Origin of the sequence: Streptomyces sp. NPDC086766 (genome assembly GCF_044746005.1) — a bacterium.
Lineage (GTDB): Bacteria > Actinomycetota > Actinomycetes > Streptomycetales > Streptomycetaceae > Streptomyces.
Map to the genome: position 1 here is coordinate 447,403 of NZ_JBIVBI010000003.1, position 110,108 is coordinate 557,510.

The window sequence follows — 110,108 nt, forward strand, 5'->3', positions numbered from 1 at the left end:
CCGCGGCGGGCGGGTTCCCGTACCGACGGGAGAGCGTCAACTTCCCACGTGCACAGGGAGGTTGAGGAAATCTTTACCCATGGCCGAAATCCCGGCGGGGCGCCCCGGTGCGCGGCCCCGCGCCGTCTGTCCCGGAGGCAAAACGCGGCCGAAACCACCGGGGTCGCCCGTCCCGGCCGGGCCGCCTCCGCGTTGACCGCGCCCGCGCCGGTGATCCACGCTCGTGGTTCAGATGCTCGATACAACCGGTTCGCCGGGCCCCGGCACCCGCCGTGTCCACGCAGGTGAGGGGCCCCACCGGCGAGCGGGACGGCGGGAGGTCGGACATGTGCGGCATCACCGGCTGGGTCTCCTACGACCGCGATCTGCGCACCGAGGCCGCGGCCCTGCACGCGATGACGGAGACGATGGCCTGCCGCGGCCCCGACGACCGCGGCGTCTGGACCGGTGGACCCGCCGCGCTCGGCCACCGCAGGCTCGCCGTGATCGACCTGCCCGGCGGCCGCCAGCCGATGACCGCGGGCACCCCCGACGGCACGGTCGCCCTCGTCTACTCGGGCGAGAGCTACAACTTCACCGAACTGCGCCGCGAACTCACCGCGCACGGCCACCGCTTCGGCACCGACTCCGACACCGAGGTCGTCCTGCGCGGCTACCTCGCATGGGGCGACGCCGTCGCCGAACGCCTCAACGGCATGTACGCCTTCGCCGTCTGGGACGGCCGCCACGACCGGCTCGTCATGGTCCGCGACCGCATGGGCATCAAGCCCTTCTACTACCACCCGACGCCCGACGGCGTCCTCTTCGGCTCCGAGCCCAAGGCGATCCTCGCCCACCCGCTGGCCCGCCCCCGGGTACGCCTCGACGGCCTGCGCGAGCTGTTCACCTTCGTCAAGACGCCGGGCCACGCCGTGTGGGACGGGATGCGCGAGGTCGAACCCGGCACCGTCGTCACCGTGGACCGCACGGGCGTGCACACACGTGCCTACTGGCGGCTGGAGACCCGGCCGCACCCCGACGACCGGGCCACGACGATCGCCACCGTCCGCTCCCTCCTGGACGACATCGTGCGCCGCCAGTTGGTCGCCGACGTGCCCCGCTGCACCCTTCTCTCCGGCGGCCTGGACTCCTCCGCCATGACGGCGCTCGCCGCCCGGCAACTCGCCGAGGACGGCGAGCGGGTGCGCAGTTTCGCCGTCGACTTCGCCGGCCAGACCGACCACTTCGTCGCCGACGACCTGCGCGGCACCCCCGACGCGCCGTTCGTGCACGACGTGGCGCGCGCCTCGGACACCGACCACCAGGACATCGTGCTCGACGCGCACACCCTCGCCGACCCGGCGGTCCGGGAGAAGGTGATCCGGGCCCGCGACGTGCCCATGGGCTTCGGCGACATGGACGCCTCGCTCTACCTGCTCTTCCGCAGCGTCCGCGACCACTCCACCGTCGCCCTGTCCGGCGAGTCCGCCGACGAGGTCTTCGGCGGCTATCTGCAGTTCTTCGACGAGAACGCCCGCCGCTCCGACACCTTCCCCTGGCTGGTGCGCCACGCCCGGGACTTCGGCGAGGACACCGAGGTCCTGCGCCCCGACCTCACCCGGGCCCTGGACCTCGGCGGCTACGTCGCCGACGGCTACCGCACCGCCGTGTCCGGCATCGACCGCCTGGACGGCGAGAGCGACTTCGAGTACCGGATGCGGCGGATCTGCCACCTCCACCTCACCCGCTTCGTACGCGTCCTGCTCGACCGCAAGGACCGGATGAGCATGGCCGTCGGCCTGGAGGTCAGGGTGCCCTTCTGCGACCACCGGCTCGTCGAGTACGTCTACAACGCCCCCTGGTCCCTGAAGTCGTTCGACGGCCGGGAGAAGAGCCTGCTCAGGGAGGCGACGGCGGACCTGCTGCCGAAGTCCGTGTACGACAGGGTCAAGAGCCCCTACCCGTCCACCCAGGACCCCAAGTACGCGGTCGCCCTCCAGGACCACGTCAAGGACCTGCTCGCCCGGCCCGGCCATCCGGTCTTCGACCTCGTCGACCGGGAGCGGGTGCGCCGGGCCGCGCACCACGACGCCCCGGTGAGCACACAGGCGGCGCGGCGCGGCCTGGAGAAGACCCTCGACCTGGCCCTCTGGCTGGACCTCTACCGGCCGGAGATCGTGGCCGGCTGAGCCCCGCCCCCTGCCTCAACCGCCCGCTTGCGTCGCCGGATCCGCCGGGCAGGAGCTGCCGCTGGAGGGCAGGGAGCCGTACAGCAGGAAGTCGTTCACCTTGCGGTGCACGCACTTGGAGGACCCGTATCCGGTGTGCCCGTCGCCCTTGTTGTCGAGCACCACGGCCGACGGGCCGAGCCGCTTCGCGGTCTCCTCGGTCCAGCGGTACGGCGTGGCCGGGTCGCCCCGCGTGCCGACCAGGAGCATCTTCGCGGTGCCGACGTCCTTCACCTTCTCGCGGATGTAGTCGGTGCCCTTGGGACGGCCGAAGCACATGAGCAGTTCCGTGAGCCGGTACGTGCCGAAGACCGGCGAGGCCTCCTGGTACTCGGCGCGCAGCCTGCCGAGGTCCGCGGTGATCTGACGGGCGCTCGGCCGGTCGGGGTCGTCGGCGCAGTTGACCGCCATCATCGCGGCCGACAGGTTGTCCGTCGGGACCTCGGCCGGATCGGCCAGTCGGCCGTCGTGCCGCTGGGTCCGCCGCCCGCTCGGCCGGGCGACGCCGCCGGAGGAGAACACCTCGATCGCGCGGGTGTCGCCGTCCTCGATCAGCGAGGTCACGGCACGCTCCAGAGACGGCCACATCTGCCTGCTGTAGAGCGCCTGTCCGATCGCGCCGACGAGGTCCTGGCCGGACAGCCGGCCGCCGGAACCCGTCAGCACGGGGTTTGCGTCGAGCGAGCGGACGAGCTGGAGCACCTGGCCGCCCGCCTGCCGCCGGTCCTGCCCGAAGGGACAGGCGACGTCCTGCACGCACCAGCGGAGGAAGTCGTCCAGCGCCGTCTGCTGCCCCTCGGCGGCCACCCTGCCCTGCTCGGCGAGCGGCTCGGTCAGCGTGTCCACCCCGTCCAGCGCCACCCGCCCCACCTTGCCGGGGAACTGGGCCGCGTACACCGCCCCGAGCCGGCTGCCGTACGAGAAACCCAGGTAGTTCAGCTTCCTGTCGCCGAGCGCCTGCCGTATGACGTCCATGTCCCGGGCGGCGTCGACGGTGCCTATGTGGGGCAGGACCGGGCCGGAGTGCCGGGTGCACGCGGTCGAGACCTTCCGCCACCGTTCCAGGGCCGCCTTGGGGTCGCGCAGGTCCAGGGCGCCCGCCGTGTCGGACGTGGCCGGATCGGCGCCCGCTCCGCAGCTGACCGGGGAGGACCGGCCGACGCCCCGCGGGTCGAAGGAGACCACGTCGTAGCCGTTGGTCAGGTCCATGAACTCCTTGCCGTCCGTCGCGAGGGCCGTGACGCCCGAGCCGCCGGGTCCCCCGAAGTTCAGCAGCACCGAGCCCCGCGAGGGCCCGGTCGCGCGGTAGCGGGCGAGGGCCAGCTCCAGGGTGCCGCCCCGCGGCCGGGCGTAGTCGAGGGGGACGGTGACCTTGCCGCACTGCAGGTCCTCCGGCAGACCCGCCTCGCACGCCCCCCATGTCACGTGCTGCCGGTAGAACCGGCTCGGATCGGGCCGCTCGTCGCCCGCGGCCGCCGCCGGAAGTCCCGCCCCGAGCAGGGCCAGTGCCACGAGCCCGACGCCCGCGCCGCGCCGTGTCATGGCTCGCCTCGACAGCTTGGCCTGCATCGATGCCTCCAAGGACGCTCCGCTGCGGACCGGGATCCACGCTCCCGCTCACCTTAAGCGGCCCCCCTGGGCCGCGCCTCCCGGCGATCGGCGTCGACGGCCGTCGGCGGGGGCCGGTTCCGGCTGCCGGTTCCGGCGACCGGTCGAGGCGGGCGGTCGGGCCGGGCGGTGCCGGTGGCCGGGGGACGGGGGCGGCTGTGCGGGGCGGCGTGTCCGTCCCGCCCCTCGCCGGCCGGGTGGGTCTTCACCGGCCGGGCGGATTTCGTACGTCGTTCGATCGCCATGCCCCCCAAAAGGGTGAAAGGCGGTCAAGCCATAACCGGAATCGTTCACCAGCGTTTTACCCGGTGCGGGTGAGCGCCCGCGACCATGTCTGGAAGGCAGAACACCTATGAAACGGCTTACCCGAAACGGTGTGATCGCCGTCGCCGCCGCCTCCGGCGCGATGGCCGTGGCGGGTCCGGTGTATGCCGACGCGGCGGCGGACGGCATCGCGGCCGGCTCGCCCGGTCTGATCTCCGGCAACACCATCCAGCTTCCTGTGCACGTCCCGGTGAACGCCTGCGGGAACACGGTGAACGTCGTGGGGCTGTTGAACCCCGCGGCCGGCAACACCTGCGCCAACGCGTCCGCCGGGGGCGCGCAGGCGCAGAGCACCGCGCAGGACTCGCCCGGAGTGGTCTCCGGCAACGGGGTGCAGCTGCCCGTGGACCTGCCGGTGAACGTCTCCGGCAACTCGGCGAACGCGGTGGCAGTCGCCAACCCGGTCTTCGGCGACAGCTCGACGAACGGCTCCGGCGACACCATCACGCCGACCACGCCGACCACGCCGACCACGCCGACGACACCGACGACGCCGAACCCGCCGACCACCACGACGCCGCCGACGCGTACCAAGCCGGAGCCGGCACCGCGCCCGGTGCACCAGGCGCCGCAGCCCGCTCCGCGGGCCGAGGGGTCGCTGGCCCACACCGGCGCCGACCAGGCGCTCCCCGCCGTCGCCGCCGGCGCGGCGCTCATGCTCGGCGGAGCGGCCCTGTACCGGCGCTTCCGGCCCGGCGCGAACCGCTGACCGGCGTGTGAGCACGGCGGTCGGCCCCACCGGGTCCGTGACCGGTGGGGCCGGCGCTGACCGGTGGGGCCGGCGCCGCCCCGGCAGCCGCGGTCCGACGGGCCGCGGCTCCGGCCGTCGGCGGGCCGGCCGACGGCAACCGGCGCGAAGTCGCCGTGACGCGGCCGCACATGATCCGCGAGGATGCATGCGTCGCAGCCGCCCGCACGGAATGGAGCACCGATGGCCTCTCCGGCTCCCGAGGACCTCGTCGTCACCCGGGCCACCCTGGAGGACTGGCCGGTGATCAGCGGGTGGGCCGCCGACGAGGGGTGGAACCCGGGGCTCCTGGACGGCCCCGCCTTCTTCGCGCAGGATCCGGACGGCTTCTTCCTCGGGCGGGTCGACGGCGACCCCGTCTCGGCGATCTCGGTCGTCCGACACGGCCCCGACTACGCCTTCCTCGGCTGCTACCTGGTCCGCCCCGACCTGCGCGGCCGCGGTCACGGACTGGCCACGTGGAAGACCGCCCTGGCCCACGCCGGGACCCGCACGATCGGCCTCGACGGCGTGGTGGCCCAGCAGGACAACTACCGCCGGTCCGGCTTCGAACCCGCCCACCGGACCGTCCGGTTCAGCGGCCCGGCATCCCGGACGGCGGCGCCCGCGGACGTGCGTCCGGCCGGTCCCGCCGACGTGGAGGCCGTCACCGCCTACGACGCCCTCTGCCACCCGGCCGCCCGCCCGCGCTTCCTCGCCCACTGGCTGACCACCCCCGGGCACCGCGCCCTCGTCCGCGGCACCGGCACGGGGATCACCGGCTACGGCGTCCTGCGCCCCGCCCGCGACGGCCTGCGCATCGGCCCCCTGTTCGCCGACACCGCCGAGGACGCGCGCGCCCTCTTCGCCGCGCTGATTGCCGGCGTCGAGGGCCGCCGGGTGTCCGTGGACGTGCCGGAGACCAACCGGGCCGGCATCGCGCTGGCCGAGGACGCGGGACTCACGCCCTCCTTCGAGACCGCCCGCATGTACACGGGCCCGGTCCGCCCGCACGCCCGGGAACGGATCTTCGGGGTCACCACCCTCGAACTCGGATAGGTCCCTTCTCTCGGGCAGGTCCCCTCTGTCGGATCGGGCCGGCCGCGGAATTCCGTTGCGGCGGCGGTGCGCCTCTGCTCAAGTGGGCGCATGGATCACGCCGCCGTCCTCGCCCTCTACGACCGGGACCTGCGCCGGGGCGCCCGGCCCGACGGACCCGGCGCGCGCGTCGAGCGGGCCGGGGGCGTGGTGCGCCACATCGGCACCGAACAGGACTGGAACGGAGTCCTCTGGTCGGCGCTGGACGCCGCGGGCGCGGACGCGGCGATCGCGGGGGAGATCGCCCGCTTCACCGGGCTCGGCCTCGGCTTCGAGTGGAAGCTCCACGGGCACGACCGGCCCGCGGACCTCGGACGGCGGCTCCTGGCCGCCGGGTTCACCGCCGGGCCCGAGGAGACGCTGATGGTCGGCGAGGTCTCCGAACTCGCCCTGGACGCCGAGCCACCCGAGGGCGTGCGGCTGCTTCCCGTCACCGACGCGGCGGGCGTCGGCCTCCTGGTCGAGGTGCACGAGCGGGTGTTCGGCGCGGACGGCTCCCGCCTGCGCCACCAGATCCTCGCCCGGCTCGCCGCCGCCCCGGACACCATGGCCGCGGTCGTCGCCCTCGCCGGGGACGTTCCGGTGAGCTCGGCCCGCATGGAACTGGTGCCCGGCACACGGTTCGCGGGCCTCTGGGGAGGCGGCACCGTCGAGGGATGGCGGGGCCGGGGTGTCTACCGCGCCCTCGTCGCCCACCGGGCCCGGATCGCCGCGGACCGCGGCTGCCGCTACCTCCAGGTCGACGCCTCCGGCCAGAGCCGCCCCGTCCTCGAACGCCTGGGCTTCGCACCGCTGACCACGACGACTCCGTACACGTACGAGTGCGCGGACCATGACGGGCACGGGAGCTGACGACTGCGCACGGGGGAGAGCCGGCCGCGAGTCGTGACCCGTGGCCGGCTGCGTCCCGTCGAGGCCCGCTGCCGCACCCGGCGCCGAAGGCCCCCCGACGGCGCCCGGTTCAGCGGCGTCCCGCCATCGCCCGGTCCAGGGCGGCGACGCCCACCGCGGCGAGGCCGATCTGGATGAGCCACTCGATCCAGTCGACGCCGTTGGTGTCGGCGACGCCGAGTCCGGCGGCGATCGCCGCGCCGACCAGCGCGGCCACGATGCCGACGACGATCGTCCACAGGACGCCGATGTGCTGACGGCCGGGAAGGACCAGCCGGCCCAGGACACCGATGACGATGCCGATGACGACGGCGCTGAGGATGCCCGTGATCTCCATCTTCACCCCTCGGTGAGGTAATCCGCGCTCTTCCTCTGCCCGCTGGTTCCCGAGGCACTCCGTCCGGGTTGTTGCCGGGGCCTTCTGTTCACCGGGTGGTCATGCCATGTACCTTTCAACCAAGTGACGCGTGTAGAACCCTCAACTTCGTTCTACGCGCGCAGACTTCGCGCCCGCACCGCTCCCTTCACCCCACTCGGAGGTACGCCGGATGCTCGGATCCAGAAGATTCCGCCACAGAGTCACCACCGCCCTGGCCGGGCTCGGACTCCTCGTCGGCTCGGCCGCCCTGCAGGTCGGCGCCGCCGCCGCACCCGCCCACGCGGCCACCACGCACCGCATCCTGTTCGACAACGCCCACGCGGAGACCGCCGGCAACGCCGACTGGATCATCTCCACCAGCCAGCCCGACCCGCTCGGCCAGAACCCCTCCCCGTCCGCCGAGACCGACTGGACCGGCGCGCTGTCCTCCTGGGGCGTGGCCCTGCAGAAGGCGGGCGGTTACAGCCTCAAGACCCTGCCGTCGGGCTCCAGCCTCTCCTACGGCGGCTCGTCGTCGACCGACCTGGCGAACTTCGACACCCTGGTCCTGCCCGAGCCGAACACGATGTTCACCAGCGCCGAGAAGACGGCGATCATGAACTTCGTGAAGAACGGCGGCGGACTGTTCATGATCTCCGACCACACGGGCGCCGACCGCAACAACGACGGCTACGACGCGGTCGAGATCCTGAACGACCTGATGACCAACAACAGCGTCGACTCCACCGACCCGTTCGGCTTCTCCATCGACTCGTTGAGCATCAGCTCCGACCACCCCGCCGCGATCAACGACAGCACCGACCCGGTGCTGCACGGCTCCTTCGGCGACGTCACCAAGAGCCTGATCGCCAGCGGCACCACCGCCACCCTCAAGCCGGCGGACAACTCGAGCGTCAAGGGCCTGCTGTACCGCACCGGGTACTCCGGCAACACCGGCGCCTTCTTCGCGACCAGCACCTTCGGCAGCGGCCGGGTGGCCTTCTGGGGCGACAGCTCGCCCGTCGACGACGGCACCGGCCAGTCCGGCAACACCCTCTACGACGGCTGGAACGACACGAGCGCCACCAACGCGCCCCTCGCCCTCAACGCCACCGCCTGGCTGGCCGGTGCGGGCACCAGTAGCGGGGGAGGCGGCACCGGCTCCTGCACCGCCGCCCAGCTGCTCGGCAACCCCGGCTTCGAGTCCGGCAACACCACCTGGAGCGCCACCACCGGGGTCATCACCAACGACACCGGCGAGGCCGCCCGCACCGGCTCCTACAAGGCCTGGCTCGACGGCTACGGCACGGCGAACACCGACACCCTCGCGCAGACGGTGACGATCCCCTCCGGCTGCACCACCGCCACGCTGAGCTTCTACCTCCACGTCGACACGGCCGAGACGACCACCACGACGGCGTACGACACCCTGAAGGCGCAGGTGCTCAACAGCAGCGGCACCGTGCTGTCGACCCTCGCGACCTACTCGAACCTCAACGCGGCGAGCGGCTACACGCAGCGCAGCTTCAACCTGGCCGCCTACGCGGGCCAGACGGTGACGGTCAAGTTCACCGGCACCGAGGGCTCCCAACTCCAGACGTCCTTCGTCCTCGACGACACGGCGCTGAACGTGGGCTGACGCCCCGTGCGGCAGGGCCCGGCACCCGGTGCCGGGCCCTTCGTGTGTCCGGGGCACGACCGGATGGCCTAACCCGGCACGCGCCCGCCGGGGACCGCGGTCAGAGTGGGCAGCATGACAGAAGCTGGCGAACGACGGCGCGGTACGGCCTCGGCCCCGGCGCGCGGGCGTGCGGTGCGCGGGGCCCAGGACGCCGCCCGGTGCGCCGCCGACGGGCTGGGCCAGCTCGTCCGCCACCGCCTGGAAGGCGTGTCCTCGGTGTGCCGCAGCGAGGACGACGGCTGGCTCGTCAACGTCGACGTGCTGGAGCTGGCCCGCATCCCCGACACGACCAGCCTGCTCGCCACCTACGAGGTCGAGCTGGACTCGGCGGGCGAGCTGCTGCAGTACCGCCGGGTCGCGCGCTACCGGCGCGGCGCCCAGGACTGACGCCCGGGCCCCCGGCCCGCCTCCGGAAGGACCGCTGCATGATCACCTATGACGACGAGCTCGTCTGCGCGCCCCGCGCCGGAACCCTGTACGACGTGCTCGAGCTCATCCTCGACCGCGGCATGGTGATCGACGTCTTCGTGCGCGTCTCCCTGGTGGGCATCGAGATCCTCAAGGTGGACGCCCGGATCGTGATCGCCAGTGTCGACACCTATCTGCGGTTCGCCGAGGCCTGCAACCGCCTCGACCTGGAGCACGACGTCCGCACCAAGACCGTGCCCGAGCTGTTCGGCGGAGGGTCGGCCAAGAAGGCCGTCGCCAAGGCGGGCGCCAAGCGCGGCGCCCGCTCCCTGACCTCGAAGGTGCGGGAGATGCTCACCCCGGAGGAGCGGGAGGAAGAGGAGGAGACGGAGGAGGAAGAGCAGGAGCCCAGGAGGCGCCGCGGCGAGCGGGAGCCGGAACGGAAACGGCCTACTCGCCGCCCGCCCGAGGAGGACCGCGGCAGCTCGGGCCGCCGCCGCGGTGACGACGAGCGGCCCCGTTCCCGATCCCGCCGCTCCGAGGGGGAGGACTGACCGTGACGGACACCGCCACCGCCCTCAGCACCCTTTACGTCTACGGCATCACGCACGCCGGGGTACGGGCCCCGGGTACGCCCGGCGTGGGCGGCGCCCCGGTACGGCTGGTGACCGAGTCCGGCCTGTGCGCCGCCGTCTCCGACCCGCCCGAACAGGTTCGCGCGCGCCGCCGCGACCTGACGGCCCACCAGGCGGTGCTCGACGAACTCGCCGCGCAGAGCCCGGTCCTGCCGATGCGGTTCGCGGTGGTCAGCCCCGGCGCGGACACCCTGCGGGCCCAACTGCGCGCCGACCGGGACCGTCTGTCGGCGCAGCTCGAAACGGTCCGGGGCTGTGTGGAGATGAACGTCAAGGGCTCGGTCGTGTCCGGCTACTTCGCCGAACTCGTGCGCCGGGACGAGAAACTGCGTGCCCTGGCCCACCAGACCCGGCGCAGGCCCGACTACGAGGCCAACGTGCGGCTGGGCGAGGCCCTCGCCCGCGGGGTCCGGCGCGAGGCGCGGCACGCCGCCCACGAGGTCCTGGCCCGGCTGACTCCGCTGGCCGTGCGCACGGCGCAGGGGCCGCTCGACGACGACCTGGTGCTGAGCGCGTCCTTCCTGCTGAACGCCGCCGACGAGGAGCGGTTCCGGCAGGTGGTGGCCGCCCAGGCACGCGCCTTCGGGGACCGGCTGGCGCTCAGCGTGACCGGGCCCCTGCCGTGCTACAGCTTCGTCGAGGCGCACCCCGCCCCGGCCGGGCGGTGACGCGGTGGGCATCGTGAGTGAACTCCTGCTGCTGCCGCTCGCGCCGGTGCGCGGCACGGTGTGGATCGCCGACCGTCTGCTGGAGGAGGCCGAGCGCCAGATGCGCGACCCGCGGGCGGTGCAGGCCCGGCTGGCCGCGCTCAACCGGGCCCTGGACGACGGCGCCATCGACGAGGAGACCTTCGAGAAGGAGGAGGAGCGCCTGCTCGGCCTCCTCGGCAGCCCCGCCCGTCCCCTGGGCGCCCCTCCGGCGGGCCACGTGCCGGGGACCGCGGGACGCGCACGGGGGGCCGCGGGCCGCGCACCGGGGAGGCGCGGGTGAGCGGCAACCGGATCGCCCTGGGGGCGGCCGTGGCGGCCGGATACGCCCTGGGCCGTACGAGAAGGGCCAGACTCGCCCTCGCCGTCGGGACCTACCTCGCCGGACGGAGCCTCGGCGTGGCACCGGGCCGGACGTCAGCGGGCCCCCAGCGGCAGCTCCAGGAACTCGCCGAGCAGGTGCGCGGCGAGCTGCTGACCGCCGGGCGCGAGGCCGTCACCGCCGTCGTCGACCGCAGGCTCACCCGTGCCGCCGACACGCTCCGGCACCGCACCGACGCGCTCGTCCGCGGGGACGGCCCCGGCCGCCCGTCAGAGGAGCGGTCCGCGGAGTGGTACGACGAGGAGAACGGCGAGGAGTACGGCCACGAGAACGGCGACTCGGCCTCCGGCGCGCGGCGGGGGCGGTGAGCGCCGATGACGGGCACCAGGGCGCGCCGCGACGAGCGAGCGAGCGGCCCCTCGCCCCTGGACGACCTGACGGACGCCCTGGGCGGCTACCTCTCCGCGCTGGGCGGCAGCCTCGTCGTCAGGGCGGGGGAACGGGTCGGTGACCTCACCGACCGGCTCGCGGACGTCGCGGCCGGGGGGCGGTCCGGCGGTCCGGGGGCCCAGCGGAAGCCCCGCGGGCTGAAGGACGCGGTGCTCGGCAGGGTGCGGTCACTCGGCCCGGGACGCGGTCGCGGCTCGCGCGGTGGCGCGGCGGGGGGCAGCGTCAAGGCGACGCACATCCTGGAGGCCGTCGACGTAGGGGTCCCGCTCCGCACGGCCTACGACCACTGGACGCAGTTCGAGGACTTCAGCCGTTTCACCAAGGGCGTCCGCAGCGTCGGCCGGTCCGACGAGGTCACCTCCGACTGGAACGTCAAGGTCGGCCCGTCGAGCCGCAGTTGGAAGGCCTTCGTCCGCGAGCAGGTGCCCGACGACCGGATCGTGTGGACCTCCGAGGGGGCAAAGGGCACCACCCGCGGGGCGGTCACCTTCCACGAACTGGCCCCCAGCCTCACCCGGATCGTCGTCGTGGTCGAGTACTACCCGGCCGGGTTCGTCGAGAAGACCGGCAACCTCTGGCGCGCCCAGGGCCGCCGGCTGCGTCTGGACCTGAAGCACTTCGTGCGCCACGTCACCCTGCACGGCGACGAGGAACTGGAGGGCTGGCGCGGGGAGATCCGCGACGGGGAGGTCGTCCGGTCGCACGAGGAGGCGTGGGAGGACGAGGAGGGCGCCTACGAGGAGGAGGGCGCCTACGGCGAGGGGGACGAGGAGGGCGGGGAGGCCGAGAAGGAAGAAGAGGACGAGGACGCCGAGGAAGAGGACGAGGACGAGTACGCGGAGGACGAGCCCGCTGACGAGTACGACGACGATGCCCACCGCGACCGCGTCCCCCGGCGCCGCTGACTTCCCTGGAGCACCCCGTGACCGACGTCGCCGCCTGGCACACGAATTCGGTGCCGCAGGACTACGCGCCCGCCACCACCAACCTCGCGGACCTCCTCGAACGGGTCCTCGACAAGGGCATCGTGATCGCGGGCGACATCAAGATCGACCTGCTCGACATCGAACTGCTCACCATCCGCCTGCGCCTGTTCATCGCCTCGGTCGACACCGCCAGGAGGGCCGGCATCGACTGGTGGGAGACCGACCCCGCGCTCTCCTCACGGGCCGCGCACGACGCGCTGGCCCAGGAGAACGCGCGGCTGCGCGAGCGCCTCGACGCCCTGGAGGGCGCCGAGGACGACGCGGAGGAAGAGGCGGAGGAGGAAGCGTGAAGGACACGAAGGGCACCCTCACCTACGCGTTCGCCGTGACCCGCACCCCGCCGCCCGGCGACGCGCTGACCGCCGCGGCGGGCCACGGCGGAGGCGGCCCCCTGCGTGTGCTGCGCGCCGGGACCCTGTGGCTCGTCGTCCAGGACGTGCCGGCGGAGACCTTCGGCGAGGCGTCGCTCGGCGAGCGGCTCAACCGGCCCGAGGAACTGGAACGCTGCGCCCGCACCCATCACCGGGGCGTCGAGACGGCCGCCCTGTCCGGCCCGGTCGTCCCCCTCCCCATGGCCACCCTGTACCTCGGGGACGACAGCGCGGTGGAGTCCGTGTCCGCCCGCGAGGCGGAGCTGGGCGACCTGCTCGACCGGCTGCGGGGCCGTACGGAGTGGGCGGTGAAGGTGCACGCCGTCGAGGCGGCCGGCCCCGCGCCCGGGACCGACGGCACGGGAGGGGACGACGCCCCCGCCGAGCCTGACGCCCCCGGCGGGCGGGCCTATCTCGGCCGGGTCAGCGCCCGCCGGCGTACCCAGCGGGACGCGCGGGAGCGGGCGCTCGCCGCGGCCCACGCGGTCGACCGGGAGCTGCGGCGGTACGCCGTGGCCGCGACACGGCACCGGCCGCAGAGCGAGCACCTGACCGGCCGGAGCGCCCCGCAGCTGCTGAACGCCGCCTATCTGGTCGACGACGCGGAACGGGCCGCGTTCACCCGGGCGGTGGCCGGGTTCGGCGCCGGACGCGTCGGCACCCTGGTGGAGACGACCGCGTCGGGGCCCTGGATCCCGTACTCCTTCGCCAGGCTGGACCAGGAGTGGAACACCGGGGAAGACGAGGTTCGCGCATGACCGTGCCGACAGCGCTCGAATCCGGCCGGACGAGCGTCCCCTGGGACGGCCCGGAACCGTACGCGCCGATCGGGGTGCCCCTGGTCGACCTGCTGGACCGGGTCCTGGCGACCGGGGTGGTGATCAGCGGCGACCTGGTCCTGGCCATCGCCGACGTACCGCTGGTGCGGATCTCGCTGCACGCCCTCCTGGCCTCGGTCAGCGACCGGGTCCCGGCGCCCTGGTCGGACAGCGGGCCGCTGTGACCGAGCCGCGCACCCATGCCCTGGACCTCGACCCGGAGACGGTCGCGAACGACCTGGCCGCACTGGTCCTGGCCGTGGTGGAACTGCTGCGGCAGCTGATGGAGCGCCAGGCGGTGCGCCGTTTCGACGAGGGGTCGCTGAGCCCCGACCAGGAGGACCGGCTCGGCACCGCGCTCATGCTGCTGGACCGGCGCATGGACGACCTGTGCGCGCGGCACGGGCTGAGCCGCAGCGATCTCAACCTGGACCTGGGCCCGCTGGGCCCGCTCCTGGCCGACCCGGACCCGTGATCCGCCTGCCCGGAACCGTGACGCGCCCCTCGACCCCGCGGCGCGCCGCCCCGGACCCGTGACGCGCCGGCCCGGGCTCGTCACGCGCCGGGCGGCCCGGTCGCCGTGCGCCCCGGCCGGTGCCCGCCGCCGGCACGGCGGGGCCGGCCCGCCTCCGCGGACCGGCCCTCGTGACTCCTTCCCGGCTCCGGGCGCCACGGCCCGGTGGTGTCGCGGCCCGGTGGTGTCGCGGCCCGGTGGTACCGCGCCCCCCGGCTCGACGGCCCTACTGCCTGGTGGTGCTCTTCGACGCCGTCACGGCGCACATCAGTCCCAGGACGAGGGCCAGGGCGCCGATGACGATGTTGTTCACCACCACGCCGGCGTCCGGGCTGGTGCCGACGACCCAGGGCGCCACGATCATCCAGATGCCCATGGCGCACATGGCCCAGCTCAGTCCGTACATCCGCTCGGGGGCGGTGGTGAATCCGAGGGCCAGCAGCCCGATGGCGATGCCCACGATCAGGTTGTGGGTCGCGAGTGCCGGCTGGCTCGTCGTGTAGTGGAGGATCCACGGGGACGCGGCGCAGTAGAGGCCCAGCAGGAACACCGGGCCGTCCACGAGCGCCACGTCGCGGCCACCCAGCATGCGGGCGTAACGGTCCCGCATCTCCGAGACGTCGGGGTGGGTGGTGATGTCACCTCTGCCGTGCGAGACGTTGGCCATGTCTCGTCTCCTTCTGACTTGCAGGCCTGACCGCGTCTTGTGCGGTGTGCGGTGGGCGCCGCGCACCCTCATTTTGCTCTTATTTCTCCTTTATGTGTAGACGTGGGAGCGCTCCGCGCCCGCTTTGCTTCCCTCGGCCGCCCCGGACCGGAGAGAGATCGCCCCGCCGCCAATCCGCCCCCGCCGCAGCCACGGATTACGCCGGACAGCGTGACCGCGGCGGGGGCGGAGGAGAGACGAATGGCGCGGTCGGAGAGCCCTGGGCCGATCCGGGGAGCGGCCGGGCGGGGGGACGGGCGCACGGCGGCGCACCTGGAACGGGAGGGCGCGCGGCCCTTCACCGCGACCGTGCGCGGCACCCGGCGTGAGGCGACCACCCGGGCCCTGCTGCGGCCGGGGCTGCGGCACCCGTGGTCCACCGCCGCCGTGTCCGCCGGCATCCGCCTGTACCTGCGGGGAGTCCCCGTACAGCCCCGTCCCCGCCCCCGCACCCCGGAGAACGTGACATGACGACCGTCGAGCCCCGCTGCACCCCCGTCGCGAGGGAGGCCCCGGCGCCCTCGGCCCAGTGGCCCGACGTGGCCGCGCCGCCCGCCGCCTCTCCCCTGCGCACCGCCGTGACCGCCGCCGTCGTGCGCCGGGCGCTGGAGCGGCTGCCCCTCCAGGTCCGGTTCGCCGGAGGGCACTCGGCGGGCAGGGGCGGCCCGCTGCTGGAGGTGCGCGACCCGAAGCGCTTCCACGGCCGCATCGGGGCCTCCGGCCTGATCGGCTTCGGCGAGTCGTACATGGCCGGCGAGTGGGACGCGCCCGACCTGGTCGCCGCGCTCACCGTGCTCGCCGCGCACGCGGCCGAGCTGATCCCGCCCCCGCTCCAGCGGCTGCGCGGCCTGTGGGCCCCGCGGCAGCCCGGCGCCCGGCGCAACACCCCCGAGGGAGCGCGCGCCAACATCAGCCACCACTACGACCTGTCCAGCGATCTCTTCGCCCTCTTCCTCGACGACACCCTCACCTACTCCTCGGCGGTCTTCCGCGGCTTCCCCGCCCGCTGGGAGCTGCTCGCCGCCGCCCAGCACCGCAAGATCGACCGGCTGCTGGACCTCGCCGGGGCCGGCGAGGGCACCCGGCTGCTGGAGATCGGCACCGGCTATGGCGAACTGGCCATCAGGGCCGCCGCGCGCGGCGCGCACGTCACCTCGCTGACCCTCTCCCGGGAACAGCGGGCACTCGCCCTGGAGCGGGCGCGGGAGGCCGGCGTGGCCGACCGGGTCCGCGTCGACCTGTGCGACTACCGCGAGGCCCGGGGGACGTACGACGCCGTCGTCAGCGTCGAGATGATCGAGGCCGTCGGCGAGGAGTTCTGGCCCGTCCACTTCCGCACCCTCGACGCACGCCTCGCCCCCGGCGGCCGCGCCGCCCTCCAGGCCATCACCATGCCGCACGACCGGATGCCGGCCTCCCGCACCACCCACACCTGGATCCAGAAGTACGTCTTCCCCGGCGGCCTGCTGCCCTCCGCCGAAGCCGTCGAGCGGCACGTCCGCGACCACACCCGGCTGACCGTCGCCCGGCGCGACGGCTTCGGCGCGCACTACGCCGAGACCCTGCGCCTGTGGCGGGAGCGGTTCACCGAGCGGGCCGACGAGGTAGCCGCGCTCGGCTTCGACGAGACCTTCCGGCGCCTGTGGACCTTCTACCTGGCCTACTCCGAGGCGGGGTTCCGCTCCGGCTACCTCGACGTACAGCAGTACCTGCTCACGAAGGAGACCACCGCCCGATGACCACCGCCCGCACCCCCCGGCCCGAAGCCGCCCCCGCTCTCCCCCCTCCCGAACCGGCGGTTCCGCCCGGTCCGGAGCCGCCCGGCGGACATGCACATGCGGCCGCTGGGCGGAACCATGGGCCTGCTGGAGGAGCGCCGGACCGACGTCGTAGGCCTCGTGGGCGAGGACACGGCACGGGTGTGGCGGCTCCATCTGGTCGGCGTGGCCCTCGCGTGCGAGGGGCGGCGCATGGCCGTCGACCAGATCCTCGCGGTCCGCCCCGACCCCGGCGGGCACGGCGGGACGCCCGCGACCCCCGAGGCCTGGTACGCGGCCTGTTCCTGATCGCCTGCGACGAGGGCGCCTCGGCGGCGGTGTCGCTCGTGTCCCCCTGGTGATGAGCTTCCTGCTGATCAGGGGGAGCGGTAAGGAACCGCTGGAGCGGCACATGGCCGGGCGCCCCGGATACGCCGAGTACGTGGCCCGCACCAGCGGCTTCTTCCCGTGGCCGCCGCGCGGCCGGGACTGAACGCTCGGGGGCCCGTCCTGTCGGACGGTCCCCCGAGCGCGCCGGGCCGGGGTGCGGATCAGGCCGGCAGGTTCATCAGCGCGAGCGGCGCCGACGTGGGCTTCTGCGATCCGCCCCGCGGCTCCACCGTGATGCCCATGGCCGAGGCGCCGTCGACGGCGCCTTCCATCATCACCGTCTGGCTGGCGCGGTGCGGGTCCATCAGACCGGCGGACCGCATGGTGCCGCCGTCGTCGAACCACAGCTGGTAGACCTTGCCCCGCGGCGGCGCGGCCATGCCCGAGGCCACGAACACGGCCCGGTCCCGGCTCTTGGAGACGACCACGCTTCCCCGGGCGCCGTCCGCGAGCGCGGCGCTGCGGGTACGGGCGTCGGGAGCCGCGAGCACGGCGGCCAGCTCGTCCGCCCGCTGCGCGGACGCCCTGGCCTCGGCCCGTGCGTCCTCGGCGCGGTCGTGCTGCCACACCGTGGTGCCGCCGAGCGCGGCCACCGCGGCCACGCACGCGGCCAGTGCCCATCGGGACAGCCGCCGGGACCCCAGCACGGCGCGGGCCGAGCGGGCGGTGGGAGAGGTGGGGGGCGCCTCCTGCCGGACGGCGGAGACGCGGTGCAGCACCCGCTCCCTGAGCGCAGGCCGGACCGGGCCGGACACGGCGAGCCCGAGCCGGGCCGCGGTCGCGGTGAACTCGGCGACCTCCTGCGCGCAGGCCTCGCAGTCCGCGAGGTGCCGCTCGAAGGCCTCGCGCTCGTCCCCGGGCAGGGCGTGCAGGGCGTAGGCGCCCGTCAGTGTGTGCAGGTCGGCGGTGGTCACGCGCTCACTCCCAGGCAGTCACGGAGTCGGATGAGGCCGTCGCGCAGCCGGGTCTTGGCCGTGCCGAGCGGCAGCGCGAGCGCCTCGGCGACCTCGCGGTAGGTCAGTCCCCGGTAGTAGGCGAGGTTGACGGCCTGCCGCTGGATCTCCGTCAGCGTGCGCAGACAGCGCCGCACCTGCTCCCGCTCCAGGTGCGCCTCCACCTGCTCGGTCACCTGGTCGTACTCGGGCGTCCGGTCCAGCAGGGCCGCCTTGTGCTCGCGGGCGGCCGCCGCCTCCGCCGAGCGGACCCGGTCCACCGCGCGCCGGTGCGCGAGCGTGAGGATCCAGTTGATCGCGGAGCCGCGGTCGGCGCGGTACCGGGCCGCCGTGCGCCACACCTCCACCAGCACCTCCTGGGCGACCTCCTCCGACTGCGCCTGGTCGCGCAGCACGCTGCGCACCACTCCGAGGACGGGGCTCGCCACGACGTCGTAGACGGCTGCGAAGGCCTCCTGATCACCCAGGGCCACGCTGCTCATCAGTTCCTGCAGATCCGGCTCGGCCGCCGGGTTCCTGCCGATGTACACGGCTTCTTTCACCAGGGGGGTCCTTAGGGAGTGCGACATGGCCGGGCGTAATCCGGTGCCGCGGGTGCGGCGGATTGGTCCGGGACGGAAGGAAGCGCGGGAAATTCACCCGGCGGGGGAGAACGCGGCCGTGCGGGGGAGACGCGCTGCACGGGAGAGGGCTCTCGCGCGCCCGGGGCCGCGGGGAGTGCAGGAGGGAGCCGGGGGCAAGGCGGGATGGCCGGGTGGCTCTGGTCCTGGGGGGCGGGCACGGACGGGGAGCGGGGATGCGGCTCCCCGTCCGGCGGCGGAGGGTCAGCCTGCGCCGCACCTCCCCCTTCCGGCGCGGGGGCCGGTACGGATGCGCGAGCGTGCCCCGCGTCCGCGCGCCCGGAGCCGGCGGCGTACGAACAGGACGGCGGTCACGGGCGCCGCGAGGAGCGCCAGGAGCCGGACGGCTCTCCGGAGCGCGGGCGTCAGGCGGAGCCGGAGGGCACCGCGGTCGCGGGAGCTGGGGGTGCCGGGGGAGTCGGGAGTGCCGCAAGAGCTGGGAGAGGTGGCGGGGCCGGGAGAGGTGGCAGAGCTGGGAGGGTCGGCGAAAGGGGGCGCGTCGCGGGACCGGCTCGGCACGGAGGTCTCGCCGGCCGGCACGGGCGGGTCGCAAGCGGGCCGGGGACGGGAGACGCCTGGCCGATGGTGGACCTCCGCGGCGATCGCGTGCCACACCCGGGCGGGCGGGCGGGCCACGTCGTCCGCGGGGGAGACGGTGCGGCCCGCGGCGACGACCCGCCTCAGTTCGTCCAGTGCCTCGCCGCACCGGCGGCACTCCGCGACATGGGCGAGGGCCGTGTCCCGTTCGGCCCCCCGGTCGGGCCGGTCCCGGCGCTCGTCGAGGGCGAGGGCGGCCAGGTCGTTGGGCGGGACATGACCGCCATGGTCTCGTTCGCCCATGCCCACCTCCGCAGTCGCGCCGTCCCCCTCATTTCCGGTCCGGCGACCGCGGCGGATGCGGTGCGGGCCCCTCCGAATTCGGGAAGCTCGCACCGCTTGTGCATCGAATACGGCGGCGAGTCCCGCTCAGGCGCTCGCGGGCACGCTCGCGCCCGGGTCCGCCTCCGGCGTCGGCTGCTCGAGCCGGCGGCGCAACTGGTGCAGGCCCCGGCGGGCGTGGCTCTTGACCGTGCCGAGCGGCCAGCCGGTGCGCTCGGCGATCTGGGTCTGGGTCAGGTCCTCGAAGAAGGCCAGGCACAGCACCCGCCGCTGGGCCGGCGGAAGCCGGTCCAGCTCGTGCCGCACGAGGACCCGGTCGAGGGCGGCCTCGGGCCTGCCCGCGGCGGGGTCGACCGGGCCGAGGGCCGAGCCGGCGGCCGCGACCAGTTCGCCGCGCCGGGTCCGCGCGGCCAGCGCGTCGGCGATCTTGCGCCGGGTGATGCCGACGATCCACCCGGCCAGCGGTCCGCGCTCGGGCCGGTAGCCGTGCCGGCCGCGCCACACGCCGAGGAAGACCTGCTGGGTGACGTCCTCGGCCTCCCTCGGGTCCCCCAGCGAACGCCGGGCCAGCGTGTGCACCAGAGCCGACCAGCGGTGGTAGGCGGCGGCGAGGCAGGCCTCGTCGCCGGCCACCAGACCGTGCGCCAGTTCCTCGTCGGCGAGCGACTCCTCGACGGGCGCCCACAGCGGCGCTTCGGCCGGATCGGCCGCCGCGGACGGTGAGGTCGTGGAGGCCGTGGAGGCCGTGAAAGTCGGGGAAGTCGGAGAAGGAGACATCGAGGGGTCGAACCGGACGGCGGTCGGATGCGGGGTCATGGCGACGCCTCCTGAGGTCGGACGGAACGCGTGCCGGCCGGCCGCGGTCGTGGCGGTCGCCCGTCACCGCGGTGGCCCTGGACCGTTCCCGGGGCTCGCTCCGTGCCGCCATCGTGGGAGCGGCGACCTCGGTGACTCAACTTGCATCGATTCTGCGTCGTATAGTCGTTCCATGGACGAGACGGACGAGCGGCGGGAGCCGGAGGAGCGGGTGGATCCGGCGTCCCCGGCCGGCGAGGCGGGGCTGACCACCGGCGCGCTGGCGCGCAGGCTGGGGGTCTCCCCGACCACGCTGCGCTCCTGGGACCGCCGCTACGGCATCGGGCCCGCCGTGCGCGCCGACGGCAGGCACCGGCGCTGGACGCCGCAGGACGTGGAGATGCTGGAGACGATGTGCCGGCTGACCTCGGCCGGGGTGCCGCCCGCCGAGGCGGCGCGCGCCGCGCAGAAGACGGCGGCGGCCGCGGTGCCCGGGGCCCCGGGCACGGCCGGTGCCGTCGCGCCGTCGCGGCAGCCCGTGGTGGCACCGCGCTCCCGGGCGGCCGGCACGCTGCCCCTCGGCGATGTGCGCCAGGAGTGCCGGGGGCTGGCCCGGGCCGCCGTACGGCTCGACGCCCCCGCAGTCGAGGAGCAGCTGACCGCGGCGGTCGAGGAGCACGGGGTGGCCGTCGCCTGGCAGGAGGTGATGGTGCCCACCCTGCACGCCGTGGGACGCAAGTGGGCTTCGTCGGGCGACCGTTACGTCGAGGTCGAGCACCTGCTGTCCTGGCACGTGTCCACCGTCCTTCGCCGGTGCACCCGGCCCGCCGCGCCCGCGGGCGACGCCCCGGTCACCGGCCCCGTGATCCTGGCCTGCGTGCCCGGCGAGCAGCACACGCTGCCCCTGGAGGCGCTCAACGCCGCGCTCTGCGAACGCGGGCTGCCGACCCGCATGTTCGGCGCGGCCGTGCCCGCCGAGGCGCTGGCGGCGGCCGTGCAACGCCTGGGTCCGACGGCCGTGGTCCTGTGGGCCCAGTCCCGCTCCACGGCGAGCCTGCCGCTGGCCCGGTACGTCGCCGCGGCGCAGTGGGGGGTGAAGGGCGCGCGCCGGCAGCCCCTGGTCCTCCTCGGCGGACCCGGCTGGGCCGGGCGCCGCGCAGCGGGACTGCCCCGGCCGAACAGCCTGCGCGAGGCACTCGACGCCCTGTCCGCCGCCCACACCGCGGCGGTCCCCGGCGAGTCACACTGAGACGACCCGCCGAACCGGCCGCGGCCCCGCAGCCACGCCGATCACCGGGAAGGACACCGTCATCCGGAAGCGCCCCACCCCGGTATCCACTCCGTCGGCGCATCCGGTGGGCGGACGGGGCGGGAACCCATCCGAAGGGCGCCCCGCAGCACGCGCCCGCGCCGGCCCGCGCCCACGCCGGGCCGCCCCCGACACGAAGGGTGGACCCCGTGCCCGCGACCGCATCCCCCGTGGACGTCCTGGTGATCGGAGCGGGGGTCGCCGGACTCGCCTGCGCCCGCGACCTGCTCGCCGGGGGACTCGACGTACGGGTCCTGGAGGCGTCCGACGGGGTCGGCGGCCGGATGCGCTCGGACCGCGTCGACGGCTTCGTGGTCGACCGGGGATTCCAGGTGTTCAACACCTCCTACCCGCAGGTCCGAAGGCGTCTGACGCTGCGTGACCTGCGGCTGCGGCCGTTCACCCCGGGCGTGCTGATCCACACCGACCGGGGCAGGCTGCGCTTCACCGACCCGACCCGCCGTCCCGGGACGCTTCCCGACCTCCTGCCCGGCCGTCTCGCCGGCCCGCGCGACCTGCTGGCCCTCGGCGCGCTCTCCGGCCGCGACCTGCTGGGCCCGGTGGAGTGGGTGAAACGCTCCGAGGACCGCACCACCAGGACCGCGCTGGCGGCGGCCGGCTTCTCCGACGCGTTCGTCGAGCGGTTCTTCCGCCCGTTCCTGTCGGGCGTGTTCCTGGAGGACGAACTGGAGACCTCCAGCCGGTTCTTCCACCTCGTCTGGCGCAGCATGCTGCGCGGCACCCTGTGCCTGCCCGCCGAGGGGATCGGGGCGGTGCCGCGGGCGCTCGCCGGGGCGCTGCCCGCCGGTCTGGTGCGGCTGGAGACGGCGGTCGAACGCCTCACCGACGACGGTGCCGAGACGGCCGCCGGAGCGCTGGTGCCCGCCCGCGCCGTGGTGGTGGCCACCGGCCCCGGCCCCGCCGCCGCGCTGCTGCCCGGGCTCGACCTGCCGCCCTACCGGGTCGTGACGACGTACTACCACGTGGCGCCGCGGTCGCCGCTGGGCGAGCCGACCCTGCTCGTCGACGAGCGGCGGCGCGTACTCAACACGTGCGTGCTCAGCGACGTCGTGCCCGGATACGCTCCGGCCGGCTCCGCGCTCGTCGCGACCTCCGTGCTCGGCCCGGACGCCGAGGGCCGCGAGCGGACGGTGCGCGCGGCCCTGTCCGACCTGTACGGCACCGGCGCCGGGGACTGGGAGTTGCTCACGGTCCGCACGATCACCGACGCGCTGCCCGCCATGCCGCCGCCGCAGCCGCTGCTCCGCACCTCCCGCACGGGCCCGGGGCGCTACGTCTGCGGCGACCACCGGGCCACCGGATCGGTGCAGGGAGCGCTGGCCTCCGGGGCCCGGGCCGCGCGCGAGGTGCTGCGCGACCTCGGCCGCTGAGCCGTTGCGCAGCGGGTACGGCCGCGCGGCATCGGCTCACACCGCGCCGGGCGCCGACCGGCGGATCGGGGGCCGAGGCCGCAGTCGGAGGTCGAGGCCCCCAGAAGGCCCCCGAGGCAGGAGCCCGAGGTCGGGGCCCGAGGCAGGAGTTTGAAGTCGGGGCCCGAGGCCGAAGTCCGGGGCACGGGTGCGAGTTCGGGGCCGGATCACGGAGGGCCGTCCCCGCGCTCCTTCTCCGCTCGCAGCAGCTCGTCGAGGTCGGCCAGCCGGTCCAGGCCTCCCACCGCCCGTGCCATCCGGGGATTGCCCGCCAGCCGCTCCCGGTGCCGGTGCAGGAAGGCCCAGTACCCGGCGGTGAACGGGCAGGCGCGCTCGCCGACGCGTTCGGCCGGCCGGTACGCGCACCCGCCGCACAGGTCGCTCATCCGGTGCACGTACGCGCCGCCCGAGGTGTACGGCTTGGTGGTCATCCGTCCGCCGTCGGCGTACTGGGACATGCCGACGACGTTCGGGACCATCACCCAGTCGTAGCCGTCGACGAAGCAGCGGTGGAACCAGTCGGTCACCGCCCGCGGATCCCAGCCCCGTTGCAGGGCGTGGCTGCCCAGCAGCATCAGCCGGGGGATGTGGTGCGTCCAGCCGGTGTCGCGCACCTGCGCCAGGACGGTGGCCAGGCACCGCGCGGTCACCGCGTCGGCGTCCAGCTCCAGGAACCACTCCGGCAGCGGCGCCCGGTGCCCGAGGGCGTTGCGCCGGCGGTAGTCCTCGCCGAAGTACCAGTACAGCTGCCACACGTACTCGCGCCATCCGGCGATCTGCCGTACGAACCCCTCGACGCTGTGCACCGGGGCCCGCCCGGCCCGCCAGGCGTCCTCCGCCCGCTCCACGCACTCGGCGGGGTCGAGCAGGCCCAGGTTCAGCGAGGAGGACAGCAGGCTGTGGCTCATCACCGGGTCGGCGGCCAGCATCGCGTCCTCGTGCGGCCCGAACCCGGCCAGCCGGTGCTCGACGAACCGGCGCAGCGCGCTCAGCGCCTCGCGGCGGGAGGCGGGGAAGCGGCGCGGGCCGTCGCGGCCGACGAACCGGATGCCGTCCTCGCGCTCCCACCGGTCCAGGTCGTGCCGCACCTCCTCGTCGATGCCGTCCTCCCGGGGACGGTAGGGCGCCGGAGCGCCGAGCGTGCGGGCCCCCTTCGGCGGCGGCTCGCGGTTGTCGTGGTCGTGGTTCCAGCGACCGCCGGCCGGGGCGCCGCCGTCCCTCAGCAGGTCGTGCCCGCGCCGCACCCAGCGGTAGAAGTCCTCCTGGAGCAGCCGCCGGCCGCTCTGGCCGTCGGCCCAGCCGCGGAAGTCGTCGTGCGGGACGAGGAAGCCCCGGGCGGGCAGCACCGTGACGCCGTCGAGCGACCGCACGAACCGCAGGGCGGCGTGCGAGGTGGGGTGACGCACCGTCAGCGGGCCATCGCCGACGGCCTCGTGGAGGCCCTCGCGGTACGTCTCGGCCCGCACGTAGGTGACCCGGTCGCCGAGGTCGGCGGCGCGGTGGCGCATCGCGGACAGCACCAGGTGCGCCTTGGCCCGGTGGAACCGCCGGCGGCGGAAGACCGAGCGGGCCTCGACCATCACCACCGGCGCGTCGCGGTCGGGGCCGTCCCCGCCCGGGGCGAGGAAGTGCGGGCCGAGCTGGTCGCCGAACAGCCAGTGGGGGACGGTCACGTGCGGGCCTCCTTCAGTCGCGGGCGCGGGCGCGCTTGAAGCGGGCCAGGCCCTCGGACAGGTCCACCACGGGGTCCGGGTAGTCGAGCGCGCCCCGGTCCGGGCCGCGCAGCTTCCACGGCTCGTGCACCAACGGGCCGTCCAGCCCGGCGAGTTCGGGCACCCAGCGCCGTACGTACGTGCCGTCGGGGTCGTACCGCTTGGCCTGGGTGACGGGGTTGAGCACCCGGTTGGGCCGGGTGTCGGTGCCGGTGCCCGCCATCCACTGCCAGTTGAGCTGGTTGTTGGCGACGTCGCCGTCGACCAGGAGGCGCAGGAAGTGCCGGGCGCCGACCCGCCAGTCGACGTACAGGGTCTTGGCGAGGAAGCTCGCGGTCAGCAGGCGGCCCCGGTTGTGCATCCAGCCCTCGTGGCGCAGTTGGCGCATGGCCGCGTCGACGATCGGATAGCCGGTGCGGCCCTCCTTCCACGCCTCGACGTCCTCCCGCGCGGCCCGCTCGGACCGCCAGCGGTCGTGCTTGGTGCGGTAGTCGGCGGCGGCCGCGGCCGGTCGCGCCGCCAGGACCTGCCGGTGGAAGTCGCGCCAGGCGAGCTGCCGTACGAACGCCTCCGCGCCCGGGCCGCCCGCCTGCCGTGCCCGGTGGACGAGTTCGACGGGGGAGAGCGTGCCGAAGTGCAGATGGGGCGAGAGCCGGGAGGTCGCGTCGCCGGCCAGGTCGTCGTGCCGGTCCTCGTAGGCGGCGATGCCCGAGCGCAGCCAGCCGGCGAACCGCTTCCTGCCCTCCGTCTCGCCGCCCGGCGCCAGCCCCTCCGACACCCCCGTGAGATCCGTGCGGGAGGGCAGTTCCTCGGAGCCGATGCCGTCCGGCACGCGCACGGTGCGCGGCGCGCCGAGGGCGGCGCGCAGGCTCTGCTGCGACCACTGCCGGAAGTACGGCGTGAACACGGCGAAGTGGTCCGAGGAGGACGGGGTGAGCGCGCCGGGCGTGACGGCGGTGGTCACCGTGTCGTGCACGTGCAGCCGGCGGCCGTCCGCCTCCAGCGCCCGCCGCAGCCGCTCCTCCCTGCGGTGGGCGTGGCCGCTGACGTCGGCGGCCATGTGCACCTCGTCGGCGTCCGCCTCGGCGGCCACCTTGCACACCTCCTCGACCAGGTCGCCGGAGCGCAGCACCAGCCGCCCGCCGCGGCGCTCCAGTTCCGCGGCGAGGCCGCGCAGGCAGTCGGCGAGGAACGCCAGCCGGTTCGGTACGGCGAAACCGGCCGCGTCGACGGCGCGGTCCCGCACGAACAGGGGGACGACCTGCCGGGAGCCGTCGAGGGCGGCGCGCAGGGGTGGATGGTCGTGCACGCGCAGGTCGGCGGTGAAGAGGACGACCGAGACGTTCATGGTGCGGGCTCCGGGGCGGTACGGACGGTGCGTCGGGCCGCACCGAAGGGTCGGTGATCTGCTTCGGGCGCGGGACCCGCGGCGGATGCGCGGGTCAGCGGGCGACCGCGTCGTCCCCCGTACGGATGAGCGGCGCGGTCCGGGCCGCCGCCTGCGCGATGTTGCGGGCCATGCCGCCGAACACGACGGCGTGGAAGGGGGAGATGCTCCACCAGTAGGCGTGGCCGAGCAGCCCGTGCGGGTGGAACAGGGCGCGCTGGCAGTAGCGGGTGCGCCCGTCGGCGTCCGTGGTGGCGCGCATCTCCAGCCAGGCCAGGCCGGGCAGCCGCATCTCGGCCCGCAGCCGCAGCAGCCGGCCCGGCTCGATCTCCTCCACCCGCCAGAAGTCCAGCGAGTCGCCCACCCGCAGATGCTGGGCGTCCCGGCGGCCCCGGCGCAGCCCGACCCCGCCGACCAGCCGGTCCAGCCAGCCGCGCAGCGCCCAGGCGAGGGGGAAGGAGTACCAGCCGTTGTCCCCGCCGATGCCCTCGACGACCCGCCACAGGGCCTCCGGCGGGGCGTCCACGGTCAGTTCGCGCCGGTCCGTGTAGAGGCTGCCGCCCGCCCAGTCGGGGTCGGTGGGCAGGGGGTCGCTGGGCGCGCCGGGCACCGAGGCGGACGACCACCGGGTGGTCACCTGGGCGTCCCGGACGCGCTGCAGGGCGAGCCGCACCGCGTCGTCGAAGCCGATCGGGCGCCCCGGCGGATCGGGCACGTAGCGGGTGATGTCGTGCTCGTGGCAGACGACCTCGTGGCGCAGCGACTCGGTCAGCGGCCGCGCGATGGACGCGGGCACGGGCGTGACCAGGCCGATCCAGTGACTGGACAGGCGGGGCGTGAGGACCGGGACGGGCAGGATGACCCGGCGCGGCAGGCCCGCGACGGCCGCGTACCGGAGCATCATGTCCCGGTAGGTCAGGACGTCCGGGCCCCCGATGTCGAAGGCCCGGTTGACGTCGGCCGGCATCCGCGCGCTGCCCACCAGGATCCGCAGGACGTCCCGTACGGCGATGGGCTGGATCCGGGTCCGCACCCAGCTCGGAGTGATCATCACGGGCAGGCGTTCGGTGAGGTAGCGCAGCATCTCGAAGGAGGCGGAGCCGGAGCCGATGATGACGGCGGCCCGCAGCACCGTGGTGGGCACGCCCGAGTCGAGCAGGATGCGGCCGACCTCCGCGCGCGAGCGCAGATGCGGGGAGAGTTCCTCCTCCGGCACGCCGGTGGGGGTGAGGCCGCCCAGGTAGACGATCCGCCGCACGCCCGCGGCCTTGGCCTGCTCGCCGAAGACACGCGCGGCCCGGCGGTCGGTGTCCTCGAAGTCCCGGCCCGAGCCCAGGGCGTGCACCAGGTAGTAGGCGACGTCGACGTCCCGCATCGCCTCGGCGACCGAGTCGGCGTCCGTGACGTCGCCGCGGACCACCTCGGCGTCCGCCGCCCAGGGATGGTCGCGGAGCTTGCCGGGGGAGCGGGCCAGGCAGCGCACCCGGTGACCGGCCTCCAGCAGCTCGGGGACGAGCCGGCCGCCGATGTAGCCGGTGGCGCCCGTCACCAGGCAGCGCAGCCGTTCTCCGGTGCCCGCACCGTCGCGCGGCCCCTCTCCCGTGTCCTCACCGTTCATCGGTTCCGGTCCTCCGCGTGTCGGCGCCTTTCCCGAACACTTCCACCGAAACGGTCCGCGCGGATGCCCGGACCGGCGTTTCTATAGGCTGATCGCGTGGCCACGGCAGACGAGACCGAGCGGAGCGCGGGCGGACCGGACCCCGGGGCGGGGGCGCCGGAGGACACCGGCCTGCTCTCCTTCGCGGTCCGGCTGCGGCGGATGAACGGCGAGATCAACCGCCTCGTGCAGGGTTTCGCGGGCGAACACGGGCTGCACCCCACCGATGTGCAGGCACTCGCGGCGATCCTGGACGCCGACGAGCCGATGACGCCGGGCCGGCTGCGCGGCCGCCTGGGGCTGACCTCGGGCGCCGTGACGGCGTGCGTGGACCGGCTCGAACGCGCCGGGCACATCCGCCGGGTCCGCGAGAGCCCCGACCGCAGGGTGGTCCACCTGCACTACGCGGCCGACGCCCGCGCGACCGCCCGGGACTACTTCCGGCCGCTGGCCGAGGCGACCGAGGCGGCCCGGACCCGTTTCACCGAGGAGGAGCTGGCCACCGTGGTCCGCTTCCTCACCGCGATCAACGACGAGCTCGCGCTCCTGCCGTCACCGGAGCGCTGAACCGCCGCCGGGTGCATCCGGCGGCCGGGCGAGGCGGGAAGAGAAGGCGTCACCGCGTCCTCTACGATCAGCACCCAGATATATCTCAATCATTGAGATTCTTTTCAGTTGAGCTAACTGGGTGCGTGTACGAACCCCCCGCCACCGGAGTCTGGAGAACAATGTCCACCACCGCCCGCCGGGCCCGCCTGCTCGTGCCCTTCGTCCTGCTAGCGCTCTGGTTGGGCATCGGGGGAGCCTTCGGGCCCTTCGCGGGCCGGCTCGGCGAGGTCGCCACCAACGACCGGGCCGCCTTCCTGCCGCGCAGCGCCGAGTCCACCGAGGTCAGCGACGAGCAGCGGGCCTTCCGGCAGAGCGAGACCCTCCCGGCCGTGGTCCTGTGGACCGCCGACGGGGACGGCCCGCTGCGCGACCGTCAGGCCGCCGCCACCCGGGCACTCGCCTCCCTCTCCGGCGCGCCGGGCGTCGCCGGACGGGTCTCGCCCGCCCTCCCCTCGAAGGACGGCAGGGCCCTGGAAGGCGTCGTACCGCTCAGTCCCGGCCTCGGGGACCGGCTGCCGGACACCCTCGACCGGGTCCGCGCCGCCGCCGAGCGCGTCCCCGGCACCACGGTCCGGCTCGCCGGGCCCGCCGCGACGCAGGCGGACCTCGCCGACGCCTTCGCGGGCATCGACGGCCTGCTGGTCGGCGTCGCGCTGGCGGCCGTCCTGGTCATCCTGCTGCTGGTGTACCGCAGCGTGCTGCTGCCGCTGGTGGTCATCGTCGGGGCCGTCTTCGCGCTCGGACTGGCGTGCGCGATCGTCTACGTGCTCGCCGACCACGACGTGGTCCGCGTCGACGGCCAGGTGCAGGGCATCCTGTCCATCCTGGTGATCGGCGCGGCCACCGACTACGCGCTGCTGCTGACGGCCCGCTACCGGGAGGAGCTCGCCCACCGCGCCGACCGGTTCGCCGCCGTCCGGGCCGCGCTCGGGCAGTCCTGGGGCCCGATCGTCGCCAGCGCGGCCACCGTCGCCCTGGGCCTGCTCGCGCTGCTGCTGAGCGATCTGACGAACAACCGCGCCCTCGGGCCGGTCGGGGCCGTCGGCATCGGCTGCGCCGTCCTCAGCGCGCTCACCTTCCTGCCCGCCGTGCTCGTCCTGCTCGGCCGGGCCGCCTACTGGCCCGCCAAGCCCCGCCCCGCCGACGGCCGGTCCGACGCCGACGGCCGGTCCGACGCCGACGGCGGCCCCGGCGCGGACGGCATCTGGCAGCGCGTCGCCCGGCTCGTCGACCGGTCCCCGCGCAAGGTCTGGGCGGTGGCCCTCGCCGGACTGCTGGCCTGCGCCGCGTTCGCCCCCACCCTCACCTCCAAGGGCGTGCCGCTCGAGGAGATCTTCGTCAACGACGCGCCGTCCGTCGCCGCGCAGCGGACCCTCGGCGAGCACTTCCCCGGCGGCTCGGGCAACCCGGCCGTGGTCGTCGCCGACGCCGGCCGGCTGGAGCAGGTCCTCGCCGCTTCCCGCACGACCGAGGGCGTGGCCTCCGCGTCCGCCGTGACCCGGACCGGGCGCCCCGGAGGCACCCCCCTGGTCGTCGGCGGCCGGGCGCAGATCGACGTCACGCTGCGCGCCGCCGCGGACAGCGACGCCGCCAAGGAGACCGTCGCCCGGCTGCGGACGGCGGTGCACGCCGTCCCGGACGCGAAGGCGCGGGTGGGCGGCTACACGGCCCAGCAGTACGACACGCTGCGCACGGCGGAGCGGGACCGCACCCTCATCGTGCCGGTCGTGCTCGCCATCATCTTCGCCATCCTGACGCTGCTGCTGCGGTCCCTGCTGATGCCCGCCCTGCTGGTGGCCACCGTCGCCCTGAACTTCGTCGCCACCCTGGGCGTCTCGGCCCTCGTCTTCCGGCACGCCTTCGGCTTCACCGGCACCGATCCGTCCGTGCCGCTCTACGGCTTCGTGTTCCTCGTCGCCCTCGGCGTCGACTACAACATCTTCCTCATGTCCCGGGTGCGGGAGGAGTCGCTGCGGCACGGCGTGCGCCAGGGGGTGCTGCGCGGGCTGGTCACCACCGGCGGCGTGATCACCGCCGCCGGAGTGGTGCTCGCCGCCACCTTCGCCGCCCTGGGGGTGATCCCGCTCGCCTTCCTGGCGCAGATCGCCTTCATCGTCGCGTTCGGCGTGCTGCTCGACACCCTGGTCGTGCGGTCGCTGCTGGTGCCCGCCCTGGTGCGGGACCTGGGCGCCGTCGCCTGGTGGCCGGGGCGGCTCAGCCGCAAGCGGGAGGGCGCCTCGGCGGGGCGTGCGGAGAACGAACCGAGGGTGTCCGCATCCGCGGCGGCCGACCGTACTGAATGAACAGCGGATTCACCTACCGGTAGCACGCTTGCCGAGGAGACAGCCGTGGTCACACAGTCCCCCGCGACGACGCCGGCCGACCCCCGGGCCGAGACCCGGCTGCTGCTGGTGCGGCTCGCCTCGCTGGAGGAGGGCACCGCCGAACACTCCCGGGTCCGCAACGCGGTCGTCGAACTCAACATGGGCCTCGTCCGGCACGCGGCCCGCCGCTTCCGGACCCGGGAGGAGCTGTACGACGACGTCGTGCAGGTCGGCACCATCGGCCTGATCAAGGCGGTGAACCGGTTCGAACCGGCGCGGGGCACCGAGTTCGAGGCCTTCGCCGTGCCCACCGTGTCCGGCGAGATCAAGCGTTTCTTCCGCGACGCCACCTGGGCCGTGCACGTGCCGCGCCGGCTCCAGGAGCGCCGCTTCGCGCTCCAGGACGCCGCCGCCGACCTGGAGCAGGAGTACGGCCGCCCGCCGACCGTCGGCGAGCTCGCCCGCAGCACCGGGTGGCCGGAGGACGTCGTGGCGGAGGGACTGCGCGCGGCCGACGGGTACGGCGCGCTGTCCCTCGACGCCCCGCGGGACGCCGCCGACGAGGGCGGCTGCCTCGCCGACCTGCTCGGCGGCGAGGATCCCTCGCTGGCCATGGCCGAGGACCTGATCGCGCTGAAGCCGCTGATGGCCGCCCTGACCGCGCGGGAGCGCCGGATACTGGCGCTGCGGTTCACGCACGACATGACCCAGAGCCAGATCGGCGCGGAGCTGGGTCTGTCCCAGATGCACGTGTCGCGGCTGCTGTCCCGGACCCTCGCACGGCTGCGCAGCCGGCTCGCCGTCGGCGGCGTCTGAGCGGCGCCCCGGCAGCCTCCCGGCGGACCCTGCCCGGGCCGGGTGCGGCGCGGCTTCCACGGACGCGCACATGTTCGTCCCGACCGGGGGCAGGCGGACTGTACACGTTGGACCGTGTTCTTTCCCGTAGATGGTCGATTCTGGAGGTGTCTGCCGGTATGGGCGCGAAGGTGTTGGAGAGGTTTCCCGCCGGATCTCCGCGCGGATCCTGGCCCGCCGAGGAGTACGCGGCGCGGCGCCGGGCCGAGGGGCAGCCCGCGACCGTCGTGATGGACCTCGAACAGGACGCCTTCCTGGTCGTCGTGCCCGTCCACGACGAGCGCTGAGCGGCCGGCCGCCGCCTCGCCCCGCCCGCCCGGCCGGGCCGCGGGTCCAGCCGGCCGGATGACCCACGGCCACGGTGGCTCCGCCGGCCGGATGACCCACGGCCACAGGTCTCAGTCGGCCGGACGATCCACGGCCACGGGTCTCAGTCGGCCAGATGGTCCAGGTGGGCCCGGCGCACCTCCGCCGTCTGACCCTGCACCAGCAGGAACATGCCCTCGCGCGCGAGCCGCTGGGCCCGGCTGCCGAGGTCCAGTGAGCGGCCGCCGCCGGCCACGATCGCGGCGGTCGTCGCGGTGCGCATCAGGTCGAAGGACCGGGTCTTGAGGGCGAGCCGCTCCTCGAGGTGCGCGTGCGGCACCGGGTGGTCCCACAGGGCGTACGCCCGCTCCCGCACGTCGTCGAGACGGCCGCGCAGCGCACGCGCCGTGTCCGCGGCCTCCGGGACTCCGTCCAGCAGGGCGAGCGCCGCGTACGCCACGCCGAAGACGGCCGGCGAGGCGTTGGTGTTGCGGGGCCGGTCGAGGACCTCGAACCGCTCGTGCGGGGTGCACTGCACCACCGCTTCCCCCGGCAGCCACAGGTCGTCCAGACGCAGCGACACCGTGCGGGCGGCGGTGAGGGCCGCGAGCCGCATCGGCGGCGACGGACGCAGCCCCGGCTGCTCGCGCGCCTCGGCGAACGCGAACACCACCTCGGCCTCGTCGGTCACGCCGGCCAGCAGCATCACGTCGTTCAGCCCCCAGCCCGTGTACCAGGGCACGGTGCCGTCGAAGCGCCAGCCGCCGCGCTCGGGCACCGCCCGTACGGGCACCCGGGGGAAGGCGCGCACATGCGCGAAGGCGATCCCTGCCAGCAGCTCGCCGGAGGCCAGGGAAGGCAGCAGCCGTTCCCGCACCGGGCGGTCGGACGCCGCGAGGAGCTTCACCGGGGTGTGGTGCTGGGTCTGCACGAACCAGGTCGAGCAGCACGCCCCGGCCAGGATCTCCGCCGTCTCCCGGGCCACCGCGGCGGGCGCCGCCGCGCCTCCGTACTCCTTCGGCGCGCCCAGCCCGAGCAGGCCCGACCGCCTGACCGCCGCGATGTGGGTCGCGGGCACGCCCTCCTGGTCGACGCGCTCGGCGTTCGGGGCGAGCAGGTCGTCCGCGAGCCGGTGGGCACGGGCGACGAGGGGGTGGTCCGCAGTGGTCATGGACAGGATTCTCCCGATGTGGTCGGGCGAGGTGCCGATCCGGGGCCGTGCCGTTCGTGTAGGAGGTGGGTCGATGGCACGACGCCAAGGAGGACGTCATGAAGTACTACCTGCTCAGTGTGATCCAGCCGAGCGAGGGGGAACCGCCCTCGGCCGAGGCGCTGGCCCGGATCATGGGCGAGGTCGAGGCCTTCCACCAGCGACTGCGCGAGGCGGGGGCCTGGGTGTTCGCCGGGGGACTGGACGGCCCGGAGACGGCGGTCGTGCTGCGCCCGGAGGGCGCCGGCGTGCGGGTCACCGAGGGCCCGTACGCCGACGGCAGGGAGTATCTGGGCGGCCTGTGCCTGATCAAGGCGCCCGACCTGGAAGCGGCCCTGGACTGGGGCCGCAGGGCGAGCCGGGCCACCACGCTCCCCATCGAGGTGCGCCCGTTCCAGCACACCGCCGAGGACTGACACCCGGCGCCCGCGACGCCGAGGCTCCCGGCCGGCGCTCAGCCCAGCCGCTCGTGCAGGAAGGCGAGGGTGCTCCGCCAGGCGGCAGCGGCCGAGCCGGGGTCGTGGCTCGGCCGCCGGTCGTTGAAGAAGGCGTGGCCGGCCGGGTAGAGGCGGAAGTCCGGGGTGACGCCCGACTGCCGGTGGATCGCCTCCCGCAGCTCGTCGACGCGCTCCCGCGGGATGGTCCGGTCGCGCTCGCCGAAGTGGCCGAGGAGCTGGGCCCGCAACCCCGAGAAGTCGGGCAGCTCGCCCTGGACGACGCCGTAGAAGGGCACCGCCGCGCTCACCCGGGGCTCCACCGCCGCCAGGTACAGCACGAAGCCCCCGCCCATGCAGAAGCCCACCGCGCCGGCCGTCTCCGAGGTGACCTCGGGCCGCGACAGCAGGTGGTCCACCGCGCCGGAGAGCAGTTCCACCCCGCGGGACACCGGCAGGGCCTTCATCATCCGCTGGGCCTCGTCGCCGTCGTGCGCGACGCTCCCGCCGTACAGGTCGGGGGCCAGGGCGACGAACCCCTCGGCGGCCAGCCGGTCGGCCACGTCGGCGATGTGGTCGGTCAGGCCCCACCACTCCTGGATGACGAGGACACCCGGCCCGCGGCCGGCCGGCGGCAGCGCCAGATAGCCGTGGGCGGTGGCTCCCGCGCTGGGGAACGTGACGTTCTGCCGGGCGGGCGTCTCGGCGGGCTTCGGCGTCTCGGGCATGGTGCTCCGTTCCGGTGGTGCTGATGGTCCCGAGGCCCAGTGGCGCCGATGGTGCCGAAGGGCCTCCCGCCCCGGGTACCCGGTCCCCGCCGACCATCCCCGCCCGTCCTCGCGGGTCGCCCGCGACGGCCCTCCCATAACGGGCGTGCGGGCCCGCCACGGGCGGACGCCCGGACGACTGCTCCGGACGACTACTATCGTGTAGACGGTCCGCCGGGCCGTGGACGACGACGGGTGAGGGACCTTCGGATGACCGACGCCAAGGACGAACGACGGCCGGCGGGCGAGCTCGAAGCCAGCGTCATGGCCGTTCTCTGGGCCGCCGACGCACCCCGGACCGCCGGTCAGGTCCAGCTCGCCCTCGGCGCCGGACTGGCCCGCACCACGGTGACCACCATCCTCACCCGGCTGCACGACAAGGGCGTCGTCGAGCGCCGGCGCCAGGGCCGCGGCTACGCCTACTACCCCGTCCAGGACGCGCACGGGCTGACCGCCCGCCGGATGCACACCGAACTCGCCCGCGACCCCGACCGCGAGCGGGTCCTCGCCCGCTTCGTCGCACAGCTCAGCCCCGACGACGAGCGCATCCTGCGCGACCTGCTCGAACCCGGTGAGCGATGACGGCGCTGCTCCTGCTGCCGCTCCTGCTGCCGTTCGCCGTACCGGCGGCGGCCCGGCGCGCCCTCGACCGCCTCGCCCCCGGCGCCGCGCTGTGGGTGATCACGGTCTGCGCGGTCGTGCTGGCGGGCTGCTCCCTCGCGGCGCTCGGCGCCTTCGTCCTCATCGGCCTGCTCAAGCTGCCCGCCCTCGCCGCGCTGGGGGAGCTGGTCCACCCGCTGGCCACCGCCCCGTACCTGGTGGTCGTACCGGCCGCCGCCGTCTCCGTCGGCGCGCTCGCCGTGTGCGCGATCACCCTGGGACGGGCGGCGCTGCGGGAGGTCCGGGCCTTCCGCAGCGCCCGGACGGAGGCCGGCCGCCGGCCCGCCGCGGGCGACCTCTGCGTGGTCGACTCCCCGCACCCGGACGCGTACGCCCTGCCCGGCCGCCCGCACCGCATCGTCGTCACCACCGCGATGCTGCGCAGCCTCGACGCGGCCGAGCGGGAGGTGCTGTTCGCCCACGAGCGCGCCCACAACCAGGGCGGCCACCACTACTTCCTGGCCGCCGCCGAACTCGCCGCCCACTGCCACCCCGCCCTGCGCCCGGTCCGCGACACCATCCGCCTCGCGGCCGAACGCGTCGCGGACGAGGCCGCAGCCGCCGCGGTCGGCGACCGGCGGCTGACCGCCCGCGCCGTCGCCCGCGCCGCGCTCGCCGGCGGGGAGGCCCCCTCCGCGCGCCCCGAGGTGGCCCCGGCGGCCACCTCCGGCCCGATCCCGCACCGCGTCAAGGCGCTGCTCACGGCCCCGCACGTGCCGCGCCGGGCCGCGCTGCGGATCGCCGCCCTGCTGATGGCGTGCACCACGCTCTCCTTCGCCGCCTCCGCCACCGGCCTGATCGACTTCCACCACCGCGTCGAGATCGCGCAGGGCGACGCGTCCCACTGAGCCGCCGCCGGCGCGCCGCGATCCCACCCCGCTGGGAGCGGGACTGGCGTACGCGTGGGTTTTACGTATAACCTCACCCGTCAATCGCCCTCCCCGAAAGGCCCCGATGAGACGCGTCGCCCTGGTCACCCTCGTCGTCGACGACTACGACGAGGCGATCCGCTTCTACACCGAGGCCCTCGGCTTCCGGCTCGTCGAGGACGCCCCGCGCCCGGACGGCTCCCGCTGGGTCGTCGTCGAGGCGGGGGCGCCGGGCCCGGACGGCGCGGGCTTTGCCACCGGCCTGCTGCTCGCCCGCGCCAGGGGCGGGACCCAGCGCGCCCGGGTCGGCGACCAGACCGGCGGACGCGTCGGGTTCTTCCTGCACACCGACGACTTCGCGGGCGACCACGCCCGGATGCGCGCCGCGGGCGTGACCTTCCTGGAGGAGCCCCGGCGCGAGCCGTACGGCACGGTCGCCGTCTTCCAGGACCTGTACGGCAACCGCTGGGACCTGCTCCAGCCCGCCGGCTGAGCTTCCTCCCGCCCGCTCCCACCGCCCACCGCCCTTTCGAACCGCCCGCCCGAGGAAAGACCCACGATGACTGCTACGCGCGTAGACACCGAAGTGATCCGCCGCCTCCCCAAGGCCGTGCTGCACGACCACCTCGACGGCGGCCTGCGCCCCGCCACCGTCGTCGAGCTCGCGGCCGCGGTCGGCCACACCCTGCCCACCACCGACCCCGACGAGCTCGCCGCCTGGTACTACGAGGCCGCCAACTCCGGCGACCTGGTCCGCTACATAGCCACCTTCGAGCACACCCTCGCCGTGATGCAGAACCGTGAGGGACTGCTGCGCACCGCCGAGGAGTACGTGCTGGACCTGGCCGCGGACGGCGTCGTCTACGCCGAGGTGCGCTACGCCCCCGAGCTGATGCTCCGCGGCGGACTGACCCTCGCGGAGGTCGTCGAGACCGTGCAGGAGGGACTCGCGGCCGGTATGGCCAAGGCCGCGGCCGCCGGCACGCCGGTCCGGGTCGGCACGCTGCTGTGCGGGATGCGGATGTTCGACCGCGTCCGGGAGGCCGCCGACCTCGCGGTCGCCTACCGGGACGCGGGCGTGGTCGGCTTCGACATCGCCGGCGCCGAGGACGGCTTCCCGCCCGCCGACCACCTGGCCGCCTTCGAGCACCTGCGCCGCGAGAGCGTGCCGTTCACCATCCACGCCGGCGAGGCGCACGGCCTGCCCAGCATCCACCAGGCGCTTCAGGTCTGCGGCGCCCAGCGCATCGGCCACGGCGTGCGGATCACCGAGGACATCGTCGACGGCAAGCTGGGCCGGCTGGCGGGCTGGGTGCGCGACCGGCGCGTCGCCCTGGAGATGTGCCCGACCTCCAACCTGCAGACCGGCGCCGCGACCTCGATCGCCGGGCATCCCATCACCGCCCTGAAGGACCTGGGCTTCCGGGTCACCCTCAACACCGACAACCGCCTGGTGTCCGGCACGACGATGACCCGTGAGATGTCCCTGCTGGTCGAGCAGGCCGGCTGGACGGTGGAGGACCTGCGCACGGTCACGGTGAACGCGGTCAAGAGCGCGTTCATCCCGTTCGACGAGCGTGTGGCCCTCCTGCGGGACGTGGTCCTGCCGGGCTACGCCTCCGCGCTCTGAAGTAGCCCCCTGACGTAGGCGGCCTGTCCGGCGTGCTGCAGATCGTCGGACAGGACGCTCACCAGCCGGACACCCAGCGTCACGGGCGGATCCCAGCGCTCGTCGACGACGCGTCCGAGGTCCTGCGCGGTCAGCTCGCGCAGGACCCGCAGGGTCTGCTCGTGCACGGCGTCGTAGTAGCCGGTCAGCAGGTCCGCGGAGTCGACCATCACTTTGGCGACCTTCGCGGGACTGTGGCCGTAGCCCGTGTCGCGCCGGTTCAGATCGAGTCCGAAGCGCTTCTCCCAGTCCTGCGCCAGCCACACCTGGTCCAGGCCGAAGGCGTCGGCGACATGGTCGTCCTGCACCCGCGTGAGGTGCCAGACGAGCCAGGAGACGGAGTTGGCGTCGGGGGCGGGCCGGGCGTTGAGCAACTCTGCCGGCAGGCCGTCGACGGCGGCATGGACTTCTTCCCGGATGCGGCCGTAGCCGTCGATGAGGACGTCCTTCGCATGCATACGTCCACCATCGCGCATCGCGGTCCGTCATGCGTCCGGAACCCGGCTTCCGGGGCGAGCGGGCGGCGGCACCCACCGGGCTCCCGCGAGCCGCGCCCGCCCGGGCGCGCCTGCGCCGGCCCGGGGCGGCCCTGCCCGGGGCGCGCCCGGCCGTCCCGCTCGTGCGGCCGGCCCCGTCACCCGGTCGTCGGGTCAGCCCTCGCCAGAGGCGTCCGGCGAGGGGATCGGGCCGCCGGTCTCGAGCAGGGCCATCAGCGCCCGGGCCGCCGGACTGGTGGCCTGCGGCGGGGGCAGCAGCGCGACCGTCTCGTACTCGGTCTCGCCGGTGCCCTTGAGCGGCAGCGCGGTGAGCGTGGGGCGCTTGTGCCGGAAGTGCCGGGGGACGACGGCGACGCCGAGGTTCTCGTCGACCAGGTCGAGGAGGCTGTGCACGTCGTTCACCTCCAGGGCCACCGTGCGCCGGACGCCCGCCGCGGAGAAGGCGGCGTCGGTGGTGCGGCGCGGCCCCCAGTCGGGGTGGAAGTCGACGAAGACCTCGCCGCCGAGGTCCTGGGGGGCGAGGACCGCGCCGGGCGCGGTGAGCCGGTGGTCGGGGTGGCACAGCACCGTCATCGGCTCACTGGTGAGCGCCACCGAGCGCAGCTGGTCGGTGTCGTCCTGTGTCCGGTAGGCGAACGCGAGATCCAGCCGTCCGGCTGCGACCTCCTCCGCGAGCGCGCCGGACCCCGCCTGCCGCAGCCGGATCTCCACGTCCGGGTGCCGCCTGCGGAACGCGGCGAGCAGCGAGGCCACGTGCACGCCCGCGATGCACTGCTCGGTGCCGAGCGCGAGCGTGCCCCGCAGCACGCCCTGCACCGCGGCCACCGCCTCGTGCGCCGAGCGGACCTGGGCCAGGATCCGCTCCGCCTCGCCGAGCAGGGCGCGCCCGGCCTCCGTGAGGGTGACCCGGCGGGTGGTGCGCACGAACAGCGGGGCGCGCAGCTCCCGCTCCAGCGCCCGGATCGACGCCGACAGGCCCGACTGGGACACCATCAGCCGCTCCGCGGCCCGGGTGAAGTGCTGGTCCTCGGCGACGGCGACGAAGTGCTGGAGGTGACGCAGTTCCATGACTGAGAAGCGTATCCGCTGAATTCCATCGGATTCTTCTGTTGGACCACTGCCCGCAGGTCGCGCGAGAGTGGGACGCCGGTTCCCCGGAACCGGTCACCCGCAGTGCCAACCCCTCTGGAGTCGCGTTGTACACCGCCCACCCCGACCGTTACGCGGACATGCCCTACCGGCGCACCGGACGCAGTGGCCTGAAGCTCCCCGCGCTGTCGCTCGGCCTGTGGCACAACTTCGGCCCCGACCGCCCGGTGGAGACCCAGCGGGCGATCCTGCGGCGGGCCTTCGACCTCGGGGTCACCCACTTCGACCTGGCCAACAACTACGGCCCGCCCCCCGGCGCCGCCGAGTCCGCGCTGGGCGAGGCGCTCCGGGCCGACCTCGCGCCGTACCGCGACGAGCTGGTGATCTCCACGAAGGCCGGCTACCTGATGTGGCCGGGCCCGTACGGCGAGTGGGGCTCCCGCAAGTACCTGCTGTCCTCGCTCGACCAGAGCCTGGGGCGGATGGGACTGGAGTACGTCGACGTCTTCTACTCCCACCGCTTCGACCCGGACACTCCGCTGGAGGAGACGATGGGCGCCCTGCACTCCGCGGTCCAGCAGGGCAAGGCGCTCTACGTCGGCGTCTCCAACTACTCCCCGGAGCAGACCCGTGAGGCCGCCCGCATCCTCGGGGAGCTGGGCACCCCGCTGCTGATCCACCAGCCGCGCTACTCCATGCTCGACCGCCGCCCCGAGGACGAGGGCCTCCTCGACACCCTCGACGAGCTCCAGGTCGGCTCCATCGCCTACTCCCCGCTGGAGCAGGGCCTGCTCACCGGCCGCTACCTCGACGGCATACCCGAGGACTCGCGGGCGGCGAGCGACAGCCCCTTCCTCCACTCCGACGCGGTCACCGAGGAGCTGGTGGGCAGGCTGCGCGCGCTGGACGAGATGGCCGGGGCCCGCGGCCAGTCGCTGGCCCAGATGGCGCTGGCGTGGGTGCTGCGCGGCGGCCGGGTGACCTCCGCGCTGGTCGGCGCGAGCAGCCCGCGGCAGCTGGAGGACAGCGTCGCGGCGATCGGCAACCTGGACTTCGACGCGGAGGAGCTGACGCGGATCGACGCGCTCGTCAAGCCGTGACCTGCTCGGCGATGGGGGCGGGTGCCGACGCGGCGCCCGCCCCCACCGCCGATCCGGGTGCGGTTCCCGGTGCCGCCGGGCGGCGGACCCCGCCCGCACCGCCCTTCAGGCCCCGGCGGGCACCCGGTCCAGGAACCCGAGCACCGCCCGGATCCGCCCCTCGCCGTCCAGGGTGACCACGTCGGACCCGGCGACCGGTGCCGTGCCGTCCGCGTCGCTCACCAGCTCCCAGGAGAAGCGCGCCGTGTCGTGATGGCCGTCGACGGTGCCCGCGAGGCGGAACGAGAAGCCGGGGAACTGCTCCTGGGCCGCCGCGATCACGGCGGCGATCCCCTCGTGCCCACCGACGTCGGCGAGGGGGTCGGTGTACGTGCCGTCCGGGGTCCAGGCGGCGGCCACCGCCTTGGCCAGCGCCTGCGGCCCGGTGGCGTTCCAGGCCTCGAAGTAGCGGGCGACGGCGATGTCGTGGCGGTCGGTGTGAGCGGACATGGCGAATCAGCCTCCGTCGAGGTCGTCTCTGCTGGAACCGGGTCCGCCGTGACCGGCGGCCCGATGCGACCACCCTGCCGGTCCGTGCCGCGGCGGTCGATTACCACCGGGGTAATGCCCCGGGGTGCGTGGAGGCGCGTCGTTCCGGCCAGGCGTCGCGCGGAATATGCCAGGGAACTGGCCGGAAAGTCGTGGTGACAGTGTTTCAGTAGTCAACATACTCAAAGGTCAGGGACCTTCACCGCACAGGAGCCGCGGAGAGAGCGAGGCAGAGCCGGCAGGCGCACGACACGACGGGGGAGGAGCAGTGCACGACGAATTCCTGTGCCATGTCACCGGGTACGGCGTATGCGGGGGCCGGCGCATCGGCGTACCGCTCGGCACCTACCGGGCGCCGACCCTGGCGCTGGCGCTGTGGTGGCTGCGCGACCGCGCCTCCTGGATCGCCGAACGGCTCGACCCCGGCCCCCACACCACCCACGTCCCCGCGAGCGCGCTCGTGCCGGTCCCGCAGTCGGTCCCCGACGTCCCCGGCATTCTGCGCGGCTGGTGCGCCGACCTGGTCCAGCAGGAACTGGTGGCCGACGAGTTGGCCGCCGGACGGCTGGTGCGGGTCGCCGCCAGCGACGACACCACCGAGTACGAGCTGCTCGCCGAGTCGGTGGACGCCCTGCGGATGCAACGCACCGTCCCCGGGCTCTACCTCCCGGTGGCCTGACCTCCCTCCCGGTGACCTGACGTCCCTTCCGGCGGCCGGACGCTCGCGTCGAACGGCGCAGATATGGGCACATCGTTAGAATTCTGGCATGGCTGAGCGGCCGGTCGCGCCGACTGCGCCCGAGCTCGTCCTCGAGACGGAGACGGGCTCGACAGTGATGACCCCGGGTCGCGCCTACCACGTCGGACGCGACCCGCTCAGCGACGTCGTCCTCGACGACGCCCGGGTCTCCTGGCACCACGCGGTGCTGCGCCCGAAGGACGGCCACTGGACGCTCCACGACGACCACAGCACCAACGGCACCTACGCCGACGGGCGCAGAATCGACGACTGGGACGTCGGACCCGGCAGCGTGATCCGCTTCGGCAACCCCGCCGACGGACCGCGCGCCGTCCTCGTCAGCCGTTCCCCGGCACCGACCGGGCCCCCGGCCGCGGCCGCACCCACCGCGCTCTTCCGGCAGCCCACCACGGTGCGGCCGCTGCCCGCGCGCACCATCCGCATCGGCCGCGCCGAGGACAACGACCTCGTCCTGGACGACCTGGTCGTCTCCCGCCGGCACGCCGAACTGCGGGCCCACGCGGACGGCACGTACGAGATCGTCGACGTCGGCAGCCACAACGGCACGTTCCTCAACGGGCAGCTCGTCGAGCGGGCGCCGATCGGCCCCGGCGACGTCGTCGGCATCGGCCACTCGGCGTTCCGCCTCGTGGGCGACCAGTTGCAGGAGTACGTCGACACCGGCGAGGTCTCGCTCGACGTGCAGGACCTCACGGTCACCGTCGACCAGGGGCGCAAGATCCTGCTCGACCACGTGTCCTTCCCGGTGGGGGAGAAGTGCCTGCTCGCGGTCGTGGGACCCAGCGGCTCGGGCAAGACCACCCTGCTGAACGCCCTGACCGGACAGCGGCCCGCCGGCCACGGCACGGTCCTCTACGACGGCCGCGACCTCTACCGCGACTACGCCGAGCTGCGCCAGCGCATCGGCCTGGTGCCCCAGGACGACATCCTGCACGTCCAGCTGACCGTCCGCGACGCCCTCGCCTACGCCGCCGAGCTGCGCTTCCCGCAGGACACGGCCCCGGAGGAGCGGCGCGCCCGGGTCGAGGAGGTCCTCCGCGAGCTGGGCCTGGAACAGCGGGCCGGCCAGCCCGTGCACAGCCTCTCCGGCGGCCAGCGCAAACGGGTCAGCGTCGCCCTGGAACTGCTCACCAAGCCGTCCCTGCTCTTCCTCGACGAGCCGACGTCCGGGCTCGACCCCGGGATGGACCGCTCCGTGATGCAGACACTGCGCGGGCTGGCCGACGACGGCCGCACCGTCATCGTGGTCACCCACAGCGTCCTCAGCCTCGACGTCTGCGACCGGCTGCTGGTGCTCGCCCCCGGCGGCCGGATCGGCTACTACGGGCCGCCCGAGGAGACCCTGGACTTCTTCGGCTTCGCCCACTGGCCGGAAGCGTTCGAAGCCTTCGAACGGGACCGGGACCGGGACTGGGCCGAGCAGTACCGCGCCTCGCGGTTCCACCGGCAGTACGTCGTCGACGCGACCGCCCAGCCGCCGCAGCCGGACTCCGTGCCCGTCGTCGCGGCACCGCCGCCCCGGCCCCGCAGCCGGGGCGCGCAGCTCGGCACGCTGATCCGCCGCTACACCTCCGTGCTCGCCGCGGACCGGACCTTCCTCATCGTCATGATCGCGCTGCCGTTCGTGATGGGGGCCATGGCCCGCGTCCTGGCGGGCGGCGAGCTGGTGGCGGACAAGGCCACCTCCGCCCTGCTCGTCCTGTGCGTCGGCGCGGTGCTGACGGGTGCCGCCAACGCCGTGCGCGAACTCGTCAAGGAGCGGGTGATCTACCAGCGGGAGCGGGCCGTGGGCCTGTCCAGATCGGCGTACCTCATGTCGAAGGTGGTGGTCCTGGGCACGGTGACCGTGCTCCAGGCGGTCGTCCTGACGCTGGTGGCCCTGCTCGGCGTGGACCTCAACGCCCCCGGCGGGCGGGGGGTCTTCCTGCCGCCGCTGGCCGAGATCACCCTCGCCGTCGCCCTGCTCGCGTTCACGGCGATGATGTTCGGCCTCGTCGTGTCCGCCCTGGTCCGCAGGGAGGAGGTGACGATGCCGCTGCTGGTGCTGCTGGCCATCGTCCAGGTCGTCCTGTGCGGCGCCCTGGTCACCCTGCACGGCGTCCCCGTGCTGGAGCAGCTGTCCTGGCTGGTGCCCTCCCGCTGGGCGTTCGCCGCGATGGCCGACACGATCGGCCTGGCCCGCATCCTGCCGGGCCCCCAGACCGCCGACCCGCTGTTCCGGCACACGCCCGGGGTGTGGCTGATCAACATGGGGATGCTGGTGGTGCTGTCCGTGCTCTGCGGATACCTGGTGTCCCGGCTGCTGCGCCTGCGCGAGCCCGCGGTGATGCGGAAGTGAGGGCGGCGCGATGACGACCCCGGGCTTCCGCCCCACCCACGTCGTCCCCCAGGACGGAATGCCGGCCTGGGAGGCCCCCGACCCCGACCGCCCGACGGTGCCCCTCGACCCGCTGCTGCCCGTGGAACTCGCGGAGCGCCGCGGCGACTGGGGACGCGTGGTGTGCGCCAACGGCTGGTCCGCCTGGGTCGACGGCCGCCGCCTGGTCGCCGTGCCGCAGGACCCGCCCGGCCCCGGCGGACCGTTCGGCGCGGGCGACCCGCGCCCGCTGCTCGCCCGCGCCGAACACGCCCTGGCGAGCTACCGGGTCGCCGTGGAGGACCTGACGGGCGGAGGGATCGACCGTGAGACCTTCGGTCACCGCACCCGGGGGCTGCGGATCGGGATCGTCGTCGACGGCGAGTCGATGTGGCTCTACGACGCGGAGCAGGGGCGGTGGGTGTACGCGGACGGCGCCCGCACGGCCACCTACGCGGCCGACCGGGAGCCGCGGGCCCCCGCCGGCGCCGGCCCCGGCGCCACCCGCGAGGTCCCCGCGGACGGTGAGTCCTGATGCCGCACGACACCGGCCTGTTCTCGGGGCGCCCCTCGGAACTGGTCGGGAAGGAGCTCGCCGGGTACCGCATCGAGCAGGAGATCGGGCGCGGCGGCATGGCCGTCGTCCTCCGGGCCCGCGACCTGAACCTGGACCGCACGGTCGCGCTCAAGCTGCTCGCCCCCGAACTCGCCCGCAACGACACCTTCCGGCAGCGCTTCATCCACGAGTCCCGGGCGGCCGCCGCCATCGACCACCCGAACATCGTGCCCGTCTACGAGGCGGGCGAGACGGACGGCGTCCTCTACATCGCCATGCGCTACGTCCCCGGCAGCGACCTGCGCCACCTGCTCGACGCGCGCGGCCCGCTGCCGCTCGCGGCGGCCACGCGGATCGCCGCGCAGATCGCGTCCGCGCTGGACGCCGCACACGAGCACGGTCTGGTCCACCGGGACGTGAAGCCCGGGAACATCCTGATGGCCCGCGGCACCGACAGCGACCATCCCGAGCACGCCTATCTCGCCGACTTCGGACTGACCAAGAAGTCCCTGTCCCTGAGCGGCTTCACCTCCGTCGGCCAGTTCGTCGGCACGCTCGACTACGTGGCCCCCGAGCAGATCGCCGGGCGCCCGGTGGACGCGCGCTGCGACGTCTACAGCTTCGCCTGCGTGGTCTACGAGATGCTGGCCGGCCATCCGCCCTTCCGGCGGGACGACGACATGGCCCTGCTGTGGGCCCATCAGTACGACGAGCCGCCGGCGCTGACCGGGGAGCGCCCCGACCTCGCCGCGTCCGTCGACGACGTCTTCGCCCGGGCGCTCGCGAAGACTCCGGACGACCGCTACGAGTCCTGCCGCGCCTTCGTCGACGCCCTGCGCACCGCCGCCGCGGGCGGCACGACGGCGGGGCACCCGGCGACCGAGGTGGATCTGCCGGTGGTCGAGGGGCCGGGCAGACCCCCCGATCCGCCACGCTGGGCCCGCCCGGTGTTCGGCCCGGCCCGCTAGCGGCCCTCGGCACCGCCCCCCTCGGCACGGCCGTCCTCACCGTCGTCGATCTCGCCCGGCCGGCGTACCCGCCGGGCCGGCAGCGCGCCGAGGAAGCCGGTGGCCAGGCCCCACAGCACCGCGAGGCCCAGGGCGCCCCACAGGCGCGGTCTCAGGAGCAGCTCCCCGGACAGCCCGCCGCCCAGGTCGCCGATGCCGAACAGGGAGAGCCCGTAGTGCGCGGAGATCCGGCCGACGAGGCAGATCATCAGCACCGTCAGGGCCAGGGCGAGGGCCATGCGCAGGGCGTGCCGCCACAGGCGCACCCGGGCCGGTGAGCGGCAGGCCATCAGGAACGCGGCGGCCGGCAGCAGCACCGCGTCGGCCACCAGCAGCCACCACACCCTGCCGTCGTGCTCGGCCAGCGTGCGCAGGTTGAGCGCGGAGACGTCCGGGGTGCGCAGCACCTCGTCCAGCAGATGCGGCATGGGCAGTCCGAACGGGCCGTCCACCCGGCCGTTCCAGGTGGCGCCCAGCCCGATGGTCAGGGCCGGCCAGGCCAGGTTCGGCAGGCCGAGCAGGATCACCGCGAGCGACTGCGCCGGATGCCCCCGGGTCACCGCCGTGACGAGGGCGACGACGACGCCCAGGACGACGTAGGTGAGCAGCAGCACGACCATGGCGTACGCCGCGGGGCGCACCGACGTCTGGAACCGCAGCAGCCTCGGCGGCAGCGGCGCCCCGCGCGACACCAGCAGGGCCAGCACCAGCACGCCCGCCAGCCACACCAGCCCGAGGACGGCGGTCGACGGCACCTGCGCGGCGAACCCGACCCGCGGCGAGGCGTTCAGGAAGTCGCCGATGTCGCCGAGCAGCCCCTCGCCCAGATCCACGGCGAAGGTCTGGCGGGCGGCCAGCGCCAGGACGACGAGCAGCACCAGCCAGACCGCGGCGATCCGGGCGGCCCACCCGGCCAGCTCCCGCACCCCGGCCACCGCCCGGTGCCGCAGCGGCCGCAGAAAGCCCGCGGCGACGACAAGCGCGCCCACCAGGGTGACCGACAGCGGCATCACGGTGATCCCGGCATGGGTCCGGGCGAGGTCGCCCGCCGTGCCGGTGAGCGCCACGCTGCCGCCGACCGCCGTCACCACGGTCGCGGCGACCACCCGCGGAAAGGCCAGGTCGGGGAGGTCCGCGGCACCGGCCGCCCACAGGCCCAGGGCGGCGACCACGATCATCGAGACCAGCCCCGCCAGCGCCGTGGCGGCGGCCTGCGCCCAGCCGTGGCGGGCGGCCGGCTGCGCGGAGGGGCTCGGCGGACTCACGCTGCCACGCTAAGCAGCCCGGCGGCGGCGCGCCCGCCGGGAGGTCCGTCCGCGTCCGCTTGCGGACGGCACCGCACCGGGGCACACAATGGTGACGTTGCGGGAAGAGCGGCCGAGATCTGGTCATACGCCGCGAAGTGTCGACCTCGGGAGACCTCGTGACCGCGGAACCGCCTGCCTCCGGCCGTCCCTCCGGCCCGCCCTCCGGCCCGCTGTCGGGTCGGCCCTCCGAGCCGCCCTCCGGTCCGCCGTCCCACCCCACGGGCGGCGGCGGGGGAGCCGGTGCGCCGGAGCCCCACCGGCCGTGGTGGTCGTCGGTGCCCCGGATGGCGCTGCTCGTCACCGCCGTGGTGGCGGTCGTGGTGCTCGCCGTCGTCCTCACCACCTCCGGCGACGGCTCCAGCGCCCGGGGCGAGGTGTTCCTGCAGTCCGCGGGCGAGAAGGGGCCCGACCCCTTCACCGGGTCCACGGCCAAGGAGGACTCCGCGCCGCCGCCCTCGCCCGTACCGACCGGGCCCTCGCAGCCCGCCAACGCGGTGCGGAGCGTCCAGGGCGGCGCGCCCGGCCTCTACGGCGGCACCCGCAACGTCTCCAGCTGCGACGTGGAACAGCAGATCAGGGCCCTGACGGCGGACCCGGCCAAGAACAGGGCGTTCGCCTCCGTCGCCCGCGTCCGGCCGGGCGACGTCCCCGGCTGGCTGCGCTCCCTCACCCCACTCCAGCTGCGCATGGACACCCGCGTCACCAACCACGGCTACCGCGACGGGGCCGCCACCGCGTACCAGGCCGTCCTGCAGGCGGGTACGGCCGTCCTCGTGGACGATCACGGCGTGCCCCGGGTCCGCTGCGCCTGCGGCAACCCGCTGACGCCGCCCGTCGCCCAGAAGACCGCACCCCGCTACGTCGGCGGGAAGTGGCCGTCGTACCGGCCGCAGAACGTCGTCGTCGTGACGCCCTCGCCGAAGACCGTCAAGAATTTCGTCGTCTTCGACCTGCGCCACCACGACTGGTTCGCCCGGAAGCCCGGCGACACCGGCCGCCACGACCGCCCGGCGCCGCCGCCGGCGAGCCCCTGGCCGCTGGCCACCGCGACCGTGCTCCCGCCGCCATCCGGCTCGCGGCCGCCGTGCCCGCCCGGCGCCTCGGGACAGTCCCCGGGCTGCCCGGCCACCTCCACCGCCCCGTCCTCGCTCTCGTCGCCGCCCACGAAGCCCTCCTCGCCGTCGCCGGAGACCTCCTCGCCGTCGCCGGAGTCCTCCTCGACGCCGCCCCAGTCGCCCGGTAAACCGTCCCCGCCCACCTCGCCGGGGTCCTCGCCGGAGCAGTCCTCCCCGTCGTCCCCGCCACCGGCCTCCGGCCCCTCGTCCCCGCCGCCGACCTCCGGCCCGCCGTCCGGCGCGCAGCCGTAGTCCGAAACGGGCCACTCGTCCGGCCGGCCGCCCGGCGCGCGACCCTGGTCCCGCGGGGCCCGCCGACGTCCGCCCCGGCCGGGCGGCCGGCCCCTGCTGACCCGCATCACCCCTGGTCGGAGCCGGTACGCTGACCCGGCCGGAGGTCGTGCCGATCGGCCGGGACTCAAACGCGCGGCTCGGGGTACGAGGACAGGTGCGACAGTGTCCGGCCAGACCGGCTTTTCCGAGAGAGACTTGCATGATCGAGTACCTGGACGGGGCAGTGATACCGACTGGTTTCGACGTTCCCGTGGAACCGCTCCGGCGGGCGGCGCACTACACCGGGGAGCCGGGGTGCATAGCGGAGGCGCGGTCCTTCGCCATGCTCTTCCTCGAGCAGCTCACGAGCGAGTGGTGCGCCGAGATCGAGCCGCGCTCCGCCGAAGCCCTGCTCCTGGTCGTGAGCGAACTGATCACCAACGCGGACCGGCACAGCAACGGGCCGTACATCCTGGAGCTCGAAGGCACCGCCACCGCGGTCTTCGTCTCCGTGTACGACAGCAGCGCCGCCCTGCCCCGCCGTTTCCCCCGCGACCCGAACCGCGTGGGCCGGCACGGTCTGGAGATCGTGCACGCCCTGGCGGACGTCACGGTGGAGCGGGTGCCGGTGGGCAAGCGGGTGTGCGCCCGGGTGGGTCTCGGCCGGCGCTGACCGGTCGGCCCCGCACAGCCCCGACGACACGGCCCAGACACAGCAGTGCCGCCCACTTCCCTGAAGTGGGCGGCACCGTCGCGTCGGGGCGCTCGTCGGTCAGGCGCAGCCGAGCTCGCCCAGCATGCCCTGGCGCAGCTGGGTGATGATGCGCTTGATCAGCCGGGACACGTGCATCTGGGAGCAGCCGAGCCGTTCGCCGATCTCCGCCTGGGTGGCCTCCTCCACGAACCGCAGGTGGATGATCTCCCGGTCCCGCTCGCCGAGCTTCGCCAGCAGCGGCGCGAGGGAGTGGAAGTCCTCGACCAGCCGGAGCCCGTCCTCCTCGACGCCGATGAAGTCGGCGAGCACCGATTCGCCGTCCTCGGGGCCGTCCCCGGTGAGGGCGGCGTCCAGCGACGCGGAGTTGTAGCCGTTGGAGGCGATCTGGGCCTCGACCACCTCGTTCTCGGAGAGGTTCATCAGGGTGGCGAGCTCAGCGACGGTGGGGTCCCGGTCCAGGCGGCTGGAGAGCTCCTCGCGGGCCCTGGCCAGCTCCACGCGTAGCTCCTGCAGGCGCCGCGGCACGTGCACGGCCCAGGTGGTGTCCCGGAAGAAGCGCTTGATCTCGCCCACGATGTAGGGCAGCGCGAACGAGGTGAACTCCACCTCGCGCGACAGCTCGAACCGGTCGATCGCCTTGATCAGGCCGATCATCCCGGTCTGGACGACGTCCTCCATGTCGTCGCCGCGGTTGCGGAACCGGCCGGCCGCGAACCGCACCAGCGACATGTTCATCTCAATGAGGGTGTTGCGCGCGTACTGATACTCGTGCGTGCCCTCTTCGAGCTCCGTCAGCCGCCTGAAGAAGTGGCGGGACAGCTCGCGGGCGTCCCGCGGAGCGATCGTGCGGGGGTCGGCGACACCCGGCAGCGGTCCGTCGCCCGTCCTGGTCGTCCCGGCCTCTTCGGCCGCTGCCTCGGACCGGATCACGGCGGTGTCCATTACCTCTCCCACGAAAGTCTCGCTGCGAGCTTGCTTTCCTCGGTCTGTACACGCTGTACACGTCGAACGGCGCCCCCGGCCCGGCCGGGTACGCGACCCCCCGGTACCCCGCTATCCGAAAAGTATGCGCCCCCGGAGCGCGATCGGCGAATCCCGCTCCGCGGACGGGCAGCGGCGCGCCGCGGCACCAGTGCTTCACCCAGAGCGGAACGCCGATCCCGGCGGACGCCTTCCCCCGGCGTCTGCGGCTCCTAGTCTGGGACGGTGACCACCCAAGCGCCGAACCCCGCCCGCGTCGTCCCCCTGCGTCCGCCCGCCGGAGCCGACCGGCCGCCCGCCCCCGCGCGGGAGCCCCTGTGGCGCGACCTCGTCGGCGACGTGCTCCGCCGGGAACGCCTGGCCCAGCAGCGCACCCTCAAGGACGTCGCCGAGACGGCCCGGATCTCCATGCCCTACCTGTCGGAGATCGAGCGCGGCCGCAAGGAGGCATCCTCGGAGGTCCTCGCGGCCGCGGCGCGGGCCCTCGGGCTCGGCCTCGGCGACCTGCTGGCCCTCACGCAGGGCGAGCTGGTCCGGCTCACCAGCCGCACCGCGGCCCCCGCCCGCGGCCGGCCGGTCTCCCGCTCCGGCGGACTGTGCCTGGCCGCCTGACCGGGAGCCACGTCGTACGAGCCGGCGCCTCAGACCGCGACCAGGCGCCGACTCAGCACCTCGTCGGCCAGCCCGTACGCCACCGCCTCGCGGGCGGTGAACACCTTGTCGCGGTCCATGTCGGCGCGCAGGGTCGTGAGGTCGTGGCGCGTGTGCCGGGACAGCACCTCCTCGACCTGGGAGCGGATCCGGACCATCTCCTTGGCCTGGAGCGCCAGGTCGGACACCGTGCCCTGCCGGCCGCCGCTCGCGGGCTGCCCGAGCAGCACCCGCGCGTGCTCCAGCACGAAGCGCCGCCCGGGATCGCCGCCGGCCAGCAGCACCGCCGCCGTGGACGCGGCCTGCCCCACGCAGAACGTGGAGATCGGCGACTGGATGAAGGTCATCGTGTCGTAGATCGCCATCAGCGAGGTGAACGATCCCCCGGGGGAGTTCAGGTAGAGGGAGATCTCGGCCTGCGGAGCCGCCGACTCCAGATGGAGCAGCTGCGCGATCACGACGTTGGCGACCCCGTCGTCGATCTCGGTGCCGAGGAAGACGATCCGCTCGTTGAGCAGCCGGCTGAACACGTCGTAGGACCGCTCGCCCTGCGCGGTCCGCTCGATGACGTAGGGAACCGTGTACGACCCCATGTCACAGCCCCGCCCTTCGGTGCGGGGCGGCCGGGCGGATGTCGGCGAGCGACTCCACGACCCGGTCCACCAGTCCGTACTCCCTGGCCTGCTCAGCCGTGAACCAGCGGTCCCGGTCGCCGTCCCGCGCGATCGTCTCCGCACTCTGCCCGGTGTGCTCGGCGGTGATCCGCTCGATGGTCCGCTTGGTGTGCTCCAGGTTCTGCGCCTGGATCTCGATGTCGGCGGTGGTGCCGCCGATCCCGGCCGACGGCTGGTGCATCATGACCCGCGCGTGGGGGAGGGCGAACCGCTTGCCCGGCGTCCCCACCGTGAGCAGGAACTGCCCCATGCTGGCGGCGAAGCCCATCGCGAGGGTGCAGACGTCGTTCGGGACCAGCCTCATGGTGTCGTAGACGGCGAGCCCCGCGGTGACGGAGCCGCCCGGGCTGTTGATGTACAGGGCGATGTCGGCGTGCGGGTCCTCCGCGGACAGCAGGAGCAGCTGCGCGCACACGCGGTTCGCCGACACCTCGTCGACCTGGGTGCCCAGGAGGACGATGCGCTGGGCGAGCAGGTGCGCGGCGAGATGGTCGTCGAAGCGGCTGAGGGGTGTGTCGCCCTCCTCGGCGCGGGGCGGGAGCGTGCTGAGTCGAGTCATCGGGTCTCCTCGTGGTGTTGCGGATGCCGTCGACTCCACTGTCGGCCCGAGGAGTTGCCCGCGTGCGACGGCTCTGCCCCTGGCAGATCCGCCACGGGCGGAGCGCGGGAGCGGCGGCCCTCCCCGGGGCGGCCCCTCCCGGTCGCTGTTCAGCCCTTCGCGCGCAGCTCACGGAAGAAGGCCCGGACGTCGTCGACGAGCAGGCCGGGCTCCTCCATCGCGGCGAAGTGGCCGCCGCGGTCGAACTCCGTCCAGCGCACGATGTTCTCGGTCCGCTCAGCCCGGTGCCGCAGCGGCAGCTGCGGCTCGGCGGGGAAGACGGCGAGCGCGGTCGGCGCGGTCGACGGCTCGGCCGGAGCGGCGACCCGGCCCGAGGGGTGCGCCCGCTCGTAGTGGATCCGCGAGGACGAACCGGCGGTGCCGGTCAGCCAGTACAGCATCACGTCGGTGAGCATCCGGTCCCGGTCGACGGCCTCCTCGGGCAGTTCGGCGGGTCCGTCCACTCCCTGAACTTCTCCACGATCCAGGCGAGTTGACCGACCGGCGAGTCGGTGAGCGCATAGGCGAGGGTCTGCGGCCGGGTGGCGTGCAGCATCGCGTACGCCGCGCCCTCGCGCTGCCACGCGGACCAGCGGCTCGAGGAGGTGAGCGTGCGCTCCCGCTCCCCGGGGGACAGCGCGGCCAGCTCCTCGTCGGCCGGCGCCTCTTTCTGCTGCGCCCCCGGCAGCAGATTGAGATGGACGCCGACCACGCGGTCCGGGTGGGTCCGGCCCAGCTCGCGTCGTGGTGAACTGCGGCCACTCGTTCAGCCGCGCCTCGGCCGCCCGCCAGTCGTACTCGTGCCGCCAGTACCGGACGAGCTCGCGCAGATACTCCCTGGGAACTCCGCGGTCCCACCCGGTGCCGGGCACCTCGTCCGGCCATCGGGTGCGGTCGAGACGGTCGTACAGGTCGTCCAGATCGCTCTGCGGGACCGCGATGCGGAAGGGCCGGATGCCCTCGGCGGGTGATGACGTGATCATGGCCGCGATGCTGGTTCGTAACCGGGGGTGGGCCATTCGAATTGTTCCGGCGCCCGGCCGATGAGTTCCGGGGCGAGGATCGGTCGGTACAGGTGACCGCTTTCCACGCTCCGGGAGGATTCGATGGCGACCGAAGGGTTCACCACCTGTCTCTGGTTCGACGGCGAGGCCGAGGAGGCCGCGCACTACTACGTCTCGATCTTCAAGGACTCCGGTATCGGCCGGATCGGCCGCTACACCGAGGCGGGCCCCGGCCCCGCCGGCACGGTCATCGCCGTCGACTTCACGGCCAACGGCCAGAAGTTCGTCGCCCTGAACGGCGGCCCGCAGTTCACGTTCAACGAGGCGATCTCCTTCCAGATCCACTGCGAGAACCAGGAGGAGGTCGACCACTACTGGGACAAGCTGACCGAGAACGGCGGGGAGCCCGGGCCGTGCGGCTGGCTCAAGGACCGGTTCGGGGTGTCCTGGCAGGTCGTTCCGGACGGGCTCGTCGACATGATCGGCGACCCCGACCAGGAGAAGGCGGCCCGCACCACCCGGGCGATGCTCGCGATGGGCAAGCTCGACATCGCCGCGCTGAGGAAGGCGTACGCGGGCGATTAGCGGCGGCGGCCGGCCCACCCCGGGGGATGGGCCGGCCGACCTCATCGGCCGTACGCCGCCGCGCCCGGGGCCCGTGCCGCCCCCGGGTCGTACGGGGCGGAGGGCGCGGGGGGAGGAAGGGGCCGAGCCGGTGGCACGGTGCCGGTCGTACTGCGCCTGCCTCGGCTCGCCGCGCCGCGTACCCGCACCTACGCTGGAGGGGCACGATCCAGGCGACGGACGTGATCGGGACCGGTGAGCGGCGGGCGATCGGCCCCGACCTCCCGGTCCGGCCGAGGACCTCGGCCCGTCCGGCCGCCCGCACCTCGCCGGCGCCCCGGGCGGGCCGCCGCAGGCCCGCTCCGCAGGAGGGGACGCCGATGGCCGTCGTCGTCACGCAGATCGCGTTCATCGTCCTGGCCGCGGCGACGGTGGCCTCGGTGGTCCTGGCCGTGTGGACCTACCGCCGCAGCGCGCGGGCGCAACTGACCGCCGCGCGGGCCCAGCTCCAGCTCTCGGCACTGGGCATCCTCCAGCACCACCTCGACCTGGCCGTGGCCCATCCCGACCTGGCCTCGCCCGGCGACGAGCGGACGGTCGACGCCCGGTACGCCTGGTTCGCGGTGCACGCCCTGAACACGGCGCAGACGCTCAGGGCGCTGGTGGGGGAGGAGCCGGACTGGCAGCGGGCGATCGACGCCCTCGTCCGCGGGCACCGCCCCTATCTGCGGTCCGGCGCCTTCGTGTGCGACGACTTCAGCCCCGGCTTCGTCGACTATCTGCGCCACCGTGTCCCGGACCTCAGGTGCGCCGGACCCGGTGACGGGGCCGGGTGAGGGTTCCGGCGACGGAATCCTCGGCGTGGGGTGAGGTCTGCGGTCTGCGGTGTGCCGTGTGCCGTGTGCCGACCCGCCGGCCGCCGCCCCGCCGGCCGCCGCCCCGGTTCAGGAGAAGTCGTTCACCAGGACAGCGGCCCCGTCGAAGCGTCCCGCCTTGAGGTCCTTCAGCGCCTGCGGAGCCCGGGAGAGCGGATAGGGGTGCGTGGTGGCGCGTACGCCGTGCCGGGCGGCCAGCGCCAGGAAGTCGCGTCCGTCGCCGCGCGTGTTCGAGGTGACGCTGCGCAGCTCCTTCTCGTAGAACAGCTCGCTCTCGTAGTGCAGCGGCGGAGTGTCGCTCAGGTGGATCCCGGCCACCGCCAGCACCCCGCCGCGGTCCAGGGCCCGGAGCGCGACGGGGACCAGGTCGCCCACGGGGGCGAACAGGATGGCGCTGTCCAGGGGCTCCGGCGGCCGCGCGTACGCGTCCCCCGCCGATGCGGCGCCGAGTTCGAGGGCGAGGCGCTGCGCGGCGGCGCCCCGGGTCAGCACGTGCACGGTGGCCCCCTCGGCGAGCGCCACCTGGGCGCACAGATGGGCGCTGCCCCCGAAGCCGTACAGGCCGAGCCGGCCGCCCGGCGGCAGGGACGCCCGGCGCAGCGCGCGGTAGCCGATGATGCCCGCGCACAGCAGCGGCGCGAGCGCCACGTCGTCCACCTCGCCGGGGAGCCGGTAGGCGAACGCGGCCGGGACGGTCGTGTACTCGGCGTAGCCGCCGTCGGCGTCCCAGCCGGTGTACCGCGAGGACGGGCACAGGTTCTCCGCGCCGCGCACGCAGTAGGCGCAGGTGCCGTCGGTGCGGCGGAGCCAGGCCACGCCCACCCGGTCGCCGGGCCGGAAGCCGGTCACCGCCGCGCCCGTTTCCGCGACCACGCCGACCACCTCGTGCCCCGGGGTGACGCCGGGCCGGCGCACCGGGAGGTCGCCCTCGGTGACGTGCAGGTCGGTGCGGCACACCCCGCAGGCGCGCACGTGGACGAGCAGTTCGTCGTCTCCGGGCACCGGCAGCGGCCGCTCGACCAGCCGGAGCGGGTCCTCCTCCACGGGCCGCGGCCCGGTCACCGTCCACGCCCGCATCGTGCCGTCCGTCATACCGCGCCCCGTCCCGCCGCCCTGGCCGTCGCCGTGCTCGCCCCTGGTGGTCCGTGGTGGTCCGCGTCCGCCGCGGCCCGCCCGGGTTCCGGCCCGCGCCGCCTGTGACCGACCGTCTCCGACCGGGCCGGACCGTCCACGACCGGTCCGTGTCCGAGTGCCTCCGCCTCGCCCTCCAGTGTGGAACAGGGGCGGGCGTTCGGCGCGCGGGCCGACCGGGCGGTGGCTAGCGTGAAGCTGCGGACAAGCCACCGAAGCGGGAGAGGGGGCAGCGGCCATGGCGGTACGACCTGAGGGGACCCCCTGCTGGGCCGACGCGATGTTCGGCGACGTGGAGGGGGCCGAGCGCTTCTACGGCGAGGTCCTCGGCTGGACCTTCGGCGAGGCGTCGTCCCGGTACGGCAACTACACCCAGGCCTACGCGGACGGCAAGGCGGTGGCCGCCGTCGTACCGCCGATGCCCGGCCAGGAGGGCCACTCCCAGTGGTGCCTGTACTTCGCGTCGCCGGACGCGGCCGCCACCGCCGCCCGCATCCGCGGCAACGGCGGCGAGGTGCTGCTGGAACCGATGCAGGTCGGCGACTTCGGGACCATGTGCCTGGCCCGGGAGCCCAGCGGCGCGGTGTTCGGGGTGTGGCAGGCGGGCCGCCACGAGGGCTTCGAGGCGACCGCGGTGCCCGGCGCCTACTGCTGGGCCGAGGTCTTCACCCGCGAGCCGGAGAAGGCGGACGCCTTCCTGACCGCCGTCTTCGGTTACACCGCCAAGCGGATCGAGGACGAGGCGGTCGACTTCCGCATGTTCGACGTCGGCGGCGAGACGGTGCTCGGCCGGATGCGGATGACGGAGGACTTCCCGCCCGAGGTGCCGCCGTACGTCAACGTCTACTTCACCGTCGCCGACTGCGACGAGGCCGTGGCCAGGGCCACCAAGCTCGGCGGGGTGCTGCGGTTCGGCCCGATGGACAGTCCGTTCGGCCGGTTCGCGGCGCTCGGCGACCCGCAGGGCGCGAACTTCTCGGTGATCGACATCACCACGAGACGGGGGGAGATGCCGCAGGTCACGGACGTCCCCTGAAGCGCCGCGGGCGGACCCGGCCGGCCGTGGCATGATCGGGGCCATGGGTGAACGTGTGGTGGCCGCGTGCGACGGGGCCTCGAAGGGAAATCCGGGTCCGGCCGGCTGGGCGTGGGTGGTCTCGGACGACGCCGAGAGCCCGGCCCGCTGGGAGGCCGGTCCGCTCGGCACCGCCACCAACAACGTCGCCGAACTCACCGCGCTGGAACGGCTGCTGGCGGCGACGGACCCGGACGTGCCACTCGAGGTCCGGATGGACTCGCAGTACGCGATGAAGGCCGTCACCACCTGGCTGCCGAACTGGAAGCGCAACGGGTGGAAGACGGCCGCCGGCAAGCCGGTCGCCAACCAGGAGCTGGTCGTGCGGATCGACGAACTGCTCGAGGGCCGCTCGGTCGACTTCCGCTACGTCCCCGCCCACCAGGTCGACGGCGACCCGCTGAACGACTTCGCCGACCGCGCCGCAAGCCAGGCGGCGACCGTGCAGCAGCCCGCGGGCAGCGACCTCGGCTCGCCGGAGCCGCCGGCCGCCCCCGCCGTCCCGGCCTCCGCCGGGCCGCGCCGCCGCTCCGAGGGGGCCAGGACGGCGCGGCGGGGCGGCGGCTCGTCCGCCCGCACGATCAAGGCGAAGTTCCCCGGCCGCTGCGTCTGCGGCCGTTCCTACGCCGCCGGCGAGCCCATCGCCAAGAACGACCAGGGCTGGGGCCACCCGGAGTGCCGCACGGCGGCCGCCGGATAGCGGCCGCCGTGCGGCACTCCGGGCGGGGCGGCGGGTCAGATCACCGCGCCGCGCCACCCGCCGCTCTCCGTGCCCCGCTTCTCGATGAACGTCTTGAAGCGCTCCAGGTCGCCCTTGGCCTGCCGCTTGACCATCCCCATCTTGTCGCCGAGGGTCTCGGCGACGCCTTCGGGCTGGAACTCCATCTGCAGCATGACCTTGGTGTGGCCGTCGTCGAGCCGGTGGAAGGTGACCACACCCGCCTGCCGCGTCTCACCACCGACGGTCGTCCAGGCGACCCGCTCGTCCGGGATCTGCTCGGTGATCTCCGCGTCGAACTCCCGGTGCACCCCGTTCACGCTGGTCACCCAGTGCGTCAGTGTGTCGGTGCGCTGTTCGATCCGCTCCACCCCGCTCATGAACTCGGGGAAGGTCTCGAACTGCGTCCACTGGTTGTACGCGGTGTGCACGGGGACGCCGACCTCGATGGATTCCTCGACCTGCGACACGGCTCCGTTCCTCCTTCGTGTGCTGCGGTTGGGCCGGGACCGAGTACCGCCCGGACGGCGGGACAAACCGGCCGGATCAGTCGGTGTCGAACGTGTAGTGCGCGGTGTGGTCGAGGAGGTCCGCCGGGGTCACGTCGTTCCACGGCCGCATCGGCTCGTGCAGGTCCACCACGTCCGGGGTGCCGGCGGCCGGCAGGTAGCCGGAGTCCGGGTGCCGGCGCCGCCACTCGGCCCACAGCTTGTCGACGTAGGCGTGGTGCAGCCAGAACACCGGGTCGTTGGGGGAGACCCCGGTGGCCATCTGTCCGCCGACCCAGACGTGCACCCGGTTGTGCAGGTTGACCCCGCGCCAGCCCTCCAGATGGTTGCGGAAGCCGTCCGAGGCGCTGTTCCAGGGCGCCGCGTCGTACGTCGCCATCGCGAGCACCGACTCGACCTCCGCCCGGGTGGGCAGCTCACGGACACCGGTGCCGAGCGAACGGCGCAGATACGTACGGCTGTCGACGCGCACGCCGATGGACCAGTTCCCGGCGGACGCGGCGAACGGCCCGTCCATCACCCGCCCGTCCAGGCTCCGCCCGGTGCCGCCGAGGAAGTCGGGCGCCCACAGCGAGGCGCGGGCCGTCCGGTCGGTGCTCCAGTCCCAGTACGGCAGCGCGACCGAGGCGTCCACCGACTGCAGGGCCTGCTCGAACTCCAGCAGGAATCTGCGGTGCCAGGGGAGGAAGGACGGCGAACGGTGGCCCGTCCGCTCGCCGTTGTCGGTGTCCCCCATGATGAAGGCGTTGTGCGTGGTGACGAAGGTGTCGTAGCGGCCGCTGCGCTTGAGTTCCAGGACGGCGGCGACGAAGCGCCGCTTCTCGTCGGCGGTCAGGGTGGCCTGGTTCTTCCGTACGGTCATGTGCGCGGTACTCCGGATGCGGTGCGGGGACGGTCAGTTGGCGGGGAACGGGACGAGCCGTGCGCCCCGCAGTTCGTCGACCGCGGCGCGGGCGGCGGCCCGCGGGGTCGGGACCGGGTCGTAGTGGGAGACCACGCTGATCCAGCTGCCGTCCGCGTTCCGCATCACGTGCAGCTCCGCCCCGTCGACGAACACGGCGTAGCCCGTGCCGTGGTGGTGGCCCTCCCCGTGGCCGCCCCCGTTCGCGGGCCGGCCCTGTATGCGGCGGCCCAGGTAGACCTCGTCGAACGGCTCGAAGGAGTCGTCGTGGTGACCGTCGTGCGCCTCGTGACCGTCGTGCGCGCCGAACGCGTCGCGCGCGCCGTGGGCGGAGTGCCCGGCGAGGCGCGGCCGGGCGGGGCGGCCGGCCGCGGACGCGGGGAGCGCGGTGACCGCCCCGGCGCCGGCGGCCGCGGCGAGACCGGCCGTGACGGTGAGCGCGCGGCGACGACTGAGTTCGGGCATACGGGACCTCCTGGGTGTGTTCGGGTGGGGTCCCCGCATGACTACCGGTCCGCCCGAGAGCGGCGGAAATCGCCGGGAAGGGGTTGGCTCCGATCCGGACAATCGCCAACAAGAAGTGGGGAATTGAACAAAGACGATCTTGTTGTCGGAGGCGCCCCCAGGGCCCCGCGGGAGGAATTTCTCCTCCTCTCGCGGGAGTTCCGCGCGTTATTTCGCCGGGCGCCGCGCCCGCAGTGGCGCCGCTCACGCGCGGAAACTGACGTGATCGGCGAGGTGTGAGCGCGCCCGGAGGCGCCTGCCACCCCGCGAGGCCAGTCGATCACTTTCGGTAACCCTCGCGGCATGGACAAGTCCGCCGGGCGGGTGGAGGCGCTGCGCAGGCTGAGGCGGTGGCCGGGACCGAGGACCGCCCGGACGGCGCACGCGCGGTCCACGGGCCGCGCGCGGGCAGGCCCCGGGCCGGGTAGGTGAATGGGAATTCACCCGGTAAGGTGAATTGCCATTCACCGCCTTTTCCCGCCGTCCGCTGGAGTGCCGATGGAGCAGCCCGCCCCGATACCCGCCCCGGCCGGAGGGCCCGTCGGCGGCACGCGCCCGCGGGAGCGGCTGACCATCCCGGTGCTGGCGTTCGGCGGCATCCTCATGGCGGTCATGCAGACGGTGGTCGTACCGCTGCTCCCGGACCTGCCGCGGCTGACCGGCGCCTCGCCGGGCGCGGTCTCCTGGACGGTCACCGCCACCCTGCTGTCCGGCGCCGTCCTCACCCCGGTGCTCGGCCGCGCCGGCGACATGTACGGCAAGCGCCGGGTGCTGACCGCCGCCCTCGCCCTGATGACCGCGGGCTCGGTGCTCTGCGCGCTGTCCTCCGACATCCGGGTGCTGATCACGGCCCGCGCCCTGCAGGGCGCCGCGGCCGCCGTCGTCCCGCTGTCCATCAGCATCCTGCGCGACGAACTGCCGCCCGAGCGGAGGGGCTCCGCGGTCGCCCTGATGAGCTCCACCGTCGGCATCGGCGCCGCCCTCGGCCTGCCGCTCGCGGCGCTGGTCGTGCAGTACGCCGACTGGCACACCATGTTCTGGCTCACCAGCGCCCTCGGCGCCCTGGGCGTCACGGCGGTGTGGTGGGCGGTGCGGGAGTCGCCGGTGCGGGAGCCGGGCCGGTTCGACGTGCTCGGCGCGCTGGGGCTGGCCGCCGGCCTGGTGTGCCTGCTGCTCGGGGTGTCCCAGGGCGGCCAGTGGGGCTGGGGCACCCCCCGGGTCGTGGGCCTGTTCCTCGGCGCCGCCGCCGTCCTGGGCCTGTGGTGCCGGCAGCAGCTGCGCGCCGCACGGCCGCTGGTCGACCTGCGCCTGGTGTCGCGGCCGCGCGTCGGACTCTCCCACGTGGCAGCCCTGCTGACCGGATTCGCCTTCTACGCCAACTCGCTGGTGACCGCGCAACTGGTGCAGGCGCCGAAGGCCACCGGGTACGGGCTCGGGCTGTCGATCGTCGCCACCGGCCTGTGCCTGCTGCCCGGCGGCATCACTATGCTGCTGTTCTCGCCCCTCTCGGCCCGGATCTCGGCCACCCGCGGGCCGCGGATCACCCTCGCTCTGGGGGCCGCGGTCATCGCCTGCGGCTACGCGGTGCGCATCGCCGACAGCCGCGACCTGTGGATGATCATCCTGGGCGCCACCGTGGTGGCGACCGGGACCACGCTCGCCTACTCGGCGCTGCCCACACTGATCCTGCGCGCCGTCCCGGCCGGGCAGACCGCCTCCGCCAACGGCGTCAACGTCCTGATGCGCACCATCGGCCAGGCCACCTCCAGCGCCGCCGTCGCCGCCGTGCTCGTGCACCACGGCAGCCCGGTGGACGGCGTCCAGGTCGCCACGCTGCACGGCTATCTGCTGGCGTTCGCGATGGCGGGCGCGGTCGCCCTGGCCGCCTGCGCCGCCGCCCTGTCCATCCCCGGCGACCGCGCCCCCGGTGGAATCCGCCGGGCCCGCGGGCGCACCCCGGGCGCCCGCGACGAGGCCCTGGAGGGAGCGTGAGCGCCATGACCGTCCCGCCCGGCGCCCCGGCACCCCCGCCCGCCCCCGGCCGCCGTGACGCCGAGGCGACCAAGGCGGCCATCCTCAAGGCGGCCCGCCACTTCCTGGCCCGGCAGGCGCACGGCCACATCACACTCAAGTCGGTCGCCGAACGCGCCGGGGTCAGCCCGCCCCTGGTCCTGAAGTACTTCGGCTCCAAGGACGCCCTCTTCGCCCGGGTCATGTCCTTCGAGGAGGACGCCGCCGCGCTGCTGGACGCACCGCTCGACACCCTCGGCCCGCACATGGTCCGCCATGTCCTGGAGAGCCAGCGCGACCGGGGCGCCGACCCCGTCCTGCGGATCGTCTTCGCGCCCCTGCACGGCGCGCACGGCGACGTCCTGCGCGCCAACTTCCGCACCCAGGTGACCGAACGCCTCGCCGAGCGCCTCACCGGCCCCGACGCGGGCCTGCGCGCCGAACTCGCCGTGGCCGCCCTGCTCGGCCTCGGCGTGATGTACGGCATCGCGCGCGGCCAGGGGGTGCGCCACAGCGCGCTCGACGACCTGGTCGCGAGGTACGCGCCCGCGGTGCAGATCCACCTCACCCCCGGACGCCCCGGCGGGTGACAGACTGACCGCCATGGACGAACGTGAATTCGGCAGGTCGGGCCAGCACGCGTCGGTGATCGGCCTGGGCACCTGGCAACTGGGCGCCGACTGGGGCGACGTGGCGGACAAGGAGGCCGTACTGGAGGCGGCGGCCGAGGCGGGCGTGACCTTCTTCGACACCGCCGACGTCTACGGGGACGGGCGCAGCGAGTCGGCCATCGCCTCGTTCCTCAGCTCCCGGCCGGATCTGCACGTCCTGGTCGCGACCAAGATGGGCCGCCGTGTCGACCAGGTCCCGGAGAACTACGTCCTGGACAACTTCCGCGCCTGGAACGACCGCTCCCGGCGCAACCTCGGCGTCGACCGCATCGACCTGGTGCAGCTGCACTGCCCGCCCACCCCCGTGTACTCCATGGACGCCGTGTTCGACGCCCTGGACACCCTGGTGGACGAGGAGCGCGTCGCCGCGTACGGCGTGAGCGTGGAGACCTGCGCCGAAGCCCTCACGGCGATCGCCCGGCCGAACGTGGCGAGCGTGCAGATCATCCTGAACCCGTTCCGCATGAAGCCGCTGCGCGAGGTGCTCCCGGCCGCGCGCGAGGCGGGCGTCGGCGTCATCGCCCGGGTCCCGCTCGCGTCGGGCCTGCTGTCGGGCAGGTACACCAAGGACACCGTCTTCGCCGCCGACGACCACCGCACCTTCAACCGGCAGGGAGAGGCCTTCGACCAGGGCGAGACCTTCTCCGGCGTCGACTTCGCCACCGGCGTGGAGGCGGCGGCCGAGTTCGCCTCACTCGCCCCCGAGGGGTACTCCCCGGCCCAGCTCGCGCTGCGCTGGATCGTCCAGCAGCCGGGCGTCACGACCGTGATCCCGGGCGCCCGCTCGCCGGAGCAGGCGCGCGCCAACGCGGCCGCCGCCAAGCTGCCCCCGCTGTCCGAGGCGACCCTCGCGGCGATCGAGGACCTCTACGACCGGCGCGTCAAGGACCGGGTCGAGGCCCGCTGGTAGACCGGCGGGCCCTCCTGGGAGACGGCGCTCCCGTCACGGCTCCAGGCGCAGCTGCCGTTCCTGCTCCTGGTCGCCGGCGGCGGCGCCCTCGTCATGGGCCGTGAAGGCGTGGGCGAGCAGGTCGCTCGCCTTCCGCACGGCCCCCGGGGTGCCCTGGAGGGTCACGGTGACGGGCGCGGACAGGTGGCCGCCGGCCCCCGTGCCGCCGGACGCCCGCCCAGCCGTGCCTCCGGCGTCCTGCCCGGCGGTGACACCGGAGAAGGTCGCCGTGCGCACGGTCGCGTTCTCGTCGCCGGGACGCTCGTCCGGCGCCCCGAAGTCCCTCTCCAGCGCCTCGACGACCGCCCGGTCGTCGGCGACCTGGCCGCCGCTGAACGTCACCGTGAGCTGTGTGCCGGACATCTGCCGGAACCTCCTCGCCTCGACTTCCGGTCCGTCCCGCCCGGGTAACCGTCGGCGGATCACCCAAACCGGCGGTCGACCAGGCAGGATTCCTTCTCATTGGGGAATCTGGGGTGAGGACGACACACGGTCACGGGAAAGGGGAGACGACGTGACGGACAGCGGGGACGGCGCGGAGAAGCGGCGCGGGCGCGACGAGACGGAAGAGGAGAGAGCGGACCGGAAGTGGGGGGAACTCATCCAGGAGGTCCGGGTCGCCCAGACCGGGGTGCAGATCCTGTTCGGTTTTCTGCTCACCGTGGTGTTCCAGCCGAAGTACGAGACGCTGAGCCACGCCAACCAGGTGGTCTACATCGTCACCGTGGTGCTCGGCGCGTGCGCCACCGGCGCGCTCATCGGCCCGGTCTCCCTGCACCGTCTGGTCGCCGGGCGCCGGGTCAAGCCGGAGGCCGTGCGGTGGGCCTCCCGGCTCACCTTCGTCGGGCTCGTGCTGCTGCTCGCGACCATGACCAGCTCCCTGTTCCTGATCCTGCGGGTCGCGACCCACGACGGCTGGGTGCCCTGGCTGGTCGCGGGCGTGGTGGCCTGGTACGTGCTGTGCTGGTACGCCCTGCCGCTGTGGACCCGCCACCAGCACACCTCACGGTGAGCCGCGGGGGCTGAGCCGGGGGCGGGGAGCCGCCGGCCGTCCCCTCGGCCGGGGACGGGCCCCGGGGCGGAACCGCCGCCCCGGGGCGCTCAGCCCCCGGCGATGACCTCGGCGAGGAAGTCGTCCACGTGAACCCGCTCCTCGCCCGGCGCCACGATCTCGCGCGTCTGACGCAGGAAGGCGGCGACGCCCGGCGCCCACACGAACACCACGGCATGGTGCCGTCCCCCGTCGGGGTGGGGGCTGCCGTAGAACTCCATGCACAGCTCCTGCCACGGGCCGTTCGCCACCGGGCGGAAGCGCACGTCCCCGACGCCCACCGAGCGCGACAGCCCCTCGCCGAGCATCTCCCGGTCCAGCTTCCACCGGGCGAGCACCCGGCCGTCGTGGCTGAAGACGACCGTCACCGCGAACGGGTCGTCGGCCTCGTAGCTGAAGTGGGCCAGCACGGGGAAGCGGTCCGCGGCGCCGGCCTGCAACTGCACGACGATGGTCTTGCTTACGAGGTTGTTCACGTGGAGGGCCTTCCGGGGACTACGGGACGTAGAGCCGTCTAGTACCCCTTTCCCGCGCGAGATGCTCCGGCGTCCGGGTGATTTACTTCTTCCCGGCTCAGCCGAGCGCGTCGCGCAGCGCGGGCAGCAGCGTCTTGGCCGACCAGTCCAGGTACGCCTCCTGGGACTCGCCGCCGATCTGGACGAGCGCGATCTCGGTGAACCCGGCCTCGGCGTAGGGGCGTACGGCCTCGACGAAGGCGTCCGGATCGTCGCCGCACGGAATCGACCCGGCGACGTCGTCCGGGGTGACGAACTGGGTGGCCGCCTCGAACGCGTCCGGATGGGGGAGTTCGGAGTTGACCTTCCAGCCGCTGCCGAACCAGCGGAACTGGTCGTGGGCGCGGCGCACGGCCTCGTCGCGGTCGGGGTCGTAGCAGACCGGCAGCCGGCCCACGCGCGGCTTGCCCGCCCCGCCGTGCCGGTCGAAGGACTCCAGCAGACCGGCCTTGGGCTCGGTGGCGATGACCAGGTCCGCCAGCCGGCCGGCCAGGCGGCAGGACTGCTCGCCGGAGACGGCGATGCCGAGCGGCGGCGGCTCGTCCGGCAGGTCCCACAGCCGTGCCGAGTCCACGTCGAAGTGGGTGCCGTGCCGGGTGACATGACCGCCCTCGAACAGGTCGCGGATGATGCCCACGGCCTCCTCCAGCATCTCGTGGCGTACGTCGACGCACGGCCAGCCGCCGCCCACCACGTGCTCGTTGAGGTTCTCGCCCGAGCCGAGGCCGAGCCGGAACCGGCCCTGCGACAGCAGCTGCATCGTCGCCGCCTTCTGCGCCACGACCGCCGGGTGGTAGCGGAAGGTCGGGCAGGTCACGTACGTCATCAGCGGGATGCGCGAGGTCGCCTGGGCGGCGGCGCCGAGGACGCTCCACGCGTAGGGCGAGTGCCCCTGCGAGCGCAGCCACGGGAAGTAGTGGTCCGAGGTCACCGAGAAGTCGAACCCGGCCTCCTCCGCCCGCACCACATGGCCGACCAGCTCACGGGGTCCGGCCTGCTCGGTCATCATCGTGTATCCGATCTGCACCATGTCCGGCGAGTCCCCTGCTCCCCGGGCGGACAACGGCGGGTCAGTCCGCAGAGGGCCGGAAGGTCCGCAGGAAGACGGCGAGCGCCTGGCGCGCGGAGGTCGTCGCGAAGTCCTCGGCGGGTGTCGTCCAGCGCAGCGAGAAGCCCCGGTGGCCGCCGAGGAGGAAGCCGCGCCCGAAGGTGCGCACCCGGTCCGCGCCCGTCCCGGACAGCCACTCCATGTCGGCGGCCCGGAACCCCTGGTACGTGGTGGCGCGGATCGAGCCGATCCGGCGGTACCCGGAGGTCCGCTCCAGACCGGGCTCGACGTCGTCGCGCCACACGGCGACCGGGTCCGGTCCGAGCCGCTCGCTGTACGTCACCGCCAACGTGCGCCCCTCGCCTGTTCCCTCGTCGTCCCCGGCCGCGCCGAAGACGACGCGGTAGGCGAGGTCGGAGGCGCGGGTGGTGCGCAGCCGCTTCCAGCCGGTGGGCAGGGCGACGGAGAAGCCCTCGGGGGCGTCGTAGACGCGGAAGCCCGACGGCGGACCCGGCGCCGTCGCCGAGGGCGGCGCCGTCGTCGGAGCGGAGGCCGCCGGCGGGGCGGCCGGCAGAGCGGTGCCGGGCAGGGCGGGGCGCGGGACGGAGTGGTCGGCGGCGCCGGAGCGGGAGCCGGCACCGGCCCCGGTGGTGCCGGTGCCGGGGAGCTGGTGGGTGGCGGCAAGGACCGCGACGGCGACGGTCACCACCGCGAGCGTGGTGCCCACGGCCATGGTCCGCCGGCTCCAGACGCGGCCCGCGTCCCGGGCCGCGGCGCAGGCGCCGCGCAGCCGGGGCCGGACCCCGCCCGGGGCGAGCGTCGCGGGATCCTCGTGGAGCACGCGGGTGAGCGCCGCGCGGACCACGGGACGGGTCAGCCGCTCCCGCGAGTCCTTCCGCAGCAGCCCCTGCACGACCTGGGTGAGCGGGCCGGCCCGCACCGGGGCGCGCAGCGGCAGCCGGTCCACGCCCTTCAGCGTCACCTCGGGCCGGCCCCGGTCCCGGTACGGCGGGCGCCCTTCGACCATCGTGTAGAGCAGCGCGCCGAGCGCCCACAGGTCCGCGGCCGGCCCGATCCGCTCGTCGCGGGCCTGCTCCGGCGAGGCGTACGAGGGCGCGGTGACCCGGGGCGCGAGCGTGGCGCCCGCGAGGCCGAACCCGGTCACCACGACCCCGCCCCGCTCCCGCACGAACACCTGGCCGGGGCCGAGTTCGCCGTGCGTGATCCCCTCGGCGTGCGCGGCCTCCAGCACGTCGAGCAGTTCCAGCCCGATCCGGGACGTCCGTACGTAGTTGAACGCGCCGTCCGCCGCGAGCAGTTCGCCCAGGGGTGTGCCGTCGATCCACTCGGTGACCGTCCACAGCGTGCCGGCCTCCGTGACGGCGTCGACGACCTTGGCTACCCGGCCCGGCCGCAGCAGCCCCATGGTCTCGGCGGTGCGTGTGACACGGGCGGTGACCCGGCGGACGCTCTCCTCCCCGGTGCCGGCGGGGAGGCCGGTCTGGGTCAGCAGGCGGGGGCGCTCCGCCTCGACGTCCTCGCCGTACCAGCAGACCTGGTTCGTCTCGCGGTGGACGACCTCCAGGAGCCGGTACCGTCCGGCCACCAGATCGTGTCCGGAGACGTGCGCCTCGACCATGGTCATCCCTCGCTGAAACCCCGTGGCTCTCACCTTTCCCAGTGGTACGACGGCCACGGCGGGGTGTGTTCAAGGGATCGGCGAAGAGTCGGCGGTTCCCGCCTTTTACTCAAAGGTTCCGGCCGTGTGTGCGACGAAATCCGTACGCCGCCGGGCGGGGGAGGCCGGACCCGGCCGCCGCGGGCCAAGTGCGCTGCTCGGACGGCCGGCGGACCCGACCGGAAGAGGCCGGAGAAGTTCCGTTTCCGTCCGAGCGGGACGCCCGCGTGATTTCCGCACCGGAATCCGGCGGTCGAATACGGCCCGGCCCACCTGTGGTAACCATCGGTAAACTCGATCGGCGGCCGAATTCGACCCCAGCGGCACCGGTACGGCGCATTTGCGACCAAGGCTCAGCGCAGTCCGAAGCGCTCGGCCCAGGACAGGATGTCCGCGGTGGTCGCGTTGCCCCCGCACACCACCAGCCCGAGCCGGGCGTCCGGCCCGACCCGCTCCCGCACCAGCCAGGCGGCGGGCAGCAGACAGCCCGCGGCCGGCTCGGTCCACACCTTGGCGTGCTCGGCGAGGGCGAGGCAGCCCCGCACGGCCTCCCGGTCCGGAACCACGAGCACCTCGGTGACGAGGGCGCGGACATGGTCGTACGTCAGGTGCGACACCGCCGGGGCGCTGAGCGTCGTCACGACCGAGGAGAGCGCCACCGGCCGCGGGCCCCCGGCCCGCAGCGCCGCGGACATCGCCTCGGCGCCCTCGGTCTCCACCCCCCAGATCCGTACCCCGGGGCGGAGCGCGCGCAGCGCCGCCGCGACACCCGAGATCAGCCCGCCGCCGCCGATGCTGACGAGGACGTCGGTGAGGTCGCCGGCGTCCCGCGCCAACTCCAGGCCCACGGTGCCCTGTCCGGCGACCACGACCGGATCGTCGAACGGATGGACCAGGGTGAGGCCCTCGTCCCGCAGCCGCGGCACCAGCGCGAACGCGCCGTCCATGTCGTCGGTCAGCCGCACCTCGGCGCCGGCCGCCTCCGCCGTCTCGATGGACCGGGCCGGCGCCGACCGCGGCATGACGACCGTGGCCTTCACCTGGAGTGCGGCCGCCATGACCGCCAGCGCGATGCCGTGGTTGCCGCCGCTGACCGCCGCCACCCCCGCGTCCCGCTCCGCGGCGCCGAGCGACAGCAGCTTCGCCGTCGCGCCGCGCGCCTTGAACGAGCCGGTGCGCTGGAGCAGTTCCAGCTTCACCGTCACCGGGACACCGAGCAGCGTGGACAGGCCGGGACTCGGCACGGTCGGGGTGCGGACCACGTGTGCGGCGATCCGCTCGGCCGCGCTTTCGATCTCCGAGATGCCGATCAAGGCAGTTCACCTTTCCGGCGCGGGGGGTGATGATCCGCGCCGCCCCGACCCTGACCCGGGGACGCGGCGCGGGTCAACACCTTCAGAGGGCGCGGCCGAGCAGGAAGGCGGGCAGCGCGTCCAGCTCGGCGGCGGCCGCGGCCCGCAGGGGCACGGCGGCCAGCGCCGTCCGGGCCGCGGCGACCTGACGGCGGGCCCCCTCCAGGGCCGCGGCCCGGCCGCCGGCCGCCTCGGCCAGCGCGGCCGCGCCGGCGGGATCCCCGTCCGACTCCAGCAGTTCGGCCAGTCGCCGGGCGGCCGGATGCGGGGCGTCGAGCGCGGCCAGCACCGGGTACGTCTTCTTGCGCTCGCGCAGATCGGCGTGGACGGGTTTGCCCGTGACGGCCGGATCGCCCCACAGGCCCAGCATGTCGTCGACCACCTGGAAGGCGGTCCCGAGGTGCCGGCCGGCCCGGTCCAGCGCGTCCACCGTCGCCCGCGGCGCCCCGCCGAGCAGGGCGCCCAGCGCGGCCGCGCAGCCCAGCAGCGCGCCCGTCTTGTGCTCCGCCATCGTCCGGTACGCCTCCGGGCGCACCCGGCCCCGGCCCGTCCAGGGACGGGTGGCGAACCGGAGGTCGTCGGCCTGCCCGCGCAGCAGATCGGCCAGAGCCGCCGACAGCCGGCGCAGGGCCGCCGCACCGTCCGGGGCCGCGGCGAGCGTCTCGACGGCCAGCGCGAACAGGGCGTCGCCCGCGAGGACGGCCGGGCCGGTGCCGTAGGCCTTCCACACGGCCGGTCGGCGGCGCCGGGTGGCGTCGCCGTCCATGATGTCGTCGTGCAGCAGCGAGAAAGTGTGCACCAGTTCGACCGCGACCGCCGCGGGCACCCCGGTCCGGCCCGGAGCCCCGGCCGCCTCGGCCCCCAGCACCGCCAGCGCCGGCCGCACCCCCTTGCCGCCGGGCGCGGCCGCCGCCGGAGCCCCGCCGACCTCGCACCAGCCGAGCGCGTAGCCGGCCATCTCGCCCACCCACGGATGCAGCCCGCCGACGGCCACCTCCATCGCGGGCCGCATCAACGCCCGGCACCGGTCCAGGACTTCGGGCAAGTCCACTGCCACGGGCGCGATGGGCGAGCCGGCGGTCATCGCACGACCTCGGGGGAGGTCGTGCCCTCGGTGGTGTGGCCGTGGGGTACGGCGGCGCCCCGGGTGTCGTCCGCGACCCGCGCCGGGGAGCCCTCCCCGACAGCGGACCGGGCCGGGGAGCCCTCCCCGGCGTCGGCGTCCCGGGCCGGGGAGTCCTGGCCGGCGTCGGCGTCCCGGGCCGGGGAGTCCTGGCCGGCGCCCTGCGGCGCGCCGCCTTCGGCCGGTGGGCGGGAACCCGCTTCCGCCGGCAGGCCGCAACGGGTTTTCGCCGGCGGGCCGGAACAAGGCTCCGCCGGGCGGTCGAAGGCGGCCGCCGCGTCCGGGCCCAGGAACTCCTCCTGGGCCCGGGCCACCATCTCCCGCGCGTGCCGGAGCCCGATGCGGTCCATCGTGCGGGCCAGGTCGGCGAGTTCGGCCGCAGTCTCGGCGCGGTCGCGGCCCAGCCGGGCGTGGGACTTGGCGAGGCCGAGGCGGGACAGCGCCTCGCCGCGCGGCTCGCCGATGGCGCGGAACTCCGCGAGCGCCTGCCGGTAGACGTCCTTCGACTCCGCGTACCGACCGGCGCGGTAGAGCACGTTGCCCCGCATCTTGTGGTTGTAGGCCAGCGCGCCCGCCAGGTTCATCGCCCGGCACGACTCCTCGGCCTCCGACAGCAGCGCGAGCGCCCCCGCCACGTCCCCGTCGCGCACGGAGCGCAGGTCGGCGAGGCCGCGCAGCGCCCAGGCGTGCCCCCGGCGGTCCTCGGCGCGCGCGGCTATGCCGGCGGCCTCCTCGAAGAGGGCGTACGCGGTGTCGTACGAGCCGGTGTTGCGGTGCATCTGCGCGATGCCCTCCAGCGCCCACACCGTGTGCCGGGCCTCGCCGCGCCTGCGGGCCTCGGCGAGCAACCGCTCGTGCAGCCGGCCCACGGCCTCGTAGTCGCCCTGGATGCGGCCGGTCTCGGCGAGCCCGGCCAGCGAGTAGCCGCGCACCACCACGTCCCCGCCGCGTTCGCCGAGTTCGGCCGCGTACCCGAGCAGCCGCCACGCCAGGGCGAACGCGCCGCGCTGCCGGGCCAGGGTGCCGCCGCTCCACAGCGCCCAGGCCATCGCGCCCGGGTCACCGGCCTCCCGGGCGGTCCGGTAACTCGCCTTCCAGGCGCGGTCCGCCTCGCCCACCTGGCCGAGCCGCCGGTGCGCCTCGGCGACCGCGAGGCCGGAACGGGCCGCCTCGATCCGCTGCCCGGCCCGCTCGGCGGCCGCGAGCCGCTCTCTCCCCGCGGCCAGGACGTCGGTGAGGGAGGAGTTCACGGACAGGGAGGTGAGGGCGCCCTGGTACTCCGGGGCGAATGCCTTGCCGTACATGCGTACCTTTCTATACACGGTGTGTATACATGATGTGTATAGTGCGTCGGAAACCAGCCCCGGCCCCGCGACCGGGCGCGGGGCCGGGGCTGTCTGTCGCAGGTCAAGACGCCGGTGCGCGCGACGGGGTTGCCTGCGGGGCGCAGATCACCCCTCGGGGTCCGGCTCGCTCAGTGCTGCTGCGCCTTCTGCGGCGTCGCCTCACTGGGCCGTACGACGACATGGCCCTCGCCCTGCAGCATCAGCTGCGCCGCCTCGCCGGACCCGCCGCGCAGCATCGAGCCGAGGGACTGCGAGCGGTGCAGTGACGTACGGAGGTGGGCGGTCCAGCCCACCACCGCGTCCGTGTCCACGTACACCGGCTGCTCCGGCGTCACCGGGATGACCAGCGGATCGCCCTCGCACACCAGCCCCAGCGCGCCCTGCCCGGTGAAGACGCTGTTGAACAGCCCGCCGCCGGCGATCCCCGAGCCCTTCACCGTCCTGATCTGGTACGACAACGAGGCGTCGAAACACAGGACGTTGCGCCCGTTGACGGTGAACTCGTCGCCCCCGCCCAGCTCGACGACGAAGCAGTTCTGCGCCTCGTGCGCGAACCAGGCCTCGCCCCGCCCGCGCACGGCCATCAACGGCAGCCCCTCCCCGGTGACGGCCCGCTTGATCATGCCGCCCACGCCCTGGCCCTTGCGCTCGAACCGCAGGTCGCCGCGGTGGGCCACCATCGAGCCCTGCCGGGCCAGCATCTCGCCGTCCACCGTGTACTTGACGCACTTGGCGTTCTCGACGGTCATCCCGGGCGCGGACGCGGGCCGCACCATGTGCTCACTGGAAAAGAGGTCACCCTTCATCCGGGCATCGTGGCCCGGAGCGATGCGTTCCGCCCAGGGCCCGCGTCCCCTGCGGGATCCGGGAGGGGGGCCCTGGATCACCGGGCGAGGTCGTCGGTCACGGCGGGGTCGGGCGGGGTGGCCCGTCTCCGTCCGCGCGTCGCCCGTGCGAGATCGATCACATTCGGGCGAGGCAACCCTCTCGCGCCCCGTCACATCTCCCCGGACGACACACAGTTGGTCGCTCGCTGATCACTGAGTGGGACGGATTGGCAAAGGATTGCCATGAAGCGCACGGAATACTTCATTCGCGCTTTACATGGACATGACTGATCCTTCAGGGTTTCGCCCCGGGGCCCGACCAGCCCCCGTGGCGCCGAGGCGCCATGTCCAAGGGCGCGCCCGGTGATCCCGGCCGCTCTCCCGAACGAAGGACCCTCAAGAGTGCGCAGACCCCACATACGCAGCGTGGCGGTCGCCGTCGCGGTGACGACGGCCGTCACGGGCCTGGCCGGCACGGCGCTCGCCACTCCCCCCACGGGGACGGACCACACCGTGTCGTCCGCCGGCATCTCGGCCGCTTCCGTGGTGGAGGCCGCCCGCGCCGCCGCCTTCGCCCACGCCTCGGCGACCGGCGTCACCCGGGGGGACGGGCTGCGGGCCGAGGACGTCATGCTCGACCCCGAAGGGGCGCGCCACGTCCGGTTCGTGCGGACCCATCAGGACATGCCCGTGCTCGGCGGCGACCTCGTCGTCCACCTCGACGCGAAGCTGGCGTACACCGGAGTCACCCGGGCGGCCGGCCACACCGTCGAACCCGCCACCACCGAGGCCCGGCTGACGCCGCGGCAGGCGGAGGCCAAGGCCGCCTCCGTCGCCCGGGGCGACGCGGGCGGCGCCGAACTCGTGGTGGACGCCCGCGACGGCGCGTCCGCCCTGGCCTACCAGGTGCGGGTGACCGGCAGCGCCACCACCGAGGGCAACGGCTCCCGGACGGTCGTCGTCGACGCCGTCACCGGCACGGTGCGCAGCAACACGCCCGACAGCGACGAGTTCCTGTCGCCGAAGCTGCTCGACACCCTGCGCGAGCGGGGCGAGACGCTGAACCCGGCCACCGGCGACGCCCCGCTGTCCGCCGTCGGCGCCGTCCCCACCGCCGCGGCCTCCCGCTACCCGTCTCCCGCCACGGGCACCGGCTCCTCCCTCTTCGTGGGCAAGGTCTCGCTGACCACCACCCGGACCGCCCGCACCAGCTTCCTGCTGCGGGACCCGAGCCGCTACGGCACGGAGACGCGGGACGCCAAGAACCGGGAGCTGGAGACCTTCTCGCGGGGCACCAAGTTCACCAGCACCACCGACAAGTGGGGCAACGGCTCCACCTCCAGCCGCACCAGCGCGGCCGTCGACGCGCAGTACGGCGTCACCAAGACGCTGGACTTCTACAAGAAGACCTTCGGCCGCAAGGGCATCGAGAACAACGGCAAGGGCGCCAAGGCCATGGTGCACTTCGGCAACCGGATCGCGAACGCGTTCTGGGACCCGACCTGCGACTGCATGCTGTACGGCGACGGCGACGGCCGGATGTTCAAGAAGCCGCTCGTCGTCCTCGACGTCACCGGCCACGAGCTCACCCACGGCGTGGTGGACGCAACCGCCCGGCTGGAGCCCACCCGCGTCGACGCCGACGGCAACCAGTACGGCGAGCCCGGTTCGCTGAACGAGTCCCTGGCCGACATCTTCGGATCCGACGTCGAGTTCTTCACCAACAACCCGAAGAACCCGCCGAACTACCTCCTCGGCGAGAAGCTCGGCCTGGCGCAGAAGTTCCTGCGCCGCCTGGACCACCCCTCCCTCGACAAGCTCGAGGGCACGATCGACTACTGGTCGCCGGCGGTGTACGACACCGAGGTGCACGCCGGATCCGGCGTCTCCTCGCACGCGTTCTACCTGCTCGCCGAGGGCAGCGGCCGCAAGACGATCGGCGGCTTCACCTACGACTCGCCCGCCTACCACGGGCTGACGGTGAAGGGCATCGGCCGGACCAAGGCCACGGCGATCTTCTACCGCGCGCTGACCCGCTACATGGTCTCGACGACCGACTTCCACGACGCGCGCGTCGCGACGCTGAAGGCGGCCAAGGACCTCTACGGCGCGAGCAGCACGGCGTACAAGACGGTGGACCGGGCCTGGGCCGCGGTCAACGTCACCGCCGCCAACACCCCGGCGGACCGCCACTGACGGCTCCCCCCGGACGGTGGCCCGGGTGCCCCGCCCCGAGCGGGGCACCCGCGCTTCCGCCTCCCGCACGGCCGGACGCGTCCGCCGTCGCGGGGGCCGGGCCCGGCCGTCGGCCCGGCCCGAGCCGGGCCGACGGCCGTGGTTCAGCGCAGGATGTCCGCCCAGTTCGCCGGGACCCGTCCGGCCGGACCCGGGGCGGGCTGGTCCGCCGGGTGGCCGGAGGGCGGGGCGAGTTCGGGGCCGGACTCGTACAGCTCGTTCGTGTCGTAGTTCCAGAACCAGCTCTCGCCCGGCTCGAAGCTGCGGATCACCGGGTGCCCGGTGGCCCGGTAGTGGGCGGTGGCGTGCCGGGACGGCGAGTCGTCGCAGCAGCCGATGTGCCCGCACGCGGCGCAGCGCCGCAGGTGGAACCACCAGCCGCCGGCCGCGTCGCACTCGACGCAGCCGGTGCCGCTCGGCGGGACGCCGGGGTCGATCGCGAAGTCGCCGGTCATGCGGCCTCCTCGGGGGTGAGCGGGGTGTCGTCGGGGGCGGCGGCGAGCGGCAGCAGGACCTGGAAGCGGGTGTCGCCCGGCACCGACTCCACACGGAGGCTGCCGTGGTGCTTGGTGACGACGATCCGCCAGGAGATGTCCAGGCCGAGGCCGGTGCCCTGGCCCACCGGCTTGGTGGTGAAGAAGGGGTCGAAGATGCGGTCGCGGATCTCCGGCGGCACCCCGGGCCCGCTGTCCTGGAACTCGACCAGCAGCCGGTCGTCGTGCCGCGCCGTCCGCACGGTCAGCGTGCCCTCCCCGCCCGCGCCGGCGACCGCCGAGACCGCGTTGTCGACGAGGTTCGTCCACACCTGGTTGAGCTCGGCCGGGTAGCAGGGGATCTTCGGCAGCGTACGGTCGTACTCCCTGACCACCTCGATGCGCGGACCGATCTTGCCCGACAGCATCAGCAGCGTGGAGTCGAGGAGTTCGTGCACGTCGGCGACCTGGTAGGGGGCGCGGTCCAGCTGGGAGTACTGCTTGGCGGCGTCGACGAGCCGGGAGACGCGGGTGGTGGAGTCCTGGATCTCGTCCATCAGGAGCTCGGTCTCCACCGTGTAGTTGAGCCAGCCCACCGCGCCCGGCAGGATCTCCTCGCCGACGGCCGCCGCGACCTGCTCCAGCCAGTCGACGTCCAATCCGGCCTGCACGAAGGTGGGCGCCAACTGCCAGCCGTTGTCGATGCCGTGGTCCTCGAGCCACTCGGTGAGGGCGTCCTCCCGGTCGGCGGCCTCCAGCGGACTGAGGGCCGGCGCCTTGGCGACCCGCTCGGCCGTGCGCTCCTGGATGTCGATGAGACGCGCCAACGCGTCGCGGGAGAAGGGGCCTTCGGCGATCACGGCGAGCTTGTGCCGCATCTTCGCCACCCGCTCCCGCAGCGACGCGGTGGCCCGGACGGCCGCCGCCGCGGGATTGTTGAGCTCATGGGTGAGCCCGGCCGACAGCGAACCGAGGGCCAGCAGCCGCTCCCGCTGCCCGATCGCCGCCTGGGTGCTCTTGGTGCCGAGGAACAGCCCCTCCAGCAGGTGCACCGCCATGGGGAACCACTCCCGCACGACGCTCGCGAACGTGTCCGCGGGCAGCACGAAGAACCGGGTCGGCTCGGTGACCCGCAGCGAGTTGTTGTACACCTGCCGGACCCGGTCGCCCAGGTACGCCTGCATGGCGCCCGCGTACACACCCCGCTGGGAGGTGCGGCCGACCTCCACGTCGTCGCCCCCGACCCGGCGGGAGAGCACCACCGTGCCCTCGATCATCACGTAGAAGCAGGTCGCCGGGTCCCCCTCGGCGTACACCGGCCCGGGTTCGAAGCTCTCCACCCGCCCCTCGCCGCACAGCCGGCCCAACTGCTCGGCGGACAGCCTCTCGAACAGGAACAGCGAGCCGATCTCCCGTGGGCTGCACGGCATCGGCCGCCCGTTCACGACTGCTCCAGATAGCGGTGGACGAGCATCACGGCCATGGCTCCCTCTCCGACGGCGGACGCGACGCGCTTGGCGGACTCGGCGCGCGCGTCGCCCGCCACGAACACGCCGGGGACGCTGGTCTCCAGGTGGTACGGCGGCCGGTCCGGCTCCCACCCGGCGGGCGGGCGGCCCTCGGCGGTGAGGTCGGGTCCGGCCAGGATGAACCCGCGCTCGTCGCGCAGCACCGTGCCGTCCAGCCAGTCGGTCAGCGGGGCGGCGCCGATGAACACGAACATCCACTGCGCGTCGACCCGTTCGCTCTCCCCGCTCGCCACGTCGCGCAGCGTGAGCTGCTCCAGCCGGTTCGTCCCGTGCGCGGCCTCGACGACGGTGCCGCAGCGCACCGTGATGTTGGGCGCCTCCTCGATCTGCTGGATCAGGTAGTACGACATCGACGCCGACAGGGAGGCGCCGCGCACCAGCAGCGTGACCGACTTGGCCCCCCGGGACAGGTACATCGCGGCCTGTCCGGCGGAGTTGGCGCCGCCGACGACGTAGACGTCGTGGCCCTCGCAGGCGGGCGCCTCGGTCAGCGCCGAGCCGTAGAACACCCCGCAGCCGGTGAGGGCGTCCGCGCCGGGCGCCGGGAGCTGCCGGTAGGAGACGCCGGTCGCCAGGATGACGCTGTGCGCGGCGACCGCGGAGCCGTCGGAGAAGCGCACGGTCCGTGCCGCGCCGTCGACCTCCAGGCCCGTCACCTCGCGCGCGGTGAGGATCTCGGCGCCGAACTTCGCCGCCTGCCGCCGGGCCCGGTCGGTCAGTTGCGCGCCGGAGACGCCGTCCGGGAAACCGAGGTAGTTCTCGATCCGGGAGCTCTGCCCGGCCTGGCCGCCGGTCGCCGACCGCTCCACCAGCACCGTCCGCAGCCCCTCGGAGGCCCCGTACACCGCGGCGCCCAGCCCGGCCGGGCCGCCGCCGATCACGACGAGGTCGTAGAAGTCGGCCGCGGGAGTGGTCTCCAGTCCCACGCGCGCCGCGAGCTCGGGCGCCTCGGGCTCGACCAGCGGCGTGCCGTCCGGTGTGATCACCAGCGGCAGCCGCCGGCCGTCCTGCCGGGCCGCGGCGAGCAGCCGCCTGCCCTCGGGCTCGTCGGAGGAGTACCAGCGGTAGGGCACCTGGTTGCGCGCGAGGAACTCCCTGGTCTCCGAGGACCGCGCCGACCAGCGGTGCCCGACCACCTTGGTGCGCGGCACCGGGCGGTGGTCGCTGGCGCGCCAGGCGTCCAGCAGGTCGTCCAGGACCGGGTAGAGCTTCTCCTCGGGCGGGTCCCAGGGCTTGAGGAGGTAGTGGTCGAGGTCGACGACGTTGATCGCGTCGATGGCCGCGTCGGTGTCGGCGTAGGCGGTCAGCAGCACCCGCCGGGCACCCGGGTACACGTCCAGCGCCTGTTCGAGGAACTCGATGCCGTTCATCTGCGGCATCCGGTAGTCGGCGAGGATCACGGCGACGAGGTCGCCGCGCAGCTTCAGCTCGCGCAGCGCGTCGAGCGCGGACCCGCCGGACTCCGCGCGCACGATCCGGTACGACTCGCCGTAGCGTCGCCGGAGGTCGCGGGCGACGGCGCGGGAGACCCCCGGATCGTCGTCCACGGTCATGATGACGGTCCGCGCTGCCTCCGCGGCCTGGGCCATGCGTCTTCCACCCCGAGCGGTCGGTCCGGGGGCCCGGCGCACCCCGTCGCGGACGGGGCCACCGCGCCGACTTCCGCCCATCGTATGTTCGATCGCCCCGGTTCGCCCCGGCGAGCGGCACATCGGGGGAGTGGGAGAGACCGGGGGCGGCCGGGGTCGGCAGAGTCCGGTCGGCAGAGGGGGGCCAGACCGGCCGGGCGGAGTGGGGAAGGCCGGCCGGGCGGAGTGGGGAAAGATCGTGGCGGGCGGAGTGGGGAAGACTGGACCCCGCAGGACTCGACCCCGACTCAGGGAGGCACACCGGATGACGCGTCCGATCACGGCAGGGGTGGACGGATCGGAGGAGAGCCTCGCCGCGCTGGCGTGGGCCGGCCGGGAGGCCGAGCGCCGCGGGCTGCCGCTGCGCGTGGTGGGCGCGTGGCGCTTCGAGCCGCACGACGCGTTCGAGGCGGGCGACCGGGACACGCAGCTGGCGCGGGTGCGGGAGGCGGTCGACGAGGCCGCCCGGACCGTCACCGACCGCCGGCCGGGACTGTCCGTGACCACCGCCGTCCTCCAGGACGGCGCCGTCGACGCGCTGGTCGGCGCCGCCGCCGAGGCCGAGATGCTGGTGCTCGGCTCCCGCGGGCACGGCGCCTTCGTCGGCTTCCTGGTCGGCTCCGTGGGACAGCGGGTGATCGCCGCGTCGGAGCGGCCCGTGGTCCTGGTGCGGGCAGGCGACGACCCCGCCGCGGAGGCCGCCGGCCGGGAGATCGTCGTGGGCCAGCACGGCGAGCCGGAGGACAGCGCCCCCGCGCTGCGGTTCGCCTTCGAGACGGCGGCCGCCCGGGGCGCGACCGTCCGGGTCGTCCGGGCCTGGACCCTGCCCCCGGTGTTCGCCTACAGCCCCGGCTCCCTCCAGCTCCTCGACGAGGCCGGGGGACTGGAGCCGTACGAGAAGAAGGGGCTGGCCGCGGCGGTGCGGCAGTGGCGGGAACGCTTCCCCGACGTCCCCGTCGTCGAGTACGTCGAGATGGGCAGCGCGGGCCAGGTGCTGCTCTCGGCGGCGGAGCGGGCGCAGCTGATGGTCGTGGGCCGGCGCTCCCACCGCACCGCGATGGGCGCGCCGATCGGCTCCGTGGCGCACGCGATGCTGCACCACGCCGCGTGCCCGGTGGCCGTCGTCCCGCACCCGTGACTCAGCGCGGCGTCGTCGGCTCCAGCGTCGCGCGCGCCTTCGGCAGGACGGCGGTGACGTAGTCCTCGACCGCGGTGTCGAGGCCGATGTCGTGCTGCGCGCGCTCGGACAGGTACCAGCGGTGCTCCAGCAGCTGGTGGTACAGCTCGGCAGGGTCCATGCCGCCGCGCAGCTCCGGCGGCACGGCCCGCACGGTGGGGCGGAACACCTCGCGCACCCAGCGGTGCGCGAGGACCTCCGGGCGGGCCGCCGTCCCGTCGCCCGGCGCGTGGTCGTCCTGCGTGGCCATCCAGCTCTCCAGGTCGCTCAGCAGCCGCCGGGCCTGGTTCTCCTCGGTGTCCAGGCCGGTCAGCCGCAGCAGTTGCCGCTGGTGGTGCCCGGCGTCGACGACCTTGGGCACGAAGGTGACCGTGTCGCCGTTGGAGGACGACTGGATCTGCATCTCGGCGACGTCGAAGCCGAGGTCGTTGAGCCGCCGTATCCGGCGCTCGATGTAGTGGTACTTGCCCGCCGGGTAGACGGAGGTGCGGGTGAGCTCCTCCCACAGGCGCCCGTAGCGGGCGCAGATCTCGGTGCCGAACTCCACCGGGTCCACGGAGGGGTGCAGCGCCCCGGACGCCTCCAGGTCGAGCAGCTCGCCGCTGATGTTGACGCGGGCCAGGTCGAGGTCGTACTCGCGCTGCCCGTTGCTGAGCCGGGGGTGGAGCTCGCCGGTCTCCGCGTCCACCAGGTAGGCGGCGTACGCGCCGGCGTCGCGGCGGAAGAGCGTGTTGGACAGCGAGCAGTCGCCCCAGGCGAACCCGACCAGGTGCAGCCGCACCAGCAGCACCGCCAGCGCGTCCATCAGGCGGTGCATGGTCGCCGGGCGCAGCGTGGTCTCGAACATCGAGCGGTACGGCATCGAGCCGCCCAGGTGCCGGGTGATCAGCACCGGCTCCAGCGGGCCGCCCGCGCCGTCGGTGCGGCCGGTGACCACGGCCAGCGCGTCCACGGCGGGGATGCCGAGCCGGTCCAGGTCGCGCAGCAGCCCGTACTCGCGCAGCGCGGGACGTTCGGCGAGCTCCTTGACGGCGATCACCTCGTCGCCGGCGCGGGCGTAGCGCACCACGTGCCGGGAGATGCCGCGGGGGAGCGGGACGAGGTACTCCTGGGGCCACTCCTCCAGCGGCACGTCCCACGGCAGTTCGAGCAGGAGGGCCGGGTGCTCCGGGTTGGTGGCGTTGATCTGCAAGGCCATGGCACGACCCTAACCGCCCGGCAGGGCCCGCTCCCGGGCCCGCCGGACCGCCTGCCGGACCGGGCCGCGGTGCACGGGGCCGTGGCCGGGCAGCAGCACGTCGCCGTCGAGGCCTTCGAGCATGTCCAGCGAGGCCAGCGCGCGGGCGCGTTCGTGGTGGAACATGTCGGGCAGCAGCTGCGGTCCCGCGATCCGCGAGGTGGGATGGCCGCTCACCAGGGCGTCGCCGGAGACCACCACCCCGGCGTCCGGAAGGTGGAACGCCACGTGGCCCCGCGTGTGCCCGGGCGTGTGCACGGGGACGGGCCGCCCCGGCAGGTCGAGCGGGCCCGCCGCGGGGAACGCCTCGGGTGCGGCCACCGGGACGTGGGCCGTGCCGCCGACGCGCAGGGAGTGCACCGCCCACGGCAGCACCCCGGGGCGCCAGCCGTTGCGCAGCACCCGGCCGACGGAGACCTGGTGCAGGAACTCCCGCCGCGCGTGAGGCACTTCGGCCTCGTGCAGGTGCACCGGCGTGCCGTGGGTGCCCCGCAGGTACTCGGCCGAGCCCAGATGGTCGTTGTGGGCGTGGGTGATCAGCACGGCCTGCACAGCCTCGGGCGAACTGCCCACCGCCGTCAGCGAGTCGAGCAGCTGCCGCCGGTCCCCCGGGTAGCCGGTGTCGATCAGTGTGGCCGCGTCCCCGTCGGTGAGGATCACCCAGTTGGTGTTGCTGCCGTGCACCAGGTAGGTGCCGTCCGCGACATGCCGCACATCCGCCCGCATCGATCTCCCCGCATCCCGTGGTGGCCGCCCGACGGGGACATCCCACCAGATCGTCCCGGCGCCGGGGAGACGGGGGCGGCGCGACGGCGCGTCCTCAGCGCACACCGGCCGGACGGAACTGGACACTGATCCGTCCTCCCGCGGCCCGGGTGGTCTTGGGCACGCAGTGCTCCCAGGTGCGCTGGCAGGAGCCGCCCATCACGATCAGGTCGCCGTGCCCCAGCGGGCGCCGGACCGTCCCGCCGCCGCCCCTCGCCGGGCGCAGCAGCAGGTCACGGGGCGCGCCCACGGAGAGGATCGCCACCATCGTGTCCTCCCGCGCGCCCCGCCCGATCCGGTCGCCGTGCCAGGCGACGCTGTCCCGGCCGTCGCGGTAGTAGCACAGCCCGGCCGTGGTGAAGGGCTCGCCCAGCTCGCCGGCGTAGTGCGCCGACAGCGCCGCGCGGGCCTCGGCGAGCACCGGGTGCGGCAGCGGGTCGCCGGTGCCGTAGAAGGCGAGCAGCCGCGGTACGTCGACGACCTGGTCGTACATGGTCCGGCGCTCCGCGCGCCACGGCACCTCGGCGGCGAGCTGCTCGAAGAGGTCGTCGGCCCCGGCGAGCCACCCGGGCAGCACGTCGATCCAGGCGCCCGCGCCGAGCGGGGTGCGGCGCAGCCCGGTCAGCGGGCCGAGGCGGAGCTCGTCGGCCTGGGCGAAGAGCGAGGCCTGGAGGTGGTGCGCGGTCATGGCTCCAGCGTACTCCTTAATCGAAAACGTGTTCCCTTCATGCGGCCCCCGCCGCGGTCGGCGCCACTGGGCTGCGTCGGGCTCTTTCGATACAAAGCTGTATCGGATACATTCGCGTATCGAACGCGGACGGGACACGCAAGCGGCGCGGAAGGGGGCGGGCTACGTGCTGGAGGGAACGGCCGGGCGCGTCACCAGGCGCCGTGCGCGCACCCGGGCCAAGCTGCTCGACGCCGCCTTCGCGGTCTTCGCCTCCAAGGGCTTCGGCCGGGTGTCGATCGAGGAGGTCTGCGAGGCGGCCGGCTACAGCAGGGGGGCCTTCTACTCCAACTTCGCCACCCTGGACGAGCTGTTCTTCGCCCTGTACCGGGAGCGCGCCGACCTGATCGCCGACCAGGTGGCCGGGGCGCTCGCGCTCGACGGTCCGGACCTCGACGTGCCCGCCGCCGTCGACCGGGTCACCGAGGTGCTGCTGCTCGACCTCGACTGGCTCCTGGTCAAGACCGACTTCCTGGTGCACGCGGCCCGCCACCCGGCCGTGGCCCGGACCCTGCTGGAACACCGGGCGCGGCTGCGGCGGGCCGTCGCGGAGCGCCTGGGCCGGGCCCGGGGCCACACCCCGCTGCCCCCCGTGCTCGGCGACGCCGACGGGGCGGCCCGCGCGGTGGTCGCCGCGTACGACGGAGTCACCACCCAGCTGCTGCTGGACCAGGACGTCGAGCGCGCCCGCGCCTGGCTCAAGCAGCTGCTCACCGCCCTGCTCACCGACGGCAGCGGCACCCCCGGATGAGGAACTGAGGAAGGAACGGTCGCCATGGACGCGGACGTCATCGTCGTCGGAGCAGGCCTCGCGGGCCTGGTCGCGGCGCACGAGCTGACCAGCCGGGGCCGCAGGGTCGCCCTCGTCGACCAGGAGAACGCCGCCAACCTCGGCGGGCAGGCGTACTGGTCCTTCGGCGGGCTGTTCCTCGTCGACTCCCCGGAGCAGCGCCGCCTCGGCGTCAAGGACTCCTTCGACCTGGCCTGGAACGACTGGCGCGGGAGCGCGCAGTTCGACCGGCTGGACGACGAGGACTCCTGGGCGGTGCGCTGGGCCCGCGCCTACGTCGAGTTCGCGGCGGGGGAGAAGCGGTCCTGGCTGGAAGGGCACGGCATCACGCTGCTGCCCACCGTCGGCTGGGCCGAGCGCGGCGACCTGCGGGCCGACGGCCACGGCAACTCCGTACCGCGCTTCCACATCGCCTGGGGCACCGGCACCGGCGTCGTGGAGCCGTTCGCCGACCACGCCCGGCAGGCCGCCCGGGACGGGCTGCTGACCTTCCACCACCGGCACCGCGTCGACGAGCTGGTCGTCGAGGAGGGCGCCGCGCGCGGCGTGCGCGGGACCGTCCTCGCCGCGGACGACTCGCCCCGCGGGGTGGCCTCCAGCCGGGACGCCGTGGGCGAGTTCGAGCTCACCGCCCAGGCCGTGATCGTCACCACCGGCGGGATAGGCGCCGACCACGACATCGTCCGCCGCCACTGGCCCGAGCGGCTCGGCACCCCGCCGTCGGAGATGGTCACCGGCGTCCCCGCCTACGTCGACGGCCGGATGCTCGACATCAGCGCCGCCGCCGGCGTCCGCCTGGTCAACCGCGACCGCATGTGGCACTACACCGAGGGCCTGCAGAACTGGAACCCGATCTGGCCCGGCCACGGCATCCGCATCCTGCCCGGCCCCTCCTCGGTCTGGCTCGACGCCCTCGGCCGCCGGCTGCCCGACCCGTGCCTGCCCGGATACGACACGCTGAGCACCCTGCGGCACCTGCGCACCACCGAGGACATCGCGGCCCACGACCACTCCTGGTTCGTCCTCACCCGGAAGATCGTCGAGAAGGAGTTCGCGCTCTCGGGCTCGGAGCAGAACCCCGACATCACCGCCAAGGACCGCAGGGCGGTGCTGCGCGACCGGCTGCTCGGCAAGGGCGCGCCCGGCCCCGTGCGGGACTTCCTGCGGCACGGCGCGGACTTCGTGGTCGCCGACACCCTGGAGCGGCTCGTGGAGAAGATGAACGGGCTCACCGGCAAGCCGCTGCTCGACGCGGCCGAGGTGCGGCGCCAGGTGGAGGCCCGCGACCTGCAGTTGGCGAACCCCTACAGCAAGGACGCCCAGATCCAGGGCATCCGCAACGCCCGCCGCTACATCGGCGACCGGCTCGGCCGGGTGGCCGCCCCGCACCGCGTCCTCGACCCGGAGGCCGGGCCCCTGATCGCCGTCCGGATGCACGTCCTGACCCGCAAGACCCTCGGCGGCATCCAGACCGACCTCGACTCCCGCGCACTCGGCACCGACGGCCACCCGGTCGACGGCCTGTACGCGGCCGGTGAGGTGGCCGGCTTCGGCGGCGGCGGCGTCCACGGCTACAACGCCCTGGAGGGCACCTTCCTCGGCGGCTGCCTCTTCTCGGGCCGCGCGGCGGGGCGGGCCGCGGCACGGCAGACCGCCTGAGCGCACGGGACGGCTCCTCCCGGGAGGTCCCCGCCGGGTGACGGCCCCGTACCGGGAGGTGTTCCGCACGGGGCGGGGTCCCGCACGGGGAGGTGTTCCGCACGGGGCGGGGTCCCGCACGGGGAGGTGTTCCGCACGGAGAGACACCGGCTCGTGCGGGGCTCCCGGCAGGAGTCCGGCACGCGCTCCCGGGCGGGTTCAGCCCTCGAGCAGCGAGGCCAGGACCGACGCGTGGCTCTCCTCGGGTGTTCGGGACGCGGTCAGCAGCGTCACCGTCCCCTTCCGCGTCAAGGCCCGTACGGGGTCGAGGAGTTCGGCGGCCTCGGGCCGGTCGAGCTCGGCCTCGTACCGGCGCCGGAACTCCTCGTGCGAGGCCTCGCCCTCGCGGTACCAGCGACGCAGCTCGGTGGACGGCGTCAGATCCTTCGGCCACTCGTCGACGTGCGCGTCCGCCTTGGAGACGCCGCGCGGCCAGAGCCGGTCGACCAGGACGCGCACGCCGTCGTCGGGCTCGGGCGGTTCGTAGATGCGGCGCACACGGACACTCACGGCCGGGTTCTCCTCGTCACGCTGACGGGTCGTGGGGCGGAGCATACGTCGGCGGTCCGGCCGGGCGGCTCCATCCGGCGGACCGCGCCCGTGACTTGACCTGAACGAGGGCGCGTCCGCGGCGGACGGCCCCTACGCTGAGGTCGTTTGATCACCGGCCACCCCCCAAGGAGACCCTGTGACGCCACCCCGGAAGCGGACCGCCGGACGGATCGCCGTCCTCCGGCGCGAAGCCGTGGTCACGACCGTTCCCGTCGCCGTCGCGGCGCTGCTGGCCGCCGCCGGCCCCGCCGCGGCCGGCACCGCCGGCTCCGCGGGCGCCGGCGACCCCTACTTCCCGCTCGAGGGAAACGGCGGCTACCACGTCGCCCACTACGACCTGTCCCTGCGGTACGACCCGCACGCCCGGCACCTCGACGGCCGGGCCGTGCTCACCGCCCGCGCCACCCAGCGGCTGACCCGGTTCGACCTCGACCTCGAGGGCCTGAAGGTCACCGGCGTCACCGTCGACCACGTCAAGGCGGCCTACCGCCGCGACGGCCAGGAACTCGTCATCACCCCGCGCTCCGCCCTGCGCAAGGGCCGCACCTTCCGCGTCGCCGTCGACTACGGCGGCACGCCACAGCCGGTGACCGACCCCGACGGCTCCCCCGACGGCTGGATCCCCACCGACGACGGTGCCTTCGTCGCCGGTGAACCGCAGGGCGCGATGACCTGGTTCCCGGCCAACGGCCACCCCAAGGACAAGTCGTCGTACGACTTCTCCCTCACCGTGCCCGAAGGACGCACCGCGGTCGCCAACGGCGTCTACCGCGGCCGGCACACCTCCCACGGCCGCACCACCTTCCGCTGGCGGCAGAGCGAGCCGATGGCCGCGTACCTGGCCACCGCCACCATCGGCACGTTCGACGTCGAGCGGTACACCACCCGCGACGGCATCGAGGTCTACAACGCCGTCGACCCGCGCGAGGCGGCCGCCGCCGCGCCCGTCCTGAAGAAGCTGCCGTCCGTCCTCGCCTGGGAGAGCCGGCTGTTCGGGCCGTACCCCTTCCGCGCGGCCGGCTCCATCGTGGACCACGCGCCGAATGTCGGATACGCCCTGGAGACCCAGACCCGGCCGGTCTACGACCGCGCGCCCGCCCTGAGCACCCTGGTCCACGAGAACGCCCACCAGTGGTTCGGCGACTCGGTCTCCCTGACCCGCTGGAAGGACATCTGGCTCAACGAGGGCTTCGCGACCTACGCCGAGTGGCTCTACAGCGAGCAGCACGGCGGCGACAGCGCCCAGAAGACCTTCGACGCGCTGTACGCCCGCCCGGCGAGCGACGGGCTGTGGGCCTATCCGCCCGGCGACCCCGGCGGCCCCGCGCACCTCTTCGGCACCCCGGTCTACGCCCGCGGCGCCATGGCCCTGCACGAACTGCGCCGGGCCGTCGGCGACCGGGCGTTCCTCCGCATCCTGCGCGCCTGGGCCGCGGGGCATCGTCACGGGCACGGCACCACCGCCCAGTTCACCGCGCTGGCCGAGCGGGTGTCGGGCAAGAACGTGGCCGGACTGCTCCACACCTGGCTGTACGAGCCGGGCAAGCCCCGCCGCGCCTGAGCGGCCGATCCGCCGGTACCGGGGCGCCCGCGCCGCCGATCCGCCGGGTCCGCGCGTCCGCCGCACGCGCGGCGGCCCGTCTTCCGCCCCCGGTGTCGCGGGGGCGGAAGACGGGCCGGAGGGCCGGAGGGCCGCTACGCGGTACGGCGCCGGGCGGCGGTGCGCCGCTTGAGGGCGCGGCGCTCGTTCTCGGTCGTCCCGCCCCACACGCCCATGGTCTGCCCGGTGTCCATCGCCCAGCGCAGACACTGCTCCTGCACGGGGCATCGCCGGCAGACCGACTTGGCCTGCTCCGCCTGCAGCAGCGCCGGTCCGGTGGTGCCGATCGGGAAGAAGAGGTCGGGGTCCTCCTGGCGGCACGCGGCGTGGTCTCGCCAGTTGTCCATAGAAAAGTCACCTGCGATCGAAAGTCGTCCGTGCCAAGGGTGTACTCGTCTTCGGGTGTCCGGACGACGCGGGGTGAAACAGTGCAGGTCGGCCACGACGAGACCTTCGCACAATCCCCACAAGGTCACTGCTCGCGCAGGCCCCACGGAGAGCCGTACTCCGTCAGCAGGTTGAGGAAGGGGAGCGCGGGGAACGCCTCGGGGCCCAGCACGCCGGTCCCCGACCAGGCGCCGCCCGCCAGGAGTTCGAGGGCCACGACGGGGTTCACGGCCGTCTGCCACACCACCGCCTGGCAGCCGTACTCCGCCATCGACCACTGGTTGTCGACCACGTGGTACAGGTACACCTCGCGCGGCGCGCCGTCCCGGGTGCCGCGCACCCAGGTGCCCGCGCAGGTCTTGCCGTGCATCCGGTCGCCCAGCGTCGCCGGGTCGGGCAGGCAGGCGGCGACCACGTCCCGGGGCGACACGGCGACCGGCCCGTCGGGGCCCGGCACGGTGACCGGCCCGGTGCGGTCCAGGCCCAGCCGGTGCAGGGTCTTCAGGGTGTCCACGAAGTCCCGGCCGAGGCCGTACTTGAAGGTGACCCGGCGCGCGTCGACCCAGCGCGGCACGAGCAGCACCTCCTCGTGCTCCACGTTCACGCACTCCACCTCCCCGATGCCCTCGGGGAAGTCGAACACCTCCGGCTCGCTGAACGGCTCGGTGGTGAACCAGCCGCGCCCGGCCTCGTAGACCACCGGCGGGTTCAGGCACTCCTCGATGGTGGTCCAGATGCTGAAGGACGGGGCGAAGTCGTATCCGTCGACGGTGAGGTTCGCGCCGTCCCGGACGCCGATCTCCTCGATCTCGTCGAAGAGTTCGTCGGCCGCGTACCGCGCGAACACGTCCGACAGGCCCGGTTCCACCCCCATGCCCACCAGCGCCAGCGCGCCCGCCTCCTCCCAGTCGGCCGCCGCGGCGAACTGCTCGTCGCCGAGTCTGACCCCGCACTCCTCGTACGGCCGCTCCGGGTGCGGCCGGGACAGGGACATCGCCATGTCGAGATAGCCGGCGCCGGCCGCGCGGGCGGCCCGGAACAGCGGCATGACGAAGCGCGGGTCGGTCGCGTTGAGCAGCACGTCGCACCGGTGCCGGGCCAGCAGGCCGGCCACCGCCGCCTCGTCGCCCGCGTCGACGCGCTCCGCGGCGAACCGGCCGTCGTCCCCGAGGGCCGCCACGGCGGCCTCGGCCCGCGCCCGGTCGTAGTCGGCGACGACCATCGTCTCGAAGAAGGCGCGCCGGGCCGCGATCCGGGTGATCGCGGTGCCCACGCCACCGGCTCCGACGAGCAGTACACGCATGACGGGAACTTCCTTTCGGTCTCGGGCCGGGGACCACCGTGCGGTCCCCGGCCGGGAAGGTCGAGGCGCGCCCTCGGCCGCCGATACAACGCGCCCCGGTCGCGTAAGGTCAATGGCGTTGGCATAAGCGGGGAGCCGAGAGCCCCGGAACCGAGGAGGCGGGATGCCGAAGACCGTGGTGCCCGAGGAGAAGCGGCGGCGGCGCCGGCCCACCCGCGGCGGCACCGTGCTGTCCGAGGGGCTGATCGTCGAGACCGCGCTGCGGCTGCTGCGCGAGCACGGCAGCGCCGGACTCACCGCCCGCCGGCTCGGCCTGGCGCTCGACTGCGACCCGAGCACCCTCTACCGGTACTTCCGCGGCATGGACGACCTGACCCTCGCCATCGGCGACGCGCTCGTCGGACAGGCCCTGCGGGACTGGGCGCCGACGGGGGAGTGGCGGGCGGACCTGCGCGCCGTCGGGCTGCGCATCCACGCGGTGTACGTCGCCCACCCGCAGGCCGCCCTGGTCACCACCAACCGGGTCACCGGCCGGGCCAACGAACTCGCCGCCGACGAGGCCGTCCTGGAGGTGCTGCGCGGCGCCGGCTTCCCGCTGCCGGACACCGTGCGCATCTACCACGCCTTCATCGACCAGACCCTGGCCTTCGCCGCCCTGGACGCCGCCTCCCTGGCGCTGCCGAGCGCCGCGCTGCGCGCCGACGACGCGATGTGGCGCTCCACCTACGCCCGGCTGCCCGCCGCCACCCACCCGCGCATCGCCGAGGCGGCCCCCCTCCTCGCCACCCGCATGGTCACCAGCGCCTACCCGACGGCCCTGGAGATGCTCCTGGACAGCGCGGCCGTCCGCCTGGAGGCGCTGCGCGACGCCCCGGCCTGAGCGCGGCCCCCAGGGCCCCGTGCCCGGGGCCCGGCCGGTGCTGCGACAGTGAGGGCGGACGACAAGATGTAACGAGCAATCAGGAAGCCTGGTGGACACGAGCGAGAGCCCCGACAGCAGCACCGCCGCCCCGGCCGCGACCGCCCCGGGCCCGGACGGACCCGTCCGGCGCGACCGGCGCCGCTGGGCCATGGACACGCGCCCGCTGCGCCGCCCCGCCTACCGCAGACTGTGGTCCTCCACCGTCGTCACCGCCGTGGGCAGCCAGCTCACCGCGGTGGCCGTGCCCCAGCAGATCTACGACATCACCGGCTCCTCGGCGTGGGTGGGGTGCGCGAGCCTCGCCGGGCTGCTGCCGATGGTCGTGTTCGCGCTGTGGGGCGGCGCGGTCGCCGACACCGTGGACCGCCGCAGGCTCCTGCTGGTCACCAACAGCGGCATCGCCGTCACCTCCCTGCTGTTCTGGCTGCAGGCCGTGACCCGCCTCGACTCGGTGGGCGCGCTGATGGCGCTGCTCGCCGTGCAGCAGGCCTTCTTCGGCCTCAACTCCCCGGCCCGCAACGCCTCGATCGCCCGGCTGGTCCCGGCGCACGAACTCCCCGCCGCGGGCGCCCTCGGCTCCACCGTCGCGCAGTCCGGGCTGGTGGCCGGGCCGCTGCTCGCCGGCGCGCTCATACCCGTCGTCGGGCTGCCCGAGCTCTATCTCGCCGACGCCGTCGCCCTGGGCGTCGCGGTCTGGGCGGTGCTGCGCCTGCCGCCGCTGCCACCGGCGGCGGGCGGCGGGGCACGCCGCGCCGGGCCGCGGGAGATCGCCGCCGGGTTCCGCTACATCGCGCGGCACAAGGTCCTGCTGCTGTCCTTCCTCGCGGACGTCGTCGCCATGGTCTTCGGCATGCCCCGCGCCCTGTTCCCGCAGCTCGCCGCCGAGACCTACGCCCCCTACGGCGAGGGTCTGGCGGTCGGTCTGCTGTTCGCGGCCGTCCCCGTCGGCGCCGTGGCCGGCGGGCTGTTCTCGGGCGCCTTCTCCCGGGCGCGCCGGCACGGCTGGATGGTCATCGGGTCGGTCACCGCGTGGGGAGCGGCCGTGGCCGGGTCCGGTCTGAGCTGCGATCTGTGGATCGCCGTGGCCTTCCTCGCCGCCGCCGGATTCGCCGACATGGTCTCCATGGTCTTTCGCGGCGCGATCCTGCTGTCCGCCGCCACCGACGAGATGCGCGGCCGGATGCAGGGCGTCTTCACCGTCGTCGTCGCGGGCGGCCCGCGCCTGGCGGACGTGCTGCACGGCACCGCCGGCTCGGCCTTCGGCCCCCGCGTGGCCGTGACGGGCGGCGGGCTGCTGGTCGTCGCCCTCTTGCTGGGCCTGGCCGCCGCCGTGCCCGCCCTGCGCCGCTACCGCGTCTGACGCGCCCGGCCCGAGCGCCGGGGCCGGGGCTACAGCGCGCCGCGCCGGGGAATCGAGTACTGCTCCAGCAGCTTGCCCCGGGTCATCTCCAGCCGGTGGGCGAGGATTTCGCAGACGGTCCGCACCAGCGACAGCCCGAGCAGCGGATCCTCCACGCACAGCGCGAGAACGGGCGGCGCCTCGAACTCGTAGGCGCGCACCTTGCTGAAGGCCTCGGCGCCGAAGTCCCACTGGTACGGCGGGAACAGCCAGGACCAGCCCAGCAGATCGCCCGCGCCGAGGCTCGCGACCGTCACCCGGCGCAGCGGCGTCACCCGCTGGTCGAGGTGGACCGCGCCGGAGCGGATGACCCAGAACCGGTCGGCCGTGCCGCCCGCCTCGAAGATCCGAGTGTCCTCGGGGAAGGAGACCTCCTTCGCCAGCTCCATCAGGCGCTCGCGCTGCGCGTGGGGGAGGGCGGTCAGCAGCTTTATCGCTTTGGTCATGACGCTGGGCTCCTCGCCGGCGATGGGTTCCGCGCATTTCCCTACGCCCATTTCAGCCGCTGCCGCCGCCCCGGGCACCTCGGCGGAGGCGAGGTCGATCCGGCGCGGCGCGGGCCGCCCGGCCGGGGGCGGACGAGGGCCGGCCGCCCCGGGGGCGGGGGACAGCGCCAGGGCATGAAAAAGCCCTGGCTGGACGGGGGAGACCAGCCAGGGCCGTTCGCGGCGGCGTACGGAGGACGGTGGGTCGACCCCGTCGCCGCGTATGTATGAACCGTAAACCATCTCGCTCGGGTTCGCGTAACCGGGAGCGGGTCAGGTGACCGGTTTCACTTTCAACCTCTCGTCGGGGGTGGCGCCCTCAGCCCTCCGCGTCGTGCCGACCGGGGGTGAGGATCTCGTCCAGCACCCGCAGGACGGTCTCGTAGGCCAGGACGCGGACCCCCGCCTCCTGCGCCGCCTCCGGATCCGTCGCCCCGAGATCGACCCGGCGGGCGCGCCATCTCCGCTCCTCGTCCCGCGCACAGCCCCTGGCGCGCTGGATCCGCCGCAACAGCTCATCTGAATCCACGACTTCGGTCATGTCCTGGCACCTACCCAGCGCGGGCGTCCCGACCACTCCCGGATGCGCCTCCGCCGGGACACGCCACCGCCGCGGCACGTCCCGTGAACCGGCAGGAGGTCCGCGGACCGGCCGGAGCCAGGTTTGGCCGGGCCCGGAGAGGTGAGCCGGAAAGGGTGAACCGCGGTGTCGGCGCCGCACGTGGGGTTCTTCGAGGCCGCACGCGTCGGGCGCACACGCACACCGCTTTCTTCCGGCCAGGTCCGGCTTCTACCTCTCATCAGCCAGGGAGCGAGGACATGTGCGAGGAGCACAGGACCCCACCCACCGACGATTTCCCGGGCGCGGGGCCGCCCGTGCCACCCGGCCCCGGGCCGCGCAAACCGGCCGAAGCGCGACGGGAGGTGGAACGCGCCGTCGCCGCCTGCTGCCGGGCCGGCCACGCCCCGTGCGACGCGCACGCCCTCGCGGACGCCCAGCTCGTCGCCTCGGAGCTCACCACCAACGCGATCCTGCACGGCGGCGGCGTGACCGACTTCCGCGTCGACGTCGACGGGTGCGGGGTGCGCGTCTGCGTGAGCGACCGCAGCGACCGCCTCCCGGTGGCCCGGCCACTCGTGGACCCGCTGGGGCGGCACCGGCCGAACGGCCGCGGCTGGCCGATCGTGTGTCGGCTGGCGCGCGAGGTCCAGGTCTCCGACCTGCCCTCCGGCGGCAAGTGCATCACCGCCGTCGTTCCCCTCTACTGACGTGGCCGTGGGTGTACCGGCCCGCCACGGTGATTGGCCGATGCAATTGTTTGCGGGAAGCGGAGTTTGCTCCCCCACCCCCAGGGCAGTCGGAATCTCGTGCTTCGGACCGGAGGCGCGCCGACGGAAGCGGGGGAGCTGCTCCGGAAGATCTTCCGGAGCACCGGACAGCTCACTTCTTCCGCGGTAATTCCCTGGAACCACCGTTCAGGAGCGATTCCGCATGCTCATCGAAATGTCGACAGGCCGTTCCGGTACGCCCGAGGACCAGGCCGCTCCCGCCCGGCGGCCGCACGACGACACCCCCGACACCATGGCCCTCTTCCACCGCCTGGCCGCGCTGGAGGACGGCCCCGAGCGGGACGCCGTGCGCGACGAACTCGTCACCGTCTGGCTCCCCATGGCCCATCGCATCGCGAGCCGCTTCCGCGACCGCGGGGAGTCGATCGAGGATCTGCGGCAGGTGGCGGCGCTGGGTCTGGTCAAGGCCATCGACCGCTTCGACCCGGACCGCGGGGCCTTCGAAAGCTACGCCGTCCCGACCGTCACCGGCGAGGTCAAGCGGCACTTCCGCGACCGGATGTGGGCGCTCAGGGTGCCCCGCCGGGTGCAGGAACTGCGCAACAAGGTGCGCGTCGCGCGCCGCGAACTGACCCAGAACCCGGGCAGCCCCGAGCCCTCCGTCGCCGACATAGCCGGCCACAGCGGGCTGACGGAGGAGGAGGTCGCCGCGGGAATGGAGGCCCTGGAGAGCTTCAGCACCCTCTCCCTGGACGCCGAACTGTCGTCCGCCGCCGAGGGCGACGGCTACAGCCTCGCCGACACCCTCGGCGCCGCCGACTCCTCCTACGACGTCGTCGTCGACCGCGAGTCGGCGAAGGAGGGCCTGCGCCGGCTGCCCGAACGTGAACGCGCCATTCTCTACATGCGTTTCTTCGAGGACATGACCCAGAGCCGCATCGCCGACCGGCTCGGCATCTCCCAGATGCACGTCTCCCGGCTCATCAGCCGCAGCTGCGCCCGGGTCCGGGCGGAGGTGCTGGCGGAGCGGGTGGCCCGCCGGGGCGACGGAAGCCGCCCGGCGTCCGCCTGACCTCCCACCGCGATCGCGGCCCCCCGCCCCCCGGCCCCACGGCGGAACCACTGCCTCCGCGACACGTGCCCGCGACACGGCCTCCGCGCGTCGGAGGCCGTGCCCGCCGGGCCGCGTATGTTCGCTTTCCGCCGGGGCATCCGGAGGGCGGGAGGTGCGGATGAAAACGAGTGTCACGGCCCGCAGCGGGCGCCTGAAGGCGCGGCGGGCGGCGAATGGCTCGGTGACGGAGGGGGCCGCCAGGGCGGGACTGACCGCCCGCGGAGTGATCTACCTGCTGGTCGGCGTGCTGGCCCTGCGCGTCGCCTTCGGCGACGGGAAGCACCAGGCGGACCGCAGCGGCGCCCTCGCCACGATCGCGGACGAGCCGTTCGGCTCGGTCCTGCTGTGGGCGCTGGGCATCGGCCTGGTCGGCATGGCCGTGTGGCGGCTGTCGGAGGCGGTGTTCGGCTCCGCGGGCGCCGACGGCCGCAAGGCGGGCAAGCGGCTGATGGCCGTCGTCCGGTGCGTCTTCTACGTGACCGTCGCCTGGTCGGTGCTGGCCTTCGCGGCGGGCTCCGGCGGAGGCGGGCGGTCCAGCGACGAGCAGTCCCGGGACCTGACCGCCCGGGCCCTGGACGTACCGGCCGGCCAGTGGCTCGTCGGCGCGGCCGGGGCCGGTGTCGTGATCGCCGGCGTGGTCATCGCGGTGCAGGCCGTGCGGCGCTCCTACCGCGACAAGATGAAGCTGGGGCAGATGTCGCCGAGGGTCCGGCGGCTGGTGGACGTCACCGGGGTGGGCGGCGGCGCCGCGCGCGGTCTGGTGTTCGTGGTCGCGGGCGGCTTCGCGGTCCGCGCCGCCGTCGACGCCCGGCCCGAGCGGGCCAAGGGGCTCGACGACACGCTGCGCTCCTTCGCCGGCACACCGGCCGGCCCGTGGCTGCTGGCACTGGTCGCCGCCGGGCTCGTGCTGTTCGGCCTGTTCTCCTTCGCGCTGGCGCGCTGGCGCCGGGTCTGACCCGCTCCGGCGGCCCGCGCGTCGCTTCGCCCGGGCCGCCGGAGCCACCCGCTTCACACCGTCTTCCCCGCGCGGGGTCTGAATCCGTCCCCGGCGGGGAACACGGAGCGGATGAACGAAGACGAGCTTCCGCCCGACGGCCGGGCCGTGGAGGTGTACCTCGACCTTCTCCGTGTCCGGATGCCCGAGGAGGACTACGAGCTGCTGCTCGACGTGGTCGACCCGGTGCTGCGCGCCCTCGACGAACGGGGGCCCGCGACGGTCGACTTCCCGCTGGAGGGAGCGCAGGCACAGGGTCTGCCCCAGGAGATACGGGACGAGGCCGCCCTGGTCATCGCCACCGCGGTGACCGGGAGGCTCGACAACGAGCTGGTCGTCCTCGACATCGACGAGACCGGTCCGGTCCGCGTGGTCACCGACGCGGTGACCGCCTCCGACCCGGACCGCCTCACCGAGATCGCCGACTACATCCGCGACCGGCACCGGGAGACCGAGGAACTGCGCGGCATCGCCGAAGTGAGCGACATGCCCACCGACTTCTGACCCGCTCCCGGGTCCTCGGCCCGCGGCCCACGCACCAGCGCCGCGGGCCTCGGCACCCGTGCTCCGGCCCGTGGTACGGCCCGGTCCCGTGACCGGCCGTACCACGGGCCGTCACTGCTTGCGCGCCGCGACCGGCACGCCCAGCGGGCGGGCCAGGCCCACCACCGCCTCGTCGAGACGCTGCAGATGCCGCAGCACGCGGCCCGTGATCCGGTCGTAGCGCCGGGCGCCGGACCCGTCGGTCTCCAGCAGGGAGGCGATGCTCGGCCCGGCCTCCACCTCGACGGTGGCGTGCTCGTCGGACACGTGCGCGCCGATCGCCGCGATGTTGCGCGTGATACGGCCGCAGGCCGGCCGCAGCCGGGGATCCGCCGCGATGGACGGGTGCGAGGGCAGCAGCTCGGCCGTCGCGGCCAGGGACCGCGCGTGGTACGCGCAGGTCTCCAGGAGCGCGACCACGTACTGCGCCGTGCTGCGCCGCGCCCGCAGCGGCGTGATCGGATGGGTCAGCGGCTGCGTAGCCGCCCGCAGATCGCCCAGCGCCCGGTCCAGGTCGCGGGCCTGGTCCAGAAGATCGGCCGGCGGGCCGCCGCTGAGCTGGTCCACCGCGGCGTCCGCCACGTCGGTGAGCCGCTCCAGCACCGTGCCGAGCAGGTCGTTCGTACGCAGGTCCGTGCGCACCGGCAGCACCAGCGCCGCCGCGACGACCCCGCAGGCCGCGCCGAGCGCGGTCTCCTCCACCCGCAGCACCAGCACCGACAGGCTGTAGGTGTGCAGCAGGGTGTACAGCAGGCCCAGCGCCGCGGTGACGAAGAACGACATCAGCGTGTACGACAGCGGCGCCGTGTAGAACATCGCGAAGACGAACACCAGCACCAGCGCCAGCGCCGTCCAGGTGTGGGGCCCGACCAGGCCCGCCAGCACGATACCGGCGACGACCCCGAGCACGGTGCCCAGCAGCCGGCGGTAGCCCTTCACCAGGATCTCGCCCGTGGACGAGGTGTTGATGAAGACGATCCAGCAGGTCAGCACCGCCCAGTACCAGCGCTGGCTGGAGAGGAACTCGCCGCCGACGATGGCCAGGGCCGAGCCCACGGAGACCTGCACGGCCGCGCGGGTGGTGGGCCGCCGCAGCCCGGTGGCCCGCTCCTCCTCGCCCTCGCTCTCCTCCGCGCCCTCGATGGCCGCGTTCTCCGCGTCCAGCTCCTCCCGAGAGCGGGCCGTCGCGGGGGTGTCGTCGGACTCGTCCTGCGGTCCGTCCAGCGCGATCCTGAGTCCCAGCACCGCCCGCGCCGCCTCGCCGACGGCCCGGAAGACGTCCTGCACGGCGGGCGTCGCCGGCGGCAGGTTCTCCTCCTCCCGGTAGCCGAGGAGCCGGTTGCGCACATGCGCCATCGCGGTGCCGCCACCCTCCCCGACAGGCCGCAGCACGAGCATCCGCAGCGCGGACAGATCACGGCGCAGCGTGTCGGCCTGCTCGTCCCGCACCGGCGACGGGCCGCCCGCGGGGGCGGGCGCGCCGGGCAGGTGCAGTGTGAGGGTGTTCGCGCGCTCGGCGCTGCGGGCGCCGAGCAGCATCAGGCCCAGCCGCTCGGCGGCGATCTCGGCGTCCGCGATCCGGCGTTGCACGGTGCGGGCGAATGCCTCGTCGGAGGTCCCCTCCTCCAGCCGGCCCTGGATCATCATGGCCGTCTCGTGCAGGCGGGCGGTGCGGTCCCGGACCTCCGCGAGGACCTTGTCCACCTCGTCGGGCCCGGCGTCGAGCAACGCGGTCTGCGCGGCCACCAGCTGGGCCAGACGGACGCGGAAGGCCTCGCGCAGCCGCTGCAGGATGCCCGCCGGCGTCTCGTACACCACCGCGAAGCGGACGAACGCGCTGCACGCGAACGCGAGGGCGATGACCCCGTACAGCCCGGGCAGCGTCGCCGGTGTCGCGCCGACGAACAGGGACAGGAAGTAGATCTGGAAACCGATCAGGCCGAGCGCGGTGCCCCGGTCGCCGAACCGGCGGCTGTAGACGGCACAGAAGATCAGCGCGACGAAGAAGAGGTCCCCGGCCACGACCCGGGTGTTGAGCAGGGCGCCCAGCGACACGGACACCAGCGCCACCAGCAGGCCGAGGGCGAGGGTGACGGCCTGCTCGGGGCGCTGCTTCTCCCGGATGGCGAAGGTGGCCACCATCGACGCGATCGCCCCGGCCACCAGGTGCGCCACCGGCGCGCGCAGCACGCCGAGCACGGCCAGGGTCAGGGCGATGGCGCCCGCCGTCCGTGATCCGGCCGCCAGCCTCAGCAGCCCGGGATCGGACGCCGTGATCCGATCCCTCAGACGCGCCCAGACCGGCCCCTCTGCTGCCCTCACGCCGCCGTACTCTCTCCCGCTCCACGTGATCATCCGCTCGTCCAGCATGACATGCCGCGGCCGGACCGCCCGCGGCGGTCCGGCCGCGCCGCGCGGGAGAGCGGGCCCGCTCCGTCAGACGTCCAGCGGCTGCGCCCGCCGCACGTGCTCGCCCACCTGCTCCGGCGTCAGGTAGGCGTCCGTGTACTCGAAGTCCTTCAGCTGGGCGGGCTTGCGGGCCTGGAAGCCGGTCCGCACGAAGTCGTCCCCGGCGACCGCGTTGAGCATCCAGTTCGTCAGGACGCGGGTCTTGGCGACGTTGGTGCGCAGCGCCCCCAGGTGGTAGCCGCGGGCCACCGCCTGCGCCGGCACCCCGCGCAGCTCCACGCCCAGCGGTTTGGACACGGCGTCCTTCCCGCCGAGATCGACGACGAGTCCCAGGTCCTTGTGCTCGTACGGCTGCAACGGCAGGCCGCGCAGGGCCGCGATGACGTTGTCGGCGACCTTCTTGCCCTGCCGCAGGGCGTGCTGCGCGGTCGGCGGGCAGACCGCGCCGTCGCCCTTGGCCAGATCGGGCACGGCGGCGGAGTCGCCGAGCGCGAAGACCCCGTCGTTGCCGGGCAGGCACATCTCGGCGGTGACCGCGAGTCGCCCCTTGACCGTCTCCGCGCCGAGCGTGGCCATCAGCGGGCTCGCCACCACGCCCGCCGTCCAGATCAGGGTGCGCGTGGGCACCACCCGGCCGTCGGTGAAGGTGACCTCCTCCGGCCCGGCCTTGGCGATGGAGACCCCGAGCGAGATCTCGATGCCGCGCCGCTTGAGCACCTCCTGGGCGCTGCGGCCCAGCTTGTCGCCCAGTTCCGGCATCAGCTTCGGCGCGATGTCGATGAGGTGCCACTTGATCAGGCCCGGGTCCAGCCGCGGATAGCGCTTCACGGCGGCGTGCGTCAGACGCTGCAGGCACGCGGCGGTCTCGGTGCCGGCGTACCCGCCGCCGACGACCACGAACTGCAGCCGCGAGGCGCGCTCGGCGGGGTCCTCACTGGCGTCGGCCAGGTCGAGCTGGGAGATGACGTGGTCGCGGATGTAGGCGGCCTCGGCGAGCGTCTTCATGCCGAAGGCGTGCTCCGTCAGGCCCGGGATGTCGAACGTCCGGGTCACACTCCCGGGCGCCAGCACGATGTAGTCGTACGGCTCGTCGACGATCTGGTCGGTGATGGTGCGGATGACGCACACCTTGGCCTTCAGGTCCACACCGATGGCTCCGCCCGGGATGATGCGGGTGCGGTACCTCTTGCTGCGGCGCAGGGACACGGCGATCGACTGGGGCGTCAGCACGCCGGAGGCGACCTGGGGCAGCAGCGGCAGGTAGAGCTGGTAGGCGAACGGCGTCACCAGGGTGACGTCGGCCTCGTCGGGGCCGAGTTTGCGTTCCAGGCGGCGGACGCACTCCACTCCGGCGAAGCCGGCGCCCACCACCAGGATCCTGGGTCGTGTCACGGTGTTCTTCCCTTCTGCGGCTCCGGGCGGTCCGGCTCTCTTCCGGGCGCCTGCCCCTGGGCCGCCGCTTCGCACCTCTTCGGTCCCGCCGCGCCGCCGGCCGTCCGCCCGCCGCCGGACACGGTCCTTCCAGGCGGGTTCCCAAGATCGGGCCTCGTATCGCGGCACATGCCGGTCGTGTAGTCCGTGGCCTTTCGGGTAGCCCGACGTACATGACAAGTGGCGTGGCCGAGGGGAACTGACGTGTCCTGCGAACAGGGGCCCGAGCAGTGGGACCGAATCGCCCGGGGGGTGGTGGACGCCGTCGAGTGCGTCGTCGCGCTCTGGTTCTCCGCGGCCGAGGAGATCACCCCGGGGCTGCCCGCCCGTCAGCTGGTCGCGCTGAAGACCGTCCGTCACCGGCCCGAGCTCAATCTGACCGGGCTGGCCGAGCACCTCGGCATCGGCCTGCCCACCGCCAGCAGGCTGTGCGACCGGCTGGAGGCCGCGGGCCTGCTGGAACGCACCCTCCAGCCGCACAACCGGCGCGAGGTGCAGCTGGTGGTGACCGCCCACGGGCAGCGGCTGCTCGCGGAGGTCACCGAGGGACGCGTACGCCGTCTCGCCGACGTGTTCCGGACCATGACACCGGAGCAGTGCGCGGCGCTGCACCAGGGGCTGCTCGCCTTCCACCGGGCGCACACCGCCCCGCACGACCGGCCACTGCCGCCCGGCTGACCGGGGACGGCCCGTCCCGCTGCGCGGACCGGGCGGGGCCGCTCAGCGAGCCCGGCCCTTCGCCCCCGCCACCGGGCGCCCCTCCAGTTCGGCTCCGCTGTCGATGTGGCACAGCAGCAGGCAGACGTCGTCGTCGCGCTCGGAGTCGCTCAGCAGCGGGGGCAGCAGCCGGTCCGCCGAGCCGCCGAGGTCGGCGTCCAGGTCCGCCGAGTCGCACGCCCCGAGCGCCGCCGCGAGCCGCTCGATGCCCGGGTCTATGCCCTGCGCGCGCCGCTCCACCAGGCCGTCGGTGTACAGCGCCAGCGTCGCGCCGGGGGAGAGGCGGACGGTGTGGTCCCGGATCTCCTGCCGCAGCGGGATGCCGAGCATCGCGCCGGGCTTGGCGTCGAGGACCCGCACCCGGCCGTCGGGCATCCGCAGCACCGGCGGCGGATGGCCCGCGGCGGCCCAGGTGAGCGTCGGATCGCCGGGACGGAACCGCGCGATGACCGCGGTGGCGAACAGGTCGGGCTGCAGATGGTGCAGGAACGTGTGCAGCTGGGTCAGCAGCTGTCCCGGGCTGCCGCCGTCGACGGCGTAGGCCCGCAGCGCCGTGCGCAACTGGCTCATCATCACGGCCGCGTGCAGCCCGTGCCCGGTCACGTCGCCGATCACGGTGATCAGGCTCCCGTCGGGCTGCCGGAACGCGTCGTACCAGTCACCGCCGATGTTGAGGCCGTGGGTGGCCGGCAGATAGCGGGCGGCCAGTCCCAGCCCGGGGGTGGTGGGCAGGTCGGTGAGCAGGGCCCGCTGGAGGGTCTCGGCGATGTCGCGGTTGTGCTCGAAGCGCCGCGCGTTGTCTATGGCGATGCTGGCGCGCCGGGTGAGCTCGATCAGCATCACGGCGTCGTCGGGGTCCCAGCGCTGTCCGGGAGGCGAGAGCGTCAGCACGCCCAGCGGCGCCCCCCGGGTGGGCAGCGGAACGCACAGCAGGGGCCGCTCCGGATCCAGTGCGGACGGCGGCTGGTCGTCGACTCCCGGCAGGCCGCCGGGGTGGTCGGCGGCGTACTGCGGCCGCCCGGTGCGGGCCGCGATCACGGCGGCGGCGGGGCGGGGCGCGGAGCGCTGCCGTTCGTCCTCCTGCTCGAACAGCCAGACGTCGACGCTGCTGGCGTACTCGGGGACCAGCAGGTCGGGCAGGCGGCGCACGATCTCGTCGTGGTTGAGCGAGGCGGTCAGAACGGCGCTGGCGTCCGCCAGGAAGGTCAGCCGGCGGCGCGCGGCCTCCGCCTCGGTGCGCGCCTTGCGCTCGGCGGCGAAGGCCTCCCGCTGGGCCCGTCCCGCGGCGTCGAGCTCGCCGTGCAGCGCCAGGACGCCCTGGTTGGTCTGGTGCAGCTCCTCCCGGTGGAAGGAGACCAGTTCCTCCTGCTCGGCGAGCTTCTCCAGGGTCAGCGCGGTGTCCTCGTCGGCCCCGAGCAGCGCCTCCGCCAGCGTGGCCGGGTCGTCCGGCACCTCGCCGTCCGGGGTGACCGCGGCCTCGGAGCAGGTGACCGTCGTGTGCCACGGGGGCTCCCCGGCGGGGCCGGTGCCGGGGGAGGGGGTCACGGTGGCGTGCAGCAGCCCGTCCCCGCCGGCGGGCGCGGGGGCCTCCAGGTCCAGCTGCCAGGTGCCGCCCTTGGTGAGGCACTGCCGCAGGTGGGCGCTGAGGGCGGTGGCCAGGCGGGTCCGTTCGAGCGTGGGCACGCCGTACGCGGCGGCCAGCCGCGCGGTGGCGATGCGGGCCCGGGCCGCGTCGGTGACGTCGGTGATCTGCCAAGTGCGCTTCATGGGCGGTCCGGCGGGGTCGGAGTCAGGACGGCCACGGTGGTGTCGTCCCGTACCGGGTGGGCGGGGCTGCTGGTGTCGCGGAGGATCACGGCGGCCGTCACGGCGGGATCGGCCGTCGGCAGGACGGGTCCGGACGGGGGCGTCCAGCGGCTCGGCAGGCCGTCGCTGTGCAGGATCAGCAGCCGGTCCGCCGTCCAGGGCGCCTCGTGCTCGGTCAGGGTGGCGGGCCGGTGCAGACCGACGATGCCGGGCCGCGACAGCAGGGCGCGCCAGCCGTCGCCCTCGCGCAGCCGCGCCCCGATGTTGCCGATGCCGGCGAAGCGCAGGAGCCCGGTCCGCAGGTCGAGCTGGGCCAGGGCGACGGCCGCACCCCGTGTGGCGCGCAGCGCCTCGTCGAGCCGGGCGAGGAGTCCGGCGGGCCGGAGGTGCGCCGCGCACTGCAGTGTCCGCACCGCCGCGGACGAGGCGCGGGCCGCCTCCGGGCCGTGGCCGAGCCCGTCGGCCAGCATCAGGGTCAGCCGGTCCCCGGACCGCACCCAGGCCCAGGCGTCACCGGAGTACGCGGCTCCGGCGAAGGGGACGTTGACCCCGCCGGCCCGCACCTGTGCCGGCAGTTCCGGGCCGTCCGGGTGGTCCTCGGGCGCCGGATCGGGACCGTCCCGCCGCGGGGCCGCGGGGCCGATCCGGGCGAGCGCCACGGTGCCCCGGCCGGCCGCGCTGTGCAGGGCGAAGTCGTCGGCGACACGCCGACAGGTGCCGAGGCCGGCGCCGAGCGAGCGGGCGGTGGAGAAGCCGTCCCGCTGGGCCGCACAGACGTCGGCCATGCCCGGGCCGTGGTCGATGGCGGTGATCTGCACGAGCGACGAATGCCCCGAGCCCGTCCGCGCAACCGGAGGCGCGACGACGTCGACGAGGACCTGGCCCCCGCCGGCGTGCTTGAGCAGGTTCGTGGCCAGCTCCGTCGCCACCAGCGCCGCGGCCGCCGTACGCCGCTCGTCGAGCCCGGCGAGCGCCGCGGCGCCCTCGGCGGCGACCCGGGCGTCGCGCACCCGGGTCGAGTCGTGCACCGGAACGTCCCACAGCCGCGGCATCAGGACTCCTCGCGCGGATGCGGGGGACGGGCCACCCAGGAGGTCACGGTGACCGTCGTACCGGCGCCGGGAGCGCTGTCGACGGTGAACTCGTGCACCAGGCGGCGCGCACCGCCCAGCCCCATGCCCAGACCGCCGCCGGAGGTGTAGCCGTCGGTCAGCGCCCGGTTCAGGTCCGCGATGCCCGGCCCCTCGTCGCGGAAGGTCAGCCTGAGCCCGTGGGTCCGGCCGGTGACGACGTGGTCCGCCTCCATCTCCCCGCCCCCGCCGTGCACCAGCGTGTTGCGGGCCAGTTCGCTGGCCGCGGTGACCAGCTTGGTCTGGTCGACCAGGCCGAAGCCGAGCCGCCCGGCCGCCTGGCGCACGTGCTGGCGCACCCACACCAGGTCCCGGTCCGAGCGGATCGGCAGGCAGGCCCGGATGTCCGCGGCGGTCTCCATCAGGCCCTCCCCGGGGAGGTGCCGCCGGGGCCGGCGGCGGGCTCCTGCCCGGCGAGCAGCCGCAGGGCGTCCTCGGTGTCGAGCGCGGTGCGCAGTCCGGGCAGGGTCAGGCCCAGCTCGACCAGGGTGATCGCGACCGCGGGACGCATGCCGGACACCACGGTCCGCGCGGCCAGCAGCCCGGCCCTGCCCGCGATCTCGGCCAGGACGCGCCCCAGGTAGGAGTCGACGACCTCCACGCCGGAGATGTCGATGACCACGCCGGTGGCGCGGGTACGGACGACGGTCTCGCCGATGTCCCGCTGGAGCCGTTCCGCCGCGCTGTCGTACAGATCTCCCTGCAGGGTGATCAGGAGCACGTCACCGAGCCGGAGCACCGGGACGTGCCCCGTGGCGGACCGGTCGAAGTCGTCGATCACCGCTGACCCACAGCGTCCGGTACCGTCGGGGTGACGATGTCCGTGCCCAGCCGGCGCAGGGCGTGCGCCAGGGCGTCGGCGAGGGTCGCGCGGGTGACGACCGTGCCCAGGTCCAGGCCGAGGTGGACGATGGTCTGCGCGATGGCGGGCCGGATCCCGGAGACCACGCACTCCGCGCCCATCAGCCGGGCGGCCGCGACCGTCTTCATCAGATGCTGGGCCACCAGCGAGTCGACGGTCGGCACCCCGGTGATGTCGAGGATCGCGAAGCGGGCCCGCTGCTCGACGACCGCCTCCAGCAGGCTCTCCATCACCACCTGGCTGCGTGCGCTGTCGAGCGTCCCGATCAGCGGGACCGCCACGACGCCGTCCCACAGGCTGACGACCGGGGTGGCCGCCTCCAGCAGCTGGAGCCGCTGCCGGTCGATGAGGGCCTGGCCGTCGCTCAGCGCCGCCTGCTGCACCACCAGCCGCAGCGTGCCCATGAGCACCGTCAGGGCGTTGGCGCACTCGCGCAGCCACTCGGCGGGGGCGTCGGCGAGGTCGGCGACGAGCAGCTCCACCACGGGCGGCCGCAGCGCGTCCACGTCGTTCGACACCTGCGAGGGGGTCAGGCCGGTCCGGGACCGCGCGGCCCCCATCCGGGCCAGCTGCTCCCGCACCACGGCGAAACCGTCGTCCGCCGGGTCCGCGACGTGCCCGGAGGCGGCGACCCTGGCCAGGGCGTCGGCCACGTCCCGGCCCGCCTCCTCCGCCTCGTCCCGGGAGACCGTGAACACGGCACGGAAGAGGGCCTCGTCTGCCCACCGCTGGGCGATCTGCTCCCGGCGGCGGCGCAGGAACTCCCCGACCTCGCGCGTCGGCGATCCGTGCTGCTCCACCGCTTCCTGCTCCGGCACCTAGCTCCACTCCTCATCCGCTGGCACCGCAGGACCCGCTGGTGGCAGCGGGGCGGCGGTGCGACCTTTGCCGGGCGACAACTGTAACCACGGGCCCACCTCGTACGACACCTCGTCCCGTACGCACGATCCGGTCGGGGCACGGCATGCGCCCCTCACTCGTACGCGTGTGCGAAGTCGAAGTCGCTGTTCGGGCCGGTGGTCCGGGGTGCCGGCCTACGGCGGGGGCTGCTTGCCGAACCAGTCGACGCAGACGACCAGCGCGTCGTCGTCCGGCTCGGGTCTGCCGCGGTGCCCGGTCAGCTGCCGCAGCACCGCCGCGGGCACCTCGGGCGCCGGCAGCAGCCCGGCCGACGTGATGGCCCGGTTCAGCGCCCGCTCGCCGTACTCCTCGCCGCCGGGCGCGGCGACGCCGTAGACCCCGTCGCTCACGAAGACCAGCCGGTCACCGGGCCGGAGCGCGAACTCCTGGGGGATGTAGTCGGTCTCCTCGAACATGCCGAGCGGCAGTTGCTGCTCGAACGGCACGGGCGTCACGGAGCGGTCACGCACCCGGAGCATCCGCGGCGAGCCCGCGTCGACCACCTGCAGCCGGCCGGTGGACAGCTCCAGGTCCAGCAGCAGCACCGACAGGTAGGCCGCCCCGCGGTAGTGCGCGTAGATCGCCTGGTCGGCGAGGGCCGCCTGGTCCGCGAGGGGAATGCCCGCCCGGCGCGCGTTGCGCAGCGCGTTGAGCCCGAGGTTGGTCAGCAGCGACGCCTCGATGCCCTCGCCCATGCCGTTGGTGACGTAGAGGATCAGCCGGTCGGCGGAGACGCTCCAGTCGAAGTTGTCGCCGAAGACCGCATAGGCCGGCTCCAGCTGGGCACCCAGCGCGTACTGGGGGCCGGAGCAGGAGCGGGCCGGCAGCAGCTGCCACTGCATCTCGGCCGCCAGGGTGAGCCGGTCCCGGCGGCGGGCCCGCACGAAGAGGTCCGTGTCGCGTTCGGCCACGACCACCTCGTGGCCCAGCGACCGGGCCAGCTCGCCGAGCTCGGCGAGCGGCTCACCGCTCGCCGCCGCCGAGGGGACGGTGACGGACAGCACGCCGAGCCGGTCGCCGCGCACGGTGACGGGCAGGTGCACCCGCCTCAGGCCGCCGCCGAGCTCCTCGGTGAACGGCTCCTGCGCGCCGAACGCGCGGCCGGCCGGGCTGCCGTGCACCGGCAGCGGGTCCGCGACCTGCGGCGAGTCCGCCACGGGCTGCAGCACGGCCAGCCCGTAGTCGGCCATCAGGAACTCGACGTCCCGCGCCGCGTACTGGCTGCACAGCACGTCGCGGAGGGCGTCCACCACCTGGTGCGGAGCCGCGGAGCGCAGGGCGCGCTCGGCGGCCACGAGTCTGTTCACGATGTCGGTTACGCCATTCTCTGTGATGCTGCCGCGCCGCGTCCGTGCCGTGGTGGCGGCGGCCCCGTCGTTTCCATGGTGGTCCGTGTCCGGACCGCTGTCCCGTCCTCGGTGGGCTGACAGGGTCCGGGAAGCCTGCGAGAGTGTGACCGTGACGTCCTCCTACCCGCGCCCGCACCCCCCTGAGGCGGCGCGTGTGACCTCGGAGACGGCCGAGCTGCTGGAGGTGCTGTGGGGACGCGCCTCGACGGCGCCGGTGTCCGCCTCGCAGTTGCGCGTGCTGTTCATCCTGGAGCACAACGAAGGCATCAACCTGCGCACCCTCGCCGACGCGCTGGGCTCCACGCCGCCGTCGACGAGCCGGCTGTGCGACCGCCTGGAGGCGGTGGGCTTCGTCCGGCGGCAGACCGCCGCCAGCAGCCGCCGCGAGGTGCAGCTGGAACTCAGCCGCCACGGCCGGGCCTTCCTGGCCGACCTGCGCGGCCGCCGGGAGGCGGAGCTGCAGTCGGTCCTCGAGCGCATGCCCGTCGCGCAGCGGACCGCGCTGCTGACCGGGCTCGAGGCGTTCTGCGACGCCGCGGCGGCGCAGATCCACGGCGGCGGCGCCGCGGACGACGCCCGCACGGCCTGACGGCCTCCTCGCCGGCACATCTGTGGTCCCTCCCGTGTGACTGAACCCGCTCACTTTGTTGCCTCACGGGTACAGTTGTCAAACGACAACTGTTGCCCGTGCGGGCACGCCTCCTCCCGCGAACCGCCCGGGGCGTGTCCGGCTCGTCAGGCCTGCTGGTCCCCCGGCTCCTCGGGCCGCCCCGGCTCCTTGTCCACCAGGGCCAGCGCCTCGTCCACGTCCTCCGAGACCGGCACCGTGATGCTGACCCCGGTGAGGTCGAGAATCCGCCGCACCGCGGGCGTGGGCCCGATGATGTGCACGCTGCCCGGCTTGTCGCGGACCTCCTGGTACACGCGCAGGATGATGTTCATCCCGGAGGAGTCCATGAAGGGGACGCCGGAGAGGTCGAGCAGGAAGTGCCGGCGGCCGTGGTGGAGCTGGTTGGCCAGATGCGCCTGCAGCTCGGTCGCGGTGTCTACGTCCAGGTACCCCTCGACCGTGAGCAGGGCGACGTCCTCACGGGGGACGGTGACCTCGACGGACAGAGGATTCTGGGCAATGGGCACGGGTACCTCCAACGGGTGCAGACGGCCAGGGGCTGGTTACCCCTGCCGGCGCCTTCGATGCACCCCGAATGCGCCCGGGTGCGTGATCAAGCTCTCATCGGCGCCGACGAGCGATGATCCGTCCGGGTCACAGGAGGAGGGGACGTGCCGCGGACACCGGGTCCCAAGCCGTACCCCCTCACCTGCGGCTCCCGTACTTCTCACCGCCCCGCGCGTGTACCCCGTAATGCCCCGGCCATGCGTACGCCCCCGCCGGGTCGTTCGACTCGGCGGCGCATGCGTGGCACGGTGGACTCAGCCCCCGGGCCGTGCGCGGCCCGACACCCCCGTCAGAGAGGGGGGCCACACAGATGGGCACTCTTGTCTCATTGAACCGCGGCGCCACCGCCGCGACGCTCACCGTGGACACCGACATCGACGACCAGACGCGGCCCGCCGTGGAGGCGGCCGTCGCGGGTCTGCCCGGCACCGTCCGCGACCTCACCCTCGACCTCGACGCCGTCCGCTTCGTGGACAGCGCCGTGCTCTACCTGATCCTGACCGCCCGCGACTCCTTCGGCCCCGAAGGCGGCCGGCTCCATGTGGCGGGCCTCGGCGCCCAGCCGCGCAGGCTGCTGGTCCTCGCCACCGACCTGTGGCCGGAGGCCCGCTGGGAGGACTACCTGCCCGCGGCCGGGTAGGCCGCCGGGCCGGTGCCGGGGGGCCGCCGGATCAGGTGACCCGGATGCCCACCAGGCAGGTGTCGTCGTCGGTGTCCGACTTGCTGTAGGTCAGCAGGCGGTCCAGCTGCTGGTCCAGGGTCCGCGGCGCGGTGCGGGCCGTGGTCAGCAGATGGGCCAGCGACTCCACCACCGACCAGTCCCTCCGCTCGATCAGGCCGTCGGTGTACATCAGCAGGGTGTCCTCCGGCGCGAGCCGCATCTCGGCCTCCTCGAACACCGCGTCCTGCAGCGCGCCCAGCAACATGCCCTTGACCATGGGCAGCGGCGCCGCCTCCGTGTCCCGCACCAGTACGGGCGGCAGATGACCCGCCCGGGCCCAGCGCAGGATGCGCTGCTCCGGGTCGTAGAGGGCGCACACCGCCGTGGCGGTGACGGCGCCGGTCAGATGGCGCGTCACGAGGTTGAGCCACGACAGGAGCTGGCCCGGCCCGGCACCGGTCACGGCCAGGCCGCGCAGCGCGTTGCGCAGGACCACCATGCTGGTGGCGGCCTCTATGCCGTGCCCGGAGACGTCGCCCACGCACAGCAGCACCTTCCGCGACGGCAGCACCACGGCGTCGTACCAGTCGCCGCCCACCAGCTGCTCGGTCTCCGCGGGCCGGTAGCGCACGGCCACCTGCAGGTCGGGCAGCTCCAGCGGCGCCTGCGTCGGCGGCATGATGGCGTGCTGCAACTGCAGCGCCAGCCGGTTGCGCTCGCTGGACTGCTGCTCGGTCTGGGCCAGCTGGTCCCGGGTCGCGGCGAGCGCGACCTCCGTCCAGTGCAGCGCCGAGATGTCCTGGTAGGCGCCGCGGACGACGAACAGCCGGCCGTCGGTGTCGAGGACCGGTTCGGCGACCACCCGGATGTGGCGGGTCACCCCGTCGGGCCGCTGCAGCCGGAACGCCGCGGAGGCCGGCCGCAGGTGGTGCAGCAGGGTGCGCAGGAACCGGCGGATCGCCTCGGCGTCGTCCGGGTGCGCGTGCGCGGGCAGCTCCTCCAGCGGCACCGGGGTGCTCGACGGGGGCCGCCCGTACAGCTCGAAGAGCTGGCCGTTCCAGGTGATCTCGCCGGTGAGCAGGTTCTCCTCGAAACCGCCGATACGGCCGAGGCGCTGCGCGTGCTGGAGCAGGCTCGCCAGCCGTGCCGTCTCGTCCTCGATACGCCAGATCAGCAGCACGCTGTTGCCGTGCCGGCTGATGCTGATGTCCGCGACCGCCGACAGGGGCAACTGGTCCACGAGCGCGGTCAGCTGCATGCGCTGGGCACGGAACGACTCGCCCGTGGCGTACACCCGTTCCACGCGCTGGAACAGCTCGCTCTTCCCGGCGGCCATGGGGTAGGCCTCCAGCAGCAGCGCCCCGTTGATCACCACGCGCGGCCGGCCCCCGGGGTCGAGGAAGCGGTCGTTGACGTGCTGGATGCGGAAGTCGACGAGCTGCCCGGAGGCGTCGAGATGCGGCACCAGCACCAGGGCGGGGTCGTGCAGGCCGTCGGCCAGGTCGATCAGCTCGGCGGCGTCCGGCAGGATCCGCGGCTCCGTGGTGAGTTCGTGGCGCTGCGTGTACGTCTCCAGCGTGTGCGCGCACAGCTCGGCCAGCGCCTCCAGCTGGCGGACCACCTGGGGAGGCTGCGGCTCCAGCGGCCCCGGCCAGGCGATCTCCAGCACACCGTGGATGCGGCCGCCGGTGCCGGCGGGCACGGCCACCCGGCCGCCCTCCGGATGCACGTGCCGGCCGATGGTGGGCAGGCCGGTCTCGGCGAGCGAGGTGAACCACTGGCCCTCGCGCGCGATGAGGCCGCGCCGCGCCACGGTGTCCACCTCCGGCGGCACATAGCGCCACCGGGTGCCCTCGGACGGGGAGAAGCCGGCGCTGCCCGCCAGGGTGAGCGAGCCGTCGGGCCCCGCGGCCCAGACCGCCACGGCCACCGCGCCGAGCGGGCGCAGGGCGTGCTCCAGCAGCGAGTCGGCGACGGCCTGGGTGTCGTCCGCGGCCAGCGCCCCGCTCTCGGCGGCCCGCAGCCGTACGGCGGCCGACTCGTCCTCCTCTGCCGTCGCGGCGGCGAGGAAGGCGTCGGTCACCTCGGCCACCCGGTCGTGGGCGGCCTGGTTGATGACCTCGACCGCGAACTCCAGCGGAGTCACCTTGGCCTGCTCGGTCAGCTCCGCGAGCTGCCGGGCGGCCTGCGTCGGCCCGCAGCCCAGCCGTTCGACCAGGATGCCCTTGGCGAGTTCGATCAGGGCCCGGCCCTCGGCCTCCGCCTGTGCGTCCCGCACCTCGCGGCGCAGCCGCTCCACCGTGGCGGCCAGCCTGCCGACGGGGGAGCCGGGGGAGACGCCGCCCGGCAGGTCGCGGAGAGCGGAGTCGGCCGCATCCGTCGGCTGCTCCGGGTCCGCGGTGTCCGCGTTCTCCGGCTGCGCGGGGCCGGCGGTGTGCGTCTGTTCCGGGTCGGCGGTCTCGGTCTGCGCGGGGTCGGCGACGTCCGTCAGCTCCGGCTGCGCGAGAATCGCCGACGCCTCCTCCGGACACGGCTCGGCGCCGGCCGGCTCACGTGGCTGTTCGGACGTGGTCACGATGCGAATGCTCCTCCGCTGCGGGATGCCGGGGCGCGGTCCGGTCGGCGGCGGACCACGTCCGTCCCACCCGCGGGCGGGACGGACGACGGCGCGCTCATGCGGACAACCAGCGTCGGACGCAGGCGATCAGGTCATGGGTGTCGACGGGCTTGGTGACGTAGTCGCTGGCACCCGACGCCAGGGACTTCTCCCGGTCCCCGGGCATCGCCTTCGCGGTGACGGCGATGATCGGAAGCTCCGCGTACTGCGGCATCTTGCGGATCTCCGCCGTGGCCGTGTACCCGTCCATCTCCGGCATCATCACGTCCATCAGCACCAGTGCGATGTCCGGGTTGCCGACCAGCGTCTCGATGCCCTTCAGCCCGTTCTCCGCGTGGAGCACCCGGAAGCCGTACAGCTCCAGGATGCCACTGAGGGCGAAGAGGTTGCGCGCGTCGTCGTCGACCACGAGGACGGTACGCCCGACGAAGGCGTCGTCGACGGGCGGCGCGAGGTCCTGCGGGTCCTCGGTCCGCACCAGGGACAGCACGTCACCGGGCTCCTCGGCCGACAGGTGCAGGGCGATCCGCTCGCGCAGCTCGTCCAGGCTGGAGAGGAACTCCAGCGACCCGTCGTCCTCGTGCGACCGCAGCGCCTGGGCGCGGGCCACGTCGGGGCGCTGACCGCTGTGGATGAGCACCGGCACGCCCGCCAGCGCCGAGTCGCCCTGCAGCGCCTCGAGGAAGCGGGACGCCTCCCCGTCGGGCATGTCCAGGTCGAGCACCACGCAGTGGCACGAC

The 110,108-nt window shown here is 74.3% G+C and carries 108 protein-coding genes and 5 pseudogenes (1 of these 113 running past the window's edge); 60 read left to right on the forward strand and 53 right to left on the reverse strand.

Annotated features, from left to right (window positions below):
* The first annotated feature begins 326 nt into the window (after positions 1-326).
* Positions 327-2,168, forward strand: coding sequence for an asparagine synthase (glutamine-hydrolyzing) (gene asnB / locus ACIPM1_RS07845; protein WP_402430393.1), 1,842 nt, complete (start codon positions 327-329; stop codon positions 2,166-2,168).
* 15 nt (positions 2,169-2,183) lie between these two features.
* Here the strand turns inward: asnB and ACIPM1_RS07850 are convergent, their stop codons facing one another.
* Positions 2,184-3,776 carry an alpha/beta hydrolase gene (locus tag ACIPM1_RS07850; RefSeq protein WP_402430396.1) on the reverse strand — a complete coding sequence of 531 codons (1,593 nt, stop codon included), beginning with the start codon at positions 3,774-3,776 and terminating at the stop codon, positions 2,184-2,186.
* Between the two features lie 391 nt (positions 3,777-4,167).
* Between ACIPM1_RS07850 and ACIPM1_RS07855 the strand changes: the two genes are divergently transcribed.
* The 3 genes from ACIPM1_RS07855 to ACIPM1_RS07865 all read left to right on the forward strand — a co-directional run bounded on the left by ACIPM1_RS07855 (position 4,168) and on the right by ACIPM1_RS07865 (position 6,816).
* On the forward strand, positions 4,168-4,848 hold the full coding sequence (locus tag ACIPM1_RS07855; protein WP_402430399.1) for a chaplin: 681 nt from the start codon (positions 4,168-4,170) through the stop codon (positions 4,846-4,848).
* 222 nt (positions 4,849-5,070) lie between these two features.
* The gene (locus ACIPM1_RS07860) at positions 5,071-5,925 is read left to right on the forward strand and encodes a GNAT family N-acetyltransferase (RefSeq protein ID WP_402430402.1); all 855 of its coding nucleotides are present in this window, start codon (positions 5,071-5,073) and stop codon (positions 5,923-5,925) included.
* A 90-nt stretch (positions 5,926-6,015) separates the two neighbouring features.
* On the forward strand, positions 6,016-6,816 hold the full coding sequence (locus ACIPM1_RS07865; protein ID WP_402430405.1) for a GNAT family N-acetyltransferase: 801 nt from the start codon (positions 6,016-6,018) through the stop codon (positions 6,814-6,816).
* Between the two features lie 109 nt (positions 6,817-6,925).
* Here ACIPM1_RS07865 and ACIPM1_RS07870 read toward each other — a convergent pair whose 3' ends face one another.
* On the reverse strand, positions 6,926-7,192 hold the full coding sequence (locus tag ACIPM1_RS07870) for a GlsB/YeaQ/YmgE family stress response membrane protein (RefSeq protein ID WP_402430408.1): 267 nt from the start codon (positions 7,190-7,192) through the stop codon (positions 6,926-6,928).
* A gap of 211 nt (positions 7,193-7,403) precedes the next feature.
* Between ACIPM1_RS07870 and ACIPM1_RS07875 the strand changes: the two genes are divergently transcribed.
* From ACIPM1_RS07875 to ACIPM1_RS07925, 11 genes are all read left to right on the forward strand, one after another.
* Positions 7,404-8,852: a hydrolase gene (locus tag ACIPM1_RS07875; protein WP_402430411.1), complete on the forward strand. Its 1,449-nt coding sequence runs from the start codon at positions 7,404-7,406 to the stop codon at positions 8,850-8,852.
* A 114-nt stretch (positions 8,853-8,966) separates the two neighbouring features.
* On the forward strand, positions 8,967-9,281 hold the full coding sequence (locus ACIPM1_RS07880) for a gas vesicle protein (RefSeq protein WP_356189174.1): 315 nt from the start codon (positions 8,967-8,969) through the stop codon (positions 9,279-9,281).
* A gap of 38 nt (positions 9,282-9,319) precedes the next feature.
* Positions 9,320-9,856 carry a gas vesicle protein GvpJ gene (gene gvpJ, locus ACIPM1_RS07885; protein ID WP_402430414.1) on the forward strand — a complete coding sequence of 179 codons (537 nt, stop codon included), beginning with the start codon at positions 9,320-9,322 and terminating at the stop codon, positions 9,854-9,856.
* Positions 9,857-9,858: 2 nt separating this feature from the next.
* On the forward strand, positions 9,859-10,605 hold the full coding sequence (locus ACIPM1_RS07890) for a GvpL/GvpF family gas vesicle protein (RefSeq protein ID WP_402430417.1): 747 nt from the start codon (positions 9,859-9,861) through the stop codon (positions 10,603-10,605).
* A gap of 4 nt (positions 10,606-10,609) precedes the next feature.
* The gene (locus ACIPM1_RS07895; protein ID WP_402430420.1) at positions 10,610-10,927 is read left to right on the forward strand and encodes a gas vesicle protein GvpG; all 318 of its coding nucleotides are present in this window, start codon (positions 10,610-10,612) and stop codon (positions 10,925-10,927) included.
* Positions 10,924-11,334, forward strand: coding sequence for a hypothetical protein (locus ACIPM1_RS07900; protein WP_402430423.1), 411 nt, complete (start codon positions 10,924-10,926; stop codon positions 11,332-11,334). Before ACIPM1_RS07895 ends, ACIPM1_RS07900 begins: the two co-directional genes overlap by 4 nt.
* A 6-nt stretch (positions 11,335-11,340) precedes the next feature.
* The gene (locus ACIPM1_RS07905; protein ID WP_402430426.1) at positions 11,341-12,321 is read left to right on the forward strand and encodes an SRPBCC family protein; all 981 of its coding nucleotides are present in this window, start codon (positions 11,341-11,343) and stop codon (positions 12,319-12,321) included.
* A 17-nt stretch (positions 12,322-12,338) separates the two neighbouring features.
* On the forward strand, positions 12,339-12,692 hold the full coding sequence (locus ACIPM1_RS07910) for a gas vesicle protein (protein ID WP_402430429.1): 354 nt from the start codon (positions 12,339-12,341) through the stop codon (positions 12,690-12,692).
* The gene (locus ACIPM1_RS07915) at positions 12,689-13,531 is read left to right on the forward strand and encodes a GvpL/GvpF family gas vesicle protein (RefSeq protein ID WP_402430432.1); all 843 of its coding nucleotides are present in this window, start codon (positions 12,689-12,691) and stop codon (positions 13,529-13,531) included. Before ACIPM1_RS07910 ends, ACIPM1_RS07915 begins: the two co-directional genes overlap by 4 nt.
* On the forward strand, positions 13,528-13,776 hold the full coding sequence (locus ACIPM1_RS07920; protein WP_356189188.1) for a gas vesicle protein: 249 nt from the start codon (positions 13,528-13,530) through the stop codon (positions 13,774-13,776). The genes ACIPM1_RS07915 and ACIPM1_RS07920 overlap by 4 nt, the downstream gene beginning before the upstream one ends.
* Positions 13,773-14,066 (forward strand): gas vesicle protein K, encoded by a 294-nt coding sequence (locus tag ACIPM1_RS07925; RefSeq protein WP_402430435.1) that lies wholly within the window; start codon positions 13,773-13,775, stop codon positions 14,064-14,066. Before ACIPM1_RS07920 ends, ACIPM1_RS07925 begins: the two co-directional genes overlap by 4 nt.
* 265 nt (positions 14,067-14,331) lie before the next feature.
* Here ACIPM1_RS07925 and ACIPM1_RS07930 read toward each other — a convergent pair whose 3' ends face one another.
* Complete coding sequence (locus ACIPM1_RS07930) at positions 14,332-14,772, reverse strand: SPW repeat protein (RefSeq protein ID WP_356189195.1); 441 nt, start codon at positions 14,770-14,772, stop codon at positions 14,332-14,334.
* 309 nt (positions 14,773-15,081) lie between these two features.
* On the opposite strand from ACIPM1_RS07930, the pseudogene ACIPM1_RS07935 reads away from it, so the two are divergent.
* The 4 genes and pseudogenes from ACIPM1_RS07935 to ACIPM1_RS07950 form a co-directional block, all read left to right on the forward strand.
* A pseudogene (locus tag ACIPM1_RS07935) lies at positions 15,082-15,282 on the forward strand (DUF1365 family protein); the annotation flags it as partial.
* The gene (locus tag ACIPM1_RS07940) at positions 15,279-16,550 is read left to right on the forward strand and encodes a class I SAM-dependent methyltransferase (protein WP_402430438.1); all 1,272 of its coding nucleotides are present in this window, start codon (positions 15,279-15,281) and stop codon (positions 16,548-16,550) included. The pseudogene ACIPM1_RS07935 and the gene ACIPM1_RS07940, both read left to right, overlap by 4 nt.
* Before the next feature lie 87 nt (positions 16,551-16,637).
* Positions 16,638-16,877: pseudogene (locus ACIPM1_RS07945) on the forward strand (SAM-dependent methyltransferase); the annotation flags it as partial.
* Positions 16,865-17,061, forward strand: a pseudogene (locus ACIPM1_RS07950) (DUF1295 domain-containing protein); the annotation flags it as partial. The pseudogenes ACIPM1_RS07945 and ACIPM1_RS07950, both read left to right, overlap by 13 nt.
* Before the next feature lie 58 nt (positions 17,062-17,119).
* On the opposite strand, the gene ACIPM1_RS07955 reads toward ACIPM1_RS07950, so the two are convergent.
* The 3 genes from ACIPM1_RS07955 to ACIPM1_RS07965 all read right to left on the reverse strand — a co-directional run bounded on the left by ACIPM1_RS07955 (position 17,120) and on the right by ACIPM1_RS07965 (position 20,226).
* Positions 17,120-17,872 carry an anti-sigma factor domain-containing protein gene (locus tag ACIPM1_RS07955; protein WP_402430441.1) on the reverse strand — a complete coding sequence of 251 codons (753 nt, stop codon included), beginning with the start codon at positions 17,870-17,872 and terminating at the stop codon, positions 17,120-17,122.
* The gene (locus ACIPM1_RS07960) at positions 17,869-18,453 is read right to left on the reverse strand and encodes a sigma-70 family RNA polymerase sigma factor (protein ID WP_402430444.1); all 585 of its coding nucleotides are present in this window, start codon (positions 18,451-18,453) and stop codon (positions 17,869-17,871) included. The genes ACIPM1_RS07955 and ACIPM1_RS07960 overlap by 4 nt, the downstream gene beginning before the upstream one ends.
* A gap of 1,044 nt (positions 18,454-19,497) precedes the next feature.
* The gene (locus ACIPM1_RS07965; RefSeq protein WP_402430447.1) at positions 19,498-20,226 is read right to left on the reverse strand and encodes a sigma-70 family RNA polymerase sigma factor; all 729 of its coding nucleotides are present in this window, start codon (positions 20,224-20,226) and stop codon (positions 19,498-19,500) included.
* A 172-nt stretch (positions 20,227-20,398) separates the two neighbouring features.
* Here ACIPM1_RS07965 and ACIPM1_RS07970 point away from each other — a divergent pair, with 172 nt between their 5' ends.
* Together ACIPM1_RS07970 and ACIPM1_RS07975 are read left to right on the forward strand one after the other, a co-directional pair.
* Positions 20,399-21,454 carry a MerR family transcriptional regulator gene (locus ACIPM1_RS07970; RefSeq protein WP_402430450.1) on the forward strand — a complete coding sequence of 352 codons (1,056 nt, stop codon included), beginning with the start codon at positions 20,399-20,401 and terminating at the stop codon, positions 21,452-21,454.
* Positions 21,455-21,663: 209 nt separating this feature from the next.
* Positions 21,664-22,905 (forward strand): NAD(P)/FAD-dependent oxidoreductase, encoded by a 1,242-nt coding sequence (locus ACIPM1_RS07975; RefSeq protein ID WP_402430453.1) that lies wholly within the window; start codon positions 21,664-21,666, stop codon positions 22,903-22,905.
* Between the two features lie 206 nt (positions 22,906-23,111).
* Here the strand turns inward: ACIPM1_RS07975 and ACIPM1_RS07980 are convergent, their stop codons facing one another.
* The 3 genes from ACIPM1_RS07980 to ACIPM1_RS07990 form a co-directional block, all read right to left on the reverse strand.
* Entirely contained in the window at positions 23,112-24,617 is a 1,506-nt protein-coding gene (locus tag ACIPM1_RS07980) for a cryptochrome/photolyase family protein (RefSeq protein WP_402430456.1), read from the reverse strand.
* 13 nt (positions 24,618-24,630) lie between these two features.
* Positions 24,631-26,004: a cryptochrome/photolyase family protein gene (locus tag ACIPM1_RS07985; protein ID WP_402430459.1), complete on the reverse strand. Its 1,374-nt coding sequence runs from the start codon at positions 26,002-26,004 to the stop codon at positions 24,631-24,633.
* 94 nt (positions 26,005-26,098) lie between these two features.
* Positions 26,099-27,661 carry an SDR family oxidoreductase gene (locus tag ACIPM1_RS07990; protein WP_402430462.1) on the reverse strand — a complete coding sequence of 521 codons (1,563 nt, stop codon included), beginning with the start codon at positions 27,659-27,661 and terminating at the stop codon, positions 26,099-26,101.
* Between the two features lie 96 nt (positions 27,662-27,757).
* Here ACIPM1_RS07990 and ACIPM1_RS07995 point away from each other — a divergent pair, with 96 nt between their 5' ends.
* The 4 genes from ACIPM1_RS07995 (at position 27,758) to ACIPM1_RS08010 (ending at position 31,775) form a co-directional block, all read left to right on the forward strand.
* The gene (locus ACIPM1_RS07995) at positions 27,758-28,267 is read left to right on the forward strand and encodes a MarR family winged helix-turn-helix transcriptional regulator (protein WP_402430465.1); all 510 of its coding nucleotides are present in this window, start codon (positions 27,758-27,760) and stop codon (positions 28,265-28,267) included.
* Positions 28,268-28,428: 161 nt separating this feature from the next.
* Entirely contained in the window at positions 28,429-30,612 is a 2,184-nt protein-coding gene (locus ACIPM1_RS08000; RefSeq protein ID WP_402430468.1) for an MMPL family transporter, read from the forward strand.
* Positions 30,613-30,657: 45 nt separating this feature from the next.
* Complete coding sequence (locus tag ACIPM1_RS08005; protein WP_402430470.1) at positions 30,658-31,449, forward strand: SigB/SigF/SigG family RNA polymerase sigma factor; 792 nt, start codon at positions 30,658-30,660, stop codon at positions 31,447-31,449.
* 158 nt (positions 31,450-31,607) lie between these two features.
* A complete protein-coding gene (locus tag ACIPM1_RS08010; RefSeq protein WP_356189222.1) occupies positions 31,608-31,775 on the forward strand; it encodes a hypothetical protein in 168 nt (55 codons plus the stop codon).
* A gap of 143 nt (positions 31,776-31,918) precedes the next feature.
* Here ACIPM1_RS08010 and ACIPM1_RS08015 read toward each other — a convergent pair whose 3' ends face one another.
* The gene (locus tag ACIPM1_RS08015; protein WP_402430473.1) at positions 31,919-32,965 is read right to left on the reverse strand and encodes an acyl-CoA dehydrogenase family protein; all 1,047 of its coding nucleotides are present in this window, start codon (positions 32,963-32,965) and stop codon (positions 31,919-31,921) included.
* Between the two features lie 98 nt (positions 32,966-33,063).
* Between ACIPM1_RS08015 and ACIPM1_RS08020 the strand changes: the two genes are divergently transcribed.
* Complete coding sequence (locus ACIPM1_RS08020; RefSeq protein WP_356189226.1) at positions 33,064-33,420, forward strand: YciI family protein; 357 nt, start codon at positions 33,064-33,066, stop codon at positions 33,418-33,420.
* Positions 33,421-33,458: 38 nt separating this feature from the next.
* On the opposite strand, the gene ACIPM1_RS08025 is transcribed toward ACIPM1_RS08020, so the two are convergent.
* Entirely contained in the window at positions 33,459-34,166 is a 708-nt protein-coding gene (locus tag ACIPM1_RS08025; RefSeq protein ID WP_402430476.1) for a dienelactone hydrolase family protein, read from the reverse strand.
* A 249-nt stretch (positions 34,167-34,415) separates the two neighbouring features.
* On the opposite strand from ACIPM1_RS08025, the gene ACIPM1_RS08030 reads away from it, so the two are divergent.
* The 4 genes from ACIPM1_RS08030 to ACIPM1_RS08045 all read left to right on the forward strand — a co-directional run bounded on the left by ACIPM1_RS08030 (position 34,416) and on the right by ACIPM1_RS08045 (position 37,364).
* A complete protein-coding gene (locus ACIPM1_RS08030; RefSeq protein ID WP_356189230.1) occupies positions 34,416-34,787 on the forward strand; it encodes a BlaI/MecI/CopY family transcriptional regulator in 372 nt (123 codons plus the stop codon).
* Positions 34,784-35,713: a M48 family metalloprotease gene (locus ACIPM1_RS08035; RefSeq protein ID WP_402430479.1), complete on the forward strand. Its 930-nt coding sequence runs from the start codon at positions 34,784-34,786 to the stop codon at positions 35,711-35,713. Before ACIPM1_RS08030 ends, ACIPM1_RS08035 begins: the two co-directional genes overlap by 4 nt.
* 106 nt (positions 35,714-35,819) lie before the next feature.
* The gene (locus ACIPM1_RS08040) at positions 35,820-36,227 is read left to right on the forward strand and encodes a VOC family protein (RefSeq protein ID WP_402430482.1); all 408 of its coding nucleotides are present in this window, start codon (positions 35,820-35,822) and stop codon (positions 36,225-36,227) included.
* A gap of 66 nt (positions 36,228-36,293) precedes the next feature.
* Positions 36,294-37,364, forward strand: a complete 1,071-nt coding sequence (locus tag ACIPM1_RS08045; protein WP_402430485.1) for an adenosine deaminase — start codon at positions 36,294-36,296, stop codon at positions 37,362-37,364.
* Here the strand turns inward: ACIPM1_RS08045 and ACIPM1_RS08050 are convergent.
* A complete protein-coding gene (locus tag ACIPM1_RS08050) occupies positions 37,346-37,861 on the reverse strand; it encodes a DUF664 domain-containing protein (protein ID WP_402430488.1) in 516 nt (171 codons plus the stop codon). The genes ACIPM1_RS08045 and ACIPM1_RS08050 overlap by 19 nt on opposite strands.
* 192 nt (positions 37,862-38,053) lie before the next feature.
* Positions 38,054-38,968 carry a LysR substrate-binding domain-containing protein gene (locus ACIPM1_RS08055; protein WP_402430491.1) on the reverse strand — a complete coding sequence of 305 codons (915 nt, stop codon included), beginning with the start codon at positions 38,966-38,968 and terminating at the stop codon, positions 38,054-38,056.
* Positions 38,969-39,096: 128 nt separating this feature from the next.
* On the opposite strand from ACIPM1_RS08055, the gene mgrA reads away from it, so the two are divergent.
* Complete coding sequence (gene mgrA, locus ACIPM1_RS08060) at positions 39,097-40,089, forward strand: L-glyceraldehyde 3-phosphate reductase (RefSeq protein WP_402430493.1); 993 nt, start codon at positions 39,097-39,099, stop codon at positions 40,087-40,089.
* 105 nt (positions 40,090-40,194) lie between these two features.
* Here mgrA and ACIPM1_RS08065 read toward each other — a convergent pair whose 3' ends face one another.
* Complete coding sequence (locus tag ACIPM1_RS08065; protein ID WP_402430496.1) at positions 40,195-40,578, reverse strand: nuclear transport factor 2 family protein; 384 nt, start codon at positions 40,576-40,578, stop codon at positions 40,195-40,197.
* Positions 40,579-40,885: 307 nt separating this feature from the next.
* On the opposite strand from ACIPM1_RS08065, the gene ACIPM1_RS08070 reads away from it, so the two are divergent.
* The 4 genes from ACIPM1_RS08070 (at position 40,886) to ACIPM1_RS08085 (ending at position 45,257) form a co-directional block, all read left to right on the forward strand.
* Positions 40,886-41,296 carry a hypothetical protein gene (locus tag ACIPM1_RS08070; RefSeq protein WP_402430499.1) on the forward strand — a complete coding sequence of 137 codons (411 nt, stop codon included), beginning with the start codon at positions 40,886-40,888 and terminating at the stop codon, positions 41,294-41,296.
* Positions 41,297-41,384: 88 nt separating this feature from the next.
* Positions 41,385-43,715 (forward strand): FHA domain-containing protein, encoded by a 2,331-nt coding sequence (locus tag ACIPM1_RS08075; RefSeq protein WP_402430502.1) that lies wholly within the window; start codon positions 41,385-41,387, stop codon positions 43,713-43,715.
* Between the two features lie 10 nt (positions 43,716-43,725).
* Positions 43,726-44,268, forward strand: a complete 543-nt coding sequence (locus tag ACIPM1_RS08080) for a hypothetical protein (RefSeq protein WP_402430505.1) — start codon at positions 43,726-43,728, stop codon at positions 44,266-44,268.
* The gene (locus ACIPM1_RS08085; protein ID WP_402430508.1) at positions 44,268-45,257 is read left to right on the forward strand and encodes a serine/threonine-protein kinase; all 990 of its coding nucleotides are present in this window, start codon (positions 44,268-44,270) and stop codon (positions 45,255-45,257) included. The genes ACIPM1_RS08080 and ACIPM1_RS08085 overlap by 1 nt, the downstream gene beginning before the upstream one ends.
* Here ACIPM1_RS08085 and ACIPM1_RS08090 read toward each other — a convergent pair.
* Positions 45,254-46,561 (reverse strand): streptophobe family protein, encoded by a 1,308-nt coding sequence (locus tag ACIPM1_RS08090; protein WP_402430511.1) that lies wholly within the window; start codon positions 46,559-46,561, stop codon positions 45,254-45,256. The genes ACIPM1_RS08085 and ACIPM1_RS08090 overlap by 4 nt on opposite strands.
* A 158-nt stretch (positions 46,562-46,719) precedes the next feature.
* Here ACIPM1_RS08090 and ACIPM1_RS08095 point away from each other — a divergent pair, with 158 nt between their 5' ends.
* Positions 46,720-47,970, forward strand: a complete 1,251-nt coding sequence (locus tag ACIPM1_RS08095) for a DUF6777 domain-containing protein (protein ID WP_402430514.1) — start codon at positions 46,720-46,722, stop codon at positions 47,968-47,970.
* 241 nt (positions 47,971-48,211) lie between these two features.
* Positions 48,212-48,664, forward strand: a complete 453-nt coding sequence (locus ACIPM1_RS08100) for an ATP-binding protein (RefSeq protein WP_402430516.1) — start codon at positions 48,212-48,214, stop codon at positions 48,662-48,664.
* A gap of 99 nt (positions 48,665-48,763) precedes the next feature.
* Here the strand turns inward: ACIPM1_RS08100 and ACIPM1_RS08105 are convergent, their stop codons facing one another.
* A complete protein-coding gene (locus tag ACIPM1_RS08105; RefSeq protein ID WP_402430519.1) occupies positions 48,764-49,648 on the reverse strand; it encodes an RNA polymerase sigma factor SigF in 885 nt (294 codons plus the stop codon).
* A gap of 264 nt (positions 49,649-49,912) precedes the next feature.
* Here ACIPM1_RS08105 and ACIPM1_RS08110 point away from each other — a divergent pair, with 264 nt between their 5' ends.
* Positions 49,913-50,299 carry a helix-turn-helix domain-containing protein gene (locus ACIPM1_RS08110; protein WP_402430523.1) on the forward strand — a complete coding sequence of 129 codons (387 nt, stop codon included), beginning with the start codon at positions 49,913-49,915 and terminating at the stop codon, positions 50,297-50,299.
* 29 nt (positions 50,300-50,328) lie between these two features.
* On the opposite strand, the gene ACIPM1_RS08115 is transcribed toward ACIPM1_RS08110, so the two are convergent.
* The 3 genes and pseudogenes from ACIPM1_RS08115 to ACIPM1_RS08125 form a co-directional block, all read right to left on the reverse strand.
* A complete protein-coding gene (locus ACIPM1_RS08115) occupies positions 50,329-50,931 on the reverse strand; it encodes a ClpP family protease (RefSeq protein ID WP_402430526.1) in 603 nt (200 codons plus the stop codon).
* A 1-nt stretch (position 50,932) separates the two neighbouring features.
* Positions 50,933-51,571, reverse strand: a complete 639-nt coding sequence (locus ACIPM1_RS08120; RefSeq protein ID WP_402430529.1) for a ClpP family protease — start codon at positions 51,569-51,571, stop codon at positions 50,933-50,935.
* Positions 51,572-51,720: 149 nt separating this feature from the next.
* Positions 51,721-52,593 (reverse strand): annotated as a pseudogene (locus tag ACIPM1_RS08125) (epoxide hydrolase family protein).
* 123 nt (positions 52,594-52,716) lie between these two features.
* Here ACIPM1_RS08125 and ACIPM1_RS08130 point away from each other — a divergent pair.
* Together ACIPM1_RS08130 and ACIPM1_RS08135 are read left to right on the forward strand one after the other, a co-directional pair.
* Positions 52,717-53,199, forward strand: a complete 483-nt coding sequence (locus tag ACIPM1_RS08130) for a VOC family protein (RefSeq protein ID WP_356195032.1) — start codon at positions 52,717-52,719, stop codon at positions 53,197-53,199.
* Positions 53,200-53,420: 221 nt separating this feature from the next.
* The gene (locus ACIPM1_RS08135; protein WP_402430532.1) at positions 53,421-54,014 is read left to right on the forward strand and encodes a hypothetical protein; all 594 of its coding nucleotides are present in this window, start codon (positions 53,421-53,423) and stop codon (positions 54,012-54,014) included.
* 108 nt (positions 54,015-54,122) lie between these two features.
* Here the strand turns inward: ACIPM1_RS08135 and ACIPM1_RS08140 are convergent, their stop codons facing one another.
* Positions 54,123-55,130 carry a zinc-binding alcohol dehydrogenase family protein gene (locus ACIPM1_RS08140; protein ID WP_402430740.1) on the reverse strand — a complete coding sequence of 336 codons (1,008 nt, stop codon included), beginning with the start codon at positions 55,128-55,130 and terminating at the stop codon, positions 54,123-54,125.
* A 292-nt stretch (positions 55,131-55,422) separates the two neighbouring features.
* Here ACIPM1_RS08140 and ACIPM1_RS08145 point away from each other — a divergent pair, with 292 nt between their 5' ends.
* Entirely contained in the window at positions 55,423-56,220 is a 798-nt protein-coding gene (locus ACIPM1_RS08145; RefSeq protein ID WP_356195509.1) for a VOC family protein, read from the forward strand.
* A gap of 31 nt (positions 56,221-56,251) precedes the next feature.
* Positions 56,252-56,959 (forward strand): ribonuclease H, encoded by a 708-nt coding sequence (locus tag ACIPM1_RS08150; protein WP_402430535.1) that lies wholly within the window; start codon positions 56,252-56,254, stop codon positions 56,957-56,959.
* Between the two features lie 35 nt (positions 56,960-56,994).
* On the opposite strand, the gene ACIPM1_RS08155 is transcribed toward ACIPM1_RS08150, so the two are convergent.
* The 3 genes from ACIPM1_RS08155 to ACIPM1_RS08165 form a co-directional block, all read right to left on the reverse strand.
* Positions 56,995-57,447, reverse strand: coding sequence for an SRPBCC family protein (locus ACIPM1_RS08155; protein WP_356195503.1), 453 nt, complete (start codon positions 57,445-57,447; stop codon positions 56,995-56,997).
* Positions 57,448-57,523: 76 nt separating this feature from the next.
* Positions 57,524-58,348, reverse strand: a complete 825-nt coding sequence (locus tag ACIPM1_RS08160; RefSeq protein WP_356195501.1) for a tyrosinase family protein — start codon at positions 58,346-58,348, stop codon at positions 57,524-57,526.
* A gap of 33 nt (positions 58,349-58,381) precedes the next feature.
* Positions 58,382-58,852 carry a tyrosinase family oxidase copper chaperone gene (locus tag ACIPM1_RS08165; RefSeq protein ID WP_402430540.1) on the reverse strand — a complete coding sequence of 157 codons (471 nt, stop codon included), beginning with the start codon at positions 58,850-58,852 and terminating at the stop codon, positions 58,382-58,384.
* Positions 58,853-59,389: 537 nt separating this feature from the next.
* On the opposite strand from ACIPM1_RS08165, the gene ACIPM1_RS08170 reads away from it, so the two are divergent.
* From ACIPM1_RS08170 to ACIPM1_RS08180, 3 genes are read left to right on the forward strand one after another with little or no spacing between them, the layout of a single operon-like run.
* Positions 59,390-60,883, forward strand: coding sequence for an MFS transporter (locus ACIPM1_RS08170; RefSeq protein ID WP_402430543.1), 1,494 nt, complete (start codon positions 59,390-59,392; stop codon positions 60,881-60,883).
* 5 nt (positions 60,884-60,888) lie between these two features.
* Positions 60,889-61,491, forward strand: coding sequence for a TetR family transcriptional regulator (locus ACIPM1_RS08175; protein WP_402430546.1), 603 nt, complete (start codon positions 60,889-60,891; stop codon positions 61,489-61,491).
* A 13-nt stretch (positions 61,492-61,504) separates the two neighbouring features.
* Positions 61,505-62,482 (forward strand): aldo/keto reductase, encoded by a 978-nt coding sequence (locus ACIPM1_RS08180; RefSeq protein WP_402430549.1) that lies wholly within the window; start codon positions 61,505-61,507, stop codon positions 62,480-62,482.
* Between the two features lie 33 nt (positions 62,483-62,515).
* On the opposite strand, the gene ACIPM1_RS08185 is transcribed toward ACIPM1_RS08180, so the two are convergent.
* Positions 62,516-62,884, reverse strand: a complete 369-nt coding sequence (locus tag ACIPM1_RS08185; RefSeq protein WP_402430552.1) for a hypothetical protein — start codon at positions 62,882-62,884, stop codon at positions 62,516-62,518.
* Between the two features lie 151 nt (positions 62,885-63,035).
* On the opposite strand from ACIPM1_RS08185, the gene ACIPM1_RS08190 reads away from it, so the two are divergent.
* On the forward strand, positions 63,036-63,533 hold the full coding sequence (locus ACIPM1_RS08190; RefSeq protein ID WP_402430555.1) for a DUF6328 family protein: 498 nt from the start codon (positions 63,036-63,038) through the stop codon (positions 63,531-63,533).
* Positions 63,534-63,622: 89 nt separating this feature from the next.
* On the opposite strand, the gene ACIPM1_RS08195 is transcribed toward ACIPM1_RS08190, so the two are convergent.
* From ACIPM1_RS08195 to ACIPM1_RS08225, 7 genes and pseudogenes are all read right to left on the reverse strand, one after another.
* Positions 63,623-64,048, reverse strand: a complete 426-nt coding sequence (locus tag ACIPM1_RS08195) for an SsgA family sporulation/cell division regulator (protein WP_402430558.1) — start codon at positions 64,046-64,048, stop codon at positions 63,623-63,625.
* A gap of 97 nt (positions 64,049-64,145) precedes the next feature.
* Positions 64,146-65,117 carry an LLM class F420-dependent oxidoreductase gene (locus ACIPM1_RS08200; RefSeq protein WP_402430561.1) on the reverse strand — a complete coding sequence of 324 codons (972 nt, stop codon included), beginning with the start codon at positions 65,115-65,117 and terminating at the stop codon, positions 64,146-64,148.
* Positions 65,118-65,157: 40 nt separating this feature from the next.
* Positions 65,158-66,780, reverse strand: a complete 1,623-nt coding sequence (locus tag ACIPM1_RS08205) for a serine/threonine protein kinase (protein WP_402430563.1) — start codon at positions 66,778-66,780, stop codon at positions 65,158-65,160.
* A gap of 386 nt (positions 66,781-67,166) precedes the next feature.
* Complete coding sequence (locus ACIPM1_RS08210; protein WP_402430566.1) at positions 67,167-68,126, reverse strand: threonine/serine dehydratase; 960 nt, start codon at positions 68,124-68,126, stop codon at positions 67,167-67,169.
* 82 nt (positions 68,127-68,208) lie between these two features.
* Positions 68,209-69,249: a polyprenyl synthetase family protein gene (locus ACIPM1_RS08215; RefSeq protein WP_402430569.1), complete on the reverse strand. Its 1,041-nt coding sequence runs from the start codon at positions 69,247-69,249 to the stop codon at positions 68,209-68,211.
* A 329-nt stretch (positions 69,250-69,578) separates the two neighbouring features.
* Positions 69,579-70,592: pseudogene (locus ACIPM1_RS08220) on the reverse strand (tetratricopeptide repeat protein); the annotation flags it as partial.
* Positions 70,593-70,762: 170 nt separating this feature from the next.
* Positions 70,763-71,440, reverse strand: coding sequence for an AIM24 family protein (locus ACIPM1_RS08225; protein ID WP_402430572.1), 678 nt, complete (start codon positions 71,438-71,440; stop codon positions 70,763-70,765).
* A gap of 423 nt (positions 71,441-71,863) precedes the next feature.
* On the opposite strand from ACIPM1_RS08225, the gene ACIPM1_RS08230 reads away from it, so the two are divergent.
* On the forward strand, positions 71,864-73,657 hold the full coding sequence (locus ACIPM1_RS08230) for a M4 family metallopeptidase (protein ID WP_402430574.1): 1,794 nt from the start codon (positions 71,864-71,866) through the stop codon (positions 73,655-73,657).
* A 143-nt stretch (positions 73,658-73,800) separates the two neighbouring features.
* Here ACIPM1_RS08230 and ACIPM1_RS08235 read toward each other — a convergent pair whose 3' ends face one another.
* Genes ACIPM1_RS08235 through ACIPM1_RS08245 form a run of 3 tightly spaced genes read right to left on the reverse strand, consistent with a single transcriptional unit; the run spans position 73,801 to position 77,287 of the window.
* The gene (locus tag ACIPM1_RS08235; protein WP_402430577.1) at positions 73,801-74,151 is read right to left on the reverse strand and encodes a UBP-type zinc finger domain-containing protein; all 351 of its coding nucleotides are present in this window, start codon (positions 74,149-74,151) and stop codon (positions 73,801-73,803) included.
* Positions 74,148-75,614, reverse strand: coding sequence for an ATP-binding protein (locus ACIPM1_RS08240; protein WP_402430580.1), 1,467 nt, complete (start codon positions 75,612-75,614; stop codon positions 74,148-74,150). The genes ACIPM1_RS08235 and ACIPM1_RS08240 overlap by 4 nt, the downstream gene beginning before the upstream one ends.
* Entirely contained in the window at positions 75,611-77,287 is a 1,677-nt protein-coding gene (locus ACIPM1_RS08245) for an FAD-dependent oxidoreductase (protein ID WP_402430583.1), read from the reverse strand. Before ACIPM1_RS08245 ends, ACIPM1_RS08240 begins: the two co-directional genes overlap by 4 nt.
* A 304-nt stretch (positions 77,288-77,591) precedes the next feature.
* Here ACIPM1_RS08245 and ACIPM1_RS08250 point away from each other — a divergent pair, with 304 nt between their 5' ends.
* Positions 77,592-78,464, forward strand: a complete 873-nt coding sequence (locus ACIPM1_RS08250; protein WP_402430586.1) for a universal stress protein — start codon at positions 77,592-77,594, stop codon at positions 78,462-78,464.
* Between the two features lies 1 nt (position 78,465).
* On the opposite strand, the gene ACIPM1_RS08255 is transcribed toward ACIPM1_RS08250, so the two are convergent.
* From ACIPM1_RS08255 to ACIPM1_RS08265, 3 genes are all read right to left on the reverse strand, one after another.
* Positions 78,466-79,701: a DUF4032 domain-containing protein gene (locus tag ACIPM1_RS08255; protein WP_402430589.1), complete on the reverse strand. Its 1,236-nt coding sequence runs from the start codon at positions 79,699-79,701 to the stop codon at positions 78,466-78,468.
* Between the two features lie 9 nt (positions 79,702-79,710).
* Positions 79,711-80,466 (reverse strand): MBL fold metallo-hydrolase, encoded by a 756-nt coding sequence (locus ACIPM1_RS08260; RefSeq protein ID WP_402430592.1) that lies wholly within the window; start codon positions 80,464-80,466, stop codon positions 79,711-79,713.
* 94 nt (positions 80,467-80,560) lie between these two features.
* Complete coding sequence (locus tag ACIPM1_RS08265; RefSeq protein WP_356194847.1) at positions 80,561-81,193, reverse strand: alpha-ketoglutarate-dependent dioxygenase AlkB; 633 nt, start codon at positions 81,191-81,193, stop codon at positions 80,561-80,563.
* 166 nt (positions 81,194-81,359) lie between these two features.
* On the opposite strand from ACIPM1_RS08265, the gene ACIPM1_RS08270 reads away from it, so the two are divergent.
* Positions 81,360-81,983 carry a TetR/AcrR family transcriptional regulator gene (locus ACIPM1_RS08270; RefSeq protein WP_402430595.1) on the forward strand — a complete coding sequence of 208 codons (624 nt, stop codon included), beginning with the start codon at positions 81,360-81,362 and terminating at the stop codon, positions 81,981-81,983.
* A gap of 24 nt (positions 81,984-82,007) precedes the next feature.
* Complete coding sequence (locus tag ACIPM1_RS08275) at positions 82,008-83,681, forward strand: FAD-binding dehydrogenase (protein ID WP_402430598.1); 1,674 nt, start codon at positions 82,008-82,010, stop codon at positions 83,679-83,681.
* 198 nt (positions 83,682-83,879) lie between these two features.
* Here the strand turns inward: ACIPM1_RS08275 and ACIPM1_RS08280 are convergent, their stop codons facing one another.
* Entirely contained in the window at positions 83,880-84,230 is a 351-nt protein-coding gene (locus ACIPM1_RS08280; protein ID WP_402430601.1) for a DUF488 domain-containing protein, read from the reverse strand.
* Positions 84,231-84,408: 178 nt separating this feature from the next.
* Here ACIPM1_RS08280 and ACIPM1_RS08285 point away from each other — a divergent pair, with 178 nt between their 5' ends.
* Complete coding sequence (locus ACIPM1_RS08285; RefSeq protein WP_402430604.1) at positions 84,409-85,833, forward strand: M1 family metallopeptidase; 1,425 nt, start codon at positions 84,409-84,411, stop codon at positions 85,831-85,833.
* A 134-nt stretch (positions 85,834-85,967) separates the two neighbouring features.
* On the opposite strand, the gene ACIPM1_RS08290 is transcribed toward ACIPM1_RS08285, so the two are convergent.
* Positions 85,968-86,219 (reverse strand): WhiB family transcriptional regulator, encoded by a 252-nt coding sequence (locus ACIPM1_RS08290; RefSeq protein WP_402430607.1) that lies wholly within the window; start codon positions 86,217-86,219, stop codon positions 85,968-85,970.
* 125 nt (positions 86,220-86,344) lie between these two features.
* A complete protein-coding gene (locus ACIPM1_RS08295; protein ID WP_356194020.1) occupies positions 86,345-87,562 on the reverse strand; it encodes a saccharopine dehydrogenase C-terminal domain-containing protein in 1,218 nt (405 codons plus the stop codon).
* A gap of 163 nt (positions 87,563-87,725) precedes the next feature.
* Between ACIPM1_RS08295 and ACIPM1_RS08300 the strand changes: the two genes are divergently transcribed.
* Together ACIPM1_RS08300 and ACIPM1_RS08305 are read left to right on the forward strand one after the other, a co-directional pair.
* Positions 87,726-88,442 carry a TetR/AcrR family transcriptional regulator gene (locus tag ACIPM1_RS08300; RefSeq protein WP_402430611.1) on the forward strand — a complete coding sequence of 239 codons (717 nt, stop codon included), beginning with the start codon at positions 87,726-87,728 and terminating at the stop codon, positions 88,440-88,442.
* A gap of 91 nt (positions 88,443-88,533) precedes the next feature.
* Entirely contained in the window at positions 88,534-89,844 is a 1,311-nt protein-coding gene (locus ACIPM1_RS08305; protein WP_402430613.1) for an MFS transporter, read from the forward strand.
* Positions 89,845-89,873: 29 nt separating this feature from the next.
* On the opposite strand, the gene ACIPM1_RS08310 is transcribed toward ACIPM1_RS08305, so the two are convergent.
* Together ACIPM1_RS08310 and ACIPM1_RS08315 are read right to left on the reverse strand one after the other, a co-directional pair.
* A complete protein-coding gene (locus ACIPM1_RS08310) occupies positions 89,874-90,329 on the reverse strand; it encodes a cyclic nucleotide-binding domain-containing protein (RefSeq protein WP_356194026.1) in 456 nt (151 codons plus the stop codon).
* A gap of 358 nt (positions 90,330-90,687) precedes the next feature.
* Positions 90,688-90,909, reverse strand: a complete 222-nt coding sequence (locus ACIPM1_RS08315; RefSeq protein ID WP_356194028.1) for a 3-deoxy-D-manno-octulosonic acid transferase — start codon at positions 90,907-90,909, stop codon at positions 90,688-90,690.
* Between the two features lie 278 nt (positions 90,910-91,187).
* Between ACIPM1_RS08315 and ACIPM1_RS08320 the strand changes: the two genes are divergently transcribed.
* The 4 genes from ACIPM1_RS08320 (at position 91,188) to ACIPM1_RS08335 (ending at position 94,270) form a co-directional block, all read left to right on the forward strand.
* Entirely contained in the window at positions 91,188-91,637 is a 450-nt protein-coding gene (locus ACIPM1_RS08320) for an ATP-binding protein (RefSeq protein WP_402430616.1), read from the forward strand.
* A 223-nt stretch (positions 91,638-91,860) separates the two neighbouring features.
* Complete coding sequence (locus ACIPM1_RS08325) at positions 91,861-92,730, forward strand: SigB/SigF/SigG family RNA polymerase sigma factor (protein WP_402430619.1); 870 nt, start codon at positions 91,861-91,863, stop codon at positions 92,728-92,730.
* Positions 92,731-92,890: 160 nt separating this feature from the next.
* The gene (locus ACIPM1_RS08330) at positions 92,891-93,727 is read left to right on the forward strand and encodes a DUF1206 domain-containing protein (RefSeq protein WP_402430622.1); all 837 of its coding nucleotides are present in this window, start codon (positions 92,891-92,893) and stop codon (positions 93,725-93,727) included.
* Between the two features lie 111 nt (positions 93,728-93,838).
* Entirely contained in the window at positions 93,839-94,270 is a 432-nt protein-coding gene (locus ACIPM1_RS08335; protein ID WP_356194037.1) for a hypothetical protein, read from the forward strand.
* A 111-nt stretch (positions 94,271-94,381) separates the two neighbouring features.
* Here ACIPM1_RS08335 and ACIPM1_RS08340 read toward each other — a convergent pair whose 3' ends face one another.
* Complete coding sequence (locus ACIPM1_RS08340; protein ID WP_402430625.1) at positions 94,382-96,664, reverse strand: FUSC family protein; 2,283 nt, start codon at positions 96,662-96,664, stop codon at positions 94,382-94,384.
* An 81-nt stretch (positions 96,665-96,745) separates the two neighbouring features.
* Positions 96,746-98,110, reverse strand: coding sequence for an NAD(P)/FAD-dependent oxidoreductase (locus ACIPM1_RS08345; protein ID WP_402430628.1), 1,365 nt, complete (start codon positions 98,108-98,110; stop codon positions 96,746-96,748).
* A 243-nt stretch (positions 98,111-98,353) separates the two neighbouring features.
* Between ACIPM1_RS08345 and ACIPM1_RS08350 the strand changes: the two genes are divergently transcribed.
* Positions 98,354-98,827 carry a MarR family winged helix-turn-helix transcriptional regulator gene (locus ACIPM1_RS08350; protein WP_402430631.1) on the forward strand — a complete coding sequence of 158 codons (474 nt, stop codon included), beginning with the start codon at positions 98,354-98,356 and terminating at the stop codon, positions 98,825-98,827.
* Between the two features lie 42 nt (positions 98,828-98,869).
* On the opposite strand, the gene ACIPM1_RS08355 is transcribed toward ACIPM1_RS08350, so the two are convergent.
* The 6 genes from ACIPM1_RS08355 to ACIPM1_RS08380 form a co-directional block, all read right to left on the reverse strand.
* Positions 98,870-100,633 carry a PP2C family protein-serine/threonine phosphatase gene (locus ACIPM1_RS08355; protein WP_402430633.1) on the reverse strand — a complete coding sequence of 588 codons (1,764 nt, stop codon included), beginning with the start codon at positions 100,631-100,633 and terminating at the stop codon, positions 98,870-98,872.
* On the reverse strand, positions 100,630-101,724 hold the full coding sequence (locus ACIPM1_RS08360) for a SpoIIE family protein phosphatase (RefSeq protein ID WP_402430636.1): 1,095 nt from the start codon (positions 101,722-101,724) through the stop codon (positions 100,630-100,632). Before ACIPM1_RS08360 ends, ACIPM1_RS08355 begins: the two co-directional genes overlap by 4 nt.
* Positions 101,724-102,164 (reverse strand): anti-sigma regulatory factor, encoded by a 441-nt coding sequence (locus tag ACIPM1_RS08365; RefSeq protein ID WP_402430639.1) that lies wholly within the window; start codon positions 102,162-102,164, stop codon positions 101,724-101,726. The genes ACIPM1_RS08360 and ACIPM1_RS08365 overlap by 1 nt, the downstream gene beginning before the upstream one ends.
* Positions 102,164-102,583 (reverse strand): STAS domain-containing protein, encoded by a 420-nt coding sequence (locus ACIPM1_RS08370; protein WP_402430642.1) that lies wholly within the window; start codon positions 102,581-102,583, stop codon positions 102,164-102,166. Before ACIPM1_RS08370 ends, ACIPM1_RS08365 begins: the two co-directional genes overlap by 1 nt.
* Positions 102,580-103,482, reverse strand: coding sequence for an STAS domain-containing protein (locus ACIPM1_RS08375; RefSeq protein WP_402430645.1), 903 nt, complete (start codon positions 103,480-103,482; stop codon positions 102,580-102,582). The genes ACIPM1_RS08370 and ACIPM1_RS08375 overlap by 4 nt, the downstream gene beginning before the upstream one ends.
* Positions 103,483-103,698: 216 nt before the next feature.
* A complete protein-coding gene (locus ACIPM1_RS08380; protein ID WP_402430648.1) occupies positions 103,699-104,871 on the reverse strand; it encodes a PP2C family protein-serine/threonine phosphatase in 1,173 nt (390 codons plus the stop codon).
* Positions 104,872-105,016: 145 nt separating this feature from the next.
* On the opposite strand from ACIPM1_RS08380, the gene ACIPM1_RS08385 reads away from it, so the two are divergent.
* Positions 105,017-105,502: a MarR family winged helix-turn-helix transcriptional regulator gene (locus ACIPM1_RS08385; RefSeq protein WP_402430650.1), complete on the forward strand. Its 486-nt coding sequence runs from the start codon at positions 105,017-105,019 to the stop codon at positions 105,500-105,502.
* Between the two features lie 146 nt (positions 105,503-105,648).
* On the opposite strand, the gene ACIPM1_RS08390 is transcribed toward ACIPM1_RS08385, so the two are convergent.
* Positions 105,649-106,050, reverse strand: coding sequence for an STAS domain-containing protein (locus ACIPM1_RS08390; protein ID WP_356194063.1), 402 nt, complete (start codon positions 106,048-106,050; stop codon positions 105,649-105,651).
* A gap of 350 nt (positions 106,051-106,400) precedes the next feature.
* Between ACIPM1_RS08390 and ACIPM1_RS08395 the strand changes: the two genes are divergently transcribed.
* On the forward strand, positions 106,401-106,730 hold the full coding sequence (locus ACIPM1_RS08395; protein ID WP_402430654.1) for an STAS domain-containing protein: 330 nt from the start codon (positions 106,401-106,403) through the stop codon (positions 106,728-106,730).
* Positions 106,731-106,761: 31 nt separating this feature from the next.
* Here ACIPM1_RS08395 and ACIPM1_RS08400 read toward each other — a convergent pair whose 3' ends face one another.
* Complete coding sequence (locus ACIPM1_RS08400) at positions 106,762-109,101, reverse strand: SpoIIE family protein phosphatase (RefSeq protein ID WP_402430743.1); 2,340 nt, start codon at positions 109,099-109,101, stop codon at positions 106,762-106,764.
* A gap of 322 nt (positions 109,102-109,423) precedes the next feature.
* Positions 109,424-110,108: part of a HAMP domain-containing protein coding region (locus tag ACIPM1_RS08405; RefSeq protein WP_402430656.1), annotated on the reverse strand (this coding region is incomplete at its 5' end). The annotated region continues 2,890 nt past the right edge of the window; the window shows 685 of its 3,575 annotated nt.

What these genes read in the sequence shown, in the direction of transcription:
- asnB (WP_402430393.1), top strand. Translation starts at nt 327, where the DNA reads ATGTGCGGCATCACCGGCTGGGTCTCCTACGACCGCGATCTGCGCACC.
- ACIPM1_RS07850 (WP_402430396.1), bottom strand. Translation starts at nt 3,776, where the DNA reads ATGCAGGCCAAGCTGTCGAGGCGAGCCATGACACGGCGCGGCGCGGGC.
- ACIPM1_RS07855 (WP_402430399.1), top strand. Translation starts at nt 4,168, where the DNA reads ATGAAACGGCTTACCCGAAACGGTGTGATCGCCGTCGCCGCCGCCTCC.
- ACIPM1_RS07860 (WP_402430402.1), top strand. Translation starts at nt 5,071, where the DNA reads ATGGCCTCTCCGGCTCCCGAGGACCTCGTCGTCACCCGGGCCACCCTG.
- ACIPM1_RS07865 (WP_402430405.1), top strand. Translation starts at nt 6,016, where the DNA reads ATGGATCACGCCGCCGTCCTCGCCCTCTACGACCGGGACCTGCGCCGG.
- ACIPM1_RS07870 (WP_402430408.1), bottom strand. Translation starts at nt 7,192, where the DNA reads ATGGAGATCACGGGCATCCTCAGCGCCGTCGTCATCGGCATCGTCATC.
- ACIPM1_RS07875 (WP_402430411.1), top strand. Translation starts at nt 7,404, where the DNA reads ATGCTCGGATCCAGAAGATTCCGCCACAGAGTCACCACCGCCCTGGCC.
- ACIPM1_RS07880 (WP_356189174.1), top strand. Translation starts at nt 8,967, where the DNA reads ATGACAGAAGCTGGCGAACGACGGCGCGGTACGGCCTCGGCCCCGGCG.
- gvpJ (WP_402430414.1), top strand. Translation starts at nt 9,320, where the DNA reads ATGATCACCTATGACGACGAGCTCGTCTGCGCGCCCCGCGCCGGAACC.
- ACIPM1_RS07905 (WP_402430426.1), top strand. Translation starts at nt 11,341, where the DNA reads ATGACGGGCACCAGGGCGCGCCGCGACGAGCGAGCGAGCGGCCCCTCG.
- ACIPM1_RS07920 (WP_356189188.1), top strand. Translation starts at nt 13,528, where the DNA reads ATGACCGTGCCGACAGCGCTCGAATCCGGCCGGACGAGCGTCCCCTGG.
- ACIPM1_RS07930 (WP_356189195.1), bottom strand. Translation starts at nt 14,772, where the DNA reads ATGGCCAACGTCTCGCACGGCAGAGGTGACATCACCACCCACCCCGAC.
- ACIPM1_RS07940 (WP_402430438.1), top strand. Translation starts at nt 15,279, where the DNA reads ATGACGACCGTCGAGCCCCGCTGCACCCCCGTCGCGAGGGAGGCCCCG.
- ACIPM1_RS07965 (WP_402430447.1), bottom strand. Translation starts at nt 20,226, where the DNA reads ATGACCCCGCATCCGACCGCCGTCCGGTTCGACCCCTCGATGTCTCCT.
- ACIPM1_RS07970 (WP_402430450.1), top strand. Translation starts at nt 20,399, where the DNA reads ATGGACGAGACGGACGAGCGGCGGGAGCCGGAGGAGCGGGTGGATCCG.
- ACIPM1_RS07985 (WP_402430459.1), bottom strand. Translation starts at nt 26,004, where the DNA reads ATGAACGTCTCGGTCGTCCTCTTCACCGCCGACCTGCGCGTGCACGAC.
- ACIPM1_RS07990 (WP_402430462.1), bottom strand. Translation starts at nt 27,661, where the DNA reads ATGAACGGTGAGGACACGGGAGAGGGGCCGCGCGACGGTGCGGGCACC.
- ACIPM1_RS08000 (WP_402430468.1), top strand. Translation starts at nt 28,429, where the DNA reads ATGTCCACCACCGCCCGCCGGGCCCGCCTGCTCGTGCCCTTCGTCCTG.
- ACIPM1_RS08010 (WP_356189222.1), top strand. Translation starts at nt 31,608, where the DNA reads ATGGGCGCGAAGGTGTTGGAGAGGTTTCCCGCCGGATCTCCGCGCGGA.
- ACIPM1_RS08015 (WP_402430473.1), bottom strand. Translation starts at nt 32,965, where the DNA reads ATGACCACTGCGGACCACCCCCTCGTCGCCCGTGCCCACCGGCTCGCG.
- ACIPM1_RS08020 (WP_356189226.1), top strand. Translation starts at nt 33,064, where the DNA reads ATGAAGTACTACCTGCTCAGTGTGATCCAGCCGAGCGAGGGGGAACCG.
- ACIPM1_RS08025 (WP_402430476.1), bottom strand. Translation starts at nt 34,166, where the DNA reads ATGCCCGAGACGCCGAAGCCCGCCGAGACGCCCGCCCGGCAGAACGTC.
- ACIPM1_RS08030 (WP_356189230.1), top strand. Translation starts at nt 34,416, where the DNA reads ATGACCGACGCCAAGGACGAACGACGGCCGGCGGGCGAGCTCGAAGCC.
- ACIPM1_RS08035 (WP_402430479.1), top strand. Translation starts at nt 34,784, where the DNA reads ATGACGGCGCTGCTCCTGCTGCCGCTCCTGCTGCCGTTCGCCGTACCG.
- ACIPM1_RS08040 (WP_402430482.1), top strand. Translation starts at nt 35,820, where the DNA reads ATGAGACGCGTCGCCCTGGTCACCCTCGTCGTCGACGACTACGACGAG.
- ACIPM1_RS08045 (WP_402430485.1), top strand. Translation starts at nt 36,294, where the DNA reads ATGACTGCTACGCGCGTAGACACCGAAGTGATCCGCCGCCTCCCCAAG.
- ACIPM1_RS08050 (WP_402430488.1), bottom strand. Translation starts at nt 37,861, where the DNA reads ATGCATGCGAAGGACGTCCTCATCGACGGCTACGGCCGCATCCGGGAA.
- ACIPM1_RS08055 (WP_402430491.1), bottom strand. Translation starts at nt 38,968, where the DNA reads ATGGAACTGCGTCACCTCCAGCACTTCGTCGCCGTCGCCGAGGACCAG.
- ACIPM1_RS08065 (WP_402430496.1), bottom strand. Translation starts at nt 40,578, where the DNA reads ATGTCCGCTCACACCGACCGCCACGACATCGCCGTCGCCCGCTACTTC.
- ACIPM1_RS08075 (WP_402430502.1), top strand. Translation starts at nt 41,385, where the DNA reads ATGGCTGAGCGGCCGGTCGCGCCGACTGCGCCCGAGCTCGTCCTCGAG.
- ACIPM1_RS08080 (WP_402430505.1), top strand. Translation starts at nt 43,726, where the DNA reads ATGACGACCCCGGGCTTCCGCCCCACCCACGTCGTCCCCCAGGACGGA.
- ACIPM1_RS08085 (WP_402430508.1), top strand. Translation starts at nt 44,268, where the DNA reads ATGCCGCACGACACCGGCCTGTTCTCGGGGCGCCCCTCGGAACTGGTC.
- ACIPM1_RS08100 (WP_402430516.1), top strand. Translation starts at nt 48,212, where the DNA reads ATGATCGAGTACCTGGACGGGGCAGTGATACCGACTGGTTTCGACGTT.
- ACIPM1_RS08105 (WP_402430519.1), bottom strand. Translation starts at nt 49,648, where the DNA reads ATGGACACCGCCGTGATCCGGTCCGAGGCAGCGGCCGAAGAGGCCGGG.
- ACIPM1_RS08115 (WP_402430526.1), bottom strand. Translation starts at nt 50,931, where the DNA reads ATGGGGTCGTACACGGTTCCCTACGTCATCGAGCGGACCGCGCAGGGC.
- ACIPM1_RS08120 (WP_402430529.1), bottom strand. Translation starts at nt 51,571, where the DNA reads ATGACTCGACTCAGCACGCTCCCGCCCCGCGCCGAGGAGGGCGACACA.
- ACIPM1_RS08130 (WP_356195032.1), top strand. Translation starts at nt 52,717, where the DNA reads ATGGCGACCGAAGGGTTCACCACCTGTCTCTGGTTCGACGGCGAGGCC.
- ACIPM1_RS08140 (WP_402430740.1), bottom strand. Translation starts at nt 55,130, where the DNA reads ATGCGGGCGTGGACGGTGACCGGGCCGCGGCCCGTGGAGGAGGACCCG.
- ACIPM1_RS08145 (WP_356195509.1), top strand. Translation starts at nt 55,423, where the DNA reads ATGGCGGTACGACCTGAGGGGACCCCCTGCTGGGCCGACGCGATGTTC.
- ACIPM1_RS08150 (WP_402430535.1), top strand. Translation starts at nt 56,252, where the DNA reads ATGATCGGGGCCATGGGTGAACGTGTGGTGGCCGCGTGCGACGGGGCC.
- ACIPM1_RS08160 (WP_356195501.1), bottom strand. Translation starts at nt 58,348, where the DNA reads ATGACCGTACGGAAGAACCAGGCCACCCTGACCGCCGACGAGAAGCGG.
- ACIPM1_RS08165 (WP_402430540.1), bottom strand. Translation starts at nt 58,852, where the DNA reads ATGCCCGAACTCAGTCGTCGCCGCGCGCTCACCGTCACGGCCGGTCTC.
- ACIPM1_RS08170 (WP_402430543.1), top strand. Translation starts at nt 59,390, where the DNA reads ATGGAGCAGCCCGCCCCGATACCCGCCCCGGCCGGAGGGCCCGTCGGC.
- ACIPM1_RS08175 (WP_402430546.1), top strand. Translation starts at nt 60,889, where the DNA reads ATGACCGTCCCGCCCGGCGCCCCGGCACCCCCGCCCGCCCCCGGCCGC.
- ACIPM1_RS08180 (WP_402430549.1), top strand. Translation starts at nt 61,505, where the DNA reads ATGGACGAACGTGAATTCGGCAGGTCGGGCCAGCACGCGTCGGTGATC.
- ACIPM1_RS08185 (WP_402430552.1), bottom strand. Translation starts at nt 62,884, where the DNA reads ATGTCCGGCACACAGCTCACGGTGACGTTCAGCGGCGGCCAGGTCGCC.
- ACIPM1_RS08200 (WP_402430561.1), bottom strand. Translation starts at nt 65,117, where the DNA reads ATGGTGCAGATCGGATACACGATGATGACCGAGCAGGCCGGACCCCGT.
- ACIPM1_RS08205 (WP_402430563.1), bottom strand. Translation starts at nt 66,780, where the DNA reads ATGACCATGGTCGAGGCGCACGTCTCCGGACACGATCTGGTGGCCGGA.
- ACIPM1_RS08215 (WP_402430569.1), bottom strand. Translation starts at nt 69,249, where the DNA reads ATGACCGCCGGCTCGCCCATCGCGCCCGTGGCAGTGGACTTGCCCGAA.
- ACIPM1_RS08225 (WP_402430572.1), bottom strand. Translation starts at nt 71,440, where the DNA reads ATGAAGGGTGACCTCTTTTCCAGTGAGCACATGGTGCGGCCCGCGTCC.
- ACIPM1_RS08235 (WP_402430577.1), bottom strand. Translation starts at nt 74,151, where the DNA reads ATGACCGGCGACTTCGCGATCGACCCCGGCGTCCCGCCGAGCGGCACC.
- ACIPM1_RS08245 (WP_402430583.1), bottom strand. Translation starts at nt 77,287, where the DNA reads ATGGCCCAGGCCGCGGAGGCAGCGCGGACCGTCATCATGACCGTGGAC.
- ACIPM1_RS08250 (WP_402430586.1), top strand. Translation starts at nt 77,592, where the DNA reads ATGACGCGTCCGATCACGGCAGGGGTGGACGGATCGGAGGAGAGCCTC.
- ACIPM1_RS08255 (WP_402430589.1), bottom strand. Translation starts at nt 79,701, where the DNA reads ATGGCCTTGCAGATCAACGCCACCAACCCGGAGCACCCGGCCCTCCTG.
- ACIPM1_RS08260 (WP_402430592.1), bottom strand. Translation starts at nt 80,466, where the DNA reads ATGCGGGCGGATGTGCGGCATGTCGCGGACGGCACCTACCTGGTGCAC.
- ACIPM1_RS08265 (WP_356194847.1), bottom strand. Translation starts at nt 81,193, where the DNA reads ATGACCGCGCACCACCTCCAGGCCTCGCTCTTCGCCCAGGCCGACGAG.
- ACIPM1_RS08275 (WP_402430598.1), top strand. Translation starts at nt 82,008, where the DNA reads ATGGACGCGGACGTCATCGTCGTCGGAGCAGGCCTCGCGGGCCTGGTC.
- ACIPM1_RS08290 (WP_402430607.1), bottom strand. Translation starts at nt 86,219, where the DNA reads ATGGACAACTGGCGAGACCACGCCGCGTGCCGCCAGGAGGACCCCGAC.
- ACIPM1_RS08295 (WP_356194020.1), bottom strand. Translation starts at nt 87,562, where the DNA reads ATGCGTGTACTGCTCGTCGGAGCCGGTGGCGTGGGCACCGCGATCACC.
- ACIPM1_RS08300 (WP_402430611.1), top strand. Translation starts at nt 87,726, where the DNA reads ATGCCGAAGACCGTGGTGCCCGAGGAGAAGCGGCGGCGGCGCCGGCCC.
- ACIPM1_RS08310 (WP_356194026.1), bottom strand. Translation starts at nt 90,329, where the DNA reads ATGACCAAAGCGATAAAGCTGCTGACCGCCCTCCCCCACGCGCAGCGC.
- ACIPM1_RS08315 (WP_356194028.1), bottom strand. Translation starts at nt 90,909, where the DNA reads ATGACCGAAGTCGTGGATTCAGATGAGCTGTTGCGGCGGATCCAGCGC.
- ACIPM1_RS08320 (WP_402430616.1), top strand. Translation starts at nt 91,188, where the DNA reads ATGTGCGAGGAGCACAGGACCCCACCCACCGACGATTTCCCGGGCGCG.
- ACIPM1_RS08325 (WP_402430619.1), top strand. Translation starts at nt 91,861, where the DNA reads ATGCTCATCGAAATGTCGACAGGCCGTTCCGGTACGCCCGAGGACCAG.
- ACIPM1_RS08330 (WP_402430622.1), top strand. Translation starts at nt 92,891, where the DNA reads ATGAAAACGAGTGTCACGGCCCGCAGCGGGCGCCTGAAGGCGCGGCGG.
- ACIPM1_RS08335 (WP_356194037.1), top strand. Translation starts at nt 93,839, where the DNA reads ATGAACGAAGACGAGCTTCCGCCCGACGGCCGGGCCGTGGAGGTGTAC.
- ACIPM1_RS08340 (WP_402430625.1), bottom strand. Translation starts at nt 96,664, where the DNA reads ATGATCACGTGGAGCGGGAGAGAGTACGGCGGCGTGAGGGCAGCAGAG.
- ACIPM1_RS08355 (WP_402430633.1), bottom strand. Translation starts at nt 100,633, where the DNA reads ATGAAGCGCACTTGGCAGATCACCGACGTCACCGACGCGGCCCGGGCC.
- ACIPM1_RS08360 (WP_402430636.1), bottom strand. Translation starts at nt 101,724, where the DNA reads ATGCCGCGGCTGTGGGACGTTCCGGTGCACGACTCGACCCGGGTGCGC.
- ACIPM1_RS08365 (WP_402430639.1), bottom strand. Translation starts at nt 102,164, where the DNA reads ATGGAGACCGCCGCGGACATCCGGGCCTGCCTGCCGATCCGCTCGGAC.
- ACIPM1_RS08395 (WP_402430654.1), top strand. Translation starts at nt 106,401, where the DNA reads ATGGGCACTCTTGTCTCATTGAACCGCGGCGCCACCGCCGCGACGCTC.